We start from the raw sequence: 115128 nt of genomic DNA, 5'->3' as shown, positions 1-115128 counted from the left end.
AGTAGGACGCCGCCAAGCGAATCTTTCATCATACATAGAAAACAGGCTCTGCATGTGGACGTTGTACGATGAATTGCATTTGCCCTGCAAATGCATATTATTCCCTGATAGCTCAGTTGGTAGAGCACTCGACTGTTAATCGAGTTGTCACAGGTTCGAGCCCTGTTCGGGGAGCCATTAAGGCCCGTTGGTCAAGGGGTTAAGACACCTCCCTTTCACGGAGGTAACAGGGGTTCGAATCCCCTACGGGTCATAATATGGAGGCTTAGCTCAGCTGGGAGAGCATCTGCCTTACAAGCAGAGGGTCGGGGGTTCGATCCCCTCAGCCTCCACCATATAACTTTTATAACGACGCGGGGTGGAGCAGCCCGGTAGCTCGTCGGGCTCATAACCCGAAGGCCGCAGGTTCAAATCCTGCCCCCGCAATTATACTTTCCTTTGAGAAAGTGATCTGGAACCGTGGTGTAGTTGGCCTAACATGCCTGCCTGTCACGCAGGAGATCGCGGGTTCGAATCCCGTCGGTTCCGCCATCTTGTATATGCTTCAGGGATGAGAATCCGTTTTTGGGTTCGTCGGAGCATTCACTTCGAGAGCATAAGCTTCGCAGTCTCGAATGAAGTGAGAGTATCCCGTCGGTTCCGCCATTTTTATATTAATAATACCGTATGCGGAAGTGGCTCAGCGGTAGAGCATCGCCTTGCCAAGGCGAGGGTCGCGGGTTCGATTCCCGTCTTCCGCTCCAATATTTGCGCCCTTAGCTCAGCTGGATAGAGCGTTTGACTACGAATCAAAAGGCCGGGAGTTCGAATCTCTCAGGGCGCGCCATTATAACTTCAAATTCGCCGGCGTGGCGGAATGGCAGACGCGCTCGACTCAAAATCGAGTGGGAAACCGTGGAGGTTCGAGTCCTCTCGCCGGTATATATAACGGGATGTAGCTCAGCTTGGTAGAGCACCTGGTTTGGGACCAGGGGGTCGCATGTTCAAATCGTGTCATCCCGATCTCTAAAAACATTATCTAATTATAGATAGTGTTTTTTATGTTTATCTATATATGATTCTATAACTGCAGGTTCCCGTATTCACTATGACAAGTTCTCTAACCTAACACATGCGTGTTCCTTCTTCAGATGACAAGTTAGTTGTGCATAAAGCCTCGTTCTTTAGGTCACAATAGGTTTAAAAAGTGATAGAAGGGGTTCATGTGAACACGTTTAACTTCAGAAAACAATTCAAGAGACGCTGGCGACAGTGGAAACGAACAGTATGGATGACGGCGGCTCTGCTTGCAGTTACGATATTGGCTTACAGTGGGTTGTCTATCTCATCAGCGATAGAGCGTTTGCTGACAACTAATTTTAGTAAGGCAACCAGTGTGATGGGCCCTGTTACGCAGGAAACAAGATCTGAACAGGAGATTCAGGCGTTAGTAGAGCAACTTGATTTTGATCCGGATCATTTAACAAGTGTGGTTTTGGAAACACATTACATCTGCGGAGTGGAGACAGAGCAGTTAGGTAAGATGGCTAGACCGCAGTTGAAGATGCTGCTGACTCAACATCCGGAATGGGATGCTACCGTTGGAACATCAGATGAGTTACATTTGAAGCAACGTGTAGATGACCTTTCACCGCTCTGTAAACAGCAGGCGTATATCAGCATAGATGCTGTAGGGAACCTTAATTTGTACGAAGGTAAGCCTGCAGAAGAGAAGATTATTCGTACGTTCTTTCAATTGGATGTTGGGACGTTGGAGAGTTCTTTGCCTGAAGGGGTGCTGGAGCAACTGCAGCAGGGTATTCGGATTCAGGACAAGGATGAGTATGATAGCGTGATCTCTACGTTCAGCGACTATGCTGTGGATGAAGACCATCATTTAATCCGTAATGGCGGGTAATCCAAACGTTCTCACCTATTGTATTAAGATTGTGGATTACTGAAACGATGGTGGCAATAGCAATAACATTGGTGGTTTACGTAACCAAGCGATAGAATCTAAAATACGTGGAATGTGGTGAAGGACATCGAAGAGATGTCCTTTTTGTCGTTTGAACTGAAATACATGAAAATACGATAAACATGTAAAAAATTCACGGATAAAGACGAGTAATCAGTTAGACAAAGTTTTTCCTGCCGCAGGGTCTATCTTTTGTTATAATGAAATGAACGATACATATGTTCGCTTTTGTGAGGGAGAGATGGTTTTGCGTTTTTTGGGAATTGACCCGGGGATTGCGATTGTTGGTTTTGGTTTTGTGGATAAAATCGGCAGTAAGGTAGTACCCGTACAATATGGATGTATACAGACGGAAGCTCATACCCCTGAAGAGGAACGGTTGCTTCACGTATATGAAGGTATGGTGCAATTGATTGATAAATACAAACCGGACGCAGTAGCGCTGGAGAAACTTTTTTTCAATCGGAACGTTACAACAGCGATGTCTGTTAGTCAGGCTAGAGGCGTCATGGTACTCGCTGCCGCACAGAAGGGTTTGCCTATTGCAGAATATACGCCAATGCAGATCAAGCAGGCTGTTGTGGGGTACGGTAAAGCGGAGAAGAAGCAAGTACAGGAGATGGTCAAAATGTTCTTGCGTCTTCAGGTCGTTCCTAAGCCGGATGACGTAGCGGATGCATTGGCTGTAGCCGTGTGCCACGCACACTCTTATACATTAAATTCCAAGTTGAATGAGGTATTGCGAAAATGATTGATTTTCTAAGAGGACAGTTCATTCATGTAGAGAATGATTATATTGTGCTGGATGTTCATGGTGTGGGTTATCGCGTATTCTGTCCAAATCCATTTGCGTTTGCGAAGCAAGAAGGCGAAATTATTGTGTACACGCACCATCATGTGCGTGAGGATGCGATGTTGCTGTTTGGATTTGTTACAAGGGATGAACAGCGTTTGTTCCGTAAACTGATTGAAGTATCCGGTATTGGTCCAAAAGTGGCACTGGGCATACTCGCTGGAGGTACACCAGAACATGTGGTTACGGCGATTTATCAGGAGAATCTTACGTTCTTGACCAAATTGCCAGGCATCGGCAAGAAGACTGCACAACGCATGATTCTGGATCTCAAGGATAAGCTGGATAGTTTTGGCGCGGCAACGTATGCAACAGGTTTGTTCGCTCCTCCATCGGAAGAGTCGGGAAGTGGTTCAGCCTGGGATGAGGCACGTGAAGGTCTCAAGGCACTTGGGTATACTGACAGTGAGCTTGATAAAGTATGGCTCAAATTGAAAAAGGATGTTACTACAGCAGATTCCGTTGATGTGTTGATGAAAAAGGCACTGCAAATGCTGTTTACGGGATAATACAATTTGCATATTATAATATAGCTGTAGCCTGCAAAAAAAGGTAGGGATGAACATGGATGATCGGATTATTTCTGCGAACCTGATGATGGAGGACCAAAATGTTGAGTTGAGTCTTCGTCCCCGGTATCTGAATGAATATATCGGGCAGAATCAGGTGAAGGAAAATTTAAAGATATATATTGAAGCTGCCAAGTTTCGTAATGAGGCATTGGATCACGTTTTGTTATATGGACCACCTGGACTTGGTAAAACAACACTTGCCAATATTATTGCCAACGAACTGGGCGTTAACTTACGAACTACGTCAGGCCCAGCTATTGAACGCCCGGGTGATCTTGCAGCATTGTTAACCAATCTGCAGGAAGGCGATGTCTTGTTTATTGATGAGATTCATCGTTTGCATCGTACGGTTGAAGAAGTCATGTACCCTGCTATGGAAGATTCGGCATTGGATATTATGATTGGTAAAGGTCCAAGTGCACGTTCCGTTCGGCTGGATCTGCCACCATTCACTCTGATTGGTGCTACAACGCGCGCTGGCTTGCTGTCTGCGCCACTTCGAGACCGATTTGGTGTTATCAGTCGCTTGGAATTCTATACGGTGGATGAGCTGGCTTACATCGTCTCACGCTCTACCGAAATTTTGGGTGTGGAGATTGTGGGAGATGCTGCGGAAGAGATTGCATTGCGCTCACGTGGGACACCGAGGATCGCCAACCGTTTGTTAAAACGAGTACGTGACTTTGCACAGGTACGTGGTGATGGGATTATAACGCAGACACTGGCGGAAGAAGCGCTGCAACGTCTCCAGATTGATCCGCGTGGACTGGACGATATTGATCACAAGATGCTCAAATCGATGATCAACAGCTTCCGGGGAGGTCCGGTAGGGTTGGATACCATTGCTGCTACGATTGGTGAAGAAAGTCAGACGATCGAGGATGTTTATGAACCGTATCTGCTTCAGATTGGTATGATTCAGCGTACACCAAGGGGCAGGATCGTAACAGATCTCGCCTATCATCACTTGGGCCTGCCTGTACCACCAAGAGACGGAAAATAAATGAGTCTATTGAACATTCACGATTTGAACATTCACCATAAACATTGAAATAATCACGTGTTAACCCGATATAAAATGAAAGAAATGCATGGAGAGGAGTCTGATTGTGGGAAAAGCAATACGAACGAAGAAGTGGAGTCGTCGATTGAAGGTACTGGCGGCAGCTCTTTTGACAGTGGGTTGTCTGCAAGTGCCTGCATATGCAGCCGGAAATGATGGACAGACGATCCGGGTAGCCATGTTTGCGAATCTGGGCAGTACGTATAAATCAACTACACCACTCATTACGCTTGAATCGACCGGACAATGGAGCATCCAATCGGAGAGTGGCGCAAATTTAAGCCTTCCGGCAGGGCAAGTCCGTTTCAGTGCAGATGGATTCCGAGTGAAGGTGTTGGAAACAGCAGACTTTAAGACAGCATCCGCAGCAGCAAAATTGTTGCAGGCAACCGCAGATAAGCCATTACTGTTCACAACGTCTGTGAATGGAAATGCCCTCTACCAGCTCTACACAGGTAACTATGCAACGGGGGGACTGGCAGGACAAGCTGTTACACGAGTACAAAAGGTAGCAGCTGCTCAATTGGCTGGTCAGAAGCCAGCTGTAACGGGAAGTAAACGCCTGTCTGCTGGAACCTATGGTTCGATTCAGGAAGCAGAAGCAGCACAAGCCAATCTTTTATCAACAGGAGTTAGTAGTGTCTATCCAGTCCTTCAACTGAGTGGGGGAAGTCAAGCATATGCGGTATGGGTGGGTGAAGCTTCAACGGATGTGGAATTAACCGCATTGAAGAACAGTGTGGAAGCCAAAGCTCCGGGGTTAAGCCTTTCACCTGTCAACAATAGTGCAGGGCTCATCATCCGCCAGGATGCAGGATTAAGTATGGATGCACTCAAAACAGCTCCGCATTACACCATTGCAGGTACTGAATCTAAAGCATTGGTACAAGGGAATGGCAGTGGGATCAAAGTAGTGGAACGTTCCCAGCGAACGTATCGTGGAGATATGGAAATCAGCATCGTGAGCGGTGATCTGGCGTTGGTCAACGTCGTTCCACTGGAGCAATACCTGTACTCTGTCGTAGGGGCAGAGGTGTATTCCTCCTGGCCTGCTGAAGCTCTGAAAGTTCAAGCCGTAGCTGCTCGATCCTACGCGCTTCAACAGGGTGATCGTTTCAAAATTGCAAATGTCGTGGATACAACTCTCAGCCAAGCCTATAACGGGATTGGTTCGGAGAACGATAAAGTAACCAGTGCAGTGGATGCAACTGCTGGAGAAGTGGTCAAGAGCGGTGGGAAAATCATCGAAGCTGTATTCTCCTCCAATGCTGGCGGCCAGACGGCTCATCCTTCTGAGGTATGGAACGGCGGAGCAGGTGTGTTCACCAATGTGGTTAGCTCAGGAGATACATCAGCCCAGGCAGGATTACATACGTGGTACCATGTGCTGCTGGGTACCGGCGTTAGCGGGTACATTCGTGAGGACAACATCAAAGAATTAACGACCAAGACCAATGCAGGACTGGCAAAAGTGACGGTAACGGCTCAGAATACCAATGTGCGTCCCGTTCCGTTAATTCAATCCACCGTTGAACCTGTAGCAAAAATGAATCCAGGCAACGAAGCTGTTGTGCTGGCAAAAGTGGCTCAATCCAATGATTATGCTTGGGTGAGAGGACCGTTCACGTCTGCCCAGTTGGTTAAATCCCTTCAGGGTAAAACAACAGCGTCTGTTCCTGCTTCAATCTCAACCTTGGAAGTGACCAAGCGTGGACCTTCCGGAAGAGCACTTGAAGTCACTGCCAATGGACAGGCTATGACGGTGAAATATGCCGATACATACCGCTCTGCGCTCGGTGGATTACCGAGCACTTTATTTGATATTGCAGGGACCGGAAGTTATACTGTATTAGGCGCTGACGGCAAAACAGCCAGTAAAACCGGCTCAAATGGTGCCTCTGTATTGTCTTCTTCTGGCGCAGGAACATCATCCGGTAATGCACTTGTAGTTATGAGTAGTGATGGTCAAGCGAGAGCGGTGACGCAGGGTCAGACCTTCATGTTCATCGGTCAGGGCAATGGCCACGGATTGGGCTTGTCCCAATGGGGAGCCAAAGGCATGGCAGATGAAGGGTATGATTACCAGGCAATATTGAAACACTATTATCAAAATGCGACTATTGTTAAGGAATGAAACTAAATGAATGTGAACTTATATGATTTTGAATTACCAGAGCAATTGATAGCACAGACGCCGTTGCTTGATCGCACGGCATCTCGTTTGCTTACCTTGAACAAAGATAGTGGTGAGATTAATCATCAAACGTTTCCTGATATTATCGATTTTCTGAATCCCGGCGATACATTGATTCTGAATGATACACGTGTTCTACCAGCCCGTCTGTTCGGTACAAAAGAAGATACCGGAGCAAAAGCGGAAGTCTTATTGCTCAAAAATGTGGAAGGCGACAAGTGGGAAGCACTGGTTAAGCCGGGGAAAAAGTTGAAAGCCGGTTCGGTCATCGTATTTGGTGATGAACTCAAGGCAATCATTGAAGAAGAGGGCGAGATGGGGGCGCGTACACTTACGTTTACGTATAATGGAATCTTTCAGGAGATTCTGGACCGTCTGGGTGAGATGCCGTTGCCACCTTATATCAAGGAGACATTGGATGACCGTGAACGGTACCAGACCGTGTATGCCAAGCATGAAGGATCAGCGGCTGCACCTACAGCAGGATTACATTTTACGGATGAGTTGCTGGACCAGATTCGTGCCAAGGGCGTTAATGTCGCCTTCATCACGCTTCATGTAGGACTGGGAACATTCAGACCAATGTCGGTTGACGTTGTTGAAGATCATGTCATGCATGAGGAGTATTACTCCTTGTCACAAGAAACGGCAGATCTGATTAACCAGACCAAAGAGAACGGACACCGTGTTTTTGCGGTTGGGACAACGAGCTGCCGGACTTTGGAAACGGTAGGCAGCAAATTTGAAAATGGAATACTGCAAGCGAGCAGCGGATGGACCAGTATTTTCATCTATCCAGGCTATTCCTTCAAAGTGATCGATGGGATGCTTACGAATTTTCATCTCCCGAAATCCACGTTGGTTATGTTGGTTAGTGCACTAGCAGGCAGGGAACATATTATGCAGGCATATGAGGAAGCCATCCAAGAGAAATACCGGTTCTTCAGCTTCGGCGATGCTATGTTGATATATTAGTATAACGATTAACTTTTAGAGGATGATTAAAACCAATGGCAGCAATTACGTATGAACATATCAAAACTTGCAAACAATCCGGTGCACGTCTGGGACGTGTACATACACCTCACGGTATTATTGAGACACCAACCTTTATGCCTGTAGGTACACAAGCGACTGTCAAAACAATGAGCCCTGAAGAGTTGAAAGAAATGGATGCTCAGATTATTTTAAGTAATACCTATCACCTGTTTCTGAGACCAGGACATGAAATCATCCGTGAAGCTGGCGGATTGCACAAATTCATGAACTGGGATCGTCCAATCCTGACGGACAGCGGTGGATTCCAAGTGTTTTCTCTCAGCGAGATGCGCAAAATTACGGAAGAAGGCGTTAACTTCCGTTCTCATCTGAATGGAGACAAGAAGTTCCTTTCTCCTGAAGTGGCGATGGAAATCCAGAATGCACTTGGCTCCGATATTATGATGGCGTTTGACGAATGCCCACCGTATCCGGCTGAATATGAATATGTCAAAAAATCACTCGAAAGAACAAGCCGCTGGGCAGAACGTTGTCTCGAAAGTCACGCTCGTCCGCATGACCAAGGTCTGTTTGCCATCGTACAGGGAGGCATGCATGAAGATCTTCGCCGTCAGAGCGCCGCAGATTTGACTTCCATGGATTTCCCGGGGTATGCTATTGGTGGACTGAGTGTTGGAGAACCGAAACATTTGATGTATGGTGTATTGGATTATACGTTACCTTTGTTGCCGTCTAATAAACCACGTTATTTGATGGGGGTAGGTTCGCCCGATGCGTTGATTGAGGGATCAATTCGTGGAGTGGACATGTTCGATTGTGTTCTGCCAACTCGGATTGCCCGTAACGGAACAACAATGACCAGTCAAGGACGACTGGTAGTTCGCAATGCCAAGTTTGCAACTGATTTTGGACCACTAGATCCTGAATGTGATTGCTACACTTGCCGCAACTATTCCAGAGCTTACCTGCGTCATTTGATCAAAGCAGATGAAACATTTGGCCTGCGTTTGACGACAATCCATAATCTTCATTTCTTGCAGAATTTGATGCGTAATGTACGTAAAGCCATTATGGAAGATCGTTTGCTTGATTTCCGGGATGAATTTTTCGATCAATATGGTCTTCATGACAATGACAAAGGTTTCTGATAGAGGTTTTTGCGGAACCGATGTAACTAGCAGCAACTGTACGTATAGTCGATAAGGGGGAGTTTGAATGTTCCAAGGATTAACAGCAACAACTGCCAATGCAGGCGGAGGCATTGTATCTTTGATTGTACCTTTGGTACTCATGGTTGCAATTTTCTACTTCTTGATGATTCGTCCACAGAACAAAAAGCAAAAGCAACGGAATTCCATGCTGAGCCAATTGAAAAAGGGCGATAAAATTGTAACGATTGGTGGCCTTCACGGTACGATCGCTGAGATTACGGACGATGTGGTTGTATTGCGTGTAAACGATGTAACTAAGCTTACGTTTGACCGTAATGCAATCAGCACGGCTGTAGCTCGTGATAAGGCTGTTGAATAGTTACTGTAACATAGAATAACGAGGGTGCGTTTTGTGGCGTATTCCCTAGTAGAGAACCGGATCTCCTTGGAGACCCGGTTCTCTTTTTTTGTTTTACGGGGGAAGGTCGATGTTCTTTACCAGTCAGCTAGGAGCGGTGCGTATTCACACCGAACATGCCACCGAGAGCTGAAATGAAGAACGCGCTAAGCAGTTGTAAACTATCCTTCCAATTAAACGAAGCATCCAGCGCGAGAAATCCAATCAACAGCACAAGGAGCCCATATACAATTCCGGTAATCCCTCCGTAGTACCATCCTTTTTCACCAGAGCGTTTGCCTGCGACAAAACCACCAACCAATAACGACAAGCCATGAACAACATAGGTATAGAGCGAGAGGTCCTGTTCCCGCATTCCGCTCATCCAGAGAAACAAGGAGAGAATTAATGCCCCGATAAACATCCATACAAAAGCCTGACAGAGGCCTGACAGAATCGGATTGGACACTCGAAACGAAACCAAGCGGCGGATCAATTGCATGAAGCAACCCCCTTGTACAAGTTATAAGTTAATACAGTGTATGGTCAAGCCTTCGGACTTATGAACTGTTTTCCATTAAATGAACGGATTATTTCTGCATGAGCATGTAAGGTTCAGGTCAAAATAGGGATTGCACTACCCAGCAAACTGTTAAAAACTCAGTTTCGAAGGAGGACCCCTGTTGTGAACTTCCCAGATGTCGGATCACATATCTTTCGAACCATTCTCATGTACTTTCTGGTGTACTGTGCAATGAGAGTTATGGGTAAACGTGAGATCGGTAAGCTATCCATGTTTGATCTGGTCGTGTCAATTATGCTCGCAGAGATGGCTGCCTTTGTCATTGCAGATATAGATAAACCCCTGTATCATGGCATTGTGCCCATGTTGACTCTCATCATAGTACAGATTGGGATGGCCTTTATTGGTCTTAAAAGTCGGCGTCTTCGCCTGATGATTGATGGCAAACCTACTGTTTTGATCTCCAAAGGCGTCCTTCACCGGAATGAAATGCGGAAGCAAAGATATAACCTGGATGATCTATTACAACAACTCCGTGAACAAAATGTAGACAGTATCGGTGAGGTTGATTTTGCTATTTTGGAGACCACAGGCAAACTTACCGTTTTTCCCAAGGATGAGAATGCTTCTAACGACAGCAATTCTTCCAGTTCTGACTCAGAAGAGTCTTCTTCCAGTAAATCCAAAACAGGAAAAAATCAGATTGACGGATTTCCAAATATCAAATATGAAGGTCTGCCACTACCCTTAATTATGGACGGCAGGGTCCAGGATCAGAATCTGGAGATCATCCAGAAAACGAGATTTTGGCTGAAAAATCAGATTCAGCATAATGGAATTCAGGAGTTCAAAGATGTATTTATATGCTCCATCGACCATAATGGCAAAGTGTATGTAAGTCCAAAAGATGATAAAAAATGAATATCATTTGCCTGATCGGCGCTTGAACCATGAACCAATCAAAGGAGCACGGGACAGATCATGAAAGTCAATCATTTTGGTCCAGCCCATGACGATGAAATACACGATAAGCCCGACAAAAGGAGCGAGAAGCATCCTGACCCAAAAAGGCAATATCATGGCAGTCTCTTCGTATACGATTAGGGTCGCTGCTCCCATGATAAACATTCCTGCCCCCGTTTTGATCCAATCCATAATTTTGAAGCGGAACTGTAGCAGGCTACGTACGCTTTGGGCATGTAACAGGGTAACTACCGTAGAATTCACACAGATGGCGATGACTGCACCGAAGATGCCATATTCAGGCCGGGAAGCAAGTGTTAAAATCAACGTGATCTTGATAACAGCACCGATGAACGTATTTAGCAATGCTTTACCCGGACGGTCGAGGGCTTGCAAGGCAGCTTGAAGAGGAGCTTGAATATAAATGAACAAAGCAAAAGGAGCCATTAGTTTCAGCATGCTTCCGATCGATGCATCATTATACAGAACAAGGCACATCGGTTCGGCAAGCACATACATAAACACAGAAAACGGAGCACCCGTCACAAGTGCCAAGCGTAATGCCTGATGCATTCTTTTGTGAATCAGTGCCCGATCTCCTTGAGCAGAAGCTTCAGACAGTGAAGGAACAAGTGATGTCGCGAGCGATGAGGTTAGTGCCCCCGGCAGCAGCAGCAGAGGAATAATCATACCTTGTAATGCACCATATTGTGCTGTAGCGAGCCCTTTGGATATGCCTGCCAGAGCCAGACTCTGGGCAGTAACAATAGTTTCGGCCAGATAGGATAAGGAGCCAACCAATCGTCCTGCTGTAACAGGAATAGAGATTGCAAGCAAACGCCGGATTAATCCGGGCTGTGGAGTACCCGTCTCTTTCAGAACTGAGGGCATTGGATTTAAAGGCTTGGATGAAGGTTTGGTTGTGAGATTGGACATGTTCTGTTGATTAGCGAGCGGTAACTCTTTCTTCTGGCTGTTATACTTCCACAAGAGTACAAGCATACCGCCGAATTCTCCAACGAGTGCGCCCAGCATGGCACCAGCCGCAGCTTGTGCAATACCGTGGGGAAGGAGAAGCCAGGCAAACCAAATGACACAGACGATACGAATGATGGTTTCAACAATGGATGAAATGGCAGTAGGCATCATGTTTTGCTTACCTTGGAAATACCCTCTGTAGACAGCAGATACGGCGATAATGGCAATCATGGGGCTCATACTAACGAACGTATGGTACACCCGCTCATCTGTGAGCACGTACTTGGTAACCCAGGGTGCAAATAGGATGCACAAAAACATGAATACAACACCCAGGGTCAACGTAAAGCTTAAGCTTACTTGCAGGATTCGCTGGGGGGAATAACGATTGGCACCGGTATCAGCTTCGGCTACGAGCTTGGCTACGGCGAGCGGAATACCACCCGTAATTAATGTCACCAGTACGATAAAAAAGGGATAGCTCAATTGGTAGATGCCAACACCTTCTGCACCAATGACACGTGGCAGCGCAATGCGCGGAATGAAACCAAGTATTCGATTAATTATGCCTGCCGCGAGCAGGATCATGGCCCCCTGGATAAATGTCTGTTTCTTCAAGACTACCCCTCTTTCCCGGTTGAAAGTACAGGTTATCAACATAAACGGGACAAAGCCGTTGTTCTTCATCCTATGCCAGTCCTTTATCTTCTCATGACAACTTGGACACGATTAACAAAAAGAACCATAATCAGCAAGAAGGAATATGATCAGGCGAAGTCGAATCATGTAATATTGATGCCGCATAAAGGCTTGGATGTACGAAGGGAGGCTCCCCGTTGGAAGAAATGAATGATGTGGAGTTGGAACAGTCAATAGAGATGCTCTGCCGTAGCAAGGCGGAGGAATTAAGGCTTGTCGGTTACGAACATGTCACCAGCAAAGATGTCTGGAATTGCGTCAGTCATAAATATGAAAAACAGGGCATTCCACCGCTTCACCAGCTGGTGAACGACATTTTGTCACTGAAAGCAACAAGCTTTATGAACTTTATGACCGTGTCTGCATACCGGGGGTCCTCTTTCTAGACGAAAGGGATCTTTTTTGTTGAAAATTGACTGCTTTTTACGGCATCGCTATAATAGGAATATTGAGAACGAAGGGGGATCTAGGAACGGCATGAAAAGAATTATCAGTTTCATTCTGGTCGTGCTTGTCACCACAGGGGTAATGGTGGGAACAAGCCCGGAACTGCTCAAAAATATACGCTTGGGCCTTGATTTAAAGGGAGGCTACGAGATCTTATATGAAGCAGAGCCGCTCGAAGCAGGTCAACAAGTCACCAAAGAATCTTTGGTGCAAACGGCCAAAAGTCTTGAAAGCCGCGCCAATGCGCTCGGAACAAGCGAACCGGAGGTAACCACTGAAGGAAGCAACCGGATTCGATTGAAGTTGGCAGGGGTTACGGATGAGGCTGAAGTTAGAGCCAAAATGAAGGAACCGGCTGTTTTGACCTTCCGTAGTAAAGCTGAGAACGACAAGGAAGGCGAATACACCAAAATTGAGCTTCGCGGAAATGAATTTGTTGAGAATGCAGCCAAAGTTGTGTTCACTCAATTGAATGAGCCTATGATTGACATTCAAGTGAAAGACAAAGCCAAATTTTCCGAGATTACCAAACGTTTGATCGGACAACCTCTTGCCATTTATTTGGACGATGAGCTGCTCTCTGCTCCAACCGTTAGACAACAGTTGACAGATGGCTCCGCTCAGATTTCGGGTGCTTACACACGTGACGAAGCAAACCAGCTTCGTGACACCATTAACCTGGGTGCATTGCCACTGAAACTTACAGAGAAGTATTCACAAAGTGTTGGTGCAACACTTGGTAAGCTTTCTCTGGATCAGACCATTAAAGCGGGATTGATTGGTTCCGTTATTATTCTAGTGTTCATGATTGGGCTTTATCGCATTCCTGGTATTATTGCGAGTTTTGCCTTGATTACACATACGTGGCTGGTACTTGCAATCTTCTATTTAGGAGAATTCGTGCTTACCCTTCCAGGGATTGCGGCGTTTATCCTGGGTATAGGGATGGCGGTGGATGCCAATATCATCACGTACGAACGGATTAAGGAAGAGATGCGTAGTGGTAAGTCGATCTTGTCATCAGTTAAAGCGGGTGGTAAACATTCCTTCCGTACGATCATTGATTCCAATGTTACGACCATTATTGCTGCTTCGGTGATGTTCTTCTTGGGAACAGGTGCGGTTAAAGGTTTTGCACTCGTGCTGATCTTTGACATTGTCACCAGTATTATCACGAATATTTTCTTCTCCCGCTTCCTGTTGACCCTGCTCGTACGGGCTAACGTGTTGAAGAAGCCTAAGTACTTCGGAGTGAAGGAGAGTGAAATTCGTGCGCTTTAATTGGAATTTTGATTATATTAAAGGAAGTAAAATTGCCTATACATTCTCGATCATTTTGACTGTAGTAGGGATTATCAGTTTGCTCTCACTTGGATTGAACTACGCCGTTGATTTCCGTTCAGGATCAAATGTGGATATCACCGTATCCAAAACCATCACAGCGGAGCAAATCAATCCAATCGTGAATGAACTGGGTGTTGACACAAAGGAAGTCCAGATCACGACTGGATCTGATCGGGTTAATGTTCGATTCTCGAACGTATTGGATGAAAACCAAGAAAGCAAATTCAAGCAAGAATTTACCAAACTGGATGCAACGGCTTCCTATGAAGTGAATACCGTTGATCCAGAGATGGCCAAAGAGCTAGAGCGTAATGCGATCTATGCGGTACTGGTTGCCAGTATCGGGATCATGATCTATGTTGCGATCCGGTTCGAATGGCGATTCGCTTTGGCAGCGGTTGTTTCCATATTCCATGATGCCTTCGTAGTTATAAGTGTATTTTCTATATTCCGTCTTGAAGTGAATCTGACCTTTATTACGGCGGTACTAACCATTGTCGGATTCTCGATCAACGATACCATCGTTATCTTTGACCGGATTCGGGAGAATCTGCGTTTCGCCAAAAAATCAACGAAAGCTGATCTGCGTGAAGTGGTCAACCGGAGTTTAGCCCAAACGATGACGCGCTCGCTGAATACAACATTTACTGTATTTGTTGCTTCACTCTGTTTGTTTATTTTTGGCGGAGAGTCTATTCGTATGTTCTCTCTGGCGATGGTGATCGGAACATTCTTTGGTGCCTATTCTTCAATCTATATCGCCGCTCCATTATGGTTCACGCTCAAAGGTAAACAAGTGGATAAGCCAAAAACAGTAGCTAAAGAATCTAACTAAACATCTTATTGTGAAGCCGCGTCTGCCAGGCGCGGTTTTGCAACTTTATGTACAGAATTAAGGGGGAATATTCATGACCAGAGAACATATCCCATCTGCTCAGGCTGCCACATGGAGCGGTATTGCTGGTAATATGGGACTTGCGGTGATCAAAGCGGGAGTCGGTTATATGGCAAACAGCAAATCATTGCTCGCTGACGGCTTGTATTCTGCTTCTGAAGCTGGTTCTGCTCTGGCTGGTCTCTTTCCCTCCAAGTCTGTACGCGATAAGAGCAAGGCTCGCAGGGAACGGTTTAAAGAACATTCACGTGTTGCTAGACCCGGAATCTCAGTATTGTTATCTGTGCTGATCCTCATGGGTGGATTACAGCTTGCCATCTCCGCATTGGGCAGTCTCTCCGGAAGTGAACCGGAAGCACCCGGCAAGTCGGTACTTTTGGTAGCTGTTGCAGCTCTGGCTGTGAAAGAAGCGATTTTTCAATTTCAGTACAGATATTTCCGTAAACGAAATCAGTCTCAGGCGCTATCCTATGCACAGCAACATCGCCGTGCACTCTATTGCTCGCTCACCGTGTTAATCGGCATTATAGGATCGATGGCTGGTGAAGAGACGGGTTTGAGCATGCTGCTCTATCTGGACCCCACGGCTGCGTTGATTGCTTCCTGTTTTGTGCTTCACAAGGGTTACCGAATGATTGTGGACACAGTCTATGGTTCACTTGTTCAGGAACTGGAGCAGGAAGAAGCGTCAGATTTCAAAGAGACCGTACAGCGGGTATATGGCATCATTACCATTGAGCATTTGGTTGCACGTGAACAGGAACATGACGTTACGATTGAGCTGGTCATTAGTGTGAATCCAAGAATCTCGATACTGGAAGCACAGGAGATTGCAAATCGGGCCAAGACACTACTGCTAACCCGTTTTAGTCATGTGAAAGAAGTACAGATTCAAGCGATACCATATGATCCAGGCTATCCCTATAAATCCAATCATGAACTGCCCGATCACGAAGCGACATTAATTCAGTAGTGAAGCGCGGGTCCAGTAGATCAGGAAAGGAGCGTTATCATTGCTTTATTCGCAATACCGGTGGAATACACCGAATATCGATTTGGAGGCGGCTGCGGGACTCTCGCAGGCGCTTTCCGTTTCACCTCTTGTTGGACGTTTGCTTGTGAGTCGAGGAGTGCACAATGAGAAGGAGGCCGAACGTTTTTTGCATCCTGACCTGAATCAGATGCATGATCCCTATTTGTTACTCGGCATGAATGAAGCTGTGCCACGAATCAAGCTGGCATTGGAGCGGGAAGAACATATTTTGATCTACGGGGATTATGACGCCGATGGCGTATCCAGCACATCGCTCATGATCCATTTGATGCGTCATCTTGGGGCTTCGTACGATATATATATCCCTCATCGCTCGAATGAAGGGTATGGATTGCACAACCATGCGCTCGATTGGGCGCATCAACAAGGCGTTACCCTGATCATCACTGTAGATACAGGCATCAGTGCCGTAGAACAGATTGCTTATGCTGCAACACTCGGAATTGAAGTCATTGTGACAGACCACCATGAGCCGCCTGAAATTTTGCCTGAAGCCTATACGCTCATTAACCCCAAACTTCCGGGATGCCCTTATCCTTTTAAGGGACTGGCTGGTGCAGGTGTTGCCTTGAAGCTGGCTCAGGCATTAATCGGGGAGGTACCGGGTGAATGGATGGAGATAGCCGCCATCGGTACAGTTGCCGATCTGATGCCTCTGGAAGGGGAGAACCGGGTTATTGTGAGTTATGGTATAGAATCCATGCGTGGTTCACGTCTTCCCGGTGTAAGTGCATTGCTGGAAATCAGCGGTGTGGATCAGAGTCAGGTGACTTCGATTAATATTGCCTTTGCCATGGCACCTCGTATTAATGCCAGTGGACGTTTGGATCATGCCGGGAGAGCGGTATCGCTTCTCACCACCGGGAATCTGGATGAAGCTCATACGCTTGCGGGCCAGCTTGATCTATTGAATCGGGAGCGGCAGCAAGTCGTAGAAGGCATATTACAAGAAGCAACGGCACAGTTGGAACAAAAGATACAGCTTCGTTCAGGATCCGTTCCAGATGTAATCGTATTGGCTGGGGAGGGCTGGAACGTCGGAGTGGTTGGTATTGTAGCTTCCAAATTGCTGGAGCGTTATTACCGACCTACACTTATCCTTGGGATCGATCCAGAGACCGGTGTCTGCAAGGGCTCTGCGCGCTCCATTGAGGGCTTGGATATCTATCAGGCGCTCACAGTCAATAAACACACCATGGACCATTACGGGGGACATCCGGCTGCAGCAGGTATGACCCTGCATCGGGATCAGCTGGAAGAACTTGAGGCGGGCTTGAATGAGTTTGCTGCAACTGTGTTGACCGAAGAGGATTTTGTACCTCAGCGTCTTGCGGATGACGAATGCAGAATCAGTGATGTTCCGCTGAAAGTGATCCAGGAGATCGACAGATTGCAACCTTTCGGGATGAGCAATCCTTCGCCACGCTTTGTATTTAGAAGTGTGACTGTAAAAGAAACCAGAACGATGGGACGAGAGAAACGCCATCTGAAACTGGTACTTGAACAGGATGGTCAGCAGCTGGAGACAGTTGCTTTTGGCAAAGGAGCGTTAGCAGAGTTCATTCTCCCAGGTACCGTAATTGATGTGATGGGAGAACTGTCCATCAATGAGTGGAATGGGATGAGAAAACCTCAACTGATGCTTCAGGACATTCATGTTCCTCAGGTTCAAGTGTTTGATATGCGCGGTAATGCCGAGCCATTAAATGCGATGAAACAGTTCTTGAGCTCACTTGAGGTGCATCTGCGATACAAATCAGGTTCTATAGGTGCTATTGTTCGGAAAGAAACCAATGTTTCCGAGGGAAATTCATTGTATGAACCTTGCCTTTGGGTATATGATAGAAAGGTCGGGTTATTTCCGTGTAATGCTGCTGCGCAGCACTATGGACAGGAACAAGTCCGGACGTTATTTGTGTTTGATACGCCGGAAACCCCGGAACAACTTGATGCCATGCTGGCTTTGTTCAGTGGAGCAGAGAATATCATCCTTCTGCACGGATCAGGCAACCGCCGAGATCGCCTTCAGATGCCTTCCAGAGAACTCTTTAAGCGTATTTATATGCAGGTGTTGAAATGGAAAGCTGAACCCGTGGAGGAACAAGAGATTACTCCTGTGCTCAGTCGTCAGTGTGGTTGTTCGCCGCGCATGATTACGATGATGTTGGATGTATTCGAAGAGTTGTCCTTCATTACCCGTGATAACGGAAAAATTGCGTTTGTGGATAACCCGCCTAAGCGTGAACTAACCGCTTCACGTCACTATCAGGCGCTCGAAAATATGGCCGAGATAGAACAGCTGATGCTGGATGCAGCCACACCGCAACTGACACAATGGATGATATCCCGGATGAAGGGCGTATCTTAGATGGAAGTTTGTGTGTTTATTTTAGGAGGAGATTATTTTGGATTTTAAAGATTATATTCGTGTCATTCCTGACTTTCCACAACCGGGAATCAGCTTTAAGGACATTACAACATTGTTGAAGGATGGAGAAATGTACCGCAAGGCGATTAATGAACTGAAAGTGATGGTTTCTGATCTCAAAATTGACGTCATTGCTGGACCTGAAGCACGTGGTTTCGTTGTGGGCGCCCCTCTGGCGTACGCTCTAGGTGTCGGTTTTGCGCCGATACGTAAAAGTGGAAAACTGCCTGGAGAGACGATTGAAGTCGGTTATGATCTCGAATATGGCAAGGATACACTCGCGATGCACACAGATGCGATTGAAAAAGGTCAAAATGTCCTGATCGCAGACGATCTGCTCGCAACGGGTGGAACGATTGCAACTTCCATCAACTTGATTGAACAATTGGGTGGGAAAGTTGTCGGTGCTGCTTTCCTGATCGAGCTGTCTGATCTGAATGGACGTGCTAAATTGCCTGAAATCGATGTATTCACATTGATGAACTATTAAGCTGAAATCTCCACATGTACGGCTGTGATGAAACATGAATTGCTTTTCCCGTTTCCCGGGAAATAATATACAGTATTAATGATTATCAAAAAGCCTGTTCTTACAACCGTAAAGGTTAGGGAGAACAGGCTTTTTGATGTGTATAAGATGGAATTAATCGGGCGTTTTTTCAGTGATAGGCTGTTTACGCGAATCGTCATTCAACCAACCCAGTACTTCAAACAGTTTGAACAACAAGCTCATCAGGATTCCGACAATGGTTGCCAGTGCCATCCCTTTCAGATGAATACCGTAGAAGGTAACTTCTGTACCACTTAGCCCGATGACCAGTACAAGTGTAGTAAGCAGCAGATTGGTCGGTTTGGCAAAATCGACTTTCTGTTCAACCAGAATACGCAAACCGGATGCTGCAATAACTCCGAACAGAAGCAGGGATACCCCACCCATAACAGGCACAGGAATGTTAGCTACAAGCGCCGAGAATGTTCCTGAGAAGGAGAGTACGATTGCAATAACCGCTGCACCACCAATGACATATGTGGAGTATACGCGAGTTAGTGCCATAACACCGATGTTCTCACCATAGGTTGTATTAGGAGTAGATCCTACAAACCCGGACAGAATGGTGGAGACCCCGTTACCAAGCAGGGAACGATGAAGCCCAGGGTCTTTCGAGAGATCTTTGCCTACAATGCTGCTTGTTACAAGCAAATGTCCAATATGTTCTACAATAACCACGAGTGCTACAGGTAAAATGGTGAAGACAACAGACCAGTCAAATGTAGGAGTGGTTACGGTTGGCAGTGAGATGAAATCTGCGTTTCCGATAGCTTGTTTATCAACCAGACCCATTAAACTACCCAATACATAACCGGATACAATTCCGATTAAAATATGAATGATTTTGGGAAATCCACGGAACGTTACTGCACCAATTACTGTGATTCCCAATGTGACCATGGATAAAATAATTGGCTTGGCTTGAGGTGTCCAGTTGGGATATTTAAGGATATCGGGATTAATCAGACCTGCCATTCCTGCAGCCACAGGTACAAGTTCAAGACCGATCAGAGCAACGATGGCGCCCATAACCGCTGGTGGGAAGACTACGTTAATCCATCCGGTACCCGCAAATTTAATAATGAGGGCCACGAGACAGAAAACAAGTCCTGTTATGATAAAAGCTCCAAGTGCCATGGAGTAGCCATTCTCTGGATGTTGTTTTAATACTATTGTGACAGGTGCAATAAAGGCAAAACTGGACCCAAGGTATGCGGGGATCTTTCCTTTACACATCAGTATGTACAACAATGTTCCAATTCCGTTCATCAGCAGGATCATACTTGGATCAACACCGAATAGGTTAGGTACAAGCACCGTACTGCCAAACATGGCGAACAAATGCTGAAGGCTAAGCAGTGAACCTGAGCCAAGCGGCATCTTTTGATTAACCTGAATTTCACGTTGCAATGAATTTCATCTCCTTTTTCGAAACACAAACTTTCAATAGATTACAGAGTTTCTCTTAATTAAGCAATAACATTTTTGACGTAGCAAAGCGATGGGATTTATATTTTCATGAATTTCCCTTCTATTTCAGCAAATAACGGCAATAATACATAAGAAATAAGAAATACATCCAATCCCCTGTGACTTATAGGGAAACGGGTTAGAAGTATTACAGATCACGAATATAAAAATTGGATAAGCGCTCTTATTCGTCAGCAGTTGACGGGAAACGGGGGAAGCGTCATAATTATAGGAAATTACTTTTACGGGGAACCTGTGTTGCAGCAATGTCACGGGTTCCATTTGGTATAGAAAGGACACGGAACAGATCAGAATGGGCATAGAGCAATTACTCGAGAAGGCCGGGGCATATATCAAAGAACCCGATCTGGTGCGCATACGAGAAGCTTACGAATTTGCTGATCAGGCCCACCATGGACAGACGCGAAAATCGGGAGAACCGTATATTCTGCATCCGCTTGCGGTTGCCGACATTGTTGTGAACATGCAGATGGACACCATCTCCATAATAGCAGCGCTTCTTCATGATGTAGTAGAGGATACTACGGTCTCACTTGAAGAGATCCGCAATCATTTCGGCAATACGTGTGCCATGCTTGTTGACGGCTTGACGAAGCTGGAACGTATTAAGTTCCGCTCCAAGGAAGAACAGCAGAACGAGAACTACCGCAAAATGTTCATCGCCATGGCGCAGGACATCCGTGTCATCGTGATTAAATTGGCTGACCGTCTGCATAATATGCGGACACTCAAGTTTCAGTCGGAAGAAAGCCAGCGCCGGATTTCATATGAGACGCTGGAAATTTTCTGTCCGATTGCGAATCGTTTGGGTATCTCTGCAATCAAATGGGAAATGGAGGACATCGCCCTCCGTTATTTGAATCCGCAGCAGTACTACCGAATTGCAAACCTGATGCACAAAAAGCGTGCGGAACGTGAGCAATATATTGATACGGTTATGGATGGAATTACGAACAAACTCGATGAGATGGGCATTCAGGCAGACCTTTCGGGCCGCCCGAAGCATATCTACAGCGTGTTCAAGAAAATGACGACCAAAAACAAGCAGTTTAACGAAATTTACGATCTGCTTGCCATTCGTATTATTGTGGATAATATCAAGGATTGTTATGCTACCCTGGGAATTATACACACGTTATGGAAACCGATGCCTGGACGCTTTAAAGACTATATTGCGATGCCGAAGGCAAATATGTACCAATCGTTGCATACAACCGTAGTTGGTCCCAATGGCGAACCAACGGAGGTACAGATTCGGACATGGGATATGCACCGGACTGCTGAATTTGGTATCGCTGCTCACTGGGCTTATAAGGAAGGCGCAGCGGCAGGTCCGCAATTCGAAGACAAAATTACGTTCTTCCGCGAAATTCTTGAACTCCAAAATGAAGCACAGGATGCTTCAGAATTCGTTGAATCACTCAAAATGGATTTCTTCTCGGATCTGGTATTTGTATTTACGCCAAAAGGAGAAGTCATTGAATTGCCAATTGGCTCTGTTCCTTTGGATTTTGCTTATCGAATCCATACGGAGGTTGGTAATCGCACCATTGGTGCCAAAGTGAACGGTCGAATTGTTCCGCTTGACTATCATCTGAAGACAGGTGATATCATTGAAATTTTGACGTCCAAACATTCTTACGGACCTAGCCAGGACTGGCTGAAAATTGCAAAATCTTCTCATGCACGAGCGAAGATCAAACAATGGTTCAAGAAGGAACGCCGTGAAGAAAACGTTGAAAAAGGTCGGGAGAGCTGTGAGCGTGAACTAAAACGCATGGGGCTTGATCCTTCTGCGTGGATGACGGATGACAAGTTGATGGAAGCTGCCAAAAAATATGCGTTTAACGATATTGATGACATGCTTGCGGCTGTTGGATTCGGTGGGATTACTGCTGCACAGATTGTAACCAAAGCAACCGAAAAACTGCGTAAAGAGCAGGAAGAGTCCAGTTTGCTGGAATTAAATTCCGAGATGCGCGAGCTGAAACCTGCGCCTGAGCGCAGAAATCGACCAACCAACGGTATTCGTGTCAAAGGCATCGATAATTTGCTTGTCCGATTCGCACGATGCTGTAATCCTGTACCTGGGGATGACATTATCGGATACGTTACACGCGGACGCGGCGTTTCTGTACACCGCAGTGACTGTCCGAATATCCCGACAAGTGCAGATGGAGAAGAAGCAGCACGTGTGATTGAGGTTGAGTGGGAAGAGAATATCGAAGCGAGTTACAGTGTGGATATTGAGATTACAGGCCATGATCGGAATGGCTTGCTCAACGAGGTACTCCAGGCTGTATCCGAAAGTAAAACCAATATATCTGCCGTTACAGGACGGACAGATAAAAATAAATTAGCATTGGTGCACGTCACAATTCTGATTCGTAATACGGATCATCTGCAATCCGTTGTAGAACGGATCAAACGTGTGAAAGATGTCTATTCGGTGCATCGGATTATGCAGTAAGGAGCCTGTAGATGAGGGTGCTTGTACAACGCTGTAAAGAGGCTCAGGTAACCGTGGGAGACGAGCTTACAGGTAAGATCGAATCCGGATTACTGCTGCTCGTAGGTATTACCCATGAGGATACCGAGAAAGATGTCCAGTATCTGGCTGACAAAGTTAGTGGGTTACGGATATTTGAGGATGATCAGGAGAAGATGAATCTCAGCCTGCTTGATGTAGGCGGTGCTGTATTGTCTGTTTCCCAGTTCACCCTGTACGGAGATTGTCGCAAAGGAAAGCGTCCGAGCTTTGCGGCTGCGGCCCGACCTGAAGCGGCAGAACTGTTATATGAAACGTTTAATCAACTACTACGGGACAAAGGTATTCAGGTGGAAACCGGTCGTTTCGGAGCGATGATGGATGTAACATTTACCAACTGGGGACCCGTGACTTTGATGCTTGAAAGTCCGGTTCGTCAGGAACCACGTGCATAATTTCATGGGGTTCAGGCCATAATGAGGGATAATTCGTTGATGACTATTTCATGAACAAAGGAGTATCCATCCAATTATGCGCCAATCTGCGAAAGAAACACGTACCCGTACAGAGCCTTTGTTACTCCCTGGCAACCTGTATGAATCATTGCACCTTGCCCGTTCGGCTGCTGAGTATGTTGCAACGATCTGGGCACTTCAGGATTCGGACAAAGGGAAGCAGAGTCATCTTCCGCGATCTTGAATGTTTACACAGGGATGTAATTATCCGATATTTGGATTATACAGATTCTGAGAAAGTCCTGATTCCTTACCGAATCAGGACTTTTTGTCATGAGATGATCTTTTTAACTATTATTTTGACGACTTCGTCACAAAATGAAATTACATTGAATTGTTATAAATTGCTCTGGTGAGGGTAATAACAAAACGAGGCACAATGAAGTGCCAATGTACTGCAAGACCCGATTTTATAAAGAAAGTTCGAACACGGAAAGGAGAACATACGTTATGAGTAAAGTTGCTTTTTTATTGGCGAATGACTTTGAAGATTCGGAGATGCAGGTTCCGTATGACGAAGTAAAAAAAGCTGGACATGAAGTGGAGATTATCGGATTAAAAGCCGGTGAGACCCTTAAAGGTAAAGGAGGAAAGGCCTCCTATACCACAGATAAGGCGATCGCTGATGCATCCGCTTCAGATTACGATGCAGTCGTGATTCCCGGTGGATCATCCCCTGAGAATTTGCGAAGTGATGCGCACATCTTGAAGTTTGTCACCGAGATCAACAGTGCGAAGAAACCAATTGCTGCGATCTGTCATGGTCCGCAAATTTTGGCTAGTGCCGGTCTGTTGAAAGGCCGCACCATTACATCCTATCCACCACTTAAGGATGACATGGTAAACGCAGGGGCAGAGTTCAAGGATCATGAGGCCGTTGTGGATGGGAACTATATTACATCCCGAACGCCTGAAGATGAGCCAGCGTTTGTACGTGAACTGCTAAAAGTTATTTAACTTCACCCAGTTTTAACTGACATACATTGAGGTACCTTAACTACGTTTCATCGTGACGATTACAAACTTCACGTTAGCATTTCATTCCGAAAAAGGAGGGTTTGACATGACAAAACATATTCAGGCGTATTTTCGAACCGAAGACGAGGCGGAGGGAGCAAGAACTTCTCTTCAGACGTTCCGTACAGAGCATTTGGAAGTAGGTCAACTCGATAGTGCGATAGGTAGAGACACGCGTGTTATGGTACCACTGGTACCATATAATACTGCGGGCGGTGTAGGCACTAACGGGGCAATGGGTGTCGGTGCTGCTCCCGGTGTTCCAGCCAGCGAAAATGTGATCCCTGTGGTATCCAATGTGGATCGTGATGCAGAACGGGACTCTCGTGACAGAGTGAATGAGGATGGAGACATGCTGGATGCTGCGGATGTGTCTTCGGCCGATTATGATGATCTGCATTATGTTCTGTCTGCCAAAGTGAGGGATGAGGATTATGACGAGATTGTTCATAAACTTCGCTCCAACCATGCCTATGTGGAAGAGTTGAATTAACGTGTAGATACATCTAGGCCCTTGCACTGCTTGACTACAGAGTCGAGTACTGTGCAAGGGTTTTTCAATAATAAATATATTAAAAAACACAAATATAAAGCGCTATCATTTTTGTAATATTACTGTAACATTAGTTACATAAGCCTTTAACATAGTGGGCTTATAATAACACACATGACCCCCTTTTTTTATATATCCTTTGAGCCTGCACACCGTGTGCAGGCTATTTTTTTTGAGCTGAGAATGTATATGTTTTGGGCGAAGCTTACTCCTTTATTGAATTTTTGCTAGAATAGAGAAATGGGTTTAATTTTCTAAAGCGAATTGGTTTCATAGTTGGGTTACATTGGACGGTAAATCAAGCTTCCTGCGATCGAGCTCAGGCGACTCCAATTCTATGACAGTGACTATGAGGAATTCATCGCCAGAGTAATCGGTCATATTCCAGATGAACATATACTCGCTGAAATTACCCCGTCCTTATATAAGGGCGGGGTAGCCGTTCTGCTTGATCGCTGGAAATTGTAAGTTATATAAAATGCCTCGTTTGAGAAATGAAAGCTATAATGCAAAAGCAACAGTGTTCTCATGCGAATGGCAAGAGACAGATTTAAGGGGGAATTAGTTTTGAGTAAGGTTGGAAGAAATGATCTATGCCCATGCGGAAGTGGGAAAAAATATAAGAAATGTTGTCTGAACAAGGAGTCCTCTACGGTAGAATCCGTACTGCGGCTGATATCAACGGAGCAGCCGATCCGCGAAGCCACGATTCAATCTGAGAGCAAGCTTACTTTGACCAAGCTGAAAAAGATGGTGGCGAGCGAATTGAAATGGGAGCATCCGGCTCACGAACAGCTGGCCTTGCAGCTTATTGAGAACATGAGGAACGAATATGAGCGGGAGCTGATTTTGGAAGCTCTGATGTTATGGAACGGGTATTCCCGCCAGACTCGCCCTACTGTGAAAAAGACAGGCTCATTCTGTGCCGCAATTGAGTATTTGCTGTCCGAGGAATACGGCTTCCATGTCTCAAAGGCCGAGCTGGCGGATAAATATGAGGTAACGACAGGCACAATCTCCCGGAAGGTTAAGGAGATGTATAATTACATCGATGAATACGGTATGGGCGGCGAAACGGACGAGCTGATGATCCTGAACAGCCTAGGTACATCAAAGGACAAAGCGCAGGCCCTGCTGTATAAGACGCTGGAAGCCAGTTCTGCCAAACGCAGAATACAGCTGGCGAAAACCGCGCTGGAGATGTATCCTGACAGCTCTGATGCGTATCTTATTCTGGCTGAGGAATCGGACAATGAGCATGATGCACGGGCTTACCTTAAGGCTGGAATCGCTGCTGGCAAACGCGAATTGGGTGAACTGTTTTTTGAGAAGAACAAAGGGGACTTCTGGGGGCTTCATGAGACTCGTCCATATATCCGGATATGCAAAAGCTACGCCGAATCTTGCTGGTTTGGGGGAGATACCAAAGAAGCGGCACAAATTCTGAAGCATATTCTAGAGCTTAATACGGAAGACAATACCGGAGCACGTTACCTGCTCGCTGCTGTGTATTTGTACAGTAACCAATTGGATCAGGCAGAGCAGTTGCTGGAGGAGTATGGAGAAGGTGACGCCGCAACTGCCTTTGCCTATGACAAGATCATTCTGGAGTATAAGAAAAACGGAATCACCTCCCAGCTCAAAATGCTGTACCGTGTGGCTCGGGGTGTGAACAAACATGTGCCTGATTACCTGTTGGGTTTGAAACGGCTGCCGCATAACCTCCCTGACTTTGTTGGAATGGGCGACTCCGACGAAGCGATTGCTTATGTCATTATGCATTCCCGTTTATGGGCGAACGAGCCGGATCTGTTGAAGTGGATGCTGAAACAATAGAGGAATAAGAAGCGAATAGAAGTTGGAATTCATATGATGAATCCAGCTTCTACTAGCCATATTTTCTGTGGACTCCTCATACCATGCTGCGTGTGAGCAAAATTTTTAGAGCTATCTTTTCGTGTTAACCCTTGACTTTAGCACTGCGGTTCATTACAATCAGAAAATAATACGTTGACTATAGTCAATACAAGTCGATATTTGAACTATATTACTGATTTGATGACGGGACCAAGTACTCCGTGCCCACATGACCAGAGAGGAATCCCCAGGCTGTAAGGATTCTCTTGATGAGCGGACGAATGACTTCCCCGAGAACAGACGGCGAACATAGCAGAGTTGATCTGTTGACCAGTAGCCGGCCTGCGCAGGACGTGCGTTACACGTAGAGCGGAATATCTGCTTGATCAGGGTGCTGTGTGCAACCCTGAATCATCAGAGATCACCTGAACGGCTAAAGTGTCAGGTTTCCGGAATGTGGGTGGTACCACGGGTGAATGTATATTACACAATCTCTCGTCCCTTTGTTTGCTGTATACTCAGCGACAGGGCGAGGGATTTTTTTGTTATATAAGTGATTTAAAAGAAATACACGAAAACGGAGAGGGCAGAAAAAAACTTGTAAAAGCGAAGCGTTCGCCTAAAAGCTTTCTGAAAGAAAGCTACATCGGAAGCATATGCTATCACCGGATTTCCACATTATAAAATTAATTCAAAAAATCTGGGGATAACAGCGATTGTAAGGTTGTTCTGCCCGCGCAGTGATCACGTGTAGAATTTTTTAACTTTTAGAGAAAAAAATCAATGCTGGAGGGATCAAGATGGCTTTTCAAAAACCGACTGGAACGCAGGACTTACTGCCTGGAGTTGTCGAGAAATGGCAGTACGTAGAAGAAAAAGCACGAGATCTGTGTCGACGGTTTAATTACCGCGAGATTCGTACACCGATCTTCGAACAGACTTCTTTATTTGTACGCGGTGTAGGAGAGACTACCGATATCGTTGAGAAAGAAATGTATACCTTTGATGACAAAGGCAATCGCAGCATGACTCTTCGTCCGGAGGGAACAGCGGGTGTTGTCCGTGCGTATGTAGAGAATAAAATCTACGGCGAACCGGATGTGAGCAAGCTCTATTACATCGGTCCGATGTTCCGGTACGAGCGTCCGCAGGCAGGCCGTCAGCGTCAGTTCCACCAGTTTGGTGTAGAAGCCATCGGTGCGCTGGACCCGGCGATTGATGCGGAAGTAATCGCACTTGGATACCAGTTGTGTGTAGAACTTGGCTTAAAGGATGTCAAAGTGGAGATCAACTCTGTTGGTAACTCGACCAGCCGTGCAGAATACCGCGAGACGTTACTTGGGTTCCTCAGACCAATGAAAGACAGCCTGTGTAAGGACTGCCAGTCCCGCATGGAGCGTAATCCGCTGCGTGTACTCGACTGTAAAGTCGATCAGGACAAATTCGTTGGGGCACCGTCCATACTGGATAGCCTGGATGAAGAGTCTTTAAATCACTTTGCCAAGCTGCAGGCATACCTGGATGATTTCGGAGTAGATTATGCTGTGAACAATCGTCTGGTTCGGGGCTTGGATTATTACACGCTGACTGCTTTTGAATTAAAAGCCCAAGGGATTGGAGCGATTGATACCGTTGGCGGCGGTGGTCGTTACAATGGTCTCGTTGGTGATATCGGCGGACCTGATCAGCCGGGCATCGGCTTCGGTATTGGTCTGGAGCGCATCCAACTGATTCTGGAGCACCAAAATATTGAGGTTACTACGCTGGCTCCACTGGATGTGTACTTTGTTGCTCTGGGAGAGGCAGCTGATCGTGAAGTGAACCGTCAGTTGTTCAAACTTCGTCAGTCTGGACTATCTGGGGAACGTGATTATCTGGGCCGCAAGATGAAAGCACAGATGAAATCAGCTGACCGTTTCAAATCCCGCTATACTGCCATCCTTGGTGATGACGAGCTGGAGCGTGGTGAGATCGCCCTCAAGTCGATGGATACGGGTGAGCAACAAACCGTGAAGCTTGATGATCTGGTAGCAGCAATTCGCGAAGGTAAATAAGCACGAAGTGTTACATTAAGTCTTAAACATTCAAGTAAAACCATTGATCCGGCAAAATTACTGAGGTTCACCGACGATTCCAATTAATCGGAAGTTGGCGAGCCAGAGGTAACATGCCTTTTCGAATACATGGTCTACACGTAACCGGACTGTTGAAGAGCAGGCACTATCTGCCCATACAGAACGGAAATTCACATAATGAGGAGTTTGGTTATGAAAAGAAGTCATCATTGCGGCGCATTAACACCCGCACACATCGGTGAAACAGTAACATTGAACGGTTGGGTTCAAACCCGCCGTGACTTGGGGGGCGTACTCTTCATCGACCTGCGTGACCGCAGCGGGATTGTACAAGTTGTCTTTAACCCGGCTTATTCCGGTGAAGCTCTGCAAATCGCAGATCGCGTACGTAGCGAGTATGTTATCGCTGTAACGGGTAAAGTTGTTAAACGTGATGCAGAAACAGTTAACAAAAACCTGCCTACAGGTGAAATTGAAGTTCAAATCACAGAAATCGAAGTGCTGAACGCAGCCAAAACCCCTCCATTCTTCATTGAGGATGGTGTCGAAGTTGATGAATCCCTTCGTTTGAAATATCGTTATCTGGACCTACGTCGTCCGGAAATGTTCGAAACACTGAAACTGCGTTCCAAAGCGTCCAAAGTGTTCCGTGACTACCTGGATGGAGAAGAGTTCGTTGAAGTGGAAACACCAATCCTGACCAAGAGCTCCCCGGAAGGTGCGCGTGATTATCTCGTACCAAGCCGTGTGCATGAAGGTGAATTCTTCGCTTTGCCACAATCCCCACAAATCTACAAACAATTGCTGATGGTGGGTGGCGTTGAGCGTTATTATCAGATCGCTCGTTGTTTCCGGGATGAGGATCTGCGTGCAGACCGTCAACCAGAATTCACTCAAGTCGACATCGAGACTTCTTTCTTGCAACAGGATGACCTGTTGCCAATGATGGAAGAACTGATGTCCAAATTGCTGCGTGAAACCAAAGGTATTGAGCTGGAACTGCCGTTCCAACGGATTACGTATGCAGATGCAATGGGTAAATACGGTTCAGACAAACCAGATCTTCGCTTTGGTATGGAACTGGTAGAAATGAACGATATCGTAGCCAACAGTGGTGTTAAAGTGTTTGCTTCTGTCATCGAAAAAGGTGGAGAAGTGAAAGTGCTGAACGCTAAAGGCTGTGGCACATGGAGCCGTAAAGAGATCGATGATCTCGGACCATTTGCTGCACGTTACGGTGCAAAAGGTCTGGCTTGGATTCAAGTGAAAGACGGCGAGTTCAAAGGGCCAATCGTGAAGTTCTTTACGCCTGAAGAAATCGAAGCGGTCAAAGAACGTACAGGTGCTGAGGATGGCGACTTGTTGCTCTTCTCCGCAGACACGAAAAAAGTGGTTGCTGACGTACTAGGTGCATTGCGTCTGAAAATCGGCCGTCAACTCGGACTGATCGATGACAGCAAATTCAAATTCGCTTGGGTTGTGGACTTCCCACTCCTCGGATATGATGAAGATGCAAAACGTTATGTGGCAGAACACCATCCGTTCACACGTCCAAAAGACGAAGATGTACATCTGTTCGACACAGATCCGGGTGCTATTCGTGCTCAAGCCTATGACCTTGTTCTCAATGGTTATGAAGTAGGTGGCGGTTCGATGCGTATCTACAAACGTGACGTTCAGGAGAAAATGTTTGCTGCCCTGGGACTCTCTACAGAAGTAGCAAATGAGAAATTCGGCTATCTGCTGGAAGCATTCGAATATGGAACTCCACCGCATGGTGGTATTGCCTTTGGTCTGGACCGTCTCGTTATGTTGCTGGCAGGCCGCACGAATCTGCGTGAAACGATTGCCTTCCCGAAAACGGCAAGTGCAACGGATCTGCTCATGAATGCACCTTCCGAAGTGGATGACTCGCAATTGGAACAACTTCATATCCGCATAGCCCGTAAACCGGTAGCGGAAAAGAAATAAAGGAGGCATCGATTCTCAATGCTCCATCAATTTTCAAGAACAGAACTTGCGATCGGACCTGAAGGTCTGGACGCATTAAAGAATAGTACAGTCGCTGTCCTGGGTATTGGCGGCGTAGGTGGAATTGCTGTAGAAGCTCTTGCCCGTAGCGGCGTTGGGCGCATCATCCTGATTGATAAAGACGTAGTGGATATCACCAACATTAACCGCCAGATTCATGCTCTGACCACGACAGTAGGGCAGAAAAAAGCGGATCTGATGGTGGAACGTGTGAAACTGATCAATCCGGAATGTGATGCGATTGCCCTGAATATGTTTTACACGGAAGAGACGTATGAGGAATTGTTCAAATATGAACTGGATTATGTGCTGGATGCATCCGATACGATTATTTACAAAATCCATCTCATTAAAGAGTGCCTCAAACGTAAAATTCCGATGATCTCCAGCATGGGTGCGGCCAATAAAATGGATCCAACGAAATTCCAGGTTGCGGACATTTCGAAAACGACCATGGACCCGATTGCTCGTGTTGTGCGTACCACACTTCGCAAAGACGGCATTAAAAAAGGTGTGAAAGTGGTCTTCTCGACTGAAAAGCCGATGAAACCGCGTGAGGACGTAACACAAAAAATCGTTCCCGAGAATGCTCCGGAAATCCGCAAGGCTAAACAGCCACCTGCGAGTAACTCATTTGTGCCTCCGGTAGCCGGACTGATTATGGTCAGTGTTGCGATTAAGGATTTGTTAGAAATTGCAGAGAACAAACAGCAGTAACTTGCTGCCAACTGAAGAAGCGTGGATGTCGATAAGGCATCTGCGCTTTTTGGTGTGATCATACTTCGCAACACGGAGCGGATGGGACGTAAATCGTCTATGATAGCCGAACTGTAGCCCTAGATAAATGTCAGAGTTACGTCATGTACTTCAAAGTCAAAACCGTGTATGATATTCTCTGCTGCGCGAAATGATGATACATACATAAAGAATTTGCAGCTTGAGAGAGGGGAATAGAACGAAATGAAACACGGATGGATGACCAGACGTCTTGGCATGGAGCCAGGAGACCAGTGGAAAAAGGAAGTTGTGGCGGGAGCCATTTCCTATTTTGCCGTGGTCTATATCGTTATGGTCAATGCTACAATTCTTTCCGATGCCGGGATGCCCTTGCAGGCAGCTATGGTTGGAACCCTGCTGACGTCCATTGCAGGCTGTTTGCTTATGGCATTTGGCGGAAAATCACCGATTATCGTGGTCCCCGGAATGGGGATTAATGCATTTTTCACGTATACACTTGTACATTCCATGAAATTAAGCTGGCAAGAAGCGCTGGCCGTTGTAACTGTTACAGGTATACTGTTTGCCATTGTTGCGTTTACGTCACTATACAAAATGATCAGCGAAGCAATTCCGAAAAATCTGCAGCATGGCATTACGGTCGGGATTGGTTTGTTTCTGACATTTATCGGTTTGCAAAAAAGTGGAATTGTTATCGCACACCAGACCACGTTTGTCGCGATTGGGCATTTCAATGATCCAAATGTCATTACAGCCTGCGTTACGCTGGTACTTGCCTTGATTTTATTTATACGGAACGTACAAGGTGGACTTCTCATCAGTATTCTGGTCGGGACAGGTCTTGCCTATCTACTTGGAGCAGTGAAACCGGGTGAGTCCGTATCAGCGATGGATGCGCTGCGTCAATACGGTGGGTTGTTTGGCGAGTTGTCTTTGATGAAGCTGGCTGATGTCGCGTTTTGGATTGCGGTATTCCTCCTACTGCTGATTGTGGTGTTCGAAAATATCGGATTAATTACCGCTCAGACACAGATGATTGGTCGTCCAGAGCGGTTCAAAGGTAGTCTGCGTGCTCTGTCCATTAGCACCGTGCTGGCAGGTGTATTCGGAAGTAGTCCTCCAGTTGCTGCAGCCGAGACTACAGCCGGAATTGCGGCAGGTGGTCGCACAGGTTTGACTCCGCTCGTTACAGCTGTGTTATTCGGGGCTACTTTTTTCTTCATCCCGCTGCTCGGTTACATTCCGGACAGTGCAATTGCACCCATTTTGATCATTATTGGTGGCCTGATGGTGCAAGGTGTGAAAGATATGGATTTTGGTGACTTCACAGAGGCCTTCCCGGCATTTCTGATCATGGTCATGATTCCATTTACATATAGCATCGTGGACGGTATGGCGTTTGGATTTATAGCCTATCCATTAGCGAAGCTGGCAGCAGGTCAAGGTAAACAGGTGCCTGTGGTCATGTATGGCATTTCCATCCTGTTCTTGGCGAACTTTGTGTTACATGGTATTTTGTGAAACGAATATAAACTATCGGCAGTTATGGCTAGCTACAGCGTGGTAACAAAACCTAATTGAAATCTACACGTATGATCAAGGGTAAGCTGAAACAGAACGGGAGGAACTAGAATGGAAGAACAGCTGCACTCTGAGTCAAATTCTAAGGAGACAAAAGTAGGGAAAAAGGGATTCAAGGATTTCGTCAAACTTATCGCTTCCACGAACCCGCCAAAAGTAATTCTGTTCCTGGCCCTTATCTTAACCCTGATTCAAACAACAGCCGGTCTGATCGTGCCATTGATGACCAAAGGTCTGATTGATGGGCTTACCACTTCGGCATTGAACAAATCTGTGATTTTATTGTTGCTCGGTGCATTTGTGATTCAGGCGATTGCCTCGGGCATTAGTATTTATATGTTAAATTACGCCGGACAACGCGTGGTCGCAACGCTTCGCACGAATCTGTGGAACAAGGTCTTGTCGCTGCGAATGCCATATTTCGATCGCAATCGGACAGGGGATACGATGAGCCGGATTACGAATGATACAAGCCTGATCATGACGTTGATCGCGGATTATCTGGTTTCCTTTGTGTCGAACATCGTTGCGGTTGTGGGTGGCGTGGCGTTACTGTTCTATTTGGATTGGGTGATGTCGCTCATTATTCTGAGTCTGGTGCCACTTACGCTGTTGATCCTATTGCCGGTGGGTAAGAAGATGTACAAGATTTCCAAGAAACAGCAGGATGAAATGGCAGGTCTTACGTCCGTGCTTAGTCAGGTTATTGGTGAGATCCGCTTGGTAAAAGCCTACGGCACAGAGAAACAGGAAGTGGAAGCAGGGGATTCCCGGATTCGTAAAATGTTTGCTTTTGGCTTGCAGGAAGCACGTATCCTCGCTCTGATCGGTCCCTTGTTTACATTTGTCATGACTGCCGTGTTGGTCGTTATCCTGGGTGTGGGGGGAATGCGCGTAGCGTCTGGCATGCTGTCACCTGGTGAACTGGTCGCGTTCATATTGTTGTTGTTCCAGGTCATTATGCCAATGGGACAATTCACAACATTATACTCCCGTTTACAGAAAGTTGTAGGTGCAACAGAGCGCATACAAGCCATCCTTGCTGATGAGGAAGAGCCACATCACAGCACCAAGGTAGCGCCAAAAGGAAATGAGACGATTACATTCCATGATGTACACTTTTCCTATGTCACAGGTGAGGAAGTGCTGCACGGGATCGATCTGACGGTACCTACACAAAAAGTGACAGCCATTGTCGGTCCCAGCGGTAGCGGCAAATCAACACTGTTCTCTTTGATGGAGCAGTTCTATATGCCCGATTCAGGCCATATTTCATATGGGGGACAAGCCATAACGGAATATTCCTTGGCCTCCTGGCGTAGCAAGATCGGGTATGTATCTCAGGAAAGTCCGCTTATGGCGGGTACGATCAAAGACAACATCACGTACGGATTAGGTCGTGAGGCCACAATGGATGAGATCCGGCGAGCGGCTGTGATGGCTTATTCTGCCGACTTTATCGACAAGCTGCCACAGGGTTATGACACGGAAGTGGGCGAGAGAGGAATCAAGTTATCCGGGGGCCAACGTCAACGGATTGCTATTGCTCGTGCCTTACTGCGCAGTCCGGATATTCTTATGTTGGATGAAGCCACATCCAGTCTCGACAGCACCTCAGAGTATGAAGTGCAGCAGGCGTTGTCCAATCTGATGGAAGGCAGAACTACGATCGTGATCGCGCACCGATTGTCCACAGTAGTGGACTCCGATCAGATTGCTGTATTAGAGCATGGACATGTTACTGGAACCGGAACACATGCGGAATTAATTAGCAATCATCCGGTATACCGTGAATTGGCACAGAAGCAGTTTGTGGCACAGGAAGGACAAGATTGAAATCAGAACTAGATTGATTACTATTTCCAAAGATAAGGTCTAAATTATAGTTCAACTTAAGACCGTTGATCATTCGTTCAGTACGAGCGTGAGCAACGGTCTTCTTTTATGAGGTCACCAGGTTGCTGTAGCTTTTTCCACATCAATATGATATAGTGGGTATCCTTTTGCGTCGTCAGTGATTGGCCATGCAGAGCAAACATATTCTTAGGAGGTAACTGAAACATGTCAGACAGCTTTCAAAGTGCCTATCAAGAAGAAGAGTACAGGTTAGAGCGAACGATGGAGGAAGTGGACAGTCAGTTGGAACGACTGCAGAATATTCCGGTGTATACCGGCCACGACTTCACAGAACAAGTGTTGGAAGCTGGACGCGAAGAGCGCCGTGCTGCCTTGTCCAAGAGCGCGCAGCAACCCTATTTCGGACGCTTGGATTTCGAAGAACAGGGCAGTGGTACACGGAAACCGCTGTATATTGGCAAAATCGGCGTAGACCGCGAAGAGGTGGGAGAGCATCCGCTCGTCATCGACTGGCGTGCTCCTGTCGCGAGCCTGTTTTACTCATTTACCGGAGGGGAAGCCTCCGCTACGTATGAAGCCCCGGAAGGGCTTATTGAAGGTCTCGTATATCTGAAACGAAACGTTGTCATTCGGCAGCGGATATTGGAACGTGTGGCGGATACATATAACCGTGACAGCGACCAGCCAGCGGTATCTGATGAATTCCTCGTTTATCGTCTGGGAGAGAACAAGGATAACAAACTCCGTGACATCGTATCTACGATTCAGGCGGAGCAGGATCTGATCATTCGTGCGGCGAGAAACACGGCATTAATCATTCAAGGTGTAGCCGGATCCGGGAAAACAACGGTTGCCCTGCATCGGCTTGCCTTTTTGTTATATCAGTACAAGGAACAGGTATCTGCGGAGAAAATGGTTATTTTTGCACCCAACCATATGTTCCTGGATTACATCTCGGATGTGCTCCCGGAACTCGGAGTAGGAGACATTCAGCAGCGGACATTCCCGGATTGGGCGATGAACCTGCTGGGGCTGGAGATGCCTTTGGCGGATACGTCGGATACATTAAACACTTGGTTTGAAACACCTGATGCACGGCCTGAATTGAATGATGATGTGCCTGGACGTTACAAAGGATCGATCCGTTTCATGGAGCTTATTCGAGAGTGGCTATCAGGCATGGAAGAGGATTCCGTGCCGGATATGGACTTCAGTCCATGGGATGGTAAGGTGCTCAGCAAGACGGAGATCGAGAACTGGTTTGGTGAGGAATACAAACATTATCCGCTGGCCAAACGCAAAGAACGGGTCATGGCGCGGGTTCACCGCTGGATTGAGATGGAACTTAAGAAACCGATGCCAGAAGCTGTGCGCAAAGAACGCAAGAAAAAAGCGTCTACTCGTGAGAAAGCTTATGCCAAAAAATGGCCTCAATACGAGCCGCTTACGTTATACAAACAGCTGTTCAAAGCTGCAAAGGGTGGCTCTGTGCCAGCCTCGCTCAGCGGGCTTATTCCAAAACTAATCATGAAACAAACCGCAGCAGATCTGAAACAGGATATCGTCCGTGAAGAGGATCTGCCTGCATTGGTGTACATTCACACACTGGTCCATGATATTGAGGGTTCGGAGCGATTTGACCATATTGTGATCGATGAAGCGCAGGACTTTTCCCCTTTTCATGTGGCGTTATTGGATCAGTTTGTCAAAGGGCATTCCTTCACCATACTGGGTGACTTGTCCCAAGGGATTCATGAGTACCGTGGTGTTCATGCATGGGAAGAGATGAGTTCTCTGTTTCCTGAGGAACAGAATGCATACTTTGCATTGACCCGAAGTTATCGTTCAACGATGGAAATTATCGATTATGCCAATACGATTCTGGAACGTGGCGTCAAGAGCGGGATTACGGCGATTCCTGTTTTCCGTAGTGGTGATCCGGTTCGGACGTTGGCTTATGGAGGAGAAGGGCGGACGGCGAGTCTGGAGCAGGCTTTGAAGGTGTTAACGGTCAAAGACTACCGAACGGTCTCCATCCTGACCCGTACACTGCATGAAGCAGAGGAACTTCACCGTGACCTACAGGCCGCAGGCTGGGATCTGAACCTGATCGATGGTGGCAAAAGGCAGTACACGGGTGGACACTCCGTTTTACCAGTTTATCTGTCCAAAGGGTTAGAGTTTGATGCCGTTATTGTGGCAGACGTAGACCAGAAGCATTATTTGCCAAATGCGGGTGATGCAAAGCTGTTGTACGTTGGTTGTACACGGGCCTTGCACGAATTGTGGTTGTTCCATGACGGTGAACTGCCGATCTATGCGGCTGCAACACATAATACCGAAGGCGAGCCGGTAACCGTTCAAGGTTGGCCAGAGCTTGGTTAGATAAAGTTTGATTATAACAAAAGGCATGACGTTCATGGGAAAGTCCCATAAGCGCATGCCTTTTTCTGCCTTTGTGCGAAAATCGCTTGATTTTCCAAGGAAGAACGACGGGGGAATTCAAGTTATGTTACTCTATTTCTCATTCTGGATGAGCGACGATTCACCAGGAATATGCCAACACCAATAAATAAACCGCCTGCCAATGCAAACCACTGAACGTGTTCTCCTAGTAAAATCCAACTCGATAATACACCAAAAAACGGCGCCAGAAACAGATACGAACTGGTTTGGGCTGGGTCACTGTTCTGAAGCAGATAAAACCAGAGTGAAAACTGAATAATGGAGCAAACAAACGTTAACCAGAGCAACGCCATAACCGAGGTGGTATTGACCATAAAGTGAGGCTGTTCAGTCCATACGCTCAGCAGAAGCAACGCAGCACCTCCAGCAAGCATCTGATAGGCTGTTAAGACAAAAGTATCATAGCCATTGCCCCAGCGTTTGATGAGCAATGTGGACACGGCAAAAGAGATCGCACCACCAAATCCAATCCAGGTTCCGGGGCTAAAGCTCATCTGCATTCCAAAAGTTAACATAATCCCGATGAAACCGAGTATAACACCGATCCACTGACTAAAACGGTAGGTCACTCTATATAAAAGAGCACTGAGGATAATGACCAGTAGCGGATTGGTAAACGTAATAATGGCGGATTCGCCGGATGTAATCCAGTTCATGCTGTAGTAGGCGCAGCCCATCACTCCTGCGGATTGGAATAGGCCAATGAGGATTATTTTCAACCAAGACTGCCATCCAGTAGGCAAAGGACGTTTACGAAGGAACAAGGCCATCAAGCCACCTGCCAATATATAACGTATGCCCATGAGCAGGAAAGGTGGGGCATATAACATGCCGATCTTGCCAACCGGAAAAGAAGTACCCATGATTAACGTTGTCAAAATGATCAATAGTGTATATTTCAATGGTTTTATGATCCGGGTATCTTTATCATGACTGGGGCTCATAACGTCTGTCCGCTATCTACAGTAATTAGCTGCCCGGTCATGGATTGCTGTTCCAGCGCAGCACAGATCATGTGTGCGATATCTTCAGGTGAGGCAATATGCTGTAACAACACTTCTCCGCCGAGACGATACATTCGCTCCTCGTTTCCAGCCCACCATCTTGTAGCAACTGCGCCAGGTACGATAGCATTCACCCGAATGTGTGGTGAGAGTGCGTGCGCAAGTGATAAGGTCAGACCATGAACTGCCGCTTTGGAGACGGCGTAAGGGAGGGAGGAGCCCGAACCCGTTCTGCCTGCGATACTGCCCAGATTTACGATAGAACCACCGCCAGCCTGTCTCATGCCTTCCGTCACTGCACGAGCGCAATGAAACATGCCTTTCACATTCACATCAACCAGCTCATTCCAGACGTCATCTGTAACAGACTCCAGATCGTGCATGGGGATATGACGCGTGATTCCGGCGTTATTTACAAGTGCAGTGATCGGGCCATAGGTTTCAGTTACTGTAGTGATCATCAGCCGGACATCAAGATCATTGGCAACATTAGCTTGAACGGCGAATGCACGTCCTCCCGTATCCAGAATGTGTTGAACAGTCTCTCTTGCTGCATCTTGTGAGCGGGAATAGTTGACAGCGACCAAGGCTCCGCGTTCAGCGAGCATCTCACTTACAGCACGTCCTATACCTGTTCCACCACCTGTGATCAGAGCAACTCTATTTTTCCAGTATGTCATGCTGAACACTCCTTATCATCATCCAGTCAGATGACTGGTTTGGGATCTACATGAATTGTAGTCCGGTTTACACATGAAGTATAATGATTGGTAATGAAGCGGATATCATTTTGAATGATGTCAGAGTGGAGGGACCATGGAGAGCGGGGATCTTAGAATATTTCAGTGTGTTGCACAGGAAGGGAATCTGACCAAAGCTGCTTCTAAACTGGGGTATGTTCAATCCAATGTAACGGCACGAATCCGGCATCTGGAAGCAGAAGTAGGTACAACGTTGTTCATTCGTCATAACCGAGGCATGACGTTATCTCCAGCCGGAGAAATGTTGCTGACCTATGCAGATAAAATTATTGGTTTGCTGAATGATGCTTCCAAGGCGCTTCGGGCGACGAGCACACCATCGGGTCCAATGCGAATAGGGTCTACACAAACCGCAGCGGCCGTGCGACTACCTGAACTTTTCGTCAGATATTATAAACAGTATCCAGATGTCTCTTTGTCACTGGTTACTGGCAATTCACAGATGCTTATGGATCAGGTTATTGGGTATGAATTGGAGGGAGCATTTATAGGCTGTCCCTGTGATCATCCTGATATCGTTTCTATTCCCGTATTTGATGAGGAACTATTTGTTGTCTATTCTGGTATGGGTCCTACGGATGAAGATCTTAAGAGTAAACCCATTCTTGTCTACAGCATGGGGTGTTCCTATCGTCAGGTTTTGGAGGAATGGTTAGAGGTGGGTGGTGTTACCCGCCCAGTAATTATGGAATTTGGAACCCTTGAAGCGATTATTAGTGGAGTTACGTCCGGTATGGGAATTTCCCTATTACCAGAGATTGTGATTAGGCATCAGATCAAAAATGGATTATTGCGCACGCATACACTCCCCGTAGAGATGAATCGCATGATGACTCATTTTATTACTCGCAAGGATGCCTTTGTCAGCAGTGCACTTCATGCATTTATGACTATGTTACCGCGAGAGTATGATATGATAGAGAGTGGAGAACCATCAGAGTTGTAATTGTATTTAAGGCAAGGCAATCCGTTAAGGAAGTGATGAGCAATGGATTTATTTTCGTTTCAACAGGACTCAAAACCACAAGCTAGATTGCTCGCGGACCGCTTGCGGCCAGAGCATCTGGATGAATATATTGGACAGGAACATATTATTGGACCGGGGAAATTACTCCGGCGCGCCATCGAGGCAGATCAGATTTCGTCGATATTGTTATACGGCCCTCCGGGATGTGGCAAGACAACCTTGGCACATATTATTTCCCAGCAAACGCAAGGACAGTTCGTACGACTGAATGCAGTGGAAGCTTCCGTCAAGGATGTGCGTGAAGTTATCGAACAGGCGCAAACGAACAAACAGCTGTATGGAACCAAAACCATTCTGTTCCTCGACGAGGTACACCGGTTTAACAGTTCACGTCAGGATGCACTATTGCCAGCGGTAGAGAAGGGCACGATTATTTTTATCGGTGCGACAACAGAGAATCCCTTTCATTACGTCAATGGGGCCTTGATGAGTCGTTCTACCCTGTTCCAGCTGGAATCGCTAAACAAGGAGCATTCCCTTATTGCGATGCGCAGAGCATTGAGTGATACTGACAAAGGGCTTGGATTCATGGAGTTGCAGGCAGACGATGAGGCGCTTGAGCACATTGCCACGATGGCCAACGGGGATATTCGGCGTGCGCTTAACGCGCTAGAACTGGCTGCGTTGACCACGCCACCGGAGAAGGATGGATCCATCCATATTACGCTTGGTGTGGCAGAAGAGTCTATTCGGCGACCGATCGTGAAGGCGGATGAATCCACACAGTATGATGTGCTGTCTGCATTTCACAAGAGTATTCGGGGTTCCAGTGATGCGGCGCTGTTCTGGTTTCTATACGCGGTGGAGAAGCTTGGTATGGACCCAATGACCTTCATTCGGCGCTTGATTGCAGCGAGCAGCGAAGATATCGGACTTGCGAACCCGCAAGCCATGACCCAGGCTATTGGAGCACTTGATGCGTACCGGAATAACGGCTGGCCCGAAGCCAAGCTGAACATTGCACAAGCGATCCTGTTCGCAGTCGAAAGTCCAAAATCCAATGCGGTATATACCGCCATTTCCAAAACTATGAACGCGATTGATGAAGTGAAATCAGCAGAAGTTCCGCTTCACTTGCGGGATACGCATTATTCGGGTGCCGTGAAGCTTGGACATGAGGGCTATCAATATCCGCACAATTACCCTGGGCATTATGTGAAGCAAGAATATTTGCCAAAGCAGCTTTCACGGAGAGTATTCTATGAGGCAACGGAGCAGGGGAACGAGTCGAAGATTAGACTGAATCAACAACGACGCAGGGAGTTGTAAGATCAGATAGATCACTCGGGAGATGTACACAACATGAAAGAGCTTTTGTATATAGGGGCGGGTGGATTTCTCGGTACATTAACCCGTTATGCCATACAATTAGGGATACCTGCTGGCTATGAAACGGCAGGGCTTATAGGTCAGCAACGATAACGATGCCCCAAAGCGGTGCTTTACGTCGTCAGTTAGGTTGTAGTTGTGGTATTGGCCTCCTTAGCAGGAGTCTGGTTGACTGCATAACAAACTATTTTTAATTTTTTTGCAAAGAAAAGCAGGAAAAAAGCCATCCTTCATGGTATACATGAAAGACGGCTTTTTTAATAGGGATACACGGTATTGTGTATAATCCGTATTTTAATGGACAAGCTCTATTACTGCATTGCGGGTACCGGTACTTTTTGCACCTGATCAATCGTACCCCCACCCAGGCAGACCTCTCCATCGTAGAAAACAACGGCTTGTCCTGGCGTAATGGCTTTTTGCTGCTGGTCAAATTGTACATCCACACTTCCATCTTCCTGCCAGGTCAATGTTACACCTTGATCCGGCTGACGATAGCGGAACTTGGCAGTACAACGGTATGGCACATTAGGCATGTGCTCTTCACCAGCAATCCAGTTCACACCCGTTGCGGTTAGACCTGTGGAGTACAGGCTTGCATGGGCATCGCCCTGAACAACAAGCAGTTGATTCTTCTCCAGGTTCTTGTCTGCAACGAACCAGGGTTCACCATTGCCGGAACCACCAATGCCAAGACCTTGACGTTGACCAAGCGTGTAGTACATCAGACCGTCATGACGGCCTTTGACCTCACCGGTTGCGATATCGACCATGTCTCCGCCTTTGGCAGGCAGATAGTTACTCAGGAACTCTTTGAAATTGCGCTCACCGATGAAGCAGACACCTGTACTGTCTTTTTTCTTGGCGGTATACAAGCCAGCCGCTTCTGCGATTTTCCGTACTTCCGGTTTGGGCAGATGACCAATCGGGAACATGGCTTTGGACAGCTGGTTTTGATTGAGTGCGTTAAGGAAATAGGTCTGATCCTTATTGTTGTCCACACCACGCAGCAGCTTGAATGTGCCATCTTCTTCAATCAGACGAGCATAGTGTCCTGTAGCTACATAATCTGCGCCGAGATCCAGAGCTTTGTTCAGGAATTCACCAAATTTGATCTCACGATTACACATGACATCCGGATTGGGTGTGCGACCCGACTTATATTCATCAAGGAAATAGGTAAATACTTTATCAAAATATTCTTTCTCGAAGTTGACAGTGTAGTAAGGAATGCCGATCTGTTCGCATACGCGGCGTACGTCCTCTGAATCTTCTTCAGCGGTACAGTGGCCGAACTCGTCGGTGTCATCCCAGTTTTTCATGAAAATGCCGATGACATCGTAACCCTGCTCTTTCAGCAGCAGCGCGGTAACGGAAGAATCGACACCTCCGGACATGCCAACGACGACCCGTGTATTTTCAATTGTTTTGGACATCGTTATCACCATTTCTATATATAAATGTGTTTCGTTTCTTATTCTAGCATAACCGGACTCAAGATACGATACACCCGGCCAATTTTGGATAGTGTCCACCACAGACGCACATTTTGGAATATCGTCAATCTTTCTTTTCCATAAAGCATGCAGATATGTTAACATTAGCTGAGGGTTATGATCGGAATACGGAGAATTAGAAGGTTAAAGATTAGTTCTATGAATCTCTGCTTTGGGGAGATCGTGAAACAAAAGGTCGTGGACCACAGGATAAAATATAAAGTTTCCAATCGTTTCTGAAAATTGAAAGAGGTGACTCCTTTGAAAATATCGACAAAAGGTCGTTACGGCCTCACAATCATGATGGAGCTTGCTGCCAGAACAGGCGAAGGCCCTACATCACTTAAAAGCATTGCCGAGCGCAACCAGCTCTCGGAACATTACCTGGAGCAACTGATCGCTCCACTGCGTAATGCAGGACTGGTGAAGAGCATTAGAGGTGCTTACGGCGGTTATATCCTTGCAGGTGATCCTGCAACCGTGACTGCAGGCGATGTGATCCGTGTACTGGAAGGGCCGATCTCTCCAGTAGACTTCACAGAGGAAGATGATCCGGCGAAGCGTGATCTGTGGTTGCGTATCCGTGACGGCATTGCAGATGTGCTGGATTCTACCACGCTGAAAGATCTGATTACGTTCCAGGATCAGGAAAAGAAAGACAGCTACATGTTCTATATTTAGTACCATAGATGCTTCACATCACGGAAGACACATTAAAGCCCCCAACATGGGGGCTTTAGACATGCCTATAGCCATACAGATACTGCATGTTCTTTAAGTTGATCTCTGTAAATGATTTTTTACAAAAATTCACAGGCGGTCGAATGGAAACTGAATGGGTTACCTTATGAGCCTAGCGACTTTTTAGTGTTTCTATATCAGCTTCAATACGCAATTGTCGGCGGTTCAAAATATCAATGCTGTGCTGATGGGTATTCAATTCGGATGTCACTTTACGTTCAAAAGTGATCTGTGAAGATTCAAGTCGTTTAGTGATTTCCAATGTTTCCAGAACGGACTGTTGAAGTAGTGGTATATTTTTGGTTTGTTCCTCGATGGAATCGAGTCTACCATCCATGGAATCGAGCCTGCCGTCCATGGTATCGAGTCTGCCGTCCATGGAATCGAGCCTGCCTTCGATCTTTTCAAGACGTCCATCGATGTTGTCGAAACGCTTGTCCATTTGTTCAAGCTGATTCAATATTTGACTGAGAACCTGATCACTCATGCCGAACACTCCTTTTGAATGGATATTAAACATTATACACGAAGATACGACACAATAGCATTGGTTTAAATTTTCAATTGCGCATCATGAAGAGAAAGAAGTCTAACATATAACGGGGTGAAGATAAATGAAACGAATTTATTTGGATCACGCCGCATCGACACCTATGCATCCACAAGTCGCAGAAGCGATGATGAACGTCATGACAGGACAATTTGGCAATGCATCAAGTATTCATGCCTTTGGGCGTGAGGCCAAACGGACCGTCAGCGGAGCAAGGGATGTCATTGCGGCGTCTTTGGGCTGTTTCCCGGACGAATTGGTATTCACCGGAGGTGGCACGGAGAGCGACAATCTGGCAATCTTTGGGGCAGTCTCATCCAGGCAGGATAAGGGGAAACACGTCATTACGACCGCAATTGAGCACCATGCTGTCTTGCATACGTGTCAGGAATTGGAGCGGCAAGGTTATGAAGTAACCTATCTATCTGTTGATCGTTATGGACGAATAAATCTGGATGAGTTGCAAGAGGCCATTCGGCCGGATACGGTGCTGATTACCATGATGTATGCCAACAATGAAGTGGGCACCATTCAGCCTATTCGTGAGGTGGGTGAGCTTGCACGTAAGCATAATATTCTGTTCCATACCGATGCAGTTCAGGCTCTGGGCAGCCAGAATATTTCCTGTAAGGAACTGCCTGTGGATCTGATCAGCTTCTCTGCGCATAAAATCAACGGACCTCAGGGCGTGGGTGCACTCTATGTACGGCGAGGAATTGTGCTGGAAGCAAGAGCCCACGGTGGGCTGCAAGAGCGTCAGCGGCGCGCTGGTACGGAAAATATTGCAGGTATTACCGGATTTGCAGAGGCTCTCAAGATTGCATCAGCACAAACGGAGGCACATCGTCAGCATGATTTGGAATTGCGTAAACTTTTGTTGGGACAGCTTGAAATTCATGTGGGGACGGAGCACTTTCACGTGAATGGACACCTGGAACATACGCTGCCAAACATCCTGAATATCAGCTTTCCGGAAGTGTCCACAGAGACGATGTTAATGAATCTGGATATGGAAGGGATTGCTGTTGCAAGCGGTTCTGCCTGCACTTCCGGTTCACTTGAAGTCTCTCATGTGCTTAAAGCGATGAAATTACCTGAAACATTTTTACACTCTGCGATTCGATTTAGCTGGGGATTGGGTAATACTACGGAAGAAATCATGATAACCGCCGAAAAAATTGGAACCATTCTTGGACGACTGCGTAATAGACCCTAAGGGGAACTTTACACATGGAACAGAAGGAGGGAAGAAGTTCCATTTCATCGGTTGGATAGAAGCGGTTTTGATGATCGGCGTCTGATTGCCACTCATCAACTTTGGGCATACCTAGCAATAGCGCCGCGCCTATTTAATGATAAGAAGATGAGGGGGACCCAGCGATGAAGCTTCAGGAAATGATCGGACTTGCCGTTTTTGATGTTGAGGACGGGAAGCAGATCGGTAAAATCCAGGATTTCATTGTGAATGATGATTGGGAGATCGAGGGCATTGAGCTTGAGAACAAAGGTCTGTTTACCAATCATGTCAAAATCGTGGAGTGGCAAGATATCGTTGCCTACGGCGAAGATGCCGTCATGATCCGTAATCAACAGGCTGTCCGCAAGACGGGAGCCGACGACATAAAATACACGTACCTCCTCGGTCGGTCTAAATTGAAGGAGATGTCCGTGCTAACCGAAGAAGGTTTGCTGCTTGGACGTGTCTCCGATGTTTATTTTGACCAAGAGTTGGGAAATACAATAATAGGGATTGAAATTACGGACGGTTTTGTGTCCGATCTGATCGAGGGCCGTAAATGGCTGCCATGTACAAGCGATATGTCCATCGGGGAAAGTGCCATTATGGTGCCATCTCTGAGTGAACAACGCTTGGAAAATGCCATTCATTCTGTTAATGGATAGGTGAAAGAATATGAAATGTCCAAATTGTAGTTCAAAAGATATCGGGAAAATTGGTTCCCATCAGTTTTATTGCTGGGGATGCTTTATTGAATTAACGGTGAACGGTGAGAAAATGTCTGTTTATCAGGTGGAAGAAGACGGTACGCTGAGTTCCCTGGATGATCTGTTTTTCGGGGACGAGCTGCCACAAGACTTCCCTCATCTTCACGCTTCTTCTTAATAAGCAGAATAACTTCCTCTATATGCGGTTTCATGACAGTGTATGTCATGGGATGCTGTCGTTATATGTTGGCAGATGTATATAGATGCGGTTACATAATGGTTCGGCTGGTGTATGTATGATTATATGCTAACCCGTGCTGCAAAATGCGCTTCCTTCTCTGATGAAGGAGGCGTTTTTTTTGGTTTAAGAAAAAAAGTTCCGATTGCTCCTTCCACTTCTGCGCTGTGTTAATAAATATTACCTTTCCTACATATACTGACTCTCAGAGCCAGTCCAAAAGGAGAGATGCAAGTGGAGCAATTAACCAAAAACAAGCTGTTTCGTTACGCGATCTGGCTGCTGCTCGGATTGATCATTTTATATTTTATCTGGCTGCTGCGGCCTTTACTGCTTCACATATATGCGTTCCTGAAAACAGTGCTGGCACCCTTTATCGTAGCCCTTATCATATCCTATGTACTTAATCCGATTGTCAGCATGCTGGGAGGGCGCAAGGTGCCGCGTACGATTGCGGTACTACTCATATATGCCTTTTTCCTGACCTGCCTCGGTGTCATTCTGATGAATGTCATTCCGGTTTTGATTGAACAGCTGGGGGAACTCAACGAGCATATGCCAGAGCTGTCCATGCGTGCCCAGAGCCTGATGAACAATATGGATCACAAATTAATGCCGCCGAGTGTGCGAACAGGCATGAACAGCTGGTTCTTTCAGATGGAGGATCGACTAACTCAGGGAATTACCGTGCTCATGGATAATATCGGGGCGACCATTAATGTGTTATTCAATGTGTTTATCGTACCATTTCTGATATTTTATATGTTAAAAGACTTTGAGGTGTTTGAACGCACCATTGTGGCGTATCTTCCGCGTTCACGTCGTAAAGCCATCGTCTCGGTAATGAAAGAGATCGATACTGCACTGGGGAACTACATTCGGGGACAGTTTATTGTCTGTGTCATTGTTGGTATCTTTGCCTACATTGGTTATATCATCATTGATATGCCGTATGCCCTCCTGCTTGCAAGCATTGTAGCTGTGTTTAACATTGTGCCCTACCTGGGTCCGTTCCTAGGAGCTGCGCCTGCTGTGGTCATGGCATCAACCGTATCGTTCAAAATGGTGCTGCTTGTTGTCATTGTGAACACACTGTGCCAGGTGTTAGAGAGCAACGTTATTTCTCCTCAGGTGGTGGGACGTACGCTGCATCTGCATCCACTGTCAATTATATTTGCACTGCTCGTTGGAGGTGAACTGGCAGGCATTGTAGGTTTAATTCTGGCAGTACCTGTTTTTGCCGTGCTGAAGGTGATTGTGCAACACTTTTTCGCCTATTACATCAAACGAAGGACCGACTAAATAACAGGGTTAAAACATCAACGTGGCCGCATTGACACCCTCTTGTGCTACCGATATAATGAATGTGTGTGTCTAGAACATGAAATCGATGATGAAATAAAGTACGCCGAGGGTTCCTTTCCTCAGAGAATAGACTTCTTCGGATCAGGGTGAGCCTGAACTGATGGCTGGAAGAGTCTTGAAAGATGAAGCGGCGGAAAGCTAATTTCGGAGTGCAGGACAACCCTGCCGGGAGCGACCGTTATTTCGCATGAACGAGGAGATTGTTTGTTTGTCCGGGCAGCAAGGGATAAACAGCAATAACCAGGGTGGTACCGCGATAACATCGTCCCTGATTATTCAGGGACGTTTTTTGTGTTTATTTTTACAAAAGCAATGTTGACCAACCGGAGCGAATACGCAACGGACTATTATAATTTAATGGGGGCATCCAGTATGAAAGCCAGTGAAATCCGGTCCAAATGGATAGAGTTTTTTGCAAGTAAAGGTCACAAAATTGAGCCGAGCGCATCGCTCGTCCCTCACAACGATCCTTCTCTTCTGTGGATCAATGCGGGTATGGCACCGCTTAAACCTTATTTTGACGGACGTGAGAAACCGGAGAATCCGCGTCTTGCGAACTCTCAAAAGTGTATTCGTACCAATGATATCGAGAATGTCGGCAAAACACGTCGTCACCATACGTTCTTCGAAATGCTCGGCAACTTCTCCATTGGAGATTATTTCAAAGAAGAGACCGTAACATGGGCGTGGGAGTTCCTGACCAGCAAAGAGTGGATCGGATTCGATCCGGAGCGTCTGTCCGTAACGGTATATCCGGAAGATGAAGAAGCATTCAAACTGTGGAACGAAAAAGTGGGACTGCCTGCGGAGCGTATCATTAAATTGGATGAAAACTTCTGGGATATCGGCGAAGGCCCATGTGGACCTTGTACCGAGATCTTCTATGACCGCGGCGAAGCTTACGGAAACGACATGAGTGATCCAGAGATGTATCCGGGTGGGGAAAACGAACGTTATCTGGAAGTATGGAATCTGGTATTCTCCCAGTTCAACCATAACAAGGACGGCAGCTACACACCGCTTCCGAACAAAAATATTGATACAGGTGCAGGCTTGGAGCGATTTGCTTCCATTCTGCAAAATGTGGATTCCAACTTTGACACAGATCTGTTCCAACCGATGATTCAGAGAACAGCTGCTCTTGCGGGTGTGAAATATAACGACAGTGTCGAGATCGATGTTGCACTGAAAGTCATTGCCGATCATATCCGTACGGTTGCTTTTGCAGTAGGTGATGGCGTTCTGCCAAGTAATGAAGGACGTGGATATGTTATCCGCCGCTTGCTTCGTCGTGCAGTTCGTTACGGAAAAGTGCTTGGACTTGACCGTCCATTCCTGTATGAACTGACAACTACGGTTGGTGAAGTGATGGGCATGTACTACCCTGAGGTAGTAGACAAACAGGAGTTCATCGCAAAAGTAATCAAAACCGAGGAAGAGCGTTTCCACGAAACACTCACAGATGGTCTGGCTATTCTGGCTGATATCAGCGGCACAGCCAAATCCGAAGGACGCACCGTTATTAGCGGACCTGAAGCTTTCAAGCTGTATGATACGTACGGTTTCCCATTTGACCTGACAGAAGATTATGCCGCAGAGCATGGTCTGACTGTGGACCGTGAAGGTTTTGATGCTTCCATGCAGAAACAACGTGAGCTTGGACGTGCTGGGCGTCAAGAGAACGAGAGCATGAAAGTTCAAGGTGGACCACTTGCTGACCTGAAGGTTAAAAGCGAGTTTGTTGGTTATACTGACCTGTTGACGGAAGCAAAAGTGGTAGCCATCGTAGCTGGTGACGCCCTTGTTGAATCTGTAGGCGAAGGACAAACGTGTCAGGTTGTTCTGGACAAGACGCCGTTCTACGCGGAAAGTGGCGGTCAAGTGAGTGATCAGGGCTTGCTGCGAGGTGCGGGTGTAACAGCGAAAGTACAAGGTTTGTTCAAAGCTCCACTTGGACAACATGTACATCTGGTGACTGTGGAGTCTGGTGAACTGCGTGTAGGTGATGTGATCAACGCCGAAGTAGACTCAGCGAAACGTGGCGACATTATCAAAAACCATACGGCTACCCACTTGTTGCACAAGGCACTCAAAGATGTGCTCGGAACACACGTAAACCAGGCAGGATCGCTCGTAGAGCCACAGCGTCTGCGGTTTGACTTCTCTCACTTTGGCAGCATCACGCCGGAAGAGTTGACAGAAATTGAGCGTCAGGTGAACGAACAGATCTGGAATCGTCTGAACGTGAACATTCAGCTGAAAGCTATTGATGAAGCCAAAGAAATGGGTGCGATGGCCCTGTTTGGCGAAAAATATGGAGATATTGTGCGTGTTGTTCAAGTTGGAGACTACAGTTTGGAACTTTGTGGCGGCTGTCACGTAAATAATACTTCAGAGATCGGAATCTTCAAACTGGTGAGCGAGAGCGGAATTGGCTCCGGCGTTCGCCGGATCGAAGCTGTAACTGGCCGCGGCGGATATCTGTATGTGGAAAGCCAGTTGGAACTGCTCAAACAATCAGCAGCACTGCTCAAAGCCAATGTGGCTGATGTACCTAAACGGATTGAAGGTCTGAACCAACAACTGAAAGAAGCAGCCAGAGAGACTGAATCCCTGCAAAGCAAGCTGAGTGCCATGGAAGCTGGTCAATTGACCGATCAAGTGGTACAAGCAGGAAATACACAATTGCTGGCAGCACGCGTAGATGCTCCGAACATGGATGCGCTGCGTACAGTGGCAGATGAGCTGAAAGTAAAATTGCCTAACGCGGTACTCGTATTGGGTGCTCCAGCGGACGGCAAAGTGAATTTTGTTGTAGCTGTACCTGCTGAACAAGTAAAACAAGGATTACACGCGGGCAAAATCGTCAAAGAAGTCGCAGCAGTATGCGGCGGCGGCGGCGGTGGACGTCCAGATATGGCGCAAGCCGGAGGTAAGGATGCTACCAAGCTGGATGAAGCGCTGAAACTGGCGGTTTCGCTGGTTAGCCAGTAAAGGACAAGCAAAAAACACAATTGCCTTATCCTTTGTTTACTTGTGGCAGTCAGAATATGTTATTATATAAACAGAAATCAATTCGGCAGGACATGGTCCCCATGTTCATGCAGGAGCGAGGTGTCATCAATGGACTCCATGGATAAGACGGTTAAATTTAATGTGAAAGGTGACGAACAGGAAGCATCATCCAAAGAGATTCTTCTCACGGTTTATGATGCATTGGTCGATAAGGATTATAATCCGATCAACCAGATTGTCGGGTATTTGATTTCCGGAGACCCGGCATACATTCCTCGTCACAACAACGCACGTAGTCTGGTCCGTAAAAAGGAGCGCGATGAGCTGATTGAAGAGCTTGTACGTTCCTATCTGGCCAATCACCGGTAATGTACGCCGCTTCCGCTGTATTGCAGCTATGCAGGCAGCGGGAAATGAACCGACAGAAGACAGCCTGAAGCTTGAGAAGGCGATTATTCATCGACCTGAGCAGGCCCCAGGATGGGAGAGCATGGATGAAAATATTAGGTTTGGACTATGGGGACCGAAGAATCGGGGTTGCCGCGAGTGACCCCTTCGGTTGGACTGCCCAGGGATTGGAAGTGCTTGAACGCCGCCGTGATGAAGGCGAGTTCGCTCGGATTGCCGATCTTGTGCGTGAGCACGAGATTAGCGAGATCGTAGTCGGACTTCCCAAAAACATGAACGGCACCGTAGGACCGCGCGGTGAGATATGTATTGCTTTTGCCGAACGCCTGCGGGATGAACTGAATTTACCTGTTCACCTTTGGGATGAACGGCTGACAACCATGGCAGCAGAACGTACGCTGATTGAAGCGGATGTCAGTCGAAAAAAACGCAAACAGGTTGTGGACAAAATGGCCGCAAGCTTGATTTTGCAAAATTATTTGGATGCCAATAGTAGAAGGTGAGGGGGATCAACAATGGCTGAAGATCAACTGGGTATGGAAGAAGAAGCAGAAATTATTTACATTGCGGATGACGAGGGTAATGAAGAGGAATTTGAAGTCATCATGAAGTTTGAAGTAGATGGTTCGGAGGCCAAGTATATGATGGTTGCTCCGGTTGAACCTGAAGATGGCGAAACGGATGTATATGCATTCCGTTATGAAGAAGAGGGCGACGATATCAAACTTTTCGTTATCCAAGATGATGCCGAGTGGGATATCGTCGAGGAGACGTTTAATACATTCCTTGCTGAAGATGAAGAGGAAGCGAACTAAATGACGGAATATAGCCGCAAAGACCTGAAATGGACAGATTCACTGCGTCTGGCATTCGGTGCTCATGTTGAGCTCGAGGAAGAGAACGGTAAATCACAACCGTATGACTTGTTGGCTGAGTTCGAAGTGAACGGTCAGCAGTACGCGGTGCTCCGCAGTTCGTTGCGACCTTATGACGAGGTTGAACTTCTGCGGGTATCACCTGGAAGTGAAGACCAGATCATGCCAGAGTTAGTTACGATCGACGATGATGATGAGTGGGAGAACATCTCGGAATTGTATGATGAATGTACACTCCCCATTGACGAAGATTAATCAGCTTCAAATTGAAGAAACCGGGAGGGCGGAGAAGTCCGCTCTTTTTGGTTGTGAAAAGGAGTTGTTTCTTTTTTGAAAGGGAAAGCCATAATAGTCATACTGCTTATCATTGTAGTTCTTGCCGGAGGCGCAGGCGGTTACGTATGGAGTATGATGCGTCCGGTGGAAGCTTCAACAGAACCAGTCGTATTCGAGATTAAGAGCGGATCGGGAACTTCGAAAATCGCGGATCAGCTTCAAGAAGAAGGCCTCATCCGAAGCGGGTTAACCTTCAAAGGGTATTTAAAGTGGAAAAAACTAGGGTCTAATTTCATGGCGGGTACATATTCTATGAATCCTGGCGTGACATATGATGAGATTGTTAGCAAGCTGAGTATTGGTGAAGTAGTACCAGAGGAAATGGTGAAATTTACGATTCCGGAGGGTTATACTGTTCTGCAAATGGCGGGTAAACTTTCTTATGAGCATGTTCTCGATCGGGATGAATTCATCAAGCTAGCCAATGATCCTTCGGCCTTTGATGTAGATATCCTCAAAGATATTCCAGTGGATGAAGAACTTCGCTACGTATTGGAAGGGTATCTCTTCCCGGAGACCTACGAGCTGAAAAAGGGAAGTTCCACTCATGATGTGATGCAACGGATGCTGGAAGAATTCCAGAACAAGATCAATTCTATCCCGGATTTGGAAGCCAAGCTCCAAGAGAAGAATCTTTCACTGCACGAGCTGCTGACCATTGCGTCACTGGTGGAGAAAGAAGTTGTAGTCGATGAGGAACGTGCACTGGTTGCAGGTGTAATCTACAATCGGATCAAGCAGGATATGAAGCTGGAAATCGATGCTACCGTGCAATATCTGCTCGACAGGCCAAAGGAGCGATTGTTCTACAAGGATCTGAAGGTGAAAAGTCCTTATAATACGTATCTGAACAAAGGCTTGCCACCAGGTCCAATTGCCAGTCCAAGTCTTCCGTCCATTGAGGCAGCGCTAAATCCGGAAGCTTCGGAGTATCTGTTCTATGTGACAAAAAAGGATGGCTCGTCTGGACATCTATTTGCCAAAACGTATAAGGAACACGAGCAAAATATAGCCAAAAGTAAGGCTGCGCAATAAGCGGAGGGGATTATATGAGTAAGAAACATGAACTGCTCGTTACAGCAGCGAATGTGAAAGAGGCAGAAGTGCTACTCCAGGCGGGAGCAGATGCTTTGGTTATTGGAGATGATCGATTCGGCATGCGTCTTCCAGGCAGCTTTAGCGTGGAAGAGACAGCAGAGGTGGTTGCCATTGCAGCCAAACATCAGGCGCGTGTGTATGTATCCATGACGAATCTGATGTCCAACGAGCTATTGAAAGAATTACCTGAATATGTTCAGGCAATTGGCAGAATCGGTATTGACGGTGTGGAATTTAATGATCCATCCGTGCTGGCTACCATGAAGGAATACGCTCCACATGTGAAGCTGCACTGGAATGCGGAGATGACTTCAACGAACTATGCGACGGCCAACTATTGGGGAACCAAAGGAGCGAGTCGCGTTGTGCTTGCCCGAGAGTTGAATATGGACGAGTTGACGGAGATGGTTCCTTTTCTGAAGGTGGAAGCTCAGGTTCAGGTGCATGGCATGACGAATATATATCATTCCAAGCGCAGTCTGGTACAAAGTTATATGGCTCATCAAGGGCGGCCGGTTGAGGGACATCTGGGCAAAGAACGGGGATTGTTCCTGATCGAGGCTGAACGCCGGGATGAGAAGTTCCCGATCTATGAGGATATCAACGGCACACATATTATGAGCTCTGAGGATATATGTATCCTTGAAGATCTTCATCTGTTGATGGAGGCGGGTGTGCACAGCTTCAAAATTGAAGGCATGTTAAAATCACTTGCCTACAATGAAGCGGTTGTACGTGCATACCGGACAGCGATTGACAGCTATGTAGCTGATGCCGATGCATATGCGTTCTCTGAAGAGTGGCTCGCTGAGGTGCGGAAATTGCAGGACCCTGAACGTGAATTGTCGTTTGGATTTTTCTATAAAGAACAAGTGTATTAATAGATGAGGTGAACAGAATGGAAACAGTGGCGGTACAGCGGAAGTTCTCGGGTAAACGTAACCGTCTGGACAAACCGGAGCTGCTAGCTCCCGCGGGTAATCTGGAAAAACTGAAATTTGCGATCCATTACGGTGCAGATGCCGTATATATCGGTGGACAGGCCTATGGACTGCGTTCCAACGCGGATAACTTCAGCTTTGAAGAGATGCGTGAAGGTGTGGAGTTTGCCAAAAAGTATGGAGCCAAAGTGTTCGTAGCGACGAACATCTATGCACATAATGAGGATGTTGAGGGTATCGAAACGTACCTGCAAAACCTGTACAATGCGGGGATCTCTGCGATCATCGTAGCTGATCCGGCTATTATTGAGGTAGCTCTTCGTGCTGTGCCAGGCCTTGAGGTACATCTAAGTACCCAACAATCCACACTCAACTGGCAAGCCGTGAAGTTCTGGAAAGATGAAGGACTTCCACGGGTTGTTCTCGGACGTGAGACCAGCTTTGAAGAGATTGAAGAGATCAAGGCCAATGTGGATATCGAAATTGAAGCCTTTATTCACGGGGCGATGTGTTCCTCGTATTCCGGACGTTGCGTGCTCTCCAATCACTTTACGGATCGGGACTCCAACCGGGGCGGCTGTTGCCAGTCTTGTCGCTGGAAGTATGATCTGTTCGAGGATGCGAGAGAAGATACGGTGTGGGTCAGCGAAGAGGACATGCAGATGAAGGCACCTGCGCCTTTCAAACTGGGTGAGAATCAGCTTCCCCTGTTCCAGGAACAGGATAATTCATTCTCCATGGGATCTAAGGATCTGTGCATGATTGGTCATATCCCAGAGTTGATTGATGTGGGCGTGGACAGTTTCAAGATCGAAGGACGTATGAAATCGATCCACTACGTGGCAACTGTGGTTAACGTCTACCGTCAAGCCATTGACGCCTATATGGCAGACCCGGAAAATTATGTTCTGAAGCCTGAATGGGTTGAAGAAATGAACAAAGCGGCGAATCGTCCGCTGAATACCGGTTTTTTCTATGATACACCAGACCATGAAGATCATATTTATGAACCGGAAGAAAAGGCCGTACCTTTTGATTTCGCTGGCTTGGTCATGGGATATGATGCCGAAACAGGAATGGCAACCATTCAACAGCGCAATCACTTCAAACCAGGACAGGAAATCGAATTTTTCGGTCCGGGCGGTCACTTTTTCAAACAGGTCGTCGGTGAAATACAGGATGAAGAAGGTAATGTTCTAGATGCTGCTCGTCACCCGTTGCAACTGATTAAAATGAAGGTAGATCAACCGGTTTCGTACTTCGATATGATGAGAAAAAAGAAGTAGGCTCAAATACCTACAATGTGCCAATATTGTATTATGATTTAACAAAATAGTGTTATGAAATCAACATGGAGGACCTCCGTTTATCGGCAGATGGGGGTCTTTTTTTTATAGAAAAATAGGAATAAAGTTGTAAAATATTTCTGGGAAATGAAAGGGGAACGAAGAAAACTGTCGAATACTACATATTTATAGGGGAGAGAAAGAAAAATCCAACAAGTAAATAACTGGCAGGTGAATGGGATTGGTTCAAAAGAAGCAGAAAGACAGTGGAGAGCAAGTGACAAAAGACGAGCAGGTTAATCCTGAGCAGGTTCAGAAAGTGAAGAAAGAAAAAGTAGGTAAAAGTAAAATTACAGGGAATGGAAAAAAATTACTTAAGTTTGACCGTAGTAAACTGAAGCTGGGTTGGATCAAGACCGGTTGGGTAAAGAAACAATTAAAAAACCGGGATTGGAAAAACCTTGGGGGAGCTTCTTTCAAACAAATGAGGAAGGCAAATCCGGTTAAATCCGTAGGGGTTAAACTGTTCTTGATCTTTTTTGCGGGGATTATGATTTTTGTAGTGAGTTTAGGTCTATTATCCTATTCAAAAGCAAAGGGTACGATAGAGAAAAATGCCTCACGTGCCAATCAGGAGACCATTGATCAGACCAAACAAAAAATGGACATTATTTTGGAGAGATTTGTGGATACATCCACACAGATTTTCTTTGATCCGGAAATGCAGTCCTTGCTACAAAAAATGTCAGATACGAATTTGACTGCGTATGATACATTCGTGAACTCAAGTTCCATCAACAAGCAACTGTCCAATGTTGCATTTACAAATAAATCTATGGAAGCGATTTATTTGGTACCTACGGACGATACAAAGTCCATTATGGGTACCGGCAGCAACAGTTCATCCATGGGCAGCATTCGCCAGGAAGCATGGTACAGTGAGTTGATTGAGGCGGGTGGTTATCGTTGGCTTCCAACAGAGGTCAAAGAAGATGGATCAACGCCAACGTTCAAAATTGCACGTTCCATGAAAAACTTGCAGGGGACTACTCAGTCGTATGTTCTGGTTATTGAACTGAAACTGGAAGTTTTGGAGGAACAATTGAAATCGCTTGATCTGGGGCCAGGAGCTGTTCTTCAACTGATTGCTCCGGATAATAAAGTGGTTGCATCCTCCATCTCGGATCGTACAGGTCAAGATACAGAGCTTGCATTTGTCAAAGAGTTGACCGAACCAGCAGGTAGCACGAATACAGAGTATGTGGTAGATGGCAAATCTACGGAAATGCTGGCTGTATACAGTACGATGGATACATCCAATTGGAAACTGGTTGGGATGATACCTACCTCTGTTTTGGTTCAGGATGCAAAAGGTATTCTGACCCTGACCTTGTGGATGGCGCTGATTGATGCGGGCATTGCAGTATTGATCGGGGTCTGGATGGTGCGTATGATCGCTCGTCCACTCGGCAAATTGAAAGACCTGATGCAGGAAGGTTCTAAAGGTAATCTTAAAGTTCGTACACCATACAGCTCCCAAGATGAAATCGGTCAGCTCTCGACCGCCTTCAATCTGATGATGGAACAGATCACTAAGCTGGTTGAACAAACGAATCGTTCTGCGCAGGAAGTACTAGATACAGCCTCTGAGCTGAGCAGTGCATCCAAGAAAACGGCTGTGTCTGCTTCGGAGATTGCCGTAGCTACAGAAGAGATCGCAGGCGGTGCAGGCAGTTTGGCAACGGAAGCGGAACGTGGTAATGAATTAACTGACAATATCTCTCGTCAGATGCAGAGTGTAATCGCTGCTAATGAACAGATGGGTGATTCTGCTCGTCATGTAGAGAAGTCCAGTCAGACAGGAACACAACATCTGAATCAGTTGATGACCAAAACGCAGAAAACAGAAGAAATGATTGGTGCACTGGTGAATAAGGTTGATTCGCTGAAAGAAAGTACGTCCTCTGTGCTGAAAGTGCTTGAAGTGCTGCAAAATATAACGAAACAGACAAATATCCTTTCCCTGAATGCAACCATTGAAGCAGCACGTGCTGGTGCAGCCGGACGCGGATTCATGGTGGTGGCAGATGAGGTACGTCAGCTTGCGGCTCAATCCAGACAATCCATTGAGATGGTTGGAGAGATTACAGACAAAATCATGACCGAAATGAATGAGACTGTGGATGCTTTGTCTGCAGCCTATCCGTTATTCAAGGAACAGATGGATGCGGTTAAAGACACCAACATCATCTTTGCTTCCGTACAGGAGCAGATGGGTGCATTTGTGGAACGTCTGGGCATGGTGACAGGTTCTATTGGAGAATTAAACCAATCTCAAGGTACGTTGTCTGAAGCCATGAGCAATGTCAGCGCTGTAGCTGAACAATCTTCTGCAACGTCCCAGGAGGTAGCTTCCTTGAGCAGTGAACAGCAAAATATCAGTAACCAGCTGGTCAATCTGTCCGGCAAGCTGGAGAATGTGTCCACTGAACTGAAAGAAACCTTGTCACGCTTTACGGTGTAACAAACCAAGGTTGAAATGAGGAGAACCTGTCCCACACATGGGACAGGTTTTCTTTGGTTTACCGGATAATTCCAAGCCTTATCAGCAATAATATGTCAAAACGACAAAAGGTGAGATTGGGATGCACCTCCTTGCGAAACGGCGAATCTATATATCTTGTATTCTTCTAACTATTGTCTTTGGATTGCTTATATTACGATTGGGATGGGTCCAGATCGTTCAGGTGAATCAGACGATGCCTGGATTTCACCGAACGGTACGTGAAATGTCTGTATTGCAACGTGAACGCGGGGTGATGCTTGACCCGGGGCGGGGACAATTTACGGATTACAAGGGTGAGGCCTTGACCGGCAAGCTGCAATGGGGACTGGTTCTTTTTCCACAGGCAAGTCCATTAGAGAAGTTACGCAAGCAAGGGGCATTAGAAGGCTCAGAGATGATACAGTTGGCAGCTATATTACATACCGATCTGGATCAATTGAAGAAGGAATGGAATCAGGAAAGTATACCTCATTTTTGGACAGCAGGTACACATCAGCCTGTTCATTTGTCTGAGGATCAGATTGAGCGCTTACGTAGTTTGCACCTGCAAGGAGCTGGCATCTATCCGATGATGACAAGATATCTTCAGGGGCAGACGGGAATGCAGTGGATGGGTTATCTGGCTGAACAGCCTGAGTCCTCCAAAGTTCTAACTGGGCATCAGGATGAAGTTAAACAGCCATTTGCCATGAAATCAGGAGCAGCAGGACTGGAGAGGACACTTGAACCCCTGTTAAGGGGAATAGGCCCTACGCTCGTATCACGCATGGTCTCGGGTGGTGGAGAGATTATCCCGGATATTCAGCCGCACGTCATTGCACCGGCCAATAGCCATTATCCGTTACGTGTAGAAACCACTGTGGATGCCCGGTTGCAGCGTGGGCTGGAGCAGTTGACGGAAGAATCTGGATTACAAGAAGGGGCCGTTGTTGTGTTAGATGCCACTAACGCAGATGTTCGCGCCATGATCTCCCGCCCTTTCTATCAGCCACAACATGTGGACCCCAAGCAATCGGCCTGGGGGAATCGTGCAGTACAGGGAGCCATACCGGGTTCCATTTTCAAAATTGTCACTGCTGCTGCCGCTTTGGAGTATCATGCGGTTTCTAACGGAGAAGAAATCCGTTGTGGTGGTGAGTACGGAAGATATGGGCTGTCCTGCTGGAAGGAGCATGGGCATGGAGACCTGAATTTGGAGCAAGGATTCGCTGAGTCTTGCAACACCGTATTCGCGGAAACGGCGCGCAGGCTTAGTATGGAGCAACTGGAGAACACGGCTGATCGTCTGGGACTTGCCCGTCCGATTGGCTGGGAGGGGAAGCAGATGGCAGGAATGCCCGTGTTACGACACTTTGATCATGAGGATCACGGGCGAGTCAGAACAGAGGCTGTTTCTTCTGCTGATGAAGGTGCGAAAATACAGACAGCTATCGGTCAGCGAGATGTCTTGGTTACACCGCTGCAAGCCGCCAATTTGATCGTGACACTTTTGCATGACGGGAAGGTTAGTGCCCCACGTCTCGTAGAGCGCATCCGGTATGCGGATAGTGGCGTCATGCTGGAGATGCCCTTGCATGATTCACCTTCAGCAGCAGGACAGATTGCTCCCGCAACAGCGCATAAACTGTTATCCTGGATGAATAAGGTAGTTCGTGAGGGAACAGGAAAATCCCTGCAGCGTGCGCAGTGGCATGTTGCAGGAAAATCAGGTACAGCTCAGGTACAGAAACATGGAGAGAAGCGCAACAATCAATGGTTCATTGGTTATGGACCGGTAGAACAACCCCAATATGCTGTAGCTGTTCTTGTCCAAAATGTCTCTCCTGACAGCCATCATCAGGCGACGGCTCTCTTCAGGAAGGTGATGGACTATTTGGCTGGGTCTTCGTGATCCTTCGCAGGAACAGGCGTATGAATTATAGACTCGGCAGAACTCGCTGAGGCTTTGTTAACGGGTGGGTCCATGACCAATGGAGAGGATTCAAATTCATCTTTTGGCAGGTGAATCCACTTTTGCAGATACCCTTGTTGTAACAGTTCTTTCAGAAGGATGAGAAGCACTGGAGATAACACTACACCAGCCAGGCCAAAGATCGAAAGGGAGATCAGCATAAACGAAAGCATCAAGTACGCCGAAGATACACCAATCGAGTTACCCGATATTTTGGGTTCCAGCAATTGTCGTGTCAGCATTGTCACTGCCAGAATCACAATCAGGCCGATTGCCAGGCTACTATTGCCAATAATGAATAAGTAGACGATCCATGGAATAAACACAACAGGAACGCCAAGCAATGGTACCAGATCAAAAACCGCACAGACTGCTGCAATGGTAAAGGCATTAGAGGTTCCCAAAATCAACAAACCTGCATAAATCAATACAAACGTAATGAGCATCATGATCATCTGTGCCTTCAAATACGAGCGGATTGTCTTGAAGACGTGATTACGCATGAATTCAATAGCTAACTTTAATGTTTTGGGCGTCTTCGCACCGGCGAACTTGCGCCAGGATTCAATCTCGATACTGAGAAAGAAGGCCAGAATAATCGCAATTCCGAAGTTCGTAATAAACGATGAGAACGAACTGAGGAAACCTACGACGAATTGTGCTCCGCTCGTTACCCATTTGGACAGAAACCCGGTCAGTGTTGCAAAATAATCATTCGCTTTTTCCATAACTCCATCAGGGAGAGCGTCTGACTTGTTCTGAATGAATAACACCAGATTGGTGAATTCACGCTGTATCATTTCAATGTATACAGGGAAATTATCTTGAAGATTGGAAATTTGTGAAATGATAATCAAGCCTACCCCAAAAAAGGCAGCGACAATTAATGCAAGAAACAACAAGACGGAGATGGCGGCCCCAAGTGTCTTGGGCAATCCTTTGCGATGTAAAAATTTGGCCAGCGGTTCAATCATCCAATATACAATGAATGATAGAAAGACGGGTGCAGCCACATGGTATAATTGACTGAAACCGTACATGATCACATACACGGTTAATACGAGCAACGCGATGTCAAAGACAGTTCGCCCGTATTTTTTGTAAAGCGGTAGCATGGACATGGCTCCTTTGATGGCAATAATTAGATTGTATTTATTGTACACGATAGCTATCTTTTTGGGAAAACAGGATTTAAGAAAAGTCTGAACTATGATACAATTAAAGGTGGTTTATTTTAGATAGTGCCATAGTGTACCGTAATTCAGCAGGGAGAAGTGGGGAGCTTGCATCATGACAACGATGCTTCAGAGTATTTTACTGTGGTTATTGTATCTTTCATCTTTTTATGCCTTTATTCCAAGTTTGATTAGCAGGTTTTTTGGTTTTCGTGTATTTCGACGGGGAAGAAGTGATACACAATTTGCATTAACGTTTGACGATGGGCCAGATCCACATTATACGCCGAGACTGCTCGATCTGCTTCGTCAGCATCAAGCAAAAGCAACATTTTTTGTCGTTGGAGAACATGCTGCAAGTCATCCGGAACTCATTCAGCGCATACATGACGAAGGACATCTTATTGGCATCCATAATTATATTCACAAGACGAACTGGCTCATGCGGCCGCGTACCGTTCGTGATCAGATTCAGCGAACAGGTCAGATTATTCATGAAGTAACCGGCGTGAAGACTTGTTATTATCGTCCACCGTGGGGGATTATGAATCTGTTTGATTTTTTCAGCAAGAAAGAACGTAAGATTGTACTGTGGTCTTCTATGTTTGAAGACTGGAGAAGCCGAATAGGTGCCCAGAGATTGACTGAACGGATGCTGAAGGAACTGAGAGGCGGAGAGGTCATGCTGCTGCATGATCGAGGAACGACCCTTGGTGCTGATGCACACGCGCCGGAGCAGATGCTTCAGGCGCTGGAAGTCGTATTACAGGAAGCTGAACGGCTAGGCTTGCAAAGCGTACGTGTCGATACGTTGATGGGAGGTATCACATTGAGCGAATCTCAGAACAAGAATCAACCACAGACAACGTTGAAGTTATGGAAGCGAATCGTTGTGGCCTTGTGGCTGGGTTGGGAGAAATTGTTTCACTGGGTATATCATCTGCGGACGGCTTCCCCAGAAGATCCAATGTTGCACTTTCGATCCCGTGTATATCACGGAGCACGAATGGAGATGAGTGATGGTCATGTCATTCAAAACGGAGATCCGGTCATTGAACTGCATTTTGACAATCAGAAGTTGTTCGAACTTGGGGTGACTTCGCGTTCCAGTATGCATTTGGCTATTCGCATGATTCGGACGATGGAACAGCAATTGCCGGATTTGGCACGCATGGTGGTACTCGAACCTGAGTTACGCTCCGCCAAAGCCATATACGGTGTGAGTATGATTAACAGAGGTCCAGAAAAATTTGGATTTACCATACAAGAATTGCCCCCTGGACCGTTCAGTACTGCATCCAAAGTATACCTGAAACTGCTGTTAAGTGTAATCCACCCGGCAGGAAGCAAACGTTTGAAACAGCGTACAGAGCAATTGGTACCCAAGATGATTGCCATGCCGCTGGATGTACTGCTGGAACGTTACGGTCAACATACGATGCAGGTGGCAGCAACGGTAGAAGAATCCAGAGATGAATCGTTGTTAATTGAACAAGAGATACTGCCAGAGCGGAACTAAACGGACTGATCACACCAACCAGTAAAAGAAAAGGGTTGCCCTTCGCCAGATTTGGCAGAAGAGCAACCCTTTATTTATTAGTGAATTAGATACTCAGTACGCCACCGTTGCTTGCATTGGTAACCAGTTTGGAATAACGAGCCAGGTAACCGGTTTTTACTTTTGGTTCAAAACCTTTCCAACCTGCGCGACGACGTTCAAACTCTTCGTCACTGATGTGTAATTCAATGATACGGTTGTTCAGATCCAGCTCGATGATGTCTCCTTCTTCAACAAAGGCGATTGGACCACCTTCAGCTGCTTCCGGAGAGATATGTCCGATACTGATTCCGCGGGATGCGCCAGAGAAGCGTCCATCGGTAATCAGACCCACTTTGGCACCCAACCCCATACCTACGATCTGGGAAGTAGGAGCCAGCATCTCAGGCATACCTGGTCCGCCTTTTGGTCCTTCATAACGGATAACAACAACATGTCCTTCTTTCACTTTGCCGTTAGCAATACCTTCGAGCGCTTGCTCTTGGGAGTCAAAGCAGATGGCAGGACCTTTGTGGTATCCGCCAACCGAAGCATCAACCGCACCAACTTTGATGATAGCGCCTTGTGGTGCAAGGTTACCAAACAATACAGCCAGACCGCCTTTTTCGGAATGCGGGTTATCCAAGTGGTGAATGACATTGGTATCCTGAATTTCTTTTCCTTCAACGTTCTCACGGATTGTTTTACCAGTAACCGTAATGCAGTCACCATGAATCGCGCCTGGTTTCTTGAGCAATTCGTTCAGCACTGCGCTTACGCCCCCTGCATTGTGAACGTCTTCGATGTGAAGATCGGAAGCAGGTGCAAGTTTCGCCAGATGTGGAACGCGGTTCGCTACTTCATTAATACGTTCGATTGGATACTCGATACCTGCTTCATGAGCCAGTGCCAGCGTGTGCAGTACTGTATTCGTAGATCCGCCCATCGCCATATCCAGTGCAAACGCATTATCGATCGCTTCTACAGTTACGATATCACGTGGTTTCAAGTCCATTTTGATGAGTTCCATCAATTGGGTAGCGGATTGTTTAACAAACTCACGACGCTCAGGAGCAACAGCCAGGATGGTTCCGTTACCTGGCATAGCCAGTCCCATCGCTTCAGCCAGACAGTTCATGGAGTTTGCAGTAAACATACCGGAGCATGATCCACAGGTTGGACAGCCAAACTGTTCAAGCTCAAGCAAGCTCTTATCATCGATTTTACCTGCTTGATAAGCGCCTACGCCTTCAAATACAGAGGTCAAGGACAGAGCTTTACCATTGCTGTCACGACCGGCTTTCATCGGTCCACCGCTGACAAACACGGTAGGGATATTACAGCGGAGTGCACCCATCATCATGCCTGGTGTGATTTTGTCACAGTTCGGGATACATACCATGCCGTCGAACCAGTGTGCAGATACAACGGTTTCCACGGAATCCGCGATAATGTCACGGCTTGGCAGCGAGTAACGCATACCAATGTGTCCCATGGCAATTCCATCATCTACTCCGATGGTGTTGAATTCGAATGGAACGCCACCCGCTTCACGAATAGCATCCTTTACAATTTTACCGAATTCCTGAAGGTGGACGTGGCCGGGCACGATATCGATGTATGAGTTACATACGGCAATAAACGGCTTGCCGAAATCCTCTTCTTTAACGCCCGCTGCGCGGAGCAAACTCCGGTGTGGTGCACGGTCAAAACCTTTTTTGATCATATCGGAACGCATCTTCTTGGCTGACATGGTGTATTCCCCCCAAATATATAATATTGAGCAACATGAATGGAAAAGTAAATGGCAGTGCATCTGTCGTTTAATTTCATCCGTACTCTAAAAAAAAGGACCGGCATGCCGGTGCCGAGCTCCCCGTAGTTTGTGAAATTCTTTGCTGCTTTAAACCCGTGAACACCCGGTTTTTCTATTGAGTCTATCACAACCGTCGTCATATTTCTACAATCAATAGAAAGAAGCCTCAAACCATTTTCATGGAATTAGACTTCTTGGTTTGCGGGAAAGCTATGATCATGTTTCGATGTGGCGAGCGGAATTCATTAGTTGCTTCCACCTTTGCGTCCAATCTCACGATAGAATTCCTTATTATGAGTTTCGGAGGTTGCTTCGCCGCCCTTGCGGCCAATCTGCTTGTAAAAGTCAGTGTCATGGGCATCTGAAGTTGCTTCTCCACCCTTTTTTCCAATCTTCTGATAGAAGCTTCGATCATGGTTCTTGGAAGTCGCTTTGCCACCTAATCTGCCAGCTTCCTCACGGCTCATCTTGCGTTCTGACGTCGGTTGACGTGCCATTACAAATCACTCCCTACAACGATAAGTTGTTTTTTGTAGCGCGTATCCCTAATTTACCACCTTATTTCCAGCCTGAAACAACGTACCCGGATAGAATCGGTGGTGAAGAGTCTGTCAGAGCGTTAGGCCGACCGTTTGAACACCTCATGTCGAGTGAAAGAAAAGCGGGATATATCCGGTTCAATTAAGGGTTTGAACGTGTAACGTACAGCCGGCAGAGCAAGTGTGACTGCGAAGAGTACGGCGATGACAAGTATGACTGGAATATATGCCGAACTTCCCATATAACTGTAGACTCCAGACCAGATCGCGAGACGAACGAGAAAACCATGCAGCAGGAACACATAGAGTGTGCGTCGTCCAAGGTCCGTCAGTCTGGAAGTCAAGAAAGGTACCCAGGCCAAGAACAGTGCTGCAGATGTGACCTCCAATAGGTAGACACCAAGTCGAAAGATACCGGCATACCATTCGTGGTGACCCAGTTCGGCGTACGTCATGCTGCCGAGTAACCATCCGGATGAAATATTCAAACCGCCATACCCGATCCATACCAACAGTGCAGCGGAGAGGATGGCTGCGGTTTTTCGCCCCCAACCGGATAATAAACAAGAACGTATGGTTGCTCCATAGTCATAACCGATGACAAAGAACGGCAAGAACACAAACGTACGGCTGAAGCTGAGCCAGAATCCGTCGATAGGCAAATACCCAGCAATTACGCCGAGCGTAATCGATCCAATCAGCCGATGTATCGGTTTCCATGAGATCGTCAGACGAAGCAACAGTCGCCAACAGAAGTGACTCGCGAGAAACCATAACAGCAAGTAAGGTGCAAAGAAGGATAGCCGCATATGGGGTGTGTGGAATACGGTAAAGTCCATCAATGCGTATAAGGACTGAAACAGTACATACTGTAAGGCAATCTGCTTCAGGACGTTTCGTCCAGATGCACCTTGAAGTGAGTGTGTCGCAAAATACCCGGTTACCCATACAAAGAGTGGCATGTGAAACGTATATATCCACAGGAACAGAGCTTCCGCTCCTGCAAAGCGTGTGATGAGTGGTTCAAGTGCATTACCAGCAAGGACACAGACGATAAGCATAAAGCGCAGATTATAAAAGAAAGATTCCTGATCATCCCGGATCAGTGTCTGATTTTTCATGTTGCAGCCCCCTTATAGACCCTGGTTGCAAGGTCATTTGCATCTGTAATAAGGGTAATATGGATGCGCATTATCTATTGTGATTTAATTCACATTGGTAAGCGTTATCTTTTCTCAAAGCTGTGACAACAAAATGAACGCTCCGGGATTGACAACGGTTGCATAGAGGATGACAATAGTAACAGAAGATGAGGAAATGTAAATATAAGGAGGGAAGGAATCATGTCAACGACTCCCTATCCAAGCCCGGAAATTATTACATTTGGGGAAAGTATGGGTTTGCTGACTGCCAAGGATACACGAGGGCTGGAATATGCAGCGACACTGGACAAGTCTTTCGGGGGTGCTGAGAGCAATCTGGCTATTGGCGTATCCCGGCTAGGGCATACCAGTGGTTGGTTTGGACGTTTGGGCAATGATCCGATCGGCAGTATGATTCTGAAAGCCATTCGCGGTGAAGGCGTAGATGTATCCCGAGTACGGTTAAGTGATCACGAGCCCACTGGTTTGATGATTCGTGAGAACGCTTCCGGGAAAGTCTCGGTGCATTATTATAGGAAGTTATCTGCTGCAAGTGCGATTACACCTGATGATCTGGATCCCGACTATATTGCCGGGGCGAAGATATTACATGTTACGGGTATAACGGCAGCGATAAGCCCGTCCGGACTTGCTACGGTAGAGGCTGCCATACATATTGCCAAACAGGCAGGTGTGAAAGTAAGCTTTGATCCAAATCTGCGTCTCAAACTATGGTCAGCGGATGAGGCACGTCCAGTTTTACTGCGTTTAGCTGAACTGGCGGACTACTTTTTACCGGGTCTGGACGAGATGAAACTTCTATATAACGAAGAAAATGATCAAAAAGTGCTTGAGCGTTTATCTGCCATGAATGCTGTGTGCATCGTGAAGGGTGGCCCTGATTTGACCTACGTATTGGCGAATGGTACCCTAACGGAAGTTCCGTACTTTAAGGCGGATTATGTTCTGGATACGGTAGGAGCAGGAGATGGATTCTGCGCGGGATTTTTATCGGGTTTGTTAAAAGGATACTCCCCGCAGGAAGCAACCCGTCTCGGCAATTTGACCGGTTCCATGGTTATACAGGCTGTTGGCGATTGGGAGGCGCTCCCGACGTGGGGGCAGGTCGAGGCCAAGCTGAACAACGTTGCCCATGTTGAGCGCTAGTCGCTGCTGACATCATATATGGCTCATCTTCGTTCTTAAATGTAAGGCTTGTATACACAACCACCACATTGACAAGGGAGAGAATGAAATGAAGAAACTTCAGCTGTTGCAAAAGATTACGGACAATGGGGTTGTGGCAGTTCTGCGTGCAGATTCTGCTGATCAAGTCATTGCCATGGCCGAGCAAGCGATTGCGGGTGGCATTAAAGTTATCGAGATTACGATGACAGTACCCAGTGCCCTCAAAGCCATTGAAAAATTAAGCCGTGTATACCATTGGAACACACAAGATCCAGAGAAATTCGCTATTATTGGTGCGGGAACAGTGCTTGAACCGCAAACTGCGAGAGCAGCTATTATGTCGGGTGCCGAGTTTGTCGTTGGACCTTCCCTGAACCCGGATACCGTTCAGATCTGCAATCTGTATCGAATTCCGATTCTGCCTGGTGTGATGACGATTGCTGATGTTCAACGCGCATTGGAACTCGGTGTGGACATTGTGAAGTTGTTCCCGGGTAATCTGTATGATCCTTCGATTATCAAAACGATGAAGGGCCCTATGCCGCAGGCGAATTTTATGCCAACTGGCGGGGTATCCTTGTCTAATCTGGGGGATTGGATCAAGGGTGGAGCAGTGGCGGTAGGTATCGGCTCCGACTTGACATCGGAAGCTGTGAAGACGGGTGACCTGAGTCATGTCCGTCGCAAAGCGGAACAATATATGGATGCTTACCGCAAGGCCAAGGCTGAATAATATTTGTTCAATTTCGGAGAAGGGGAGCCTGATGAAGGAAGGCTCCCAATTCTGTGAGCCGCGGCACCTGCGGAAGTGAAGAAAGGTGATTAACGTTGAGAAATCGGTATAATACGGGGCGCAAGAAGAGGGGCATCGGGAAATTCCTGCTCGTACTTCTGGCGCTCATTGTCATTGGGTGTGGATTTGTTGCGTGGAAATTATTCACACCATACGGTCCACAGGAAAGAGCTCAAACGGCCATGGAAACAGCCAATAAGGTGACCGTGAGCGAACAAGAGAACTGGATTGATTTTGTGCCAGACAAACGGACGGGGAAAAGTGTGCTTTTCTACCCTGGTGGACTGGTAAAACCGGAAAGTTACGCACCACTTGCCCATGAGCTGGCTGCTGCCGGTCATCACACGATTATTGCCAAAATGCCAGTTAATCTGGCAGTGCTCAAGCCAAACTTGGCGGATGAGATTCTGGCTGCATATCCAGACGAACAATTCGTTATGGGTGGACACTCTCTCGGTGGGTCCATGGCTGCACGTTATGTAGCATCGCATCCTGATGCACTAAAAGGCATCTTCTTTCTGGCATCCTACCCGGATGAAAAAGGAAGCGTAAAGTCACTTGGAATACCTGCTTTATCTATTCTGGGAACTAAAGATGAGGTCGTGAATGCCACAAAGTATCAGAGTGGACGGATGTATCTTCCAGAAGACACGGTATATTACACCATTGAAGGTGGAAACCACGCACAGTTCGGTGATTATGGTCATCAAAAAGGGGATGGCGAGGCTGAAGTGAGTGGAGAAGAACAACTTAATCAGACGGTCAAGACAGTATTGGCTTGGTTAAGTACGATCAAATAGATTTTAATTATTCTGCATTAAGGACTGTATGCATTCACATTTATAGCATAACTTGATGGAGGTGATATGGATGACCATGCTTCAAGTGAGTGGAGCGCAGATCCCATGTAAAGGTATCCTGTTTGATAAAGATGGAACACTGTTGGAATTTCTCCAGCTATGGGGGCCGTGGCATTACTGGATCAGTTGCAATCACGTATGAATGAACTCGGAGCTTCATTTACAGTTGAACGGGAGCACGTCCTGGGCACCATTCATAATGCAGAAGGTCATATTGTTGGATATGATCCGCAAGGCCCGCTGGCCATTGCGACTGTGGATGAGTGCACGGGATTGCTTGCCGGGCAGCTATATGCAGCAGGCATACCATGGAATGAAGCGATCACAACGATACGCCAATTTTCAAGTGTAGCCATGAGATCGGTAAGAGAGCGCAAATCGGCTGAACCGATTCCAGGATTACTTGCTTTCTTACAAAGTTGCAGAGCAGCAGACATACCTCTGGCGGTCGTCACTTCAGACAGTACAGCGGCAGCAGAAACACATCTGGATTGGATGGGAATTCGTTCCTTTTTCACCTCTATTGTGGGCTGTGATCGGGTGACACAGGGCAAACCAGATGGAGAAGCAGCACTCCTGGCTTGCCGTGAATTACATATCGATCCTGCGGAGGCCGTTGTAATTGGAGATAGCAATGGAGATATGCAGATGGGGCGGCACGCAGGCGTATCCTATACGCTCGGTTACTGTCAACAGTCAGATCAAGGATCACATCTGGTTGATGCCCATGCCATTATTCGTCATTATAATGAGATAAGCGTTATTTTATAAGTCACCCTGACCTGATTGGACTATATAAATTGAACTACCATTTACACGAAATGGAGAGGACAGAAATAACCTGAAGAAACGGAGTGTTCGCCTTTATCCTCGGATTTTCCCCTTAGGAAAGGAATCAAAAAAATCTGTGGATAACAGCGATCGGAAGGTTGTTCTGTCATCGGAGTGGTCAGTGTAAATATTCTTTAGTTCAATTTATATAGTAAATAAAAGGAGGAGAGAGGATGAACGCAATAGAACAACTGGCTGCCTGGATTCAGGAAAGCTCCCGGATTGTTTTTTTCGGAGGGGCCGGGACTTCAACGGAAAGCGGGATTCCCGATTTCCGTTCGGCTGCGGGTCTGTATCAGACGGAGCAGCATTCGCCTTATCCACCGGAAGAGTTGTTAAGTCGACATTTTTTTGATCAACATGCCGATATTTTTTATGATTTTTATCGAGGTAAAATGCTTCATCCAGATGCTGAACCGAATGGGTGCCATCGACTGTTAGCCCGTATGGAGCAGGAAGGAAAACTTCAGGCAGTGATCACGCAAAATATCGACGGACTGCATCAGAAGGCAGGCAACAGCAATGTTTTTGAGCTTCACGGCTCAATTCATCGTAATGCCTGCATGGATTGCAAGCAGTTTTATGCGCTGAATGATATTATACAATCCCAAGATACCGTACCTCGCTGTACCACATGTGGTGGTGTGATCAAGCCGGATGTAGTGCTGTACGAGGAAGAGCTGGATCAGACAACATTGTATCGTTCCATTGATGCACTGTCTTCTGCAGATCTGTTACTGGTGGGAGGCACGTCACTGACGGTATATCCGGCGGCCCAGTTAATTACGTATTTTCAGGGAAAACATACCGTTCTGCTCAACGCTACACCTACCGCTTACGACCGCAGGGCTGATTTGCTGATTACAGAGCCGATTGGCGAGGTAATGAATAGTGTGGACCAGCTTCTTGGTTGAACGTATGTACTGAATAACCGCATTCTCCGGTATAGACCGGATGCAAGAGGCGGAACCTGGGGAAAGAAGGGATTCATAATGGTCTACGTAGCAAGCGATACTCGCTATGAAACGATGAAATACAACCGCGTTGGACGTTCAGGTTTGAAACTGCCAGCGATTTCACTGGGGCTGTGGCATAATTTTGGCGGTATTAATAACGCTGAGAACGGCCGTAATATGATTACCCGATCATTTGATCTGGGCATTACCCATTTTGACCTTGCCAACAATTATGGCCCACCGGCAGGTTCTGCAGAGCAGCTATTTGGACAGGTACTGGCCCAGGATCTGAAACCTTATCGGGATGAACTTGTGATCTCCACCAAAGCGGGATATTATATGTGGCCCGGGCCGTATGGCGAGTGGGGTTCGCGCAAAAATCTGGTATCCAGTCTGAATCAGAGCTTGAAGCGTATGGGCCTGGATTATGTAGATATTTTCTATTCACATCGTTATGATCCCGAAACACCTTTGGAAGAAACGATGATGGCACTGGATCATATTGTTCGCTCGGGCAAAGCCCTATATGTAGGGATCTCCAATTATCCCGCAGAGCAGACAAGACAGGCTGCCGAAATTCTGAAAGGTCTGGGTACGCCTCTGTTAATCCATCAACCGAAATACTCGCTGCTGGAGCGCTGGATTGAAGATGGTTTGCAGGACGTACTGGATGAGTATGGAACAGGCAGTATTGCATTCTGTCCATTGGCACAAGGCGTGCTTACGAACAAATACTTGAATGGTATCCCGGAAGACTCACGTGCCAAAGGACCATCGGTATTCCTGAATGAGAACAACATCTCTCCAGAGACGCTCCGCAAAGTGCGTGCGCTGAACCAGATTGCAGCAGCCCGTGGTCAGAGTTTGGCCCAATTTTCACTCTCATGGGTGCTGCGTAATGGCAGGGTAACTTCTGCGCTGATTGGCGCAAGTCGTCCTTCCCAGATTGAAGAGAATGTGGCTGCGCTCAGTCAGCTGGATTTCTCTACAGAGGAATTGGAACGGATTGAATCCATCCTGTCTCCGGAGCCTGATGACAAATAAATAAAGTGCAAAAGGTGCATCTTAGCCATAATGGCGGAATGCACCTTTTTTTGTCGTATGTGGTTCCGTCCGTTATGTTGCTCACCGTTTGATTTGTTGAGCATTCTGCTGTAACCCCTGATGTAGTGGGCGGGACAGTATTTTGTCTCGATACAAGCTGGGCGCTTCACCATGAAATCGTTTGAACTGTTTGGAGAAATACAACGCGTCTGGCAGTCCAACCGATGCAGATACCTGTTCAATGGACAGATCCGGTCGTTCTCTCAGGAGTTGGCGCGACTTGTCGATCCGCAGTTTTAGCAAATAAGTGACTGGGGAAAGACCAGTTTCCTGTTTGAAAATACGGGATAGATAGGCCCGGTTGTACCCGAGACTCGCGGACATTTGTTCAATGGAGACAGGATAGGCATATTGGGTGGACATATATTGAATCATCTGTTTCACCGTACGTCGGATGGAGGATTCACCTGGAATTAAGGTTTGCCCCTGCGAAAGGTGATTCTGTGCTTCGGCTAGAATCATATATAACGTACCCAGTGATGTGAAATGGGAGCTTTCTTTGCGCTCGGCAAAAGCATCCTGCATCACGGATAGCCAATTGGATATTCCACAGGAGGGTCCGGCATGAAAAACGGACTTCTCCAGGCGGAATCCGGCTTCCTCGGTATGTTGGCTAGCCTGGCTGCCTGTGAAGGCGATCCAGCGGTATTGCCATGGATTGCGGGCGTGAGACTGGTAGCTTACCAGCTGCCCGGGATGAATGAGAAAACAATCACCTGCGGATAACTCGTAGGTGTGTAGTTCGGTACGGAACGTACCCGCTCCTTTTTCTACATAATGCAGCAGATAATAATCGAACAGTTTGGGGCCGAGGGAGTGACCCGGAAGGGTCTGGCTTGCCCCGGCAAACAGGACATGCAGTGCGCCTTGCTCATAATAGACAGGATTGGAGGCAACCGAATAACTGAGTGCTCCGCTTTTACCGGAAGGCAGCTCCTGTATTTTTTCTGTAGAAGATGCAAGGGATTCTTTCTTGGCGTTGAATGGGTCTGTCATACTTGTTTCCTTCTTTCCGGGATGCTTCGATCATTATACGCCTTAAGGTCACATTTATCCATATGAAACACACATGGTTGCATTACAAGAGGGATCGCTTTCTTATATAATAACATTAAGGAAACCACAACAACGAGGCGAGGTGCAGCAGCAGTGAACGTAACTGAATTGAAACAAAAGTTTATTGAGAAGTACGGAGAGAGTAGAGCGGACATCCGTGTATTTCATGCCCCAGGGCGTGTGAATCTGATCGGTGAGCACATTGACTATAACGGTGGATACGTGCTTCCGGCAGCACTGGAATTCGGGACAACATTGATTATTCGTGAGCGTCAAGACAACCAATTGCAACTGGCTTCCACGAACATGTCCTATGAAGGGGCACTGGATACCTCCACAATAGGTAAGGAGAAGACCGGAGAATGGACTGACTATCCAGTTGGCGTCATGGTTGAACTGCAAGGCAAAGGCGTGAAAGTAACGAAAGGGTACGACTTCCTGTACCACGGGGAGATTCCAAATGGGGCAGGACTTTCATCGTCTGCATCTCTGGAGGTACTCACCGGATTCGCGATTCAGTCTCTGGAGGGTGTATCGGATATTGATACGGTTCAATTGGCACTTCTTTCCCAAAAGGCAGAGAATGAGTTCGTCGGCGTCAACTGTGGAATCATGGATCAGTTCGCTGTAGCAAACGGTGCTCAGGATCACGCGATCCTGCTAATGTGTGACACACTGGAGTACGAAAAGGTTCCTTTCCGTACAGGCTCCTACAAATTGGTCATCGGGAACACGAACAAACGCCGCGGTCTGGTGGATTCGGCTTACAATGAACGTCGCTCCCAATGCGAGCAGGCACTTGCCATCTTGAAGGAACAGCTGCCTGCACTGAATTACCTGGCTCAATTGACGCCAGAGCAGTTCGTAACACTACAGGATCAGATCAACGTTGAGAAAGTAAGACATCGTGCACAACATGTTGTGGAAGAGAACGCACGTGTTCTCGCTTCGGTGGAGGCATTGCGGATCAATGATCTGGAATCCTTCGGCAAGCTGATGAATGCTTCACACGAATCGCTTCGCGACTTGTACGAAGTAAGCTGTGATGAGCTGGACGTTATGGTTGAAGAGGCTCAGCGGATTCCAGGCACGCTCGGTGCTCGGATGACTGGTGCAGGATTTGGCGGTTGTACCGTATCACTTGTGCATGAAGACGATGTTGAGCGTTTTGTAAGTGAAGTTGGCGCTGCATATGAAGCGCGTACCGGTCTCAAAGGTGATTTTTATGTGTGCGGCGTAGGTGACGGTGTTAAAGAATTGAAGGAGGCGAAGTAAAATGGCAATTTTGGTGACAGGTGGAGCAGGGTATATTGGATCTCATACGGTAGCAGCATTGTTGGAACGCGGGGAAGAGGTTGTCGTACTGGATAACTTGCAGACAGGGCATCGTGAGGCGCTGCTCGGCGGCAAGTTGTATGAAGGGGATCTGCGTGACAAAGAAATTCTGGCGAAGCTGTTCGCTGAAAATTCAATCGATGCGGTGATTCACTTTGCAGCCAACTCGCTCGTAGGCGAGAGTATGAAAGACCCGGTTAAATATTATGACAACAACGTATTTGGTACACTCTGTCTGCTGGAAGCAATGAATGCAGCGAACGTACGCCGCATCGTCTTCTCCTCTACAGCAGCTACCTACGGCGAGCCTGAGAAAGTGCCAATCGAAGAGAGCGATCGTACAGAGCCAACCAACGTATACGGCGAAACAAAGCTGATGATGGAGCGCATGATGTCATGGTTCGATAAAGTTCAGGATATCAAATACGTTTCCCTGCGTTACTTCAATGCAGCCGGTGCTCATGATAGTGGCAAAATCGGTGAAGATCACCAACCAGAGAGTCACCTGATTCCACTTGTACTGCAAACAGCATTAAAACAACGCCCGCACATCGCCGTGTTTGGTGACGACTATGCAACAGAAGATGGAACATGTATCCGTGACTATATCCACGTGAGCGACTTGGCTGATGCGCATCTGCGTGCAGTAGATTATCTACGCAAAGGTGAGAATAGTAACGTGTTCAACCTGGGTAACGGCACAGGATTCTCTGTAAAACAAGTGATCGAAACAGCTAAAAAAGTGACTGGCCTCGATATTCCGGTTGTACAGGAACCACGTCGCGCAGGTGACCCGGCTGTGCTGGTAGCTTCATCTGCAAAAGCGAGATCCGTCCTGGGCTGGAATCCGAAATGGACCAATCTGGAAGATGTCATTCAAAGCGCTTGGAGCTGGCACCAATCACGTCCTGACGGCTACGGAAAAAACTAGGAGGCGAACACCTTATGTCACAGACTCAACTTGCAGCAGGTGCCACAGAGCGGACACCGGAGCAGCAGGAAGCACTGCATGCCATTGAACGTCTGGTTGCATTTGCCTTGCAGAAACAATTAATCGAGGAAGCGGATTGGGATTATAGCCGCAACCTCCTGCTGGAACAATTCGGATTCTCAGAGCCTTATGCCGGCGAGTTGGACACGACTGTGCCCGATGGCCCACAGGCTATGCTGGATACGTTGATTGATTATGGATTTTCCATTGGACTCATTCCTGAAAATAGTGATACGTTCCGTGATTTGCTGGATGCCAAAATCATGGGTCATTTAATGGCACGCCCATCCGAAGTGGTACGCGCATTCCGTCACACAGAGCAGACGGAGGGTATTGAGGCGGCCACATCTCAATTCTATGACTTGTCGATTAACTCCAACTACATTCGGATGGATCGGATCGCGAAGAACGTTTACTGGACGCAGGACACGCCCTATGGAGACATGGAGATTACCATCAACCTGTCAAAACCGGAGAAAAGTCCAAAGGAAATTGCCATGGCCAAATTGCTTCCGCCTCCGATATATCCAAAATGCCAGCTGTGTCGTGAAAATGTAGGATACGCTGGTCGGGTGAATCACCCGGCTCGCCAGAATCTGAGAGTCATTCCGTTGGAGCTTAACAACGAGCCTTGGTTGTTCCAATACTCGCCGTATGTGTACTACAACGAGCACTGCATTATTTTCCATCATGATCATGTGCCGATGAAACTGACCAAAGATACACTGCGCAGACTGCTTGCCTTTGTAGGGGAATATCCGCATTACTTTATCGGATCTAACGCGGACCTGCCGATCGTAGGCGGATCGATTCTGACACATGACCATTTCCAGGGCGGACGTCATACGTTCGCGATTCAAAATGCACAGCCTGAGGCTGTCTTCCGCCATGCGGATGCACCTGGACTCACACTGAGTCTCGTAAAATGGCCGATGTCTGTGATGCGTCTGGCTTCACACGATCCTGCAGAACTGCTTGAAGCAGGTAACGCAGTATATGAGGCGTGGAAGGTCTACAGTGATTCTGCTGTGGATATTGAAGCATTCAGTGAAGTGGACGGGGAACAAGTACCACACAATACGGTAACACCAATCGTTCGTCGTAGTGCAGATGGTGGTTATGAGATGGATCTCGTCTTGCGTAACAATCGCACGAATGATGTGCACCCTGAAGGGATTTTCCATCCTCATCGTGAAATGCACCATCTGAAGAAAGAAAACATTGGTCTGATCGAAGTGATGGGGCTTGCCATCCTGCCAGGTCGTTTGAAAGAAGAACTGGACAGTATCGCGGATATCCTCGCTGGAGATGCCAAACTTGCTGAAGCCGCCAAAGCTTCTGATCATGTGTTGAACAAACATCTGGGCTGGGCGGAAGAATTGATTGAACGCTTTGGTTCCAACCTGAATAAAGAACAAGCCGTTGCCATTGTACAGCAGGAAGTCGGCTTGAAATTTGCCGAGATTCTGGAGCATGCAGGTGTCTACAAATATGATGAAGCAGGACGCCAGGCTTTCCGTCGTTTTGTAAGCAGCATGGGATATACGGAATAGATATATCATTCAGATTCAGAGAAAACATTGGACTACAAACACACCCGCGCAACCATGTGCGGGTGTGTTTGTGATATCGTCCGCACATTGGAATGACCGGACCTTCCGGTGCATGTATAATGGGAAGAAGTGTATGGAATCGCAATAAAATGAAGAAACGGGAGACGGACCATTGGAAAAGCAGGCATTGAATATTTCGTTGATTACAGATGCTGAGGAACTGCAAGGCATGGTGGGTGAACCGCATGAACATGTGCGTAACAAGGCAATCTCATTTGTGGATTCACATGTTCAGAACTTTCTATCCATGTCACCATTATTTTTTCTCTCCACGTCCGATCGGGATGGAAAAAGTGATGTATCCCCACGGGGCGATGGAGCGGGATTTGTGAAAGTCTATGAACCATATCGGCTCGTTTATCCCGAGCGCCCGGGCAATCGGCGGATAGACTCGTTGTTGAACATGTTGTCTAACCCTGGTATCGGTATGCTCTTTTTAATTCCGGGTCTGAATGAGGTGCTGCGTATTAATGGTACAGCATCCATTACCAAGGATGAGGAATTCATCGCCAGCATGGGCTGGAGTGGTAAAACCATAGGTGCGGCTGTCATTGTGGATGTGGAAGAGTGCTTTATCCATTGTCCGCGGGCATTCAAACAGGCTGGGTTATGGGCCTATGAAACATGGGTGGACGCTGAGGATTTACCTTCAACGAGCGAGATGTTTAGAGCCCATTTGGAAATTAACGGGTTGTTATAAAGTGAGTGACTATCGATTTGTTTTTCTATAAACAGGGTACTATAATTGGAGTTGCACTAAAATTCTAAACTCCATTGGAGGCGACAATAGATATGAGATCTTTCCAATTCTATAATCCAACCCGGCTGATTTTTGGCAAAGGACAACTGGAAACATTGAAAACAGAAGTGCCGAAATACGGTAAACGGGTTCTGCTTGTATATGGTGGCGGCAGTATCAAACGCAGTGGGCTGTATGAACAAGTGATCGGTTTGCTTAAGGAAGCTGGAGCAGAAGTGACTGAACTGGCTGGCGTGGAACCTAACCCGCGTCTTTCTACGGTGCATAAAGGGGTAGACCTCTGCAAAACAAATAACATCGACCTGATCCTCGCTGTAGGTGGCGGTAGTGTGCTGGATTGTTCCAAAGCGATTGCTGTAGGTGCCAAGTATGATGGCGATATGTGGGATTTTGCTCAGCGCAAAGCCGTTGCACAAGACGCTCTTCCACTCGGTACAGTATTGACCATGGCAGCAACTGGTTCGGAGATGAACTCCGGTTCGGTTATTACGAATCAGGATACCCAAGAAAAACTGGGTTGGGGCAGTTCATACTCATTCCCTGCATTCTCTATCCTGGATCCGGTGAATACATACACTGTACCACTGGACCAGACAGTATACGGCATGGTGGATATGATGTCTCACGTATTGGAGCATTACTTCCATCTGGATGCCAACACACCGGTTCAACTCGGCTTCTGTGAGACGATTCTGCGTACCGTAATGGAAGCAGCACCTCGTCTGATTGAAGATCTGGAGAACTATGAGCTGCGCGAAACCATTCTGTATTGCGGAACGATGGCATTGAATGGCGTGCTGAATATGGGTCTCGCAGGAGACTGGGCAACACATAATATCGAACACGCGGTATCCGCAGTATATGATATCCCACATGGCGGTGGACTCGCGATCTTGTTCCCACACTGGATGAAACATAACCTGGATGTCAATGTGGATCGATTCAAACGTCTGGCGATCAATGTGTTCGAAGTGAATCCAGAAGGCAAGTCGGATAGACAGGTTGCTGAAGAAGGTATCGATGCGCTCAGCAAATTCTGGACATCCATTGGTGCTCCTAATCGTTTGGCAGATTACGATATCGATGACAGCCAGATCGACGTAATGGCTGACAAAGCGATGCTGTTTGGCCCATTCGGTAACTTCAAGAAACTGCAACGGGAAGATGTTGTATCCATCTACAAGGCTTCTCTATAATTCTTTTATAATCACTGACAAGTGAACGTACACATTCTGTTGTCCAAAAACCGCAAGTCTCCTTTATGGGGGCTTGCGGTTTTTCCATGTATTCGGGCTGTACACGTGAATGATGGAGGAACATGAAGCAAGAAGAAGAGAATGTCGTGATAATACCCAATATCGGTTCCAGAATACATTTGAGGAAAGATTTTGAAACATTTTGATGTTAGCTACGTATTTATTTACATGTGGAATGCTCAGTTAGGATGAATTTGCGGCAGAGGAGAGGAGGAACAGGGGATGGAGACAATTTATTGGGGGTGTCTGATCGGAGGAGCCATATTTGCGGTTATTAGCCTAGTGCTGGGTGACTTGATTGACGGCTTGCTGGACGGAGCCTTCGAAATGCCAGGTCTTGATTTTTTCAAACCCGTTGTGTTAGCTGGTTCCATTACAACCTTCGGTGGGGCAGGCATCATGCTGACACGTTATAGTTCATTAAGTGCGATGTCGGGTCTAATATTATCCCTGCTTATAGGTATTGCTGCAGCTATGCTGGTATTCTTCGCATATATCAAACCGATGCGTAACAGCGATGTCTCTATTGCATTTTCAATGAAAGAGTTATCAGGGAAAATTGGGGAAATTACCATTCCGGTGCCGGAAAAAGGTTTTGGCGAAGTGATGATCCGCTTTGCATCCGGTAGTACGATTCAGACTGCATCCAGCTTTGAACACCTCCCCATTGCGGCGGGAGCGCGTGTTGTCGTAGTGGATGTCGTAGATGGTGTACTGCGTGTGTCCGAATGGGATGAAAATGTACTTAAAGATTTATAAAGTATTCTAATTACCTAAGTAGTTTAAGCACTCATCATGAATGATTAAGGGGAGAGGTGTAGCATGATTGAAAATTTAGATTGGGATGTGTTGTTGATTCCTATAGTTGTGGTTGGGGTCATTCTGATTCTGGGTTTGGCTTTCTGGGCGAGATACAAAACGGTTGGTCCGGATGAAGCGATGATCGTTACGGGGTCATTCCTAGGTAGCAAGAATATTTCCGATGATGACTCTGGTCGAAAAATTAAAATTGTTCGTGGTGGCGGTGCATTTATCCTGCCAGTGTTCCAGCAATCCGAGTTTATCTCTTTGTTGTCTCACAAGCTGGATGTCTCCACACCTGAAGTGTACACGGAGCAAGGTGTTCCGGTTATTGCTGACGGTGTCGCTATTATCAAGGTTGGGGGCGCTGTAGAGGACGTTGCTACCGCAGCTGAGCAATTCATCGGTAAACCTGTAGAAGCGCTGAGAAGCGAAGCACAGGAGGTACTGGAGGGGCATTTGCGGGCCATCCTCGGTACGATGACGGTGGAAGAAGTATATCGGAACCGGGATCGATTTGCCCAAGAGGTTCAGGGAGTAGCAGCGAGAGATCTGAAAAAAATGGGTCTGCAAATTGTCTCATTTACCATTAAGGATGTTCGTGACAAACAGGGCTACCTGGATGCACTCGGTAAACCGAGAATTGCGGCAGTAAAGCGTGATGCGGAGATTGCTGAAGCGGAAGCGATGCGTGATGCGCGTATTCAGAAGGCCAATGCGGAAGAACAGGGCCAAAAAGCAGAGTTGCTCCGGGATACCAATATTGCCGAGGCAGCCAAAGAGAAGGAACTGAAAGTAGCCACGTTTAAGCGGGATCAGGATACAGCGAAAGCGGAAGCCGATCAGGCATACCATATCCATGAAGCGCGTGCGAGACAGACCGTGGTAGAAGAAGAAATGAAGGTTGAACTCGTTCGTAAAGAACGTGAGATTGACCTCCAGGAAAAAGAAATCGTTGTACGTGAGAAGCAATACGATGCCGAAGTGAAGAAAAAGGCAGAAGCGGATCGTTATGCAGTGGAGCAGGCTGCCGAAGCGGATAAAGCGAAAAGAATGCGTGAGGCGGATGCGGTACAATATTCCATTGAAACGCATGCGAAGGCAACGGCTGAACAGAAGCGACTTGAAGGTCAGGCTATGGCTGATGCGGAACTTGCCAAAGGTACAGCAGATGCAGAAGTCATTCGTCTACGTGGTCTTGCAGAAGCTGAAGCGAAGGAAAAGCTGGCAGAGGCGTTCCAAAAATTTGGCGAAGCAGCTGTACTCGATATCATTGTCAAAATGCTGCCTGAGTTAGCTGGCAAGATTGCCGAGCCGATCGCGTCCATCGATAAACTGACTGTGGTGGATACGGGTAAAGGTGAAGGTGCCACCCGGGTTAGTAACTATGTTACCGAACTTATGGCCACCGCTCCAGAGATGCTCAAGAGCGTATCCGGCATCGATGTGGAGCAGTTAATTAAAGGTCTAACCAAGTCCAAAACAACTGCACCGATTGCTGTTCAACCGAGTGAATCTGTCACAACTCCGTCCATAATAGACAAGATTGTGGAAAGATCCAGAGTTGACGAGTAAGAGCCACAACAGTTGTTGCACTTTGCTCTATTGACCTTAGGGTGAAATTTTGTTACTTTTTAAGCGAGACGTCCGGCGCGGTTTGCCCGCTTCGGATGTCTTTTCGTTCGTAACAGGGTGTGACTTAATCATACCTAAGATGGCGTGAAAAAAGAGGTGCAAACATTGAGTAGCCTGCATGTGGACAAAGCGCTAAATAATAATGTAATCATTGCACAGCATCCTGAACATGGGGAAGTCGTCGTGATTGGTAAAGGCATCGGCTTCAACCGGAAAACCAATGACATGATTCCACTGATGGCTGTGGAAAAGATGTTCATCTTGAGAAATCAGCAGGAGCAAGAGCAGTACAAACAGCTTCTTCCACAGGTGGATGAAGCACTGATCGAGATTATTAACGAAGTTATTACGTATATTGCAGAGCGTACGGACGTTCCTCTGAATGAACATATCCATATTGCATTAACTGATCACATTTCTTTCGCGTTAAAACGCAAAGAGCAGGGTATTGTCATACAAAATCCATTTTTATATGAGACTCGCGAGATTTATCCAGAAGAATATCGAATGGGAGAATACGCTGTTCGTCTGATCAAAGAGAAAATGGGTGTAGATCTGGGAATGGACGAGATTGGTTTTGTTGCCCTCCATATCTATAGTGCAATGACCAATCAAAATATATCCCAGGTACGTGAACATTCACAATTGATCACTGATTTGGTGAACCTGGTGTCCGATCAACTCGATTATTCGTTTGAAACGGAATCGCTCGATTACTCTCGTTTGCTGACTCATCTTCGTTTCGCTCTTGAGCGTGTTCGCCGTGGAGATAAAGTGGAAGAGCTTCATAAGTTAGATTCCCTGCTTAAGTTGGAGTATCCCGAAATGTACTCGCTTGCATGGAAACTGACCAAAGTAATGGAAAAAAGACTGAAACTGCCGGTTTATCCTGCGGAGGTAGGTTATCTGACCATTCATCTGCAAAGGCTGAATCAGCGGAAGGAAGAAGAGAATAAGTGAGATCATTCCAGTGATGGAATGCGGATTTTATTTTTTTGGTGTAAAGGCTTGCAATGAATTTGAAGTGGTGCTACAATGATTTCCGTAATCAAGCAACTGAATAAACATAAGCGACGTGTTACTGACTCGATCAGGCATGAGTTATTTAGAGTGTGATTGTTCTTACCTTATTAAGGGTATGCTATACCCCAAGGTAGGCACAGTTTACTTTATTAATTCATGCCTTTTTTGTGTTCCCTTGCTTGAATCACAACATATAAATTAGACGAAAGGGAGATACGACGCGATGTTCAAAAAGCTTTTTGGTGTATTGCAAAGAGTAGGTAAAGCTCTCATGTTGCCTGTAGCCATTCTACCTGCGGCAGGTTTGCTGCTCGGAATCGGTAACATGCTGGTTAATCCAGATTTCTTGCAATATGTAACGGTGCTCGACACCCCTTGGGTGAACTCGATCGCAACAATTATGATGAACGCAGGTCAGATCGTATTTGATAATCTGGCATTGCTGTTCGCCGTCGGTGTAGCCGTTGGATTGGCCGGTGGCGAAGGGGTTGCAGGTCTCGCAGCGATCATCGGTTATCTGGTCATGAACGTCACACTGGGTACCGCAGTAGGGGTTACTCCGGCAATGATCGGTGAAGTACCGGGTTATGCCAGCATCCTGGGCATCCCAACATTGAGCACAGGTGTGTTTGGAGGTATCATCATTGGTATTGCCGCCGCACTGTGTTACAATCGATTCTTTAAAATCGAACTGCCGTCTTACCTCGGTTTCTTTGCAGGTAAACGCTTTGTTCCGATTGTCACCTCGGTTGTATCCCTCATACTCGGGCTGCTTCTGGTCATTATCTGGCCACCGATTCAAAATGGATTGAATACTGTATCTCACTTCATGGTAGATACAAGCCCGACATTGTCGGCATTCATCTTCGGAGTTGTAGAACGGTCATTGATTCCGTTTGGTCTTCACCACATTTTCTACTCCCCATTCTGGTTTGAGTTCGGTGAGTATGTGAACAAAGCTGGAGATGTCATTCGTGGTGACCAGCAAATCTTCTTCAATCAATTGCGTGATGGTGTAGAGCTCACAGCGGGGACGTTCCAGGTTGGTAAATTCCCGTTCATGATGTTTGGTTTGCCAGCTGCGGCACTTGCGATGTACCATGAAGCAAGACCAGAGCACAAAAAGTATGTTGCAGGCATCATGGGTTCAGCTGCATTGACCTCGTTCTTGACAGGGATCACAGAACCACTTGAATTCACGTTCCTGTTTGTAGCTCCACTTCTGTTCGCAGTGCACTGTATCTTTGCAGGTTTGTCTTTCATGACTATGCAAATTCTTGGTGTCAAGATCGGTATGACCTTCTCCGGCGGGTTCATTGACTTCCTGATCTTCGGAATTATTCCGAACCGTACACCATGGTGGGACGTTATTATTGTCGGCTTGATTCTTGCGGTGATCTACTACTTCGGATTCCGGTTCATCATTCGCAAATTCAATCTCAAAACACCAGGTCGCGAAGACGCAACGCCTGAAACAGAGTCTGGTGGCAGTTCCGGATCAACGGATGATCTGCCACACAATATTCTTGAAGCTTTCGGCGGCAAGGAGAATATCAAACATCTGGATGCTTGTATTACTCGTCTGCGGATTGAAGTTAATGAGAAATCCAATGTTAAAAAAGATCGGTTGAAACAATTGGGTGCATCTGGCGTGCTTGAAGTGGGTAATAATGTTCAGGCCATCTTCGGAACACGTTCCGATACGATTAAATCCCAGATGCAGGATATCATTGCGGGTCGCACACCTGTACCAACCCCGGCTGCCGATGCCAAACCAGCTCCTGAAGAGGAGAAGGCACAAGGTGAGCAAGGGGAGCGTATTGTTGCAGAGGATATCGTAATGCCAGTCAATGGTGAATTGCTGGACATCACAAACGTACCTGATCCGGTCTTTGCCGAGAAAATGACAGGTGACGGATTCGCAATTTTGCCACATGACGGGACGATAACATCCCCTGTGTATGGTAAAGTGTTTAATGTATTTCCAAGCAAACATGCCGTGGGCATCATGTCCGATGGAGGTAAGGAAGTACTTGTTCATATAGGTGTTAATACGGTGAAACTGAAAGGTCAAGGTTTCAACGTACTGGTACAGGAAGGTGATCTGGTATCGGCTGGTCAGCCGATTATGGAAGTGGATCTGGAGTATGTCAAAGCAAACGCTCCATCCATCATTTCACCAGTTATTTTCACGAACCTGCCAGAGGGCTCCACGGTAACCCTGAAGAAGAGTGGAGTGCTGAAAGTTGGCGATCAGCCAATCATTGAGATAAAATAAGAAGTGTTACGACGATGGCAAGCAAGTGTAAATATATGCAATGCCTAAACCAAACTACTGAAAGTGAGATGATTGTAATGCAACAAACATTCAGAATTACAGACGAAGATGGTATCCACGCACGTCCGGCAACAGCCCTGGTTAATACAGCAAACAAATTCAAAGGTGCAGAATCCTTTGCAGAAGCTAACGGTAAAAAAGTAACGTTGAAATCCATTCTGGGTGTTCTTTCCCTCGGATTGGAACAAGGCGACACCATCAGCATCATCGTTGAAGGTGAAGGCGAAGCGGAAGCTCTTCAAGCTTTGACTGACGTTATGGTTAACGAAGGGTTGGGCGAAATTAATGCTTAATGTCTCCGGGATCGCGGCTTCGGCGGGTATTGCTATCGCCAAGGCGTTTATCTTGGAGCATCCTGATTACTCTGTAGAAAAACGCCAAATCAACGACGTTGACGCAGAGATCGCAAAACTCGACTCAGCTCTGGGCAAGTCCCAGGCTGAGCTTGAGGCGATCAAAGAGCGTACTTTACAAGAGCTTGGCGAGAAAAAAGCTGAGATTTTTGCTTCGCATTTGCTCATTCTGAATGACCCGGAACTGATTGATCCGGTAAAAGCAAAAATTACTGATGAAATGATCAATGCAGAATTTGCTTTGAACGAAACGGCTTCTCAATTCATCTCCATGTTCGAGAACATGAAGAGTGCATACCTGCAGGAACGTGCAGCAGACATGCGTGACGTTACCAAACGAGTGCTAAATCACTTGCTTGGTATCGACTTCATGAGTCCGGCTGAGATCAATGAAGAAGTGATCGTGCTTGCGGAGGATCTGACGCCTTCCGACACGGCTCAACTGAACCGTCAATTTGTTAAAGGTTTTGCAACCAACATTGGTGGTCGTACTTCTCACTCGGCGATTATGGCTCGCTCTCTTGAAATTCCGGCTGTCGTTGGAACCAAGGACATTTTGGCTCAAGCGAAACAAGGCGATATGATTATTGTTGACGGTCTGGATGGTCACGTACTGGTTAACCCTACTGATGAAGTTATTGCTGAATACCGTGCCAAACAGGAACAGTATGATGCACAACGTGCAGAGTGGAGAAAACTGCGTGATGAGCCAACGGTAACGGTGGACAACGTTCATGTTGAACTTGCAGCCAACATTGGTACACCGAATGATGTAACGGGTGTTCTGGAGAACGGCGGCGAGGCTGTAGGCTTGTACCGTACCGAGTTCCTGTACATGGGCAGAGACAAGCTTCCTTCCGAGGACATTCAGTATAATGCTTACAAAGCCGTACTGGAAAAAATGGAAGGCAAACCTGTCGTTGTTCGTACACTCGACATCGGTGGAGACAAAGAGCTTCCATACCTGGATCTGCCAAAGGAAATGAATCCATTCCTCGGCTTCCGTGCAGTTCGTCTGTGTCTGGACCGTCTGGATATCTTCCGTACACAATTGCGTGCATTGCTGCGTGCAAGCGTACATGGAAACTTGCGTGTCATGTTCCCAATGATCGCAACACTCGGTGAATTCCGTGAAGCAAAAGCTGTCTTGCTCGAAGAGAAAGAAAAGCTGGTTGCTGAAGGTATTGCTGTTTCGGACAGCATTCAACTCGGAATCATGGTCGAAATTCCTTCGACTGCAGTTCTGGCGGATCAGTTTGCCAAAGAAGTGGATTTCTTCAGTATCGGAACGAACGATCTGATTCAATACACAATGGCTGCAGACCGTATGAATGAACGTGTAGCGTATCTGTACCAGCCTTACAACCCGGCCATTTTGCGTTTGGTTAAAATGGTTATCGATGCAGCGCATCGTGAAGGCAAATGGGTTGGCATGTGCGGTGAGATGGCAGGAGACGAAACAGCAATTCCATTGCTGCTTGGCCTTGGATTGGATGAGTTCAGCATGAGCGCAACATCCATTCTGCCAGCTCGTAGCCAGATCACCAAGCTGTCCCGTGCGGATATGCAGGAACTGGCTGCTAAAGCTCTGGATATGCAAACGGCTGAACAAGTCATTGAATTGGTTCAAAGCATTCAAGTGTAATTTTGCCGGGGTATCCTCCGGATTTGAGGTTTTTCTTTTTCCGATAATGAGCTGCGTTCATGCAGCGATTTTGCCGGTATCCGTGAATCATGTGGATATCGGCTTTTTTTTGTGCGAATGTATAGGCAATAAAGGGGAGTACGGGGAGAAAGGTCCTGTAGGTCTAGCCAAAAAAATGCTCTTGCTGGTGTAGTTAACACCAGCAAAAGCATGGATTAGAAATTCAATTAGTGTTAACTGCACGCGCAGTTCAGTACAGGTTTGCGGGCCGCGGTTGTCTCATCGAGACGGGTAACCGGTGTTCCGTAAGGTGCGTTGAGTACCAATTCTGGTGTCTCTTCCGCTTCTTTGGCAATCCGTATCATCGTATCAATAAACCCATCCAGTGTTTCTTTGCTTTCGGTTTCCGTTGGCTCGATCATGATGCATTCCTCCACGTTGAGCGGGAAGTACACCGTAGGCGGGTGATATCCAAAATCAAGTAATCGTTTGGCAACGTCAAGTGTGCGCACACCGTACTGCTTCAGCCCTCGACCAGACATAACGAATTCATGTTTGCATACGCCCGGATACGGAATCTCGAAGTAAGGTGCGAGACGGGCCATCATATAGTTAGCATTGAGTACCGCACACTCAGATACACGGCGCAAGCCTTCTGGTCCATAGGTGCGAATGTAGGCATAGGCACGTACCAAAATACCGAAGTTGCCGTAGTAGGCTTTCACTCGACCAATGGATTGATCGCCTTCACGATCGAATACATACATACCAGCATCATTTTTGATCACCATCGGTTTAGGCAGGAACGGAATCAAACGGCTTTTCACGCCGACGGGTCCGGCACCTGGTCCACCGCCGCCATGAGGCGTACTCATTGTTTTGTGCAAGTTCAGATGCACCACGTCAAAGCCCATATCACCCGGACGTGCAATGCCCATAATGGCATTGGAGTTCGCGCCATCGTAATATAATAAGCCACCAGCCTGATGTACGATGGATGCAATCTCCTGAATGTCTTTCTCGAACAAACCAAGTGTATTCGGGTTCGTCAGCATCAATGCTGCCGTATCGGAACCAACGGCTGAACGGAGTGCGTCCAGATCGACCAGTCCGTCTGCGCGGGATGGAATCGTCACAGTTTCAAATCCTGCAACGGTAGCACTCGCCGGGTTGGTTCCGTGAGAGGAATCAGGCACGATGACTTTGGTGCGTTGTTCGCCACGACCTTCGTGGTAGGCACGAATCATCATGAGTCCAGTCCATTCTCCATGGGCACCAGCGGCTGGTTGCAGAGTCACAGCGTCCATACCTGTCAGACCTGCAAGGTCGTTTTGCAGCGTATATAACAGTTCAAGTGCACCTTGAATGCTGGATTCATGCTGGTACGGATGGATTTTGGCGAAACCGTTATAACGGGCTACATCCTCATTAATCTTTGGGTTGTATTTCATTGTACAAGAGCCCAGTGGATAAAAGCCGTTATCTACGCCGAAGTTGCGACGGGACAGCGCAGTATAGTGCCTGATAACATCTACCTCGAACACTTCCGGCAGTGCCGCAGCTTCCGAACGCAGCATTTCCCGGGGAATCAACGTATCGGCAGCCTGACGAGGAACGTCACATTCTGGCAGGGAATAAGCGACACGCCCAGGGCTGCTGAGTTCAAAAATCAATGATTGTTCCGGAGCAGGAGATAGGGTCTGTGCACTGAATGTTGTATACGTCTCAGGTTGAACCGAAGTGGAGACAGAGGTACCTGTTTCCGATTGTCCTTGTACCGATGTTGTCGTTGTCGTCGTTGTCGTCGTTGTTTCCTGAGTCACAGCGATTCCTCCAATGCTCGTGCGAATTCGTCAATCTCTTCCTTACTGCGTCGTTCGGTAACAGCAATCAGCATATGTCCGGCAAGCTCCGGATAATCACGTCCGAGTTCGTAGCCACCAATAAATCCCGCATCCAGCAGTTTTAACTGAAGGGCATCCACATCTGTTCCATCAGGAAGCTTAATCACAAACTCATTAAATGTTGGTGCATCAAAAGTAAGGCTAACTCCAGGAATGGCAGTTAATGTATTCAGGGTGTAATGACTCTTTTGCAGATTCAGATCGGCTACGTCGATCATTCCTTGTTTCCCCATGATGGACATATATACAGATGCGCTGAGCGCAAGCAAAGCCTGGTTGGAGCAGATATTGGATGTCGCCTTTTCGCGGCGGATATGCTGTTCACGTGCTTGCAATGTCAGTACAAAACCGCGCTTGCCGTTGCGGTCGGTTGTCTGGCCTACAATTCGGCCAGGAATTCGGCGCATATGAGGCTGGGATACGGCGAAATATCCGCATGTCGGGCCGCCGAGTGAAGCGGCGATCCCAAGGGGCTGCGCATCACCAACAACGATGTCGGCACCCAGCTTGCCTGGGGCTTCCAGCAGACCCAGCGATAGCGGGTTAGCACTTACAACGAGCAGGCCCTTGTGTGCATGCACGAGGTCGGCAGCCTGCTTCACATTTTCCACAGCACCAAAGAAGTTCGGACTCTGGATCATGACAGCAGCGGTATCGTCCGATATGGCGGCTTGCAGGGCATCCCAGTCAGTGAGGCCATCCTTATAACCAATCTCGATAATCTCCAGACGGAGTCCGTGCGCATATGCCTGCAATACCTGACGGGCTTCCGGATGAACGGTACGGGATACGATGAGTTGTTTGCGACGAGTTGCCGCTGCGGCCAGATTACCGGCTTCTGCAAAGGCAGTTGCGCCATCATACATACTGGCATTGGCTACGGCCATGCCTGTTAATTCACAGATGTAGGACTGGAATTCGAAAATGGCCTGCAGTTCACCTTGGCTGATCTCCGGCTGATAAGGTGTGTAGGCAGTGTAGAACTCGGAACGGGAAATGACATGATTAATGACGGAAGGAACATGATGATCGTATATACCTGCGCCGAGGAAGCTGGCGTGTGTTTCAAAATTGGCGTTGGCGCCAGCTTGTTTCGACATGTGACGTGTCAGCGCATATTCATCGAGTTTGGAGGAAACGGGCAGTTCACCCTGATAACGAATCTCCTGCGGAATGTCCTGGAACAGATCCTCCAGCGTATCTACACCGATGGTTGCGAGCATGGCGCTCTGATCTTGCTCAGTCATGGGAATGTAACGGTGCTTGCTCATGCTTGATCAGCTCCTTGAGTAGGTGTCTTTGACGTACGTGTCCGTTTATGGAAAGGGGTCTTCACGACCTCGGCTTTCAGTTTCTTGCCCCGGATTTCAATCTCAAGCTGGGTACCCAGCGCAGCGTATTTGCTGTCGATGAGGGCAAGCCCCAGATTACGCTTCAAAGTAGGTGATTGTGTGCCTGTTGTCACTTCACCGATCTGTACACCTTCGGCATAAATGGGATAGTGGGGGCGGGGAATACCGCGCTCCAGCACTTCGATGCCGACCAATTTGCGGGCGGGCCCGTCAGTTTTTTGCTGTAACAAGGCTTCGTGTCCGATAAAAGGTCCGGCATTCAGCTTCACAAACATACCTACGCCAGCTTCGAGTGGAGAGATAGTTGCCGACAATTCCTGTCCATACAGAGGGAGCTTTGCTTCAAAGCGCAGTGTATCCCGAGCACCGAGGCCTGTGGGTACAAGTCCGTGACCTTCACCGGCTTGCATTAACCCATTCCAGACCACAGCGGCCTGATCTGCAGGAACATATAGCTCAAAGCCATCTTCACCGGTATAACCGGTACGGGACAACAGTAATTTTACTCCACAGACTTCAGCATCCTGCACAAAACGAAACGGTTCAATCGAGCTTACATCCGCATCTGTAACTTTCCCGATAATGTCTACAGCCAGTGGACCTTGCAAGGCGAGCAGCGCTGTCTGCTCCGAATCGTTGGTCATGCTTACGCCAGGGATCAAGTGCTCTTGCAGCCATGCCCAATCCTTGTCGATATTCGAGGCGTTAACAACAAGCATATAATGCTGATCTTCCAGCTTATACACGAGCAGATCATCCACCACACCGCCATCTGGATAACACATCAGGGTATACTGGGCTTGACCGGGAACCAGCGTGGTCACATCATTTGTCGTCATTTGTTGCAAAAAAACTTCAGCCTGTTCACCCTGTACTGTGAATTCGCCCATATGGGATACATCGAACAGTCCGGCACGCTCACGCACCGCTTCATGTTCTTTCTGGATTCCGCTAAATTGTACCGGGAGCTCCCAGCCTCCAAAATCAATGCACCGTACGCCTTCATATTGCTGATATAGTGGGAAGAGTGGTGTTCTAAGCAAATCGGACATCAAATCACCTCGTCATGGGCCGTCAGCCGGCCGGATATACAATCGTGGATCAATGAACCAGGGTATTTTTAAATTTCCAGCTAGATAATTTCATCACATAATTATGGTAAGGCAGCTATGGCAGCGTCGTTCTACATCCTGTTTTTCGTTTTTTGGGAAAAAGGAAAAGGACAGGCCAAAGAATCGGCATGCCAAGTAGCACGCTGTATTCTAAGGCTCTGTCCCTTGTACCTGAGAGTTACCCCGCGGCATTGTGCAGCAGGTTTCCCCTTGGGTGATCATAACGCCCGTACAGGGCGAATAGATGCTCTCCAGAGTTGCGTCCCGTAAAAGTCCTTTTGCCTGAGAGATTCACCCCCGCTTATCGGTGGTTTACTCCTTCGGCGTTACCTCATGTACATCCCGAATCGGGTGTCATGGGTAATCTCTCCCTTTACATTCATCCGCGGGTATAACATAGTCCAATAAACACATTTACTCCTCTCATTAAAACGTGAATCCACTGCCGATGTCAAGAACGATATCATAGAAAATGATTAAAAACCGAATGTTTAATATAATTTTAATCTTATTGTTCGTGTATTTAAAAAGATTACGCTTACTATTCTAATATTCACCAGTATATGTAGAAAGAGTGTATTCAGGTTACGGGTTTGGCACAGGATGATCAAAAAAATTGTGAGGTATCTTGACATTTGAATCAAAAATATCATACGCTATGTTCTGGGAAAAAGGTTAAGGTCAAAGAACGCATGCACTCATTTAATGAAAAGCGAGGCGGATATCGATGAGCGAATTGAAAAGTGATTTCCTGTACAGTGAAGAGCACGAATGGGTGCAAACCGTAGGGGAGGATACTGTACGTATTGGCATTACCGAGTTCGCGCAGCATCAGCTGGGTGACATTGTGTTTGTGGAATTGCCTGACCTTGAAACCAATGTAAAAGCAGAAGACAGCATTGGAACGATCGAATCGGTCAAAACAGTTTCGGACTTGTTCTCTCCCGTCACAGGTTCAATTATTGCAGTCAATGATTCGTTGCAGGACTCCCCTGAACTTGTGAACAGCTCTCCTTACGAGGAAGGTTGGATGATTGAGATTCGTGTTGAGGGAGATCTGACGGCAGCATTGTCTACATTGATGAATGCAGACGCGTATCGGAAACATACGGAAGAATAGTATCAACGAACTTGTACTTATTAACATATATTTTATAATTAAATGATATGAGCTTCATATTGTTTCGACCTGTGTGAGCCGGATGCTTACACAGGTTTTTTTGTGCTTTCCAAGAATAGTTTTGAATGTGGATTGAAGCAGATTGTGGATGTAAATCACCTGATTGGACCAAGCTATAGGTTAGAAAATGATTCTGGAAATGATAAAAGTCATAGGCAAGAAAATCCTTGTGTACCAAGGGGTTCAGCCATTATGCATCGATTAAAACGATTACATAACCTAATGTTGTCATCATTGTTCATGACGAAAGTACGCTTTCATTTCATTGAACAGGAGACCATTCTCGCTTAGGATTACAGCAGGGGAGAAATGATACCCCTTTCATAAATCATAATCACTTGATCCAAGGAGGATAATACAATGAGTAATTTGGACCAATCGTCCAATTCCAAAGGTGGGCTACGGGTAGGTGTGCAGCGTTTTGGCCGATTCCTGAGTGGTATGGTCATGCCGAATATGGGAGCGTTCATCGCCTGGGGATTAATTACGGCCATGTTTATTCCAACAGGCTGGTTCCCTAACGAAACACTAGCACAGCTAGTTGATCCGATGATCAAATATTTGCTGCCACTGTTAATTGGTTACACCGGGGGTACAATGGTGCATGGTCAGCGTGGTGGTGTCGTAGGTGCCATTATGACCATCGGGGTCATCGTGGGTAGTGATATTCCGATGTTCCTCGGTGCCATGATTGCCGGACCACTGGCAGCATGGATCATCAAAAAGTTCGATAAATCCATTGAAGGCAAAATTAGAGCCGGATTTGAAATGCTGGTTAACAACTTCTCAGCTGGTATTATTGGCGGGATCTTGGGAATTATTGCGCTACTGGGCATCGGGCCTGCTGTAGAAGCGATTAGCAAAGTATTGTCTGCCGGGGTACAAGGCTTAATGAATCTGGGCTTGTTACCGCTGGTCAACCTAATCATTGAACCAGGTAAAGTATTGTTCCTGAACAATGCAATCAACCACGGGATTCTGACACCGATTGCAACGGATCAAGCAAGAGAATTAGGGCAATCCGTATTATACATGCTTGAATCGAACCCGGGTCCGGGACTTGGTATCTTGCTTGCTTACTGCTTCTTCGGACGCGGAATGGCCAAATCTTCTGCACCAGGTGCCGTTATCATTCATTTCTTCGGGGGAATTCATGAGATCTACTTCCCTTACATTCTGATGAGACCAATTCTGATTCTTGCCGCAATTGCGGGTGGCGTCGCAGGTACATTAACATTCATGCTCACCGGAGCCGGACTTGTTTCGGCACCATCACCGGGTAGTATTATCGCGTATTTCCTCTTAACACCAAAAGGTGGATACCTGCCGATGCTCGCAGGGGTACTTGTGGCAGCCGTCGTTTCTTTCCTGATTGCAGCTGTGTTGCTGAAAACGGGTAAACAAAAGGACGAAGATCTGGAGTCCGCATCCAGTCGGATGAAAGACATGAAGAGTCAAGGAACCGTGCCAAACGCTGGCATTACGGCTAATCATCGTGAAGCAGACAGAGCCGCAGATATGACTTCTTCTACAGTGAAAACAGATGTGAAAAAGATTGTTTTCTCCTGTGATGCAGGCATGGGGTCAAGTGCCATGGGCGCTTCCATTCTACGCAAGAAGATGAAGGCAGAGGGGATTGACGTTACGGTGACCAATACGGCCATCAGTGATATCCCGCCGGATGCAGATGTGGTCATTACACAACAAATATTAACCGATCGTGCTCGCTCCGTTGCGCCGAACGCAGAACATATATCCATCGACAACTTCCTAAAAAGCCCGGAATACGATGCGCTCGTTGAACGTCTAAAGTAATTGCACGCATTCGTTTTCCCTGAGCCGGAGGCTGAGATATGAGTATTACCAAAAGACAACGTGAAATCGTGGAGTTTCTGCTGGAGCATCCACATGAAGTCACTGCCGGCGAAATCGCCCTTGAAGTAAAGGTCAGTACCCGAACGGTTCACCGGGAGCTGCAAATGATTGAACAATGGCTTGAACCTTTGGGCATGAGGCTGGAAAAAAAATCAGGAACCGGTATCCGAATCGATGCCAGTTCCGATGATCTGGCTGTATTGCGCCAGCAGCTAGAGGGGAAAGAATATGTAGAGTTTACGCCAGAAGAGCGTAAGCTCTTCATGCTTTGCATCCTTCTGGATGAACCGGAGCCTGTAAAGTTGCTCGCACTGGCTTCGGATCTGAAAGTGACCGTATCCACCGTAACCACTGATCTGGATGATCTGGAGTCACGAATTCGTCAGGCGGGACTAAAGCTTGTTCGCAGACGTGGATATGGCGTCAAGATTAACGGAAGTGAGACGATTTATCGCACAGCCATAGCTGCACTTACTCTCGAATTTCTGGATGAGTCGGACCTGTTCGGAAGACAGCCTGAACAAGGGGGCTCCATCGTAAATCAAAAATTGCTGGATATGATTGGACACGGTGATGTACTTACGGTCGAAAATGCGTTATGGCAACCAGATATCGAATGGCTGGAGAACATCCCTGAACGCCAATACATGAAGCTGCTGATTCAATTATCCGTAGCGGTTGTACGTATTCGTAAAGGCTTTGGCATTGGCCGTAGTTCTCCGCGAGAGAACACGGAAGATGCTGCTGCAGAGCAGGATGAGATGAAGGTTCCACCTTATATGGCTTCCCGCTTATGCGGTGTGTTATCCACTCAACTGGGGCTGACATTCTCCCAAGAGGAGCAAACTTATTTTCACAGACTATTAGTTGAGACAGAGCAGCGGATTCACTCTTCGCGGCTGTTGCCAATCGACGACTTGATTTTACTGGACAGGGTACATTCACTGATTGATCAGATGCAGGCAAGAACGCATTACACCTTTCATGAGGATCGTTTGCTTCGTGAAGGTCTGCTTGGTCATATGCAACCTGTAATGGAGCGAATTGAAGGGCAACAGATCATTCGTAATCCGCTACTGCAGCAGATTCGCAAGGATTATGACTCCCTCTTCGAAGAGGTCAAACAATCTGTGCGGCAAGCTTGGCCAGGCACAGACGTTCCGGATGAGGAAATCGGTTTCCTGGTGATGCACTTTGGGGCTTCCATCGAGAGGTTACGTACATTGAAACGGGAGATCAGGGCGATCATCGTGTGTACAAGCGGAATTGGATCATCACGCATGCTATCCAGCCGATTGTCCAAAGAGATTCCCGAGATTCGAATCATGGATAGCGTGTCCTGGTATGAAGCTGCCCGGATACCTACAGATCAATATGATCTGGTGTTATCCACTGTTGATCTGCCGATGGATGAGCATCAGTATTACAAAGTGAGTCCACTGCTTACGGCAGAAGAGAGCGAACGTCTGCGTCATTTTATTAGGACAACAACGTTACAACGACAGCATCACAAGCCGCTTGAGACAGAGGTTCAGACCTCAAGTCGTTACTTGGACCCTGACGGAATGGAAGCTATTTTAGTTGAAATCGTCCGAATTATTGGCAAGTTTCAGGTGTATCCGCTGGATAACCAAGATATCGGATTCTATAAAACGGTGTATGCGATGTGCAACGTACTCCATGGATCTGGTGTGTTGAAGGAACCGGAGGAGGTCGCGAAACGGTTGGAGGCACGTGAGGCAGTGGGGAGTCAGAAGATTCCCGGCACAAGACTTGCACTGTTTCATACACGCAGTGAGGGGATATACAGGCCGTCTATCAGTCTGTTTCAGCTCACGGAGCCACTCCTTCGTACGCCGGATGATCCGGCAGGAGTTACCCATGTTCTTTTGATGCTGGGCCCTCGAGAATTATCCAAGGAAAGCCTGGAGGTTCTCAGTGAGATTAGCGCACTGTTATTGCAGGAAGAAATGATTACATTGCTGGAAAAGGGAAACAGGGATGAACTCATTCATTACCTGTCCCAGGAACTGGTTGGATTTTATCGCAGTAAAACCGAAATTGGAGGTCAACCATTATGAGTATGTTAACAACAGATAAAGTCATCATGAATGCGACGGCTCAGGACAAATACGAAGCGATTCGTATGGCAGGACAGATTCTGAAGGATGCGGGACATATTACCGCTGATTACATTGAGAAGATGATTGAACGTGAAGAGATTGTCTCGACCTACGTAGGGAACGGCCTGGCTATTCCGCATGGTACGAAGGAATCCAAAGCTTTCATTTTATCCACAGGCATCTCTGTCATTCAGTATCCACAGGGTGTTGATTTTGGGGAAGAAAAAGCCTATATGGTGATTGGTATCGCGGCTCAAGGCGGGGAACATATGGAGATCCTGACTAGCATCGCGGTGATCTGTGCTGAGGATGAAAATATGGAGGCCCTGCGTCTGGCGAAAACAGCCGAAGAAGTTATCGCTATTCTGGAAAGTGAAATGGAGCTATGAAGGCCCTCCACTTTGGCGCAGGTAACATTGGACGCGGGTTTATCGGATTGATCCTCTCCCGGGCAGGGTATGAGGTGATTTTTTCCGACGTGAATCAGACCTTGGTAACGGCTCTCCAGCAACGGGGGCAGTATACGGTGGAGCTGGCTAACGAGAGCCAGGATCAGGAGACCGTGACAGGTGTAAATGCTATCGATGGAACCCAGCTGGAGACGGTTGCCCAAACCGTTGTGGAAGCTGATCTGATTACAACCGCGGTGGGCGTAGGCGTGCTAAAACATATTGCACCAGGTATTGCGAAGGGACTTGAGAAAAGACTGAATTCCGGTCCTGCTCAAAACCCTCTTCACATAATTGCTTGCGAGAACGCAATTGGAGCCAGTACGCAATTGAAAGAGCATGTATATGCTCTGCTTGATGAAAAGTTACGTTCACTTGCTGATCAGTATGTCTATTTTCCAGACTCGGCCGTAGACCGGATTGTGCCTATTCAGCATCATGAAGACCCGTTGCATGTACAGGTGGAGCCTTTTTACGAGTGGGTGGTGGATCGTTCCCAGATGGCTCCTGCATTCAAACCGGTTGAGGGCATTGTATATGTCGATGATCTGGAGCCGTATATCGAACGGAAGCTGTTCACGGTTAATACAGGACACTGCGTTGCAGCATATATCGGTAATGTGCACGGGTATGACACGATTCAGAAGGCTATTGCCGACGAGAAGGTGAAATCGATTGTCTACGGTGCTTTGCAGGAAACTGGAAAAGTTCTGGTGAAGCGCTTTGGATTTAATCCTGACGAGCATGAGCAGTATATTGTCAAAATATTGGGACGGTTCGTCAACCCGTATCTTACCGATGAGGTTACTCGTGTTGGTCGTTCCCCGCTGCGCAAGTTGTCTCCGAATGATCGTCTGGTTCGCCCGGCCCTTCAGGCATATGCGGATGGAACTGATACGATTTATCTGGCTATGGGTATGGCAGCTGCCTGCAAGTTTGATGTCTCCGATGATCCGGAAGCAGTTGAACTGCAGAACATGATCCGCGAGAAGGGAATTACAGCAACCCTCCACCATTATACGTCCATGGATGAGCATCATCCGGTGCTTGAACAGGCTGTTGCCCAGTATAACCAAATGTAAGAGCAATGGCTGTAAGTTAATAGTATAGATGATGCATAGTAGAAGAAGAGCCATACAGTTTGTTAACTGTGTGGCTCTTCTTTTGGTTGACGTTTATCAGCATAGTCGTCCAAACAGCGTTGACATATGCACGATTTTCGGCGCTGCTCTGCCGGAATGCGGTCAAATACACCTTCGGGGAAAGTAGCCCGGTTACACCAGCATTCCGAATGAGGATGTCCTGCGGCATACGAACAGCGATTAGCTTCCCCGCATAACGGGCAGACAAGAACATCTATATGGATGTGCTCTTGATCGTCTTGTTCTGCAGACATACAGTTCTTCCCTCCCTGTGGAATAGCTACGAGCTGAAGTTGAACATACTGGTCCCAGTATAACAGAAATACGCCGGTGATTATGGATTTCACTGTGTATATATGACTTCCATTTCACCACATCTGTTTCTCCCATCGGCTATTCTTCAGGCGGTAATTCGATCTGTAGGCCTTCCACATGTTTGCGTCCCATCAATTTACGTTTCTTACGATTTTCCTTTGTTTCTAGCACAATGTCCAAGTCATAATCGTCACCCGGATAAAGCTCATTGGCAGATATATGCAGGGTCAGGCGTTTCTTATGGATTTTGACTTTGCGTCCTCGCAGCATGACCCCGATATTTCCCCGGCTATCCTCCACATCACAGACGATGCCCGACTGATTAAGATAGGCTGCGTACACCCGATCCCCTTTGCGAAAAGTTTTGGCAGGAGCAGGGGAATCCGACTCTCTGGTTGTTGTCTTTTTGTGGAGACCGACTGAATCCTTTGACTGCTTACACTTATTCCGCATGGATAACTCTGCTGGGCTCACTGATTCTGTAACGGAACGATCAGACTTTAGGACCGGAGTTTCCAAAGGAGGAGACGTGAACACGAATGTACGATCTTTCGAGTTACTTTGATCCGATAGGGACTTGGAACGCTCAATAATTCGCTGTGGCATGCCCAGCTTTAATGCGATGGAATAAGCATAGCTCTCACCAGCTTCCCCGATACGCAATCGATAAAGTGGCTGGAGAGAAACGGTGTCAAATTCCATACGGGCATTTTCGAATCCTGGCGTGGCAGCAGCAAAATGTTTGATCTCACCAAAATGCGTTGTCGCCACAACGGTTGCTCCGCGGCTGTGCAGTTCCTCCAGCATAGCGATGGAAAGTCCGACGCCTTCACCGGGATCTGTGCCGGAAGCCATCTCATCAATGAGCACCAAAGTTGACGTATTGGCCTGTTCCAGTATGCCAATCATATTGCGAATATGTGCTGAGAATGTACTGAGTGCTTGTTCCATACTCTGTCCGTCACCAATATCAACAGCTACTTCGTTATAAACAGCCATCTCGCCACCTTCCTCCACCGGAATAAGCAGACCGGATTGCATCATCAGGGTTAACAAACCAAGTGTTTTGAGTGCGACCGTTTTACCCCCTGTATTCGGGCCCGTTATAATGAGCGACGAGTACGTTCTGCCGATTGCAAAATCAAGGGGAACCATGGAAGAACCCATGAACGGATGACGTGCACGTTGAAGGTTAATGTGGCCCTGCGTATTGACTCGAACGGTACGTCCGTCCATGGTGGCCGCATATTTGGCTTTGGCAAACAGAAAATCCAGCACACCTACCGTTTCGGTGTTCAGTGCGATTTCACGATTATACGATTCGGCCAGGGAGGTTAAATCACCGAGAATTCTCATCTCCTCTCGGGACTCCTCCGCTTGTAGAGCGGCCAATTCCATCTGTAAACTTACTAATTCAACAGGTTCGATATATACGGTTTGCCCGCTCCCGGATTCATCCAGTACACTGCCTTTCACCTGTTTACGGAACCCTTTCTTAATGGGCAGAACCGTTCTTCCTCCGCGTTGACTGACGACATGCTCCTGCATAATGGAACGATGTTTACTCACCAGAGAATCGAGCTTTCGTTTCATACGTTCCTCATTGACCGTCATTTTTTTGCGAATTCGAATCAGTTCCTTGCTCGCCTGATCCTGAATTCGTCCACTATGGATACAGCGCTCGATCTCATTCAGCAAAGGTTCGATCAGAATCATGGATGCTGCATAACGACTGACGGTGGGAGCAACCCCGGACTTGCCCTCCATGTATTTCATGAGTTGTGCACAGCTCCGCAGGAACTGAGCGAGATGACTGAAGTCACGTTCACTGAATAGATAACCGGTGCCAAGCAGATCCATAATGGTTTCCATTCCGTCGAGTGACGGGAGGGGGATACTGGCCCCGAAGCGAATCAACGCAGCCGCTTCTGCTGTTTCTTCCAGGCGAATCTGAATAAGGTGAGCATCTGCCATCGGTTTTAGTTCTCTCGCATAACGTTTGCCCAGATAAGACAGGGCGCAGTCTGCAACATTTTTTTGAATTTGTGGATAGCCCAAACTGTTTAACGTGTTTTCATTCATGCGTAATCTCTCCTTGAATTGGAATTGGGATTTCAGTTGATGCGCTGAAACATATTCCTGGAAAACGCAAAAAGGGCGGAGAATGAACAAACGTCATTCTCCGCCCTAAACGTATGGGAAAGCATAGTCCACTACAGGTCTATATTAAAAAATCCGCGCTGAACTCAGCGCGGAAATAGACCCGGACAATGACAATCCCAGAGGCGATTTATGATATCCGCTGTTCTTAACTAAGTACAGGGATCTGGCGCATCATGAAATACACGTATGCCATATGGGCACAAGCGCAATGAAAGGCCAAACTCCTGAATATGAAACTTGGTTAGTTAAGAACATTCACCGACATTAAAAATCTCTCCTTTGATTGAGGAATATGCAATCAATATAAACTGGAAATTGGTTTGAAGTCAACCTTTAGAATAAATGAGTGGACTTGAATAAGAATGGGTTTTAAAATAACAATAGTAAAATAATCCAATGAAAGCGATTTATTTTAATAAACATACGTATAAAGGAGGATGCTCTTCTTGCCGAAGTATTTACTGCGTTTGCTCTGCTTTACCCTGATCCTCGGAGCCCTTCCGGTCATTGTTATTGGTTCGGTCTCGTATACGATTGCATCACGTGACATTGAACAGAAAGTGCGTGAGAGCAATCTTCAGATATTGCATCAGACCCAAATGCGGGTAGAACAAGTTCTGCGCAGCCTGCAATTATCATCCATCCAGTATGTCAATTCGCCTCTGGTACTCCAAGCGATGAAGAAACCGTTGGACAGCAGCGAATTTCAGGAGATTCGTGATCTGACCTCCGGTTTTAACAACTTGCAAGCGGTTACGAATATTGACCAAGCCTATCTGGTTAATCTGGATGAAGATTGGGTTGTTTCGATGCGTTCTTTTGGCAAATTGGATGATTTCAGCATTCGAGACCGAATTGGCTCCTACCTAAGTTATACCAACAGCCTGTTCTGGGTCACTCAGAATGCCAGTTCAGCGAAAGAAAGTGTACCTGTGTCAGCAGGTATGGGTGAACTAACACCCGAACAGGCACCTGCTCTTATATCATCGGATAATGTGGTCAGTATGGTATTCAAAATTCCGATGATACCAACCAATGTGAAACCAAAGGGATTTCTTGTGATTGATATCGCCGATACGGAACTGAGTACCTACTTGAGTCGAAATACGAATTCTGGAGATATGTACGTTCTGGATCGGGAACAGAAGTATTTTCTGAACGATATGCAGCAGGGTGGGAAATATGACACGCTGAATAAGGAAATTCAGGAAATGGTGCAAACGACGGGCCAGTCAGAGGGTTTCTTCAGTGCGGAGGTGGAAGATAACCAAGTAGCGGTTAGTTATAGGCAATCTCCGCTCAACGGCTGGTTATACGTGTCCGTTGTATCTCTTGGACAGATCACGGCCCAGTCACAGAAAATTGCATTGGTTACCGGTGTCGCTACACTGGTCATGTTATGTGGAACGGGATTGGTCGCCATATACGGCAGTCGGCGGATGTACTCACCGATCTCCAGACTGCTGCAATTTACGAAGGGTTTGGATTCCCCAGTTGTTCCGTCAGGACGCCGTCAGGATGAATTTATCTATATTGAGGAGCAATTGTCAACCTTGTTCAGCTCGGAGAAAACGATGCGTGAGCAGATGAAGGGGCAGCATGTGCACCTCCAGGAGTTTTTTATGACCAAACTGCTGACAGGTAAAATCTCGGAAGAAGATTTCAGATATCAGGGAGAATTGTACGATTTCCCGACAGGGTGGGCGAGTCTTGGCGTACTCATGCTCCAGATCGATACCTTGGAAGGGACCCGATATGAGGAACAGGATCGCGATCTGCTGCTGTTTGCCGTCAACAATATGGTAGGTGAGCTCCTTCCTTCGGCAGTTCGGTTCACCCCTGTCATGCTGGATGATGCTCAGGTCACCGTACTTGCCTCCGAACTGACGGATGAGGTGAAGCTGAAGGAATGGATGCATACCCAGGCAGACTGGATTCGCGAACGTGTCGTGACCTATCTGAATCTGCCCGTAAGTATCGGCATCAGTCGTTTCTACACTTGTATCGGAGATACGCCAAGAGCGGTTCAAGAGAGCCGAGAGGCTCTGAAGGGCCGGGTAAGTCTGGGCAGCCGTATTATTTTGCATTACGAGGATATTCAGCCACGTGGTCAGGTGGAGGCCGCATTGTATACCCAGTTACGCATGATTGAAGATCAACTGGCCTCTGCGCTCAAGCAGGGAGATGAAGAAAAGACTGACGCGTATTTTACGCAATATTTGGGGCTGCTTGCCGATAAAAAGCTTCATTTCAGTGAATACCCCGTCATTATGGTTCAGTTATTGTCTCGTGTATATCAGCTTGTGCAGGAGCAAGGTGGAGATGTGGCTGAAGTGCTGGGTGAAAAAGCATCCATGTCACATTTGCTGAAGTTGTCCACATTGGACGAAATGACCAATTGGTTCCGCAAGCGGCTGTTCCAGCCTGTTATCCGTTTCTGGCGAGAGCAGGAAGAATCCCAATACATGAACATTGCGAGACGCATGATTCGCTTGATCGAGGAACGTTATGATCGTGAATTGTCGCTGGAAGCCTGTGCCGCTGAGCTTAATTTTCATCCTGTATATCTAAGTCGGGTATTCAAGAAGGAAGCGGGTGTCAATTTTACGGAATATCTGGCAGAGTACCGTATGGAAAAAGCAAAGACCTGGCTGCAAACAACAAATCTGAAAATATCGGAGATTGCCGAGAAATTAAACTATACCAATCCAACCGCATTTATCCGTACGTTTCGCAAAATCACAGGAACAACTCCTGGCAAGTACCGGGAGCAGCAGCGATAAAACAAACCTGCTCTGCCTGCCATGGCAGGCAGGCTTTTTCATGTCCAGGTGTAGGGAGAAAACTGCTTTTCTCCATGAAGTTAAGACAGGAATATGGAGGTTGAAAGCAGTTCATTGCGCCGTTAGATTCTGTGAGGGAAATGAGCTAAACCCTTGCTACATAAGGAAAAACAAAAGGCTAAAACGAGACGATAGCCAGTCATTCGTTTATCCGCCACAATGAAGACATGAATTCAGGAAGTGATATTTTGTAATCGTTTCCAATGTGGGGAGGAAGACAATATGAAAGCCGAAACGGCGGCTCGAACACGGCCCGCTACCCGCAGTGACAAAAACCTGCTGTGGAGAGACATTATCAAAAACCGGTGGCTGTATATCATGTTAATACCCGGTGTGCTTTACTTTGTTATTTTCAAATACATACCCATGTATGGCATCACAATGGCTTTTCAGGATTACACCCCTTACAAGGGCATCTTGGGGAGTGACTGGGTAGGATTCAAACATTTTCAGCGTTTCTTCAGTGAACCGCAGTTCTGGACATTATTTCGGAATACGTTTTTACTTGCCATTTATAACATTGTGTTCTTTTTCCCACTGCCGATTGTACTGGCACTCATGATGAATGAAATACGCCGTGAACGGTTCAAACGATTTGTACAAACGCTAGTCTACGTTCCACACTTTGTTTCCTGGGTTGTTGTTGTCGGTGTGTTCTACATGCTGTTCACAACAGAGGGCGGTGCCATAAACGAATTGCTCTACAACCTGACGGGGCAAAAGGTGGCTTTCCTGCTTGAACCGGGATGGTTCCGAACGATGATTGTCGGACAATCCATCTGGAAAGAGGTTGGTTGGGGCACAATTATCTTCCTGGCGGCGCTTTCCGGTGTGGATACACAGCTCTATGAAGCTGCACGGATTGATGGTGCCAATCGCTGGCGCCAAACCTGGCACATTACGCTGCCGGCCATTCGCAGTACAATCGTCATTTTGCTCATTCTGCGTCTGGGCAATTTTCTGGATACAGGCTTTGAACAGATCTTCCTGATGCTGACTCCGACAAACCGGGATGTGGGCGAGGTATTCGATACCTACGTGTACACGAAGGGGCTTACCCAGGCACAGTACAGTTATAGTGCTGCTGTCGGGTTGTTCAAATCGGTTGTCGGGCTGGCGCTTGTCCTTGGTGCCAATACGCTGGCCAAAAAATTCGGGGAGGAAGGCGTCTACTAACCTTTGGGGGCAGACGTTCTTCACCAGACAGGAGTGAACATTAAGATGCAACAGGATAAAACGTGGGGCAACCGGATCTTTGATTTTGTGAATCACGGCTTGCTGCTGTTGATTGGAATTGTGACGGTCATCCCGTTCATTTATATTTTGGCCGTCTCATTTACCAGTCCACATGAAGTGGCTAAGGGAGGATTCATTCTTTTTCCAAAAGAGTTCTCTCTGGCTGCGTACCGTTACATTTTCTCTACAGATACCTTGATTCGCAGTCTGGGCGTATCGGTCTATATTACGGTGATCGGTACCTTCATTAATCTGTTGTTTACGTCACTTATGGCGTATCCGCTCTCCAGAAGATATTTGCGTGGACGCCAGCCCATTTTGCTCGGTGTATTGTTCACAATGCTCTTCAGTGGCGGGATGATTCCAACATACTTTGTCGTGAAATCTTTGCACCTGACGGATACGTTATGGTCGCTGATGTTACCTACCGCTATTAGTGCATTTAACTTGATCGTACTCAAAAACTTCTTCCAGGCCATTCCCGACGAACTGGAGGATGCAGCCAAAATTGATGGATGTAACGATGTCAGCGTATTGTTCCGGATTGTACTGCCATTGTCCATGCCAGCCATGGCGACATTTTCACTCTTTTATGCGGTGGCCCACTGGAACAGTTTCTTCAGCGCTGTTATCTATATCAACGATAGTGAGAAGTGGCCTGTCCAAGTCTGGCTACGTGAGATTGTCATTCTGGCACAGAGCCGAATCGGAGACACAAGTATCGAAGAGACCGAGATCCAGCCGCTTACCATTCGCATGGCCGTTATCGTGTTCTCCACAATTCCGATTATGCTGGTATATCCATTCCTGCAAAAGCACTTTGCTAAAGGAGTGATGCTGGGTTCGGTGAAAGGTTGAGTCGGCAGATGGTTCATAGTCAGTTCAGTATGACTGCATAAAAAAGGGAGGTTTTCATGTGATGAAAGCAACAAAAAAGAAAGCCGTAGCTGTCTTGAGCACACTGGCACTGGTGACAGGTTTGCTGGCAGGATGCGGATCAGACGAGGGTCAGGCTGCCGAGGGCGGCGTACAGAATGTGTCCATAGCCATTGCACAGGTGGGTGATGTGCCAAGCAAAGGCAATGAGGTTCAGCAAAAGATTGAAGCGTACACCAATACCAAACTGGATATCCAGTGGATTCCGGCTTCAGCCTACAATGACAAAATTAACGTGATGATCGCCTCAAGCGATATGCCAAAAATTGTGAAAGTACAATATAACCCAACGGTGACGAGCGCGATGCGTAATGACGTGTTCTGGGAAGTGGGACCTTTGCTGAAAAATTACAAAAATCTGTCGGCACAGAACGAGCGTTTCTTTGACAACATCAAGGTAGAGGGCAAAATCTATGGGGTTCCAGTATTCTCGGATATTGCGCGGGCTACAGTGATCTATCGCAAGGACTGGTTCGAGAAGCTGAATCTTAAGGTGCCAACGACACCGGATGAATGGTACGAAACGATCAAGACACTGGCAACCTCCGATCCGGATGGAGATGGTCAGGATAATACGTTTGGGCTGATGCTTTTCAAAAAATATAATGAGGACCAATATTCCTTCACGACGCGCCTTGGCGTAAGTTTTGGTGCACCTAACAAGTGGAAGGTTGAGGACGATGGCAGCTTCACACCGGAATTCATGACACCAGAATATATGCAGGTGCTGGATCTGCTGAAACGTTTGTACGATGAGAAACTGCTAAATCAAGATTTTGCCGTATTCGACTCTACGGAAGCGGAGAAAAAGTATGATTCCGGTGTTGTGGGTATCCGTGTTGGTGTTGCGCAGAACGGAAAAAGTCAGCAAGAGCGTCTGTCCAAAAACAATCCGGATGGTGTGGTAGACATCGCTGGTTTGCTTGGAGCGAACGGAGATCGTGTTGCAGGACAGACGGGTAACTCGGGAATTCTGGCATTCCCTAAATCGACGGTGAAATCGGAAGAGGAACTGAAGAGTCTGCTCTCCTTCCTGGATAAACTGATGGACCCTGAGATGGCTACCCTGCTGATGCGTGGTATGGAAGACAAACATTACACCAAAGTGGGCGAAGATCAGGTGGAGATGAGTGACTTCGATGCATTCCAGCGTGAAGTGAAACCTTACCGTGACAATCTTCCTTATGTTGAAGGATATAACGTACCGAAATTGAAGGATACCGAGCTGGGTGAAAAAGGTACGGCACTTGCCAAGGAACTGGCGGAGCATGCTGTGCCAAACCCTGCGCTGACGTTATATTCTCCAACGTATGGTGACCGTGGGGCAGATCTGGATCAGGTGATTGCCGATGCACAGACCAAATACATTATGGGCAAGATCGATCAAAGTGGCTGGGAAAAGGAAATCGAGAATTGGGGTAATGCAGGTGGAAACAAGATTCGTGAGGAATATGCCGAAGATTACAAAAAACAGGCTCAATAAAGAGCCGGAAGCGGAGGCTTGATCATGAAGGAAACATTGCAATTCACATCGGTGCGCATGGCACAGCAGTTCATGGAAAGTTATCGTAACCATGAGCTGTACTCCACTTGGCATTATGAGAACGGCTGCTTGCTGAAAGCACTGGAGGAGCTGTACACGCACACGGGGGAGCAAAAGTATTTTGACTACATCCGTGAGCTGATGGATCATTTCGTTCAGGAAGATGGCTCGATTCGCTCCTATACAGTCGAGGAATATAACCTGGATCAGATCAATCAGGGCAAATCGCTGTTCCTGTTATCGGAGAAAACGGGAGAGGAGAAGTACCGCAAAGCTGCGGATTTGCTGATGACTCAGCTTAAAGGACAGCCACATACGAGTGAAGGCGGGTTCTGGCACAAAAAGATATACCCTTTCCAGATGTGGCTGGATGGATTGTACATGGCTACTCCGTATCTGACCCAATATGGCGCAGTGACGGGTGAAGAGAAGTGGTTTGACAAGGCGGCTCTGCAGCTCTTGCTGGTGGAGCAACGTACACGTGATCCGCGTAGTGGTCTCTTGTACCATGCCTGGGATGAGAGCAAAGAGCAGCGCTGGAGTTCGGGGGCAACGGGATGTTCTCCACATGTCTGGAGTCGGGCAATGGGCTGGTATGTGATGGCGGTTGTGGATACATTGGACCATCTGCCGGTAGATCATCCGCAGCGCGGGCAGATTGTGGGTATCTTCGAACGGGTAGCAAACGCACTTGTGCATGTGCAGGATCAGCAGACCGGACTATGGCCACATCTGTTGGATCAACCGGGACGAGAGCGGAACTATCTGGAGGCTTCCGGGACCTCCATGTTTGTCTATGCATTGGCCAAAGGTGTGCGTAAAGGATATCTGAGTGGCAAGTTCAAAGCGATTGCGGAAAAAGGTTATCAGGGTCTGCTACAGCATCTGTTGCAAACGGACCGTGAAGGCGTGTTGTCCTTGACGCAGTGTAACGGCGGAGCCGGTCTCGGAGGAAGCCCGTATCGTGACGGGTCCTATGAGTATTATGTGACCGAGTCCATTCGGATCAATGATCCGAAGTCGGTCGCTCCGTTCATTTTGGCGGGAGTGGAGATTGAACTTTACAAGTCCAATTAACATGTACATGAGAACGAAGAGGGCAGAAATAATCTGAGGAAGCGAAGCGTTCGCCTAAAAGCTTTCTGAAGGAAAGCTACATCGGAAGCATAGGCTATCCCCGGATTTTCCCCTTTGTTTAGAAGGGAATCAAAAAATCTGGGGATAACAGCGATCTGAAGGTTGTTCTGTCATCGGAGTGGTCTGTGTACATAACCTTATCAAAAGGAGAGATGGTTCATGAGTCCAAAAGGTCCAATGTCCCGTTTAGGCGGAATCGTTGTAATTGGTGCTATGTCCGCTGGATTGCTTGCAGGTTGCGGGGGAGAAAAAGCACCTGCTGCAGGGGAAGGTAAACTTCCCATTTCCATCTCTTTAATGCAGGTAGGTGATATACCGGCCAAGGAGAACGGGATTGAACAGAAGATTGAGGAATACACGAATACAGATGTTAATGTACAGTGGATTCCGCAGTCTGCTTTTGATGATAAGGTGAACGTGATGGTTGCTTCAGGCGAGATGCCGACCATTATGCGTGTCAATTATGTACCGACAACGTTTAATGCCGCCAAAACGGGATTGTTCTGGGAACTGGGGCCATACTTGAAGGATTATAAAAACCTGTCTGCCCAATCCGAGGCTTATTTTAACAATATCAAAATTGAAGGCAAGGTCTACGGTATTCCGAACTTCCGGGATATTGGACGGACTGCGATCGTATATCGCAAAGACTGGTTTGATACCTTGAAGCTGGATATACCCAAAACGCTGGATGACTGGTATGAAGTGATGCGCTCCATGCGAAAGGACGATCCGGACGGGAATGGTAAGGAGGATACGTACGGTGCACTGCTCTTTAAAAAGTATAATGAGGGTGTCTCTTCCCCACTGACGCGGATCGCTGTAAGTATTGGCGGTGTCAACAAATGGGGTGTGGATGATGATGGGAAACTGACCCCGGAGTTCTTGACCACCGAATATGTGGATACGATGAAACTCTTCAAGCGACTGTTCAACGAGGGATTAATTAATAGTGACTTCCCTGCCCTGGACCCTTCTGATGCGGACAAAAAAATGGATTCCGGCCTGGTTGGCATGAAGCTGAATGGTGTGGCTCAGAACGGAAAGTCCTCTCAGCAACGGCTTACGCCTAATGCTCCGGATGGAGAGATTGATGTGGCTCCATTCCAGGGAACTGATGGTATTCGTATCGCCGGGGAGCCAGGAAACTACGGAATGCTGGTCATTCCGAAGGCATCCGTTACGGATGAGGAACAACTGAAGAAGGTCCTTACGTTCCTGGATCAGTTAATGGATGAGGAATTAAGCACGTTGCAGCTCCGTGGATTGCTCGATGTGCACTACACCAAGACTGCTGATGGCAAAACCGAACTCAAAGATTTTGATGCTTATCAGCGTGAAGTGAAGCCATATCGGGATAATTTGTTAAGCATTGAAGGTTATAACGTGCCTGAACTGGTCGATGTTCCCATTGGTATGAAAGGTACAAAAATGGCGCGTGAGAATGAGCAGTATGCCATTGCTAATCCGGCACTCACCTTGTCTTCGGCGATCTATACCGAGCGTGGTCAGGAACTGGATCAGATGATCTGGGATGCGCAGACCAAGTACATTATGGGTAAAATCGATGATGCTGGTTGGGAGCAGGAAATCGCAAGCTGGAGGAAAGCCGGTGGTGATCAATTGATCACGGAATTGGAAGCATCCTATGAGGAACTGAACGGAAAATAAAACTGGGCTCAAGCAACGATTGCCAAAGCGTATAAAAAAAACTTGATCTCAGGTTACCAGGACGGAACGTTTCGTCAAAATGGCAAAATCACGCGTGGGGAATATGCAACCATACTTGCCCGTGCGACTGGACTGGAGAGGGTAGAGGGCCAGAATCCCTTTGCTGATCTCAAGGGACATTGGTCTGAAGCGGCGGTTAGCCAGCTTGTAGGACAAGGATTCCAAAGGAACCGATCTCGAGTCGCTTGCCAGACAAAACCGGTTGGATGAGAAGGCAACGGTATTTCTGAGGGACGGTTATATTGTAGTGAATATTAATATCGAAATTTTGCGCAGTGGCAATACGAATGCACCGCATCTGCAATATATTCATGCACCGTTGATGAATCAGTGGCAAATGGAAGGTTTCGATAAGAGCCCGGTAGATGTTCAGGGGAGAAGCTGGCCGATGCAAGATGGGGACGTGGTTTTGTACCACGCGGATCAATCCAGCCGGAATGATTTCCAATCCCAGGTACCACATTAGAGAGATATCGTTTTACCCATAAAGAAGGCAGGCGTAATGTGAACCTACATGACGTTTGTCTTCTTTTGTGTAATTCGGATTATGGTTGGGCAGCAGAACGGGTATAAAGGGTAAGGAGCACTCGTACCATCCATATTCATCAATTTCAACAATTTTCTCAACGAGAGGGGAACAACACACATGATTGAAGAGGATAAGCAGGAACTATTGATTTCAGAAGATACATACAAAGGAAGAGATTTAGGTGTCACATTAGAAGCACAGTCCTGTCGCTTCAAAGTCTGGTCACCGTTAGCCGTTCAGATGGAACTACTTCTGTACCCACCTTTGACAGGGGGGAGCCCGGAGGAAGAGCCCAATCAACGGAAACAGCAGGCGTTACCTATGCAAAAGAAAGAACAAGGCATCTGGGTGCTGGAACTGAAGGGTGATTTAAGTAGCTACCGTTACATGTACAAGCCTACTTTCGAAGATGGACAATCAACGACTGCTGTGGATCCATACGCACGAGCGGTCACCATGAACGGAGAAATGGGTGTAATCGTCAGACTGGAGCAGACGCATCCCCTTGGGTGGAGTAAGGATATTCGCCCTGAATTGACCAGTCCTGTAGATGCAGTCCTGTACGAACTGCATGTACGTGATTTTTCCATTTACCCATCATCTGGTGTAACGAATAAAGGCAAATACATGGCTTTTACCGAGACGGGTCTGCGTGATTCGGAGGGCAACACACTGGGGATCGATCATTTGGTTGAACTCGGAATTACCCATGTGCATCTGCTCCCCGTATTTGATTTTGCGACGGTCGATGAATCCAGAGTGGATGGTGATACGACGGATGACTCCAACTATAACTGGGGATATGATCCACTTCATTACAATGTCCCGGAAGGTTCCTATGCATCACGCGCAGATGATCCGGAGACCCGAATTCGTGAGTTCAAATCAATGGTGCTTGCGCTTCATAACAAGGGAATAGGTGTCATTATGGATGTGGTATATAATCATACGTTTGATACAGCAGGCAGCTCTTTTGAAAAACTTGTACCAGGGTACTACTATCGTCAAAACGCCGATGGGACCTATAGCAATGGTTCAGGTACGGGCAATGAGGTGGCTACTGAACGCTCCATGGTTCGTAAGTTTATCATCGACTCGGTCCGTTACTGGGCAGAGGAGTACCATGTGGACGGTTTTCGATTTGACCTGATGGGCCTGATCGATACAACTACAATGAAACAGCTTGCAGCGGAGTTGCACACCGAAGTATCCCCATCCATATTGCTGTATGGTGAACCATGGGGTGCACTGGATTCGCCACTTGGAGATGATATGACCCTAAAAGGAACGCAGCGCGGGGCGGGTTTTGCTGTGTTTAACGATAATTTCCGCGGAGTGATTAAGGGAGACAGTGATGGAATGGGTACTGGATTTGCGACGGGCGCGGACGGGAAAGAAGACGAATTGTGGACTGGCGTCCGGGGAGCCATTCAGGATTTTACGGATGGTCCATCCGAGACGATTAACTATGTAACAGTGCATGATAATCTCAACCTGTGGGACAAAGTCGCACGTACACAAGGACTACATGATACCTTGAATTTCCTCACCTATGACGAGGATGGAAGTATCCGCGGATGCCAGAGTGTGGAAGAGGCAGTAGAGAAGGCCAGGCCTTACCTGCAAATCGATTCGGAACACATTCTGGAGAATGAGACCGTTAGGCGTTGTCTGCTTGCCAATGGTATCGTTCTAACCTCCCAGGGTATTCCCCTGATCGCGGCTGGAGATGAGCTGCTTCGCAGCAAATACGGGGACGCCAACAGCCACCAGAGTGGAGACGTGGTCAATGCCATACATTGGGAGCAGAAGAAGCTGTTTAAGCCAGTATTTGATTATTATCGTGGGCTGATCCGTCTTCGGCGAGAACATCCAGCCTTTCGGCTTCGTACACGGGAAGAGATCGAGAAGCATGTTCGTTTAATCGAAAAAGGTAATGGGCTGCTAGCGTATGAATTGAAAGGTAAGGCTGCCAACGATTCATGGGAACGCATTGTTGTCATCTATAATGCGGCAAAAGAAAACCGTGACCTCTCTGTTCCGACAGGGACATGGAATGTGATTGTAGAAAAAGGACAAGCAGGCGTCGATACGATACGTACCATACAGGACGGACAGGTAAGTGTGAATGCGATATCCCTAACGGTGATGTATTCCAATTCCTGATGAACGCAATGCTTGCCAAGAATTGAAGGTTCCAACAAACCATTAGTAAAATCGCTAACAAGGATACGTTCAAGATATCCAATCAAATCTAATCAAATAAATTGAGATAAAACATGTATATTCCAAACTTTTTTGTCAGGACAGGTACAAATGCAGTCAATCTATGGCGCTTGTTTTCATATCCTATATTTTGAAAGCGATTGCTAATTGAATACGCAAATTGGACCGATATGATGAGTACAGACAACCCCGGGTTGACAAATCACGTCCCGCTCCGTAACATCGGGACAACACGAAAACAATGGATATAAAGGCGGTGGGAACGATGCCGGAATGGACTTCTTTTCGATACGAAGGCAACGATCTTGGCTTAACATATACTCGTGCAGCAAGTACTTTTAAATTGTGGGCACCTACGGCTCAGCAGGTTTATATATTGGTTTTTGAGGATGAAGGGCATTACAACGAGGATGGTAAGGTGCAAGAGCATACGGGTGGACGGGAACATTCCTTGATACGTGATGCGGACGGAATATGGATGTTGGAGCTTACAGGCGATTGGGCAGGACATTATTATATGTACCGAATTGTCCATGATCATCAGCGGATTGAAGTAGTTGTTGATCCTTACGCCAGAGCGGTAACGGCTAATGGGCAACGAACAGCTATTATCGATCCGGAGTCCACCAACCCGGTCGATTGGGACCTGGATGTCAAACCTGCTTTTCTGCGTCCTGTCGATGCCGTGTTATATGAGTTGCATGTCCGTGATTTCTCCTCAGACCCACATGCAGATATTCCGTATAAGGGAAAATATCTGGCATTCACGGCATCCGGTCTGACGGATCAAGCAGGCAATAGTATTGGCGTAGACCATCTTGCCGAACTGGGAGTCACTCATGTACATCTTCTGCCTGTGGCGGATTATCAGACGGTGAATGAACTCGCTAGAGCAGATGTGGGTTCAAATGTCAGAGCACCATACAACTGGGGGTATGATCCCCAGCATTATAACGTTCCCGAAGGTTCGTATGCGACAGATCCACGTGATCCGGCAGTTCGAATTCGGGAGCTCAAATCACTCGTTCAATCGCTGCACAGACATGGCATTCGCGTTGTACTTGATGTTGTCTATAATCATACGTATAGCGTGGAAGAGGGACCTTTTGAACGGATTGTACCAGGCTATTATTACCGTTATCGGGAGGATGGCACCCTCAGTAATGGTTCTGGTGTAGGCAATGAATTGGCGACAGAACGTCCAATGGTGCGAAAATATATTCTGGATTCTCTCCGTTATTGGGCAGAAGAATATCATGTGGACGGATTTCGATTTGACCTTATGGCCTTGATTGATACGGAAACGATGAATGAATTGACACGCGAATTGCGGGAACAGATCGATCCGGCTTTTCTGATCTATGGTGAACCCTGGACGGGTGGAGATTCACCTTTGGACCGCAAAACATTAAAAGGAGCCCAGCGTGGTCAGGGGTTTGCAGTATTTAATGATCATTTTCGCAGTGCAATCAAGGGCGATAGTGATGGTAGTGGCAGAGGGTTTGTCACGGGTGCCGGAGGGCAGGAATATGAGCTTATTAGGGGATTAGCAGGAGCACTAGATGATTTCACATCTTCATCTGTGGAAGTTGTCAATTATGTAACTGCCCATGACAATCTCAATCTGTGGGATAAAATTGCGACAACAATGAACCTTAGACATGAATTAGGATTTCCCGTATGGAAGGACGGACAGCCCGTGGGTGGTGGGAGTGCTGAGTCCGCTGTAAAAGCAGCAGACCCTTATCGGTATGTGGATGCAGATGATGTTTTGGATCATGAGATGGTTCGTCGCTCGTTGCTGTCATCCGGCATTCTGCTGACCTCTCAGGGTATTCCCTTTTTGCATGCTGGGGATGAGATGCTCAGATCCAAAGCCGGTGATCATAACAGTTATCGGAGCGGGGATGCGGTGAAC

General features: G+C 47.1%; 92 protein-coding genes, 9 tRNA genes, 2 pseudogenes and 2 riboswitches (1 of these 105 cut by a window edge). Of the genes and pseudogenes, 86 read left to right on the top strand and 17 right to left on the bottom strand.

Going from position 1 to position 115128, the window contains the following annotated elements; translation table 11 throughout:
• The first annotated feature begins 101 nt into the window (after window positions 1-101).
• The 17 genes from J7E78_RS01250 (at window position 102) to yajC (ending at window position 9168) form a co-directional block, all read left to right on the top strand.
• Window positions 102-177: transfer RNA gene (locus tag J7E78_RS01250), tRNA-Asn, on the top strand.
• Window positions 178-181: 4 nt separating this feature from the next.
• A tRNA-Glu gene (locus J7E78_RS01245) sits at window positions 182-253 on the top strand.
• A 6-nt stretch (window positions 254-259) separates the two neighbouring features.
• Window positions 260-335: transfer RNA gene (locus J7E78_RS01240), tRNA-Val, on the top strand.
• A 17-nt stretch (window positions 336-352) separates the two neighbouring features.
• Window positions 353-426: transfer RNA gene (locus J7E78_RS01235), tRNA-Met, on the top strand.
• 27 nt (window positions 427-453) lie between these two features.
• Window positions 454-531, top strand: a tRNA-Asp gene (locus J7E78_RS01230).
• A gap of 137 nt (window positions 532-668) precedes the next feature.
• Window positions 669-743, top strand: a tRNA-Gly gene (locus J7E78_RS01225).
• A 6-nt stretch (window positions 744-749) separates the two neighbouring features.
• A tRNA-Arg gene (locus J7E78_RS01220) sits at window positions 750-826 on the top strand.
• A gap of 16 nt (window positions 827-842) precedes the next feature.
• Window positions 843-921 (top strand) — tRNA-Leu (locus tag J7E78_RS01215).
• 7 nt (window positions 922-928) lie between these two features.
• Window positions 929-1002: transfer RNA gene (locus J7E78_RS01210), tRNA-Pro, on the top strand.
• A 202-nt stretch (window positions 1003-1204) separates the two neighbouring features.
• Window positions 1205-1897 carry a BofC C-terminal domain-containing protein gene (locus J7E78_RS29780; RefSeq protein ID WP_215074553.1) on the top strand — a complete coding sequence of 231 codons (693 nt, stop codon included), beginning with the start codon at window positions 1205-1207 and terminating at the stop codon, window positions 1895-1897.
• Window positions 1898-2204: 307 nt separating this feature from the next.
• Entirely contained in the window at window positions 2205-2708 is a 504-nt protein-coding gene (gene ruvC, locus J7E78_RS01200) for a crossover junction endodeoxyribonuclease RuvC (RefSeq protein ID WP_017686765.1), read from the top strand.
• Window positions 2705-3319, top strand: a complete 615-nt coding sequence (ruvA, locus tag J7E78_RS01195) for a Holliday junction branch migration protein RuvA (protein WP_215074552.1) — start codon at window positions 2705-2707, stop codon at window positions 3317-3319. The genes ruvC and ruvA overlap by 4 nt, the downstream gene beginning before the upstream one ends.
• A 55-nt stretch (window positions 3320-3374) precedes the next feature.
• A complete protein-coding gene (gene ruvB, locus J7E78_RS01190; protein WP_017686767.1) occupies window positions 3375-4385 on the top strand; it encodes a Holliday junction branch migration DNA helicase RuvB in 1011 nt (336 codons plus the stop codon).
• 106 nt (window positions 4386-4491) lie between these two features.
• Window positions 4492-6579, top strand: coding sequence for a SpoIID/LytB domain-containing protein (locus tag J7E78_RS01185; protein ID WP_215074551.1), 2088 nt, complete (start codon window positions 4492-4494; stop codon window positions 6577-6579).
• 6 nt (window positions 6580-6585) lie between these two features.
• On the top strand, window positions 6586-7614 hold the full coding sequence (gene queA, locus J7E78_RS01180) for a tRNA preQ1(34) S-adenosylmethionine ribosyltransferase-isomerase QueA (RefSeq protein ID WP_215074550.1): 1029 nt from the start codon (window positions 6586-6588) through the stop codon (window positions 7612-7614).
• Window positions 7615-7649: 35 nt separating this feature from the next.
• The gene (gene tgt / locus J7E78_RS01175; protein WP_036616872.1) at window positions 7650-8786 is read left to right on the top strand and encodes a tRNA guanosine(34) transglycosylase Tgt; all 1137 of its coding nucleotides are present in this window, start codon (window positions 7650-7652) and stop codon (window positions 8784-8786) included.
• 67 nt (window positions 8787-8853) lie between these two features.
• Window positions 8854-9168, top strand: coding sequence for a preprotein translocase subunit YajC (gene yajC / locus J7E78_RS01170; protein WP_215074549.1), 315 nt, complete (start codon window positions 8854-8856; stop codon window positions 9166-9168).
• A 127-nt stretch (window positions 9169-9295) separates the two neighbouring features.
• Here the strand turns inward: yajC and J7E78_RS01165 are convergent, their stop codons facing one another.
• Window positions 9296-9688, bottom strand: coding sequence for a TIGR04086 family membrane protein (locus J7E78_RS01165; RefSeq protein ID WP_017686772.1), 393 nt, complete (start codon window positions 9686-9688; stop codon window positions 9296-9298).
• 228 nt (window positions 9689-9916) lie between these two features.
• On the opposite strand from J7E78_RS01165, the gene J7E78_RS01160 reads away from it, so the two are divergent.
• A complete protein-coding gene (locus J7E78_RS01160; RefSeq protein ID WP_215074565.1) occupies window positions 9917-10630 on the top strand; it encodes a DUF421 domain-containing protein in 714 nt (237 codons plus the stop codon).
• Between the two features lie 3 nt (window positions 10631-10633).
• On the opposite strand, the gene spoVB is transcribed toward J7E78_RS01160, so the two are convergent.
• Complete coding sequence (gene spoVB, locus J7E78_RS01155; protein WP_215074548.1) at window positions 10634-12268, bottom strand: stage V sporulation protein B; 1635 nt, start codon at window positions 12266-12268, stop codon at window positions 10634-10636.
• A 227-nt stretch (window positions 12269-12495) separates the two neighbouring features.
• On the opposite strand from spoVB, the gene J7E78_RS01150 reads away from it, so the two are divergent.
• The 6 genes from J7E78_RS01150 to J7E78_RS01125 all read left to right on the top strand — a co-directional run bounded on the left by J7E78_RS01150 (window position 12496) and on the right by J7E78_RS01125 (window position 19007).
• Window positions 12496-12735 carry a post-transcriptional regulator gene (locus J7E78_RS01150; protein ID WP_215074564.1) on the top strand — a complete coding sequence of 80 codons (240 nt, stop codon included), beginning with the start codon at window positions 12496-12498 and terminating at the stop codon, window positions 12733-12735.
• 91 nt (window positions 12736-12826) lie between these two features.
• Window positions 12827-14077: a protein translocase subunit SecD gene (secD, locus tag J7E78_RS01145; protein ID WP_215074547.1), complete on the top strand. Its 1251-nt coding sequence runs from the start codon at window positions 12827-12829 to the stop codon at window positions 14075-14077.
• The gene (gene secF / locus J7E78_RS01140; RefSeq protein WP_215074546.1) at window positions 14067-14975 is read left to right on the top strand and encodes a protein translocase subunit SecF; all 909 of its coding nucleotides are present in this window, start codon (window positions 14067-14069) and stop codon (window positions 14973-14975) included. Before secD ends, secF begins: the two co-directional genes overlap by 11 nt.
• A gap of 73 nt (window positions 14976-15048) precedes the next feature.
• On the top strand, window positions 15049-16008 hold the full coding sequence (locus J7E78_RS01135) for a cation diffusion facilitator family transporter (RefSeq protein WP_215074545.1): 960 nt from the start codon (window positions 15049-15051) through the stop codon (window positions 16006-16008).
• 40 nt (window positions 16009-16048) lie between these two features.
• Complete coding sequence (gene recJ, locus J7E78_RS01130) at window positions 16049-18457, top strand: single-stranded-DNA-specific exonuclease RecJ (protein WP_215074544.1); 2409 nt, start codon at window positions 16049-16051, stop codon at window positions 18455-18457.
• A gap of 37 nt (window positions 18458-18494) precedes the next feature.
• A complete protein-coding gene (locus J7E78_RS01125; protein ID WP_215074543.1) occupies window positions 18495-19007 on the top strand; it encodes an adenine phosphoribosyltransferase in 513 nt (170 codons plus the stop codon).
• 153 nt (window positions 19008-19160) lie between these two features.
• On the opposite strand, the gene uraA is transcribed toward J7E78_RS01125, so the two are convergent.
• On the bottom strand, window positions 19161-20477 hold the full coding sequence (gene uraA / locus J7E78_RS01120) for a uracil permease (protein WP_215074542.1): 1317 nt from the start codon (window positions 20475-20477) through the stop codon (window positions 19161-19163).
• A 373-nt stretch (window positions 20478-20850) separates the two neighbouring features.
• On the opposite strand from uraA, the gene J7E78_RS01115 reads away from it, so the two are divergent.
• From J7E78_RS01115 to J7E78_RS01060, 12 genes are all read left to right on the top strand, one after another.
• Window positions 20851-23028 (top strand): RelA/SpoT family protein, encoded by a 2178-nt coding sequence (locus J7E78_RS01115; protein WP_215074541.1) that lies wholly within the window; start codon window positions 20851-20853, stop codon window positions 23026-23028.
• 11 nt (window positions 23029-23039) lie between these two features.
• Complete coding sequence (dtd, locus tag J7E78_RS01110; protein WP_215074540.1) at window positions 23040-23501, top strand: D-aminoacyl-tRNA deacylase; 462 nt, start codon at window positions 23040-23042, stop codon at window positions 23499-23501.
• 76 nt (window positions 23502-23577) lie between these two features.
• Window positions 23578-23745: a hypothetical protein gene (locus J7E78_RS01105; protein WP_156946186.1), complete on the top strand. Its 168-nt coding sequence runs from the start codon at window positions 23578-23580 to the stop codon at window positions 23743-23745.
• 266 nt (window positions 23746-24011) lie between these two features.
• A complete protein-coding gene (locus J7E78_RS01100) occupies window positions 24012-24518 on the top strand; it encodes a type 1 glutamine amidotransferase domain-containing protein (RefSeq protein WP_215074539.1) in 507 nt (168 codons plus the stop codon).
• A gap of 106 nt (window positions 24519-24624) precedes the next feature.
• On the top strand, window positions 24625-25071 hold the full coding sequence (locus J7E78_RS01095) for a hypothetical protein (protein ID WP_215074538.1): 447 nt from the start codon (window positions 24625-24627) through the stop codon (window positions 25069-25071).
• 627 nt (window positions 25072-25698) lie between these two features.
• Window positions 25699-26967, top strand: a complete 1269-nt coding sequence (locus J7E78_RS01090; protein WP_215074537.1) for an SEC-C metal-binding domain-containing protein — start codon at window positions 25699-25701, stop codon at window positions 26965-26967.
• 821 nt (window positions 26968-27788) lie between these two features.
• Complete coding sequence (gene hisS, locus J7E78_RS01085) at window positions 27789-29042, top strand: histidine--tRNA ligase (RefSeq protein ID WP_215074536.1); 1254 nt, start codon at window positions 27789-27791, stop codon at window positions 29040-29042.
• A gap of 213 nt (window positions 29043-29255) precedes the next feature.
• Complete coding sequence (gene aspS, locus J7E78_RS01080) at window positions 29256-31034, top strand: aspartate--tRNA ligase (RefSeq protein ID WP_215074535.1); 1779 nt, start codon at window positions 29256-29258, stop codon at window positions 31032-31034.
• Between the two features lie 18 nt (window positions 31035-31052).
• Window positions 31053-31811 carry a tRNA threonylcarbamoyladenosine dehydratase gene (locus J7E78_RS01075; RefSeq protein WP_091020457.1) on the top strand — a complete coding sequence of 253 codons (759 nt, stop codon included), beginning with the start codon at window positions 31053-31055 and terminating at the stop codon, window positions 31809-31811.
• Window positions 31812-32054: 243 nt separating this feature from the next.
• Complete coding sequence (locus tag J7E78_RS01070; RefSeq protein ID WP_215074534.1) at window positions 32055-33353, top strand: NCS2 family permease; 1299 nt, start codon at window positions 32055-32057, stop codon at window positions 33351-33353.
• A gap of 111 nt (window positions 33354-33464) precedes the next feature.
• The gene (locus J7E78_RS01065) at window positions 33465-35249 is read left to right on the top strand and encodes an ABC transporter ATP-binding protein (protein ID WP_215074533.1); all 1785 of its coding nucleotides are present in this window, start codon (window positions 33465-33467) and stop codon (window positions 35247-35249) included.
• Window positions 35250-35474: 225 nt separating this feature from the next.
• Window positions 35475-37655 carry a HelD family protein gene (locus tag J7E78_RS01060; RefSeq protein ID WP_215074532.1) on the top strand — a complete coding sequence of 727 codons (2181 nt, stop codon included), beginning with the start codon at window positions 35475-35477 and terminating at the stop codon, window positions 37653-37655.
• Window positions 37656-37777: 122 nt separating this feature from the next.
• Here the strand turns inward: J7E78_RS01060 and J7E78_RS01055 are convergent, their stop codons facing one another.
• Complete coding sequence (locus tag J7E78_RS01055; protein ID WP_215074531.1) at window positions 37778-38680, bottom strand: DMT family transporter; 903 nt, start codon at window positions 38678-38680, stop codon at window positions 37778-37780.
• Complete coding sequence (locus J7E78_RS01050) at window positions 38677-39420, bottom strand: SDR family NAD(P)-dependent oxidoreductase (protein WP_215074530.1); 744 nt, start codon at window positions 39418-39420, stop codon at window positions 38677-38679. The genes J7E78_RS01055 and J7E78_RS01050 overlap by 4 nt, the downstream gene beginning before the upstream one ends.
• A gap of 136 nt (window positions 39421-39556) precedes the next feature.
• Between J7E78_RS01050 and J7E78_RS01045 the strand changes: the two genes are divergently transcribed.
• Both J7E78_RS01045 and J7E78_RS01040 read left to right on the top strand, forming a co-directional pair.
• The gene (locus J7E78_RS01045; protein ID WP_215074529.1) at window positions 39557-40447 is read left to right on the top strand and encodes a LysR family transcriptional regulator; all 891 of its coding nucleotides are present in this window, start codon (window positions 39557-39559) and stop codon (window positions 40445-40447) included.
• Between the two features lie 42 nt (window positions 40448-40489).
• Entirely contained in the window at window positions 40490-41797 is a 1308-nt protein-coding gene (locus J7E78_RS01040) for a replication-associated recombination protein A (protein WP_215074528.1), read from the top strand.
• 371 nt (window positions 41798-42168) lie between these two features.
• Here the strand turns inward: J7E78_RS01040 and mnmA are convergent, their stop codons facing one another.
• Window positions 42169-43293, bottom strand: coding sequence for a tRNA 2-thiouridine(34) synthase MnmA (mnmA, locus tag J7E78_RS01035; RefSeq protein ID WP_215074527.1), 1125 nt, complete (start codon window positions 43291-43293; stop codon window positions 42169-42171).
• Window positions 43294-43614: 321 nt separating this feature from the next.
• Between mnmA and cymR the strand changes: the two genes are divergently transcribed.
• A complete protein-coding gene (gene cymR, locus J7E78_RS01030; protein WP_215074526.1) occupies window positions 43615-44034 on the top strand; it encodes a cysteine metabolism transcriptional regulator CymR in 420 nt (139 codons plus the stop codon).
• A gap of 172 nt (window positions 44035-44206) precedes the next feature.
• Here the strand turns inward: cymR and J7E78_RS01025 are convergent, their stop codons facing one another.
• Window positions 44207-44581: a hypothetical protein gene (locus J7E78_RS01025; protein ID WP_215074525.1), complete on the bottom strand. Its 375-nt coding sequence runs from the start codon at window positions 44579-44581 to the stop codon at window positions 44207-44209.
• A gap of 127 nt (window positions 44582-44708) precedes the next feature.
• Between J7E78_RS01025 and J7E78_RS01020 the strand changes: the two genes are divergently transcribed.
• The 14 genes from J7E78_RS01020 to J7E78_RS00955 all read left to right on the top strand — a co-directional run bounded on the left by J7E78_RS01020 (window position 44709) and on the right by J7E78_RS00955 (window position 60607).
• A complete protein-coding gene (locus tag J7E78_RS01020; protein ID WP_215074524.1) occupies window positions 44709-45860 on the top strand; it encodes a cysteine desulfurase family protein in 1152 nt (383 codons plus the stop codon).
• Between the two features lie 164 nt (window positions 45861-46024).
• Window positions 46025-46546: a PRC-barrel domain-containing protein gene (locus J7E78_RS01015; protein ID WP_215074523.1), complete on the top strand. Its 522-nt coding sequence runs from the start codon at window positions 46025-46027 to the stop codon at window positions 46544-46546.
• A 10-nt stretch (window positions 46547-46556) separates the two neighbouring features.
• The gene (locus J7E78_RS01010) at window positions 46557-46766 is read left to right on the top strand and encodes a hypothetical protein (RefSeq protein ID WP_017686815.1); all 210 of its coding nucleotides are present in this window, start codon (window positions 46557-46559) and stop codon (window positions 46764-46766) included.
• Window positions 46767-47060: 294 nt separating this feature from the next.
• On the top strand, window positions 47061-48128 hold the full coding sequence (locus J7E78_RS01005; RefSeq protein ID WP_091027676.1) for an AI-2E family transporter: 1068 nt from the start codon (window positions 47061-47063) through the stop codon (window positions 48126-48128).
• Window positions 48129-48563: 435 nt separating this feature from the next.
• Window positions 48564-51185, top strand: coding sequence for an alanine--tRNA ligase (gene alaS, locus J7E78_RS01000; RefSeq protein ID WP_215074522.1), 2622 nt, complete (start codon window positions 48564-48566; stop codon window positions 51183-51185).
• Between the two features lie 129 nt (window positions 51186-51314).
• Window positions 51315-51575 carry an IreB family regulatory phosphoprotein gene (locus J7E78_RS00995; RefSeq protein WP_017686818.1) on the top strand — a complete coding sequence of 87 codons (261 nt, stop codon included), beginning with the start codon at window positions 51315-51317 and terminating at the stop codon, window positions 51573-51575.
• Window positions 51576-51700: 125 nt separating this feature from the next.
• Window positions 51701-52117, top strand: a complete 417-nt coding sequence (gene ruvX, locus J7E78_RS00990; protein WP_215074521.1) for a Holliday junction resolvase RuvX — start codon at window positions 51701-51703, stop codon at window positions 52115-52117.
• Window positions 52118-52129: 12 nt separating this feature from the next.
• Window positions 52130-52429, top strand: a complete 300-nt coding sequence (locus J7E78_RS00985) for a DUF1292 domain-containing protein (protein ID WP_017686820.1) — start codon at window positions 52130-52132, stop codon at window positions 52427-52429.
• A complete protein-coding gene (locus tag J7E78_RS00980; RefSeq protein WP_047844066.1) occupies window positions 52430-52744 on the top strand; it encodes a DUF1292 domain-containing protein in 315 nt (104 codons plus the stop codon).
• 75 nt (window positions 52745-52819) lie between these two features.
• Window positions 52820-53860, top strand: a complete 1041-nt coding sequence (gene mltG / locus J7E78_RS00975; RefSeq protein WP_251034739.1) for an endolytic transglycosylase MltG — start codon at window positions 52820-52822, stop codon at window positions 53858-53860.
• A gap of 14 nt (window positions 53861-53874) precedes the next feature.
• Entirely contained in the window at window positions 53875-54804 is a 930-nt protein-coding gene (locus tag J7E78_RS00970; protein ID WP_215074520.1) for a peptidase U32 family protein, read from the top strand.
• Between the two features lie 17 nt (window positions 54805-54821).
• Window positions 54822-56150 (top strand): peptidase U32 family protein, encoded by a 1329-nt coding sequence (locus J7E78_RS00965; RefSeq protein ID WP_076252944.1) that lies wholly within the window; start codon window positions 54822-54824, stop codon window positions 56148-56150.
• 235 nt (window positions 56151-56385) lie between these two features.
• Window positions 56386-58674 carry a methyl-accepting chemotaxis protein gene (locus J7E78_RS00960; RefSeq protein WP_397330436.1) on the top strand — a complete coding sequence of 763 codons (2289 nt, stop codon included), beginning with the start codon at window positions 56386-56388 and terminating at the stop codon, window positions 58672-58674.
• A 235-nt stretch (window positions 58675-58909) separates the two neighbouring features.
• Window positions 58910-60607: a peptidoglycan D,D-transpeptidase FtsI family protein gene (locus J7E78_RS00955; protein WP_251034738.1), complete on the top strand. Its 1698-nt coding sequence runs from the start codon at window positions 58910-58912 to the stop codon at window positions 60605-60607.
• Here J7E78_RS00955 and J7E78_RS00950 read toward each other — a convergent pair.
• Complete coding sequence (locus J7E78_RS00950) at window positions 60586-61782, bottom strand: AI-2E family transporter (RefSeq protein ID WP_215074517.1); 1197 nt, start codon at window positions 61780-61782, stop codon at window positions 60586-60588. The genes J7E78_RS00955 and J7E78_RS00950 overlap by 22 nt on opposite strands.
• 175 nt (window positions 61783-61957) lie before the next feature.
• Between J7E78_RS00950 and J7E78_RS00945 the strand changes: the two genes are divergently transcribed.
• Window positions 61958-63361, top strand: coding sequence for a polysaccharide deacetylase family protein (locus tag J7E78_RS00945; protein ID WP_215074516.1), 1404 nt, complete (start codon window positions 61958-61960; stop codon window positions 63359-63361).
• A gap of 85 nt (window positions 63362-63446) precedes the next feature.
• Here the strand turns inward: J7E78_RS00945 and ilvD are convergent, their stop codons facing one another.
• From ilvD to J7E78_RS00930, 3 genes and pseudogenes are all read right to left on the bottom strand, one after another.
• Window positions 63447-65132 carry a dihydroxy-acid dehydratase gene (gene ilvD / locus J7E78_RS00940; RefSeq protein WP_215074515.1) on the bottom strand — a complete coding sequence of 562 codons (1686 nt, stop codon included), beginning with the start codon at window positions 65130-65132 and terminating at the stop codon, window positions 63447-63449.
• Between the two features lie 317 nt (window positions 65133-65449).
• Window positions 65450-65692: pseudogene (locus J7E78_RS00935) on the bottom strand (KGG domain-containing protein); the annotation flags it as partial.
• Window positions 65693-65814: 122 nt separating this feature from the next.
• On the bottom strand, window positions 65815-66855 hold the full coding sequence (locus tag J7E78_RS00930; RefSeq protein ID WP_215074513.1) for an acyltransferase family protein: 1041 nt from the start codon (window positions 66853-66855) through the stop codon (window positions 65815-65817).
• A gap of 222 nt (window positions 66856-67077) precedes the next feature.
• On the opposite strand from J7E78_RS00930, the gene J7E78_RS00925 reads away from it, so the two are divergent.
• The 6 genes from J7E78_RS00925 (at window position 67078) to mgrA (ending at window position 72548) form a co-directional block, all read left to right on the top strand.
• Entirely contained in the window at window positions 67078-68043 is a 966-nt protein-coding gene (locus tag J7E78_RS00925) for a sugar kinase (protein ID WP_215074512.1), read from the top strand.
• An 88-nt stretch (window positions 68044-68131) separates the two neighbouring features.
• Entirely contained in the window at window positions 68132-68797 is a 666-nt protein-coding gene (locus J7E78_RS00920; RefSeq protein WP_017686833.1) for a bifunctional 2-keto-4-hydroxyglutarate aldolase/2-keto-3-deoxy-6-phosphogluconate aldolase, read from the top strand.
• A 95-nt stretch (window positions 68798-68892) separates the two neighbouring features.
• Window positions 68893-69657 (top strand): alpha/beta fold hydrolase, encoded by a 765-nt coding sequence (locus J7E78_RS00915; protein WP_215074511.1) that lies wholly within the window; start codon window positions 68893-68895, stop codon window positions 69655-69657.
• Window positions 69658-69816: 159 nt separating this feature from the next.
• Entirely contained in the window at window positions 69817-70488 is a 672-nt protein-coding gene (locus tag J7E78_RS00910; protein WP_311516898.1) for an HAD family hydrolase, read from the top strand.
• Window positions 70489-70721: 233 nt separating this feature from the next.
• The gene (locus J7E78_RS00905) at window positions 70722-71462 is read left to right on the top strand and encodes an NAD-dependent protein deacylase (RefSeq protein WP_215074510.1); all 741 of its coding nucleotides are present in this window, start codon (window positions 70722-70724) and stop codon (window positions 71460-71462) included.
• 78 nt (window positions 71463-71540) lie between these two features.
• Window positions 71541-72548, top strand: a complete 1008-nt coding sequence (gene mgrA, locus J7E78_RS00900) for an L-glyceraldehyde 3-phosphate reductase (RefSeq protein WP_215074509.1) — start codon at window positions 71541-71543, stop codon at window positions 72546-72548.
• Window positions 72549-72629: 81 nt separating this feature from the next.
• On the opposite strand, the gene J7E78_RS00895 is transcribed toward mgrA, so the two are convergent.
• Window positions 72630-73604, bottom strand: coding sequence for an AraC family transcriptional regulator (locus J7E78_RS00895; protein WP_251034737.1), 975 nt, complete (start codon window positions 73602-73604; stop codon window positions 72630-72632).
• 153 nt (window positions 73605-73757) lie between these two features.
• Between J7E78_RS00895 and J7E78_RS00890 the strand changes: the two genes are divergently transcribed.
• The 11 genes from J7E78_RS00890 to ptsP all read left to right on the top strand — a co-directional run bounded on the left by J7E78_RS00890 (window position 73758) and on the right by ptsP (window position 87414).
• On the top strand, window positions 73758-74939 hold the full coding sequence (locus J7E78_RS00890; protein ID WP_215074508.1) for a galactokinase: 1182 nt from the start codon (window positions 73758-73760) through the stop codon (window positions 74937-74939).
• 1 nt (window position 74940) lies between these two features.
• Window positions 74941-75930, top strand: a complete 990-nt coding sequence (gene galE, locus J7E78_RS00885; protein WP_017686840.1) for a UDP-glucose 4-epimerase GalE — start codon at window positions 74941-74943, stop codon at window positions 75928-75930.
• A gap of 14 nt (window positions 75931-75944) precedes the next feature.
• On the top strand, window positions 75945-77543 hold the full coding sequence (locus J7E78_RS00880; RefSeq protein WP_215074507.1) for a UDP-glucose--hexose-1-phosphate uridylyltransferase: 1599 nt from the start codon (window positions 75945-75947) through the stop codon (window positions 77541-77543).
• Between the two features lie 172 nt (window positions 77544-77715).
• Window positions 77716-78303 carry an MSMEG_1061 family FMN-dependent PPOX-type flavoprotein gene (locus tag J7E78_RS00875; RefSeq protein ID WP_251034736.1) on the top strand — a complete coding sequence of 196 codons (588 nt, stop codon included), beginning with the start codon at window positions 77716-77718 and terminating at the stop codon, window positions 78301-78303.
• A 92-nt stretch (window positions 78304-78395) separates the two neighbouring features.
• Window positions 78396-79559, top strand: coding sequence for an iron-containing alcohol dehydrogenase (locus tag J7E78_RS00870; RefSeq protein WP_215074506.1), 1164 nt, complete (start codon window positions 78396-78398; stop codon window positions 79557-79559).
• Window positions 79560-79841: 282 nt separating this feature from the next.
• Window positions 79842-80378, top strand: a complete 537-nt coding sequence (locus J7E78_RS00865; RefSeq protein WP_215074505.1) for a protease — start codon at window positions 79842-79844, stop codon at window positions 80376-80378.
• A 63-nt stretch (window positions 80379-80441) separates the two neighbouring features.
• The gene (locus J7E78_RS00860; protein ID WP_215074504.1) at window positions 80442-81995 is read left to right on the top strand and encodes a flotillin family protein; all 1554 of its coding nucleotides are present in this window, start codon (window positions 80442-80444) and stop codon (window positions 81993-81995) included.
• A 165-nt stretch (window positions 81996-82160) separates the two neighbouring features.
• Window positions 82161-83015, top strand: coding sequence for a glucose PTS transporter transcription antiterminator GlcT (gene glcT / locus J7E78_RS00855; RefSeq protein WP_215074503.1), 855 nt, complete (start codon window positions 82161-82163; stop codon window positions 83013-83015).
• 286 nt (window positions 83016-83301) lie between these two features.
• Complete coding sequence (ptsG, locus tag J7E78_RS00850; RefSeq protein WP_215074502.1) at window positions 83302-85356, top strand: glucose-specific PTS transporter subunit IIBC; 2055 nt, start codon at window positions 83302-83304, stop codon at window positions 85354-85356.
• A gap of 77 nt (window positions 85357-85433) precedes the next feature.
• Window positions 85434-85709: an HPr family phosphocarrier protein gene (locus tag J7E78_RS00845; protein ID WP_036617010.1), complete on the top strand. Its 276-nt coding sequence runs from the start codon at window positions 85434-85436 to the stop codon at window positions 85707-85709.
• Window positions 85702-87414, top strand: a complete 1713-nt coding sequence (gene ptsP, locus J7E78_RS00840) for a phosphoenolpyruvate--protein phosphotransferase (RefSeq protein WP_215074501.1) — start codon at window positions 85702-85704, stop codon at window positions 87412-87414. The genes J7E78_RS00845 and ptsP overlap by 8 nt, the downstream gene beginning before the upstream one ends.
• A gap of 233 nt (window positions 87415-87647) precedes the next feature.
• Here ptsP and gcvPB read toward each other — a convergent pair whose 3' ends face one another.
• From gcvPB to gcvT, 3 genes are all read right to left on the bottom strand, one after another.
• The gene (gene gcvPB / locus J7E78_RS00835; protein ID WP_215074560.1) at window positions 87648-89087 is read right to left on the bottom strand and encodes an aminomethyl-transferring glycine dehydrogenase subunit GcvPB; all 1440 of its coding nucleotides are present in this window, start codon (window positions 89085-89087) and stop codon (window positions 87648-87650) included.
• Window positions 89088-89233: 146 nt separating this feature from the next.
• The gene (gene gcvPA / locus J7E78_RS00830) at window positions 89234-90589 is read right to left on the bottom strand and encodes an aminomethyl-transferring glycine dehydrogenase subunit GcvPA (protein WP_215074500.1); all 1356 of its coding nucleotides are present in this window, start codon (window positions 90587-90589) and stop codon (window positions 89234-89236) included.
• Window positions 90586-91722, bottom strand: a complete 1137-nt coding sequence (gene gcvT / locus J7E78_RS00825) for a glycine cleavage system aminomethyltransferase GcvT (RefSeq protein WP_215074499.1) — start codon at window positions 91720-91722, stop codon at window positions 90586-90588. The genes gcvPA and gcvT overlap by 4 nt, the downstream gene beginning before the upstream one ends.
• A gap of 216 nt (window positions 91723-91938) precedes the next feature.
• Window positions 91939-92039: riboswitch (glycine riboswitch) on the bottom strand.
• Between the two features lie 3 nt (window positions 92040-92042).
• Window positions 92043-92165, bottom strand: a riboswitch (glycine riboswitch).
• A gap of 344 nt (window positions 92166-92509) precedes the next feature.
• Between gcvT and gcvH the strand changes: the two genes are divergently transcribed.
• The 5 genes from gcvH to J7E78_RS00800 all read left to right on the top strand — a co-directional run bounded on the left by gcvH (window position 92510) and on the right by J7E78_RS00800 (window position 98491).
• Complete coding sequence (gcvH, locus tag J7E78_RS00820) at window positions 92510-92902, top strand: glycine cleavage system protein GcvH (protein ID WP_047844042.1); 393 nt, start codon at window positions 92510-92512, stop codon at window positions 92900-92902.
• Window positions 92903-93322: 420 nt separating this feature from the next.
• Complete coding sequence (locus tag J7E78_RS00815; RefSeq protein ID WP_215074498.1) at window positions 93323-94777, top strand: PTS mannitol transporter subunit IICB; 1455 nt, start codon at window positions 93323-93325, stop codon at window positions 94775-94777.
• Between the two features lie 38 nt (window positions 94778-94815).
• Entirely contained in the window at window positions 94816-96918 is a 2103-nt protein-coding gene (locus J7E78_RS00810; RefSeq protein WP_215074497.1) for a BglG family transcription antiterminator, read from the top strand.
• Window positions 96915-97349: a PTS sugar transporter subunit IIA gene (locus J7E78_RS00805; RefSeq protein WP_017686856.1), complete on the top strand. Its 435-nt coding sequence runs from the start codon at window positions 96915-96917 to the stop codon at window positions 97347-97349. Before J7E78_RS00810 ends, J7E78_RS00805 begins: the two co-directional genes overlap by 4 nt.
• A complete protein-coding gene (locus J7E78_RS00800) occupies window positions 97346-98491 on the top strand; it encodes a mannitol-1-phosphate 5-dehydrogenase (RefSeq protein ID WP_215074496.1) in 1146 nt (381 codons plus the stop codon). Before J7E78_RS00805 ends, J7E78_RS00800 begins: the two co-directional genes overlap by 4 nt.
• 62 nt (window positions 98492-98553) lie before the next feature.
• On the opposite strand, the gene J7E78_RS00795 is transcribed toward J7E78_RS00800, so the two are convergent.
• The gene (locus tag J7E78_RS00795) at window positions 98554-98805 is read right to left on the bottom strand and encodes a cysteine-rich CWC family protein (protein ID WP_215074495.1); all 252 of its coding nucleotides are present in this window, start codon (window positions 98803-98805) and stop codon (window positions 98554-98556) included.
• Window positions 98806-98944: 139 nt separating this feature from the next.
• Complete coding sequence (locus J7E78_RS00790) at window positions 98945-100948, bottom strand: endonuclease MutS2 (protein WP_215074494.1); 2004 nt, start codon at window positions 100946-100948, stop codon at window positions 98945-98947.
• Window positions 100949-101475: 527 nt separating this feature from the next.
• Here J7E78_RS00790 and J7E78_RS00785 point away from each other — a divergent pair.
• The 10 genes and pseudogenes from J7E78_RS00785 to pulA (J7E78_RS00740) form a co-directional block, all read left to right on the top strand.
• Entirely contained in the window at window positions 101476-103812 is a 2337-nt protein-coding gene (locus tag J7E78_RS00785) for an AraC family transcriptional regulator (protein ID WP_215074493.1), read from the top strand.
• A gap of 282 nt (window positions 103813-104094) precedes the next feature.
• A complete protein-coding gene (locus J7E78_RS00780) occupies window positions 104095-105048 on the top strand; it encodes an ABC transporter permease (protein WP_215074492.1) in 954 nt (317 codons plus the stop codon).
• Between the two features lie 45 nt (window positions 105049-105093).
• The gene (locus J7E78_RS00775) at window positions 105094-105966 is read left to right on the top strand and encodes a carbohydrate ABC transporter permease (RefSeq protein ID WP_062835838.1); all 873 of its coding nucleotides are present in this window, start codon (window positions 105094-105096) and stop codon (window positions 105964-105966) included.
• Between the two features lie 61 nt (window positions 105967-106027).
• Window positions 106028-107527 carry an extracellular solute-binding protein gene (locus tag J7E78_RS00770; RefSeq protein ID WP_215074491.1) on the top strand — a complete coding sequence of 500 codons (1500 nt, stop codon included), beginning with the start codon at window positions 106028-106030 and terminating at the stop codon, window positions 107525-107527.
• Window positions 107528-107551: 24 nt separating this feature from the next.
• Window positions 107552-108664, top strand: coding sequence for a glycoside hydrolase family 88/105 protein (locus J7E78_RS00765; protein ID WP_215074490.1), 1113 nt, complete (start codon window positions 107552-107554; stop codon window positions 108662-108664).
• A gap of 219 nt (window positions 108665-108883) precedes the next feature.
• Window positions 108884-110395, top strand: a complete 1512-nt coding sequence (locus J7E78_RS00760) for an extracellular solute-binding protein (RefSeq protein WP_215074489.1) — start codon at window positions 108884-108886, stop codon at window positions 110393-110395.
• Window positions 110396-110410: 15 nt separating this feature from the next.
• Window positions 110411-110665: pseudogene (locus tag J7E78_RS00755) on the top strand (S-layer homology domain-containing protein); the annotation flags it as partial.
• A gap of 37 nt (window positions 110666-110702) precedes the next feature.
• A complete protein-coding gene (locus tag J7E78_RS00750; protein WP_251034735.1) occupies window positions 110703-110921 on the top strand; it encodes a hypothetical protein in 219 nt (72 codons plus the stop codon).
• Window positions 110922-111101: 180 nt separating this feature from the next.
• Window positions 111102-113150, top strand: coding sequence for a type I pullulanase (pulA, locus tag J7E78_RS00745; RefSeq protein ID WP_215074487.1), 2049 nt, complete (start codon window positions 111102-111104; stop codon window positions 113148-113150).
• 325 nt (window positions 113151-113475) lie between these two features.
• Window positions 113476-115128: the 5' portion of a type I pullulanase gene (pulA, locus tag J7E78_RS00740; RefSeq protein ID WP_215074486.1), read on the top strand. Its footprint extends 1224 nt past the window's final position; only the first 1653 of its 2877 coding nucleotides appear in the window; its start codon is at window positions 113476-113478; its stop codon lies beyond the right edge, outside the window.

Origin of the sequence: Paenibacillus polymyxa (assembly GCF_018614975.1) — a bacterium.
GTDB lineage: Bacteria > Bacillota > Bacilli > Paenibacillales > Paenibacillaceae > Paenibacillus > Paenibacillus polymyxa_E.
This window is presented reverse-complemented; position numbering and strand designations above follow the sequence as displayed.

Bases quoted from the DNA above. Each gene is read 5' to 3' on its own strand.
- ruvA (WP_215074552.1), top strand. From the start codon at position 2,705: ATGATTGATTTTCTAAGAGGACAGTTCATTCATGTAGAGAATGATTAT.
- ruvB (WP_017686767.1), top strand. From the start codon at position 3,375: ATGGATGATCGGATTATTTCTGCGAACCTGATGATGGAGGACCAAAAT.
- queA (WP_215074550.1), top strand. From the start codon at position 6,586: ATGAATGTGAACTTATATGATTTTGAATTACCAGAGCAATTGATAGCA.
- tgt (WP_036616872.1), top strand. From the start codon at position 7,650: ATGGCAGCAATTACGTATGAACATATCAAAACTTGCAAACAATCCGGT.
- yajC (WP_215074549.1), top strand. From the start codon at position 8,854: ATGTTCCAAGGATTAACAGCAACAACTGCCAATGCAGGCGGAGGCATT.
- J7E78_RS01165 (WP_017686772.1), bottom strand. From the start codon at position 9,688: ATGCAATTGATCCGCCGCTTGGTTTCGTTTCGAGTGTCCAATCCGATT.
- J7E78_RS01160 (WP_215074565.1), top strand. From the start codon at position 9,917: ATGTACTTTCTGGTGTACTGTGCAATGAGAGTTATGGGTAAACGTGAG.
- J7E78_RS01150 (WP_215074564.1), top strand. From the start codon at position 12,496: ATGAATGATGTGGAGTTGGAACAGTCAATAGAGATGCTCTGCCGTAGC.
- secD (WP_215074547.1), top strand. From the start codon at position 12,827: ATGAAAAGAATTATCAGTTTCATTCTGGTCGTGCTTGTCACCACAGGG.
- J7E78_RS01135 (WP_215074545.1), top strand. From the start codon at position 15,049: ATGACCAGAGAACATATCCCATCTGCTCAGGCTGCCACATGGAGCGGT.
- J7E78_RS01115 (WP_215074541.1), top strand. From the start codon at position 20,851: ATGGGCATAGAGCAATTACTCGAGAAGGCCGGGGCATATATCAAAGAA.
- dtd (WP_215074540.1), top strand. From the start codon at position 23,040: ATGAGGGTGCTTGTACAACGCTGTAAAGAGGCTCAGGTAACCGTGGGA.
- J7E78_RS01105 (WP_156946186.1), top strand. From the start codon at position 23,578: ATGCGCCAATCTGCGAAAGAAACACGTACCCGTACAGAGCCTTTGTTA.
- J7E78_RS01100 (WP_215074539.1), top strand. From the start codon at position 24,012: ATGAGTAAAGTTGCTTTTTTATTGGCGAATGACTTTGAAGATTCGGAG.
- J7E78_RS01095 (WP_215074538.1), top strand. From the start codon at position 24,625: ATGACAAAACATATTCAGGCGTATTTTCGAACCGAAGACGAGGCGGAG.
- hisS (WP_215074536.1), top strand. From the start codon at position 27,789: ATGGCTTTTCAAAAACCGACTGGAACGCAGGACTTACTGCCTGGAGTT.
- aspS (WP_215074535.1), top strand. From the start codon at position 29,256: ATGAAAAGAAGTCATCATTGCGGCGCATTAACACCCGCACACATCGGT.
- J7E78_RS01075 (WP_091020457.1), top strand. From the start codon at position 31,053: ATGCTCCATCAATTTTCAAGAACAGAACTTGCGATCGGACCTGAAGGT.
- J7E78_RS01070 (WP_215074534.1), top strand. From the start codon at position 32,055: ATGAAACACGGATGGATGACCAGACGTCTTGGCATGGAGCCAGGAGAC.
- J7E78_RS01065 (WP_215074533.1), top strand. From the start codon at position 33,465: ATGGAAGAACAGCTGCACTCTGAGTCAAATTCTAAGGAGACAAAAGTA.
- J7E78_RS01060 (WP_215074532.1), top strand. From the start codon at position 35,475: ATGTCAGACAGCTTTCAAAGTGCCTATCAAGAAGAAGAGTACAGGTTA.
- J7E78_RS01055 (WP_215074531.1), bottom strand. From the start codon at position 38,680: ATGAGCCCCAGTCATGATAAAGATACCCGGATCATAAAACCATTGAAA.
- J7E78_RS01050 (WP_215074530.1), bottom strand. From the start codon at position 39,420: ATGACATACTGGAAAAATAGAGTTGCTCTGATCACAGGTGGTGGAACA.
- J7E78_RS01045 (WP_215074529.1), top strand. From the start codon at position 39,557: ATGGAGAGCGGGGATCTTAGAATATTTCAGTGTGTTGCACAGGAAGGG.
- J7E78_RS01040 (WP_215074528.1), top strand. From the start codon at position 40,490: ATGGATTTATTTTCGTTTCAACAGGACTCAAAACCACAAGCTAGATTG.
- mnmA (WP_215074527.1), bottom strand. From the start codon at position 43,293: ATGTCCAAAACAATTGAAAATACACGGGTCGTCGTTGGCATGTCCGGA.
- J7E78_RS01025 (WP_215074525.1), bottom strand. From the start codon at position 44,581: ATGAGTGATCAGGTTCTCAGTCAAATATTGAATCAGCTTGAACAAATG.
- J7E78_RS01020 (WP_215074524.1), top strand. From the start codon at position 44,709: ATGAAACGAATTTATTTGGATCACGCCGCATCGACACCTATGCATCCA.
- J7E78_RS01015 (WP_215074523.1), top strand. From the start codon at position 46,025: ATGAAGCTTCAGGAAATGATCGGACTTGCCGTTTTTGATGTTGAGGAC.
- J7E78_RS01010 (WP_017686815.1), top strand. From the start codon at position 46,557: ATGAAATGTCCAAATTGTAGTTCAAAAGATATCGGGAAAATTGGTTCC.
- alaS (WP_215074522.1), top strand. From the start codon at position 48,564: ATGAAAGCCAGTGAAATCCGGTCCAAATGGATAGAGTTTTTTGCAAGT.
- J7E78_RS00995 (WP_017686818.1), top strand. From the start codon at position 51,315: ATGGACTCCATGGATAAGACGGTTAAATTTAATGTGAAAGGTGACGAA.
- ruvX (WP_215074521.1), top strand. From the start codon at position 51,701: ATGAAAATATTAGGTTTGGACTATGGGGACCGAAGAATCGGGGTTGCC.
- J7E78_RS00985 (WP_017686820.1), top strand. From the start codon at position 52,130: ATGGCTGAAGATCAACTGGGTATGGAAGAAGAAGCAGAAATTATTTAC.
- J7E78_RS00980 (WP_047844066.1), top strand. From the start codon at position 52,430: ATGACGGAATATAGCCGCAAAGACCTGAAATGGACAGATTCACTGCGT.
- J7E78_RS00970 (WP_215074520.1), top strand. From the start codon at position 53,875: ATGAGTAAGAAACATGAACTGCTCGTTACAGCAGCGAATGTGAAAGAG.
- J7E78_RS00965 (WP_076252944.1), top strand. From the start codon at position 54,822: ATGGAAACAGTGGCGGTACAGCGGAAGTTCTCGGGTAAACGTAACCGT.
- J7E78_RS00960 (WP_397330436.1), top strand. From the start codon at position 56,386: ATGGGATTGGTTCAAAAGAAGCAGAAAGACAGTGGAGAGCAAGTGACA.
- J7E78_RS00955 (WP_251034738.1), top strand. From the start codon at position 58,910: ATGCCTGGATTTCACCGAACGGTACGTGAAATGTCTGTATTGCAACGT.
- J7E78_RS00950 (WP_215074517.1), bottom strand. From the start codon at position 61,782: ATGCTACCGCTTTACAAAAAATACGGGCGAACTGTCTTTGACATCGCG.
- J7E78_RS00945 (WP_215074516.1), top strand. From the start codon at position 61,958: ATGACAACGATGCTTCAGAGTATTTTACTGTGGTTATTGTATCTTTCA.
- ilvD (WP_215074515.1), bottom strand. From the start codon at position 65,132: ATGTCAGCCAAGAAGATGCGTTCCGATATGATCAAAAAAGGTTTTGAC.
- J7E78_RS00930 (WP_215074513.1), bottom strand. From the start codon at position 66,855: ATGAAAAATCAGACACTGATCCGGGATGATCAGGAATCTTTCTTTTAT.
- J7E78_RS00925 (WP_215074512.1), top strand. From the start codon at position 67,078: ATGTCAACGACTCCCTATCCAAGCCCGGAAATTATTACATTTGGGGAA.
- J7E78_RS00920 (WP_017686833.1), top strand. From the start codon at position 68,132: ATGAAGAAACTTCAGCTGTTGCAAAAGATTACGGACAATGGGGTTGTG.
- J7E78_RS00910 (WP_311516898.1), top strand. From the start codon at position 69,817: ATGGGGGCCGTGGCATTACTGGATCAGTTGCAATCACGTATGAATGAA.
- J7E78_RS00905 (WP_215074510.1), top strand. From the start codon at position 70,722: ATGAACGCAATAGAACAACTGGCTGCCTGGATTCAGGAAAGCTCCCGG.
- mgrA (WP_215074509.1), top strand. From the start codon at position 71,541: ATGGTCTACGTAGCAAGCGATACTCGCTATGAAACGATGAAATACAAC.
- J7E78_RS00895 (WP_251034737.1), bottom strand. From the start codon at position 73,604: ATGACAGACCCATTCAACGCCAAGAAAGAATCCCTTGCATCTTCTACA.
- galE (WP_017686840.1), top strand. From the start codon at position 74,941: ATGGCAATTTTGGTGACAGGTGGAGCAGGGTATATTGGATCTCATACG.
- J7E78_RS00880 (WP_215074507.1), top strand. From the start codon at position 75,945: ATGTCACAGACTCAACTTGCAGCAGGTGCCACAGAGCGGACACCGGAG.
- J7E78_RS00870 (WP_215074506.1), top strand. From the start codon at position 78,396: ATGAGATCTTTCCAATTCTATAATCCAACCCGGCTGATTTTTGGCAAA.
- J7E78_RS00865 (WP_215074505.1), top strand. From the start codon at position 79,842: ATGGAGACAATTTATTGGGGGTGTCTGATCGGAGGAGCCATATTTGCG.
- J7E78_RS00860 (WP_215074504.1), top strand. From the start codon at position 80,442: ATGATTGAAAATTTAGATTGGGATGTGTTGTTGATTCCTATAGTTGTG.
- ptsG (WP_215074502.1), top strand. From the start codon at position 83,302: ATGTTCAAAAAGCTTTTTGGTGTATTGCAAAGAGTAGGTAAAGCTCTC.
- J7E78_RS00845 (WP_036617010.1), top strand. From the start codon at position 85,434: ATGCAACAAACATTCAGAATTACAGACGAAGATGGTATCCACGCACGT.
- ptsP (WP_215074501.1), top strand. From the start codon at position 85,702: ATGCTTAATGTCTCCGGGATCGCGGCTTCGGCGGGTATTGCTATCGCC.
- gcvPA (WP_215074500.1), bottom strand. From the start codon at position 90,589: ATGAGCAAGCACCGTTACATTCCCATGACTGAGCAAGATCAGAGCGCC.
- gcvT (WP_215074499.1), bottom strand. From the start codon at position 91,722: ATGTCCGATTTGCTTAGAACACCACTCTTCCCACTATATCAGCAATAT.
- gcvH (WP_047844042.1), top strand. From the start codon at position 92,510: ATGAGCGAATTGAAAAGTGATTTCCTGTACAGTGAAGAGCACGAATGG.
- J7E78_RS00815 (WP_215074498.1), top strand. From the start codon at position 93,323: ATGAGTAATTTGGACCAATCGTCCAATTCCAAAGGTGGGCTACGGGTA.
- J7E78_RS00810 (WP_215074497.1), top strand. From the start codon at position 94,816: ATGAGTATTACCAAAAGACAACGTGAAATCGTGGAGTTTCTGCTGGAG.
- J7E78_RS00805 (WP_017686856.1), top strand. From the start codon at position 96,915: ATGAGTATGTTAACAACAGATAAAGTCATCATGAATGCGACGGCTCAG.
- J7E78_RS00800 (WP_215074496.1), top strand. From the start codon at position 97,346: ATGAAGGCCCTCCACTTTGGCGCAGGTAACATTGGACGCGGGTTTATC.
- J7E78_RS00795 (WP_215074495.1), bottom strand. From the start codon at position 98,805: ATGTCTGCAGAACAAGACGATCAAGAGCACATCCATATAGATGTTCTT.
- J7E78_RS00790 (WP_215074494.1), bottom strand. From the start codon at position 100,948: ATGAATGAAAACACGTTAAACAGTTTGGGCTATCCACAAATTCAAAAA.
- J7E78_RS00780 (WP_215074492.1), top strand. From the start codon at position 104,095: ATGAAAGCCGAAACGGCGGCTCGAACACGGCCCGCTACCCGCAGTGAC.
- J7E78_RS00775 (WP_062835838.1), top strand. From the start codon at position 105,094: ATGCAACAGGATAAAACGTGGGGCAACCGGATCTTTGATTTTGTGAAT.
- J7E78_RS00770 (WP_215074491.1), top strand. From the start codon at position 106,028: ATGAAAGCAACAAAAAAGAAAGCCGTAGCTGTCTTGAGCACACTGGCA.
- J7E78_RS00765 (WP_215074490.1), top strand. From the start codon at position 107,552: ATGAAGGAAACATTGCAATTCACATCGGTGCGCATGGCACAGCAGTTC.
- J7E78_RS00760 (WP_215074489.1), top strand. From the start codon at position 108,884: ATGAGTCCAAAAGGTCCAATGTCCCGTTTAGGCGGAATCGTTGTAATT.
- pulA (WP_215074487.1), top strand. From the start codon at position 111,102: ATGATTGAAGAGGATAAGCAGGAACTATTGATTTCAGAAGATACATAC.